Below are 112,289 nucleotides of genomic sequence, written 5' to 3' on the forward strand. Positions count from 1 at the left end.
GACGAGCAGCCCGCCGCTGGCACTGCTGCCGTCCTCGAAGTGTGCGGTGACCGTATCGCCGTCCTCGGTGTAGTGGCTGAACTTCTTGTCGAAGTGCACGATGTCCTCGAGCCCGGTCAGCAGTACCTGGCGCAGCGTCATCCGGCTCACCGAGTAGTCCCGGATCACCTCGTCGGTACCCGGTCCGTTGAGTTCGTCCATGGAGATCGTCAGCAGCGGGTGCAGCTGCTCGGTCATGTTGGTGTAGTAGCGGTATTCTTTCGCGGTGGTCGCGATGAAGGTGTCGAACAGTTCCGGGGGCAGGCAGTCGCGCAGCGCGCGGACGCCGTTGGGGGAGATGCCGACCCGGAAGCCCTGCAGGCCCCCGGTGCGGTGCCGGTCGCGTTCATAGACCTGGACCGGGATTCCGGCCTGGCGCAGGCCGTGGGCGAGGGCGAGTCCTCCGGTGCCGCCGCCGATGACGAGCACGGGCTGGGTGTTTTCGGGCATAGGTGTACTCCGTTCCAAATTCGGTGTTCCAAATTCGGCGTTTCGAATCAGGTGGATTCCCGGGGACGGCGTGCGACCGATTCCGGGAGAGAAAAAAGACATCCCGTCGGGAAACGGGCGGAAGAGGGAATCCGGCAGGCTAGCCCTCGGGTGCCTCCTTCCCGAACGCTTCGGGGAAGGCTTCCTTCGCCCAGTCCTCGAGCTGGGCGAGATCCCAGGTGAACGTGCCCGCCCGCAGTTCGGCGAGCAGGGCTTCGATCCATTCGATATCGGTGCGCAGATGAGCGAGCATGTATTCGCTCTCGATGACGAACAGGCGGGGCAGGAAATCGGCCTCGGCCATGCCCTTTTCCAGTTCGCCTGCCTCCGCGCGGACCGCGGACAGCCGCTTCTCGAGCGCGCCGATCGTCTGGTCCGTGGTGAGCACGGGCAGATAGGCCAGCCCCGCGGTGAACTCGGGGAAGTCCCGGCGCGGGCTCGCGAGCATGTCGTAGGTCCAGGTGACGGTGACCTTGCGGCCTTCATCGGTGATCTCGTACAGGGTCCGTTCCTGACCGGCCGTACTGCGCTCCACTTTGGCCACCTTGATCAGCATCTCGGCCTGCAGGCGGTCGATCGTCTTGTACAGCTGCGAACGCTGGCCGACGTTGACCACGAGGTCCTTGCCCCGCTCCTTGATGTGCCGCTGCATGAGATACGGGTGCATCGGCCGCTCGAAGAGGAGGGCGAGAACGGCGAGAGCGAGACCTGAGCGCTGCATAGTGTCTAGGCTACTAGTGTCTCCGACACTAAGCAAGCGATGTGGGTCGTGTCGTCCTCGCCGCATAGCATCGGGGTGTGAGTGACGATCTGTTCGACGGTGGCCTGTTCGCGGCGCAGGCCGAGGAGGCCGCGGAGGAGAAGCTGGCCGGGAACGCGCCGCTCGCGGTGCGGATGCGCCCGCGAACGCTCGAGGAGGTACTCGGCCAGGAGCATCTGCTCGGCAAGGGTGCCCCGTTGCGCAGGCTCGTCGAGGGCGGATCGGCCGCCTCGGTGCTGCTTTACGGTCCGCCGGGCACCGGCAAGACCACGCTCGCCAATCTCGTGTCCACCGCGACCAACCGCCGGTTCGTGGCACTCTCCGCCCTTTCGGCCGGGGTGAAGGAAGTGCGTGCGGTGATCGCCGAGGCGAAGAACCGGCTCGGTCGCAGTGGAGAGTCGACGGTGCTGTTCATCGACGAGGTGCACCGCTTCTCCAAGACCCAGCAGGACGCGCTGCTCGGCGCGGTGGAGGACCGAGTGGTGCTACTGGTCGCCGCGACCACCGAGAACCCGTTCTTCTCGGTGGTCTCGCCGCTGCTGTCGCGCTCCCTGGTGTTGCAGCTGCATTCGCTCACCGATGCGGATGTGTCCGACCTGCTCGAACGTGCGCGCACCGAGGAGCGTGGGCTCGGGGGCGCGTTGCGGATCACCGAGGAAGCACTCGAACACCTGGTGCGGCTCGCCTCGGGAGACGCGCGCAGGGCACTGACCGCGCTCGAGGCGGCCGCCGACGCGGCCTCCGCGCTCGGTGCCGAGGCGATCGAGCTGTCCACGGTCGAGTCCACCGTGGACAAGGCCGCGCTGCGCTACGACCGGGACGGCGACCAGCACTACGATGTGATCAGCGCGTTCATCAAGTCCATCCGGGGCTCGGATGTGGACGCCACGATGCACTACCTCGCGCGGATGATCGAGGCGGGGGAGGATCCGCGGTTCATCGCGCGCCGGCTGGTGGTGCACGCCTCCGAGGACATAGGCATGGCGGATCCGACGGCGCTGCAGTCGGCGGTGGCCGCGGCGCACGCGGTCGCGTTCATCGGTATGCCGGAGGGACGGCTCGCGCTCGCCGAGGCCGCCGTCCATCTGGCCACGGCGCCGAAGTCGAACGCCACCATCACCGCCATCGACGCGGCGCTCGCCGATGTGCGCGCGGGAAAGGCCGGGATGGTGCCCGCCCATCTGCGGGACGGGCACTACTCGGGCGCGGGCAGCCTCGGACACGGTCAGGGCTACCGATATCCGCACGACACGCCGGACGGTGTGCTCGCCCAGCAGTATCCCCCTGATGAACTGGTCGGTGTGGATTACTATCATCCGACTACACATGGGGTAGAACGTGGACTCGCCGAACGGGTGCCGAAACTGCGCCGAGTCGTGCGTGACCAGGCACGCTAGACTGCCCGGCTGGCAGGGCACGGGATGTGCGAACGTCGGGGTTCGCCGCCACCGACGGGACACATGGCGAGGGGAAAATACCGATGGTCGAGACGCTGACCAGCGATGGCGCGCGAACAAGCGCGCGATGGAGACCGGGAATCCTGCGCAACTGGTGGCTGCCGGTGGCCGTGGCGGTCCTGTCCGCGGTGGTCTTCGCCGTCGCCGAGCCGACCCTGATCGACGACACCTACATCACCCTGTCCTACGCCAGGAACATCGCCTTTCACGGGCACTGGGGGCTGATCCAGGACAGTGTCGCCAACTCGGCGACGTCCCCGCTGAACGTCCTGCTGCTCGCGGCCCTGACCTTCGTGTTCCGCAACGCCGTGGTCGCGGCGGGAGCGCTGTTCGTGATCACCCAGGTCACCCTCGCCCTGGCGCTGCGTACGGCCGGCAGGCACGCCGGGCTGCCGGAGCGGTTCGCCCCGCTGGCCATCCTGCTGCTCACGGTGAACCCGCTGCTGCTGTCCGCGCTCGGCATGGAGGTCTCGCTCGGTGCCGCGGTGCTCGCCTGGGCGCTGGTGTTCGTGCTGCGGCACAAACCGCTCGCACTCGGTGCCGCGCTCGGCCTGCTCTCGTTGATCCGGCTGGACCTGCTGGTGCTCGGCGCGGTGCTCGTGCTGGTACGTCCCCGGTTCTGGCGGGGACTCGGCCGCACCGTGCTCGCCACGATCGCGGTGGCGCTGCCGTGGTATGTGCTCAGCTGGTTCCTGCTCGGCTCGGCCGTCCCGGACACGCTGATCATCAAGACCAACCAGGGCACATGGGGCATGTGGGGCTTCGGCAACGGACCGCTGCTCTATCTGCAGGCCTTCCCGAAGGCCACGGTGCTCTCCTTCCTTCCGGTAGCGCTCGGCGCGCTCGCCGGCCTCGTCTGGCTCGCCCTCGCGATACGGCGGGGACCCTCGTGGAGCCGGCTGCGCCCGTTCGCGGTGCTGCTGCTCGCCGGGGCCGTGCACTACGTGGCGTACTCGATGCTGATCGTCCCGCCCTATCACTGGTACTACGGGCCGAGCCTGTCCGCGGGGATCATCTTCCTGGCCGCGGCGCTGTGCTCGGTGCGCGGTCCCATCGGCTGGATCGGCACCGGGATCGGCGGACTGCTGGTGGCGGCGAGCGTGGTCTGGTACACGGCGCACGGCCTGCCCCGCGCCTACGCGCCGATCATGACCAACTGGACCTCGACCGTGAACTATCGCGAGATCGGGCGGGAGCTGCACTCGATCGTCGGCGACCGGCCGGTACGCAGTGGCGGGGAGATCGGCGTGCTCGCCTACTCCTGTGACTGTGCGGTCGTGGACCAGTTCGCCGACCGCGGCATCATGCTCGGCGAGATCCACAAGGTGCACAGGAAGGCGAGTGGTCTCGGCAAGACGTTGCAGGACATCAACTTCACCTTCCTCGACCGGGACGTGCGCCCGATCCGCCCGGAGTACGCACTCGGGGTGAGCAGGTCCGCCCACGCCCCGGCCACGGCGATCAAGTCCTGGCCCATCGGATCCCCGTGGGCCAGGTACCGGGTGTTGTATCTGACCCACCAGCACTGACCGGCAACATCAGGCCAACGGCCGCACCGGCTCCCCGCGCTGGACCACACCGCGCACCCGGGAGCGGTAGTCGGTGAAGTCGAACGGGTCGCCTTCGAGCAGCATCAGATCGGCACGAAAACCGGGGGCGATGGTGCCGACCTCGTCCGCGCGCCCGAGCAGTTCCGCCGCTCGCACGGTCGAGGCGCGCAGCACCGCGTCCGGCGCCATCGAGACGTGGTGCAGCAGCTCCAGTTCGCGCAGGTTGTCCCCGTGCGGGAACACACCGCTGTCGGTGCCCATCGCGATCGGTACCCCGGCCGCCACGGCGCGGCGAATCGAGTCCCGGTGGATCTCGAGGACCTCATAGGCCTTGCGGACCACCGAGTCCGGCATGGCCGCGCCCGCCTCGATCTGCTCGATCAGGGCGGTGGGCGCGAGCAGCGTCGGCACCGGCCAGGCCTCCTTGTCGAGCAGCAGTTCGATGGCCTCGTCGTCGAGGTAGATGCCGTGCTCGATGCTGCGCACCCCGGCACGCAGGGCGTTCTTGATGCCTTCGGTGCCCTGCGCGTGCGCCATCACCCGGAGTCCGGCGCGCGCCGCCTCGGCCACGCACATCGCGAGCTCCTCGGCGTCGAAGTGCGCGTGACCCGGATCGTCACCGGGGGAGAGCACCCCTCCCGTGGTGCAGATCTTGATCACGTCGGCGCCCGCCCGCACCAGCTCGCGCACCCGGACCCGCATCTGGTCCGGGCCGTCCACGACCATGGCCGGGCGGCCCGGATGCTCCTGCATCAGCGGCAGGCAGGCCCCGCTCGGCAGCCGGCCGTCGGTGTGCCCGCCGGTCTGCCCGAGCACGGTGACCGCCGTGGCCAGTTCGGGACCCTCGATCAGCCCGTCGCCGAGTGCGGTCTTGATGCCGAGGTCGGCCCCGCCCGCGTCGCGCGCCGAGGTGATGCCGCAGTCGAGCAGCGCGCGCAGGTTCCGCGCCGCGGCATAGAACTGGTATGAGAACGGTTCCTGCATCATCTGCAGCCGGTCCGCGCCGGAGATCACGACGTGCACGTGGCAGTCGATGAGTCCGGGGAGCACGGTCAGCCCGGTCACGTCGAGTTCGGTGTCCCCGTCGAGCCCGGTGCCCACATCCAGGATCCGCTCACCCTCGATCACGAGCTCGGCCTCTCGGACTGTGCTGCCGTCGAATACCGTGCCGCCGCGCAGGATCGTTCGTTTCGTCATGCTGTCGATCTTGGCATGGCGGGTTAGGTGAGCTCCCCGGCTTCGAGGATCCGCAGCACCGGAACTCCCGCTTCGTCCGAGGCGGCCAGATCGATCTCGGCGAGGATGCCCCAGTCGTGATCGCCCTCGGGGTCGTCGAAGATCTGGCGCACCAGCCAGCGCTGCGACTCGATGGTGATCATCAGCAGTGCTGGGCCCCGCGCGTCCGGTCCGGTGCCCAGTTCGGCGTGCTCGGCGAAGTAGTCCTCGACCGCCTCCGCCCAGTCCTGCGCGCCGAGGTCGGTGAGTTCGGCCAGGGTCTCGTAGTCCCGGCGCGCGCAGCATTCGACCAGCCGGAACAGCTGATTGCGCACGAGTACCCGGAAGGCTCGCTCGTTGCGGGTGACCGGTGGCGCCTCGGGTTCGGGTGCGGGACCGACGGTCTGCTCCGGAGCCTCGGGATCGCGCAGCCGCTCCCATTCCTCCAGCAGGCTGCCGTCCACCTGGCGCACCAGCTCGCCGAGCCAGACCGTGATGTCCTCGAGTTCCTCGGTGCGGGCGCGGTCCGGGACGGTGCGCCGCAGCGCCGCGTACACATCCGCGAGATAGCGCAGCACCAGTCCCTCGGAACGGGCCAGCTGGTAGAAGCCGATGTACTCGACGAAGTTCATCGCTCGCTCGTGCAGATCGCGCACCACGGACTTCGGGGAGAGTGCGGCATCGGCGACCCAGGGATGTGCCCTGCGGTAGGTCTCGAAGGCGGGGTCCAGCAGCTCGGTCAGCGGCTGCGGATAGTTGACGTCCTCGAGCAGCTCCATGCGCTCGGTGTACTCGATTCCCTCGGCCTTCATGGTGGCCACGGCCTCGCCCTTGGCCTTGTTCGTCTGGGCGCGCAGCACCGGCCACGGGTCCTCGACGGTGGCTTCCACGATGGAGAGCACGTCCAGGGCGTAGCCGGGGGCCTGGTCGTCGAGCAGTTCGATCGCGGCGAGGGCGAACGGGGCCAGCGGCTGGTTCAGGGTGAAGTCCCACTGCAGGTCTTCGGTCAACCGCACGGTGCGGCCCGCTTCGTCCGGGGTGTCCAGCCGCTCGACGATCCCGGCTGCGAGCAGGGAGCGGTAGATGGAGATCGCCCGCAGGATCAGCTTGCGCTGTGTGGCGCGGTCGCAGTGGTTGTCGGTGAGCAGCTTGCGCATGGCCGCGAAGGCGTCCCCTGGGCGGGCGACCACGTTGAGCAGCATGGCGTGGTTGACGGTGAAACTCGAGGTCAACGGTTCGGGTTCGGCCTCGATCAGCTTCGTGAAGGTGGGCTCGCCCCAGCCGATCTGACCGGGCGGCGGTTTCTTCTTCACCACCTTGCGGCGCTTCTTCGGATCATCGCCCGCTTTGGCGAGCGCCTTCTCGTTCTCGATCACGTGCTCGGGGGCCTGGGCGATCACATTGCCCGCGTCGTCGTAGCCCGCCCGGCCCGCCCGCCCGGCGATCTGGTGGAACTCGCGGGCGGTGAGCAGCCGGGACCGGGTGCCGTCGTATTTGGACATCGCGGTGAACACCACGGTGCGGATCGGCACGTTGATCCCGACGCCCAGGGTGTCGGTGCCACAGATGATCTTCAGCAGCCCGGCCTGCGCCAGTCGTTCCACCAGGCGCCGGTACTTGGGCAGCATGCCCGCGTGGTGCACCCCGATACCGTGCCGGATCATCCGGGACAGTGTCCTGCCGAAGCCCGAGGAGAACCGGAACCCGCCCAGTTCGGCGATGATCTGGTCGCGTTCGGCCCGGGTGGCCACGTTGACGCTGGTCAGTGCCGAGGCCTGGGTGATCGCCGCCGCCTGGCTGAAGTGCACGAGATACGCGGGCGCCTGCTTGGTCTCCACGATCTCGTCGATGGTCTCCGGCATCGGGGTGAGCACATAGCGGTAGAACAGCGGGACCGGCCGTTGCGCGCTGGTGACCACGCTCGTGGCGCGGCCGGTGCGCCCGGTCAGGTCCCGTTCGAAGAAGCTCACGTCGCCGAGGGTCGCGGACATCAGCAGGAACTGCGCGTGCGGCAGTTCGAGCAGCGGAACCTGCCAGGCCCAGCCGCGGTCCGGATCGGAGTAGAAGTGGAACTCGTCCATCACCACGAGGCCGATATCGGCCTCGGCGCCCTCGCGCAGCGCCAGGTTCGCGACGATCTCGGCGGTGGCGCAGATGATCGGGGCGTCGGCGTTCACACTGGAGTCGCCGGTCATCATGCCGACGTTGTCCGCGCCGAACACCTCGATCAGGGCGAAGAACTTCTCCGAGACCAGCGCCTTGATGGGGGCGGTATAGAAGGTGGTGCGGTCGGTGGCGATCGCCATGAAGTGCGCCCCGGTGGCCACCAGGCTCTTCCCGGTCCCGGTCGGCGTGGACAGGATCACGTTCGACCCCGTCGCCAGTTCCATGAGCGCTTCGAGCTGCGCCGGATACGGGTCGATACCGGTTTCACCGACCCAGGTGGTGAAGGTGTCGAAGAGACTGTCCGGATCGGCCGAGGTGGGGATGCGGTCGGTGAGGGTCATGAGCGGCGGTCCTTCCTGAGCATCGTAGGGCCGCTTGCGGCCCGAGGAGCGCAGGGTTGGTCGCTTCGGGACGGCAGTGTCACCCTCAGAACGCCTTGTTCACCGTGGTCTGCCCGCGCCGCATGGTGTCGTCGCAGTGCCTCAGCGGCCACTCGAACTGCTTGGCGTCCATCTCGTGCACGGTCCGGTCGGCGTACTGGCGGAGTTTGGTCAGTATCGCCTGGTCCGGTACCACATCCTTGCGCACCCAGTCGCCCGCGGGTTTGTCTTCCTGCGGCGGGTAGGAGATCACCGGGTAATAGTCCCGGGCGATGCGCGGATCCGAGGACACCTTGTTGCCTGGCCCCCACGGTCCGCGCGAGTGGATGAATGTCGGCTTGATTTGGTTGAACACATAGTCGCGCAGCCCGGGCATATCGCCGTGGTTGATCAGTTCGGCGATGTGCGGTTCGGCGAGCCCGGCCATGTCGACGATGTGCAGCCTGCTGGTCAGCGAGCTGCCGCCGAGGTCGGGGGCGAACAGGGTGCCGCCCTTGAGCCCGAGCATGTCGGCGTAGGCGTTGAAGGTGCGGCCGATCCGGTCGGCCACGTAGCACATGGACAGCGTCGGTTCGCTGCGGAACTGATGGGCCTGCGCCATGAGCCCGGCTCCGGATGCGGCCGCCGAAGCCGCGAGCCCCAGGGACAGCATCACCTGTCCGCGCGGTCTGCACTGCGCGAGGGCCCCGAAGACGCCGAGGGTCCCGGTGATCGCGAGCAGTGCCCAGACCGGGGTGGCGAAGCGGAACTGGCCCATCCAGTCCGGTTCGATGACCACATAGGCGAGCACTGCCAGGGTCAGCGGCACGAGCAGTGTGCCGAGTGCGGCGCGCCAGGGGCACTTGGCCAGGGCGAAGCCGATGCCGACCAGCGCGGCGAGCACCAGCGCGGGGCCGACGTAGTCGAGCAGTTCGCCGACCCGGTTCAGATCGGTCAGTGCCGGGAAGCTCTGCGATTTGGCCACCGAGGTGTTCGGGAGGAGCTTGCCGAACTCCAGGTAGCGCCAGAGCAGGTACAGCCCGAAGGGCACGATGAACGCGGCGACCGAGACCAGGATCTTGCGCACGCTGAGTGCGAGGGTCTCCCGGTGCAGGTGCACGAGCACCGCGAGCGGATAGGCGCCCGCGTAGATCGCCCCGTCCGGCCTGGTCAGCGCGGCGAGCGCGGCCAGAACGCCGGCGATGATCCCGACCCGCGCGGTCAGCAGCCGTCCCTCGATCGTCGCGCGGAACAGCAGCACCGCGATCCCGACGGCGAGCAGCGCGTACAGCGAGTTCTCCAGTCCGGAGAAGGACCAGATCACGAAGGAGGGGATGGCCGCCATGGCCGCCCCGGCCAGGAAGGTGGCCAGCCACGGGCGCTTGGTGACCGCGCGCGCCGCGTGGTGGCAGAGCACCAGGATGCCCGCGCAGCACAGCAGGCCGAGCAGCTTGGGGAACAGCACGTAGTCCGGGATGCCGAACCAGGTGCCGTGGTCGAACAGGCCGAGCAGCCTGCCGAGCACCAGCAGCACCAGCCAGGTCGGATTGGAGAAACCCTCGACCGGGGCCGAGCCCGGCGCCACGACGGGACCCAGCCCCTCGGCGACATCCCTGGCGTAGGCGAACGTGATGGCGGCGTCGTCGACGATCCAGTTGCCGTAGATCGAGGCTCGCCAGGCGATCAGCGCGAGCCCGGCGAGAATGGCGAGCACCGCGGGAGCGATGCGGCGTAAACGTCCGCTGCCGGTCTCCGCCGGGGCCTCGGGCTTGTCTTGTGAGGCGACCGGCTGTGCAGTTAGGGTCTGCGTCATCTTCTCTTCGGGGTCGTCGGTACGCGCGCATGCGACACTAGTGAGTCGAAAGTGTATTCGCCGCTGGGTATGGGGCGCGCGCGGCCCTGCATCAACGGGGCGTGTTCGTCCGGGGGTTACCGTGTCTCTCCGTGACGATCGTGTTCAATGTTCTGCTCTTCGCCCATTTCCTTGGGCTGGCCGCACTCATCGGGGCGGCCTTTCTGCAGCGCAGAGCCGCGGCCGGGGAAGCGCTCTCGGTCGCCTGGCTGTGGGCCAGCCTGACCCAGTTGATCAGCGGCCTTGCCATGGTCGGGCTGCGAGACGCGCACGTGGTCAGCACCCCGCTGGACACGAGCGGGCACATCAAGATCGGCGTGAAGCTCATCGTGCTGCTCGTGATCGCGGTGCTCGCCATCCTCGGGCGTAACCGCACCGAGCGCGCTCGTGGTCTCGCACTGACCATGGGTGGGCTGACCGTGCTCAACATCGGCATCGCAGTCTTCTGGGGGTAGCCACATGACCAGTAAGGAACTCGACGAACCGTTCATCTCCTCGGCGGAAGCGCCGCGGGAGATCACCGTCAAGGCGGTGATCCTTGGCGTGGTGCTCGCCGCCGTGCTCGCCGGCGCGAACGCCTACCTCGGGCTGAAGGTCGGGCTCACCGTCTCGGCCTCCATCCCGGCCGCGGTGATCTCGATGGCGGTGTTCCGGCTGCTGCGCGGCTCCACCATCGTGGAGAACAACATCGTGCAGACCGCGGCCTCGGCGGGGGAGGCGCTTGCGGCCGGGGTGATCTTCACGCTGCCCGCGCTGGTGCTGCTCGGCTACTGGCAGGGCTTCCCGTTCCTGCCGGTGATGGCGATCGCGCTGTGCGGCGGGGTGCTCGGCGTGCTGTTCACCGTTCCGCTGCGGCGCGCGCTGATCGTCAACGCGAACCTCGCCTTCCCGGAGGGCGTGGCCACCGGCGAGGTGCTCAAGGCAGGCGAGCGCGGCGGCAAGGAAGCCAAGTACGTGGTGATCTCCGCGATCGCCGCCGGAATCCTCAAGCTGTGCCAGACCGGCTTTGGTATCGCAGCGGGCACGCTGAGCGGAGCGGCGAGCGCGGGCCGGGCGGTGTTCGGTTTCGGCAGCGAGATGTCGGTGGCCCTGCTCGGGGTCGGCTACATCGTGCGGGTCAACATCGCCGGGCTGGTGTTCACCGGTGGCGTGATCGCCTGGGTGGTCGGGATCCCGCTGTACATGACCTTCGCCGATCCCTCGGTGCTCGCGCACACCGTCGACGGTGCCACCGGTTACGACGCCGCCGAAGCGGTGTGGAGCGACCAGGTGCGCTACCTGGGGGTGGGCGCGATGGCCATCGGTGGCGTGTGGGCGCTCGGTTCGGTGCTGCGGCCGGTGGTGAACAGCATTCGCTCCTCGGTGCGCGCGGTGCGGGCGGCCAAGTCCGGCGAATCGAGCAGACTCGAACGCACCGAGCGCGACATTCCGGCGAACTTCCTGCTGTGGGGCACCATCGGAATGGCGGTGCCGATCTTCCTGGTGTTCCTGTTCGTGGTGGACCGGGCCAGGCTGCAGATCAGCAGTGGGCTGTTCGTCGGCACGATCATCTTCGGGGTGCTGTTCGCCCTCATCGCGGGCTTCCTGTTCTCCTCGGTCTCCGGATACATGACCGGTCTGGTCGGTTCCTCGAACAACCCGGTATCCGGGGTCACCATCCTGACGCTGCTGGTCGGCGCACTGCTGCTGCTCGCCATCCTGGGCGTCGAGATCAACTTCACCGGGCACGAGCTCGCCGCGACGGTCGGTGCGGCCACCGCGGTACTGATGGCTGCCGTGGTCAGTTGTGCGGCCGCGATCGCCGGGGACAACCTGCACGATCTCAAGGCGGGCCGGATCGTCGGCGCGACGCCGTGGAAACAGCAGACCATGCTGATCGTGGGTGTCGTGGTCGCCGCCGTGTGCATCGCGCCGATCCTCTCGGTGCTCTACAACGCGTACGGCATCGGCAATTCGCTGCCCAGGCAGGGTATGAACCCGAGCGAGGCGCTGCAGGCACCGCAGGCCACGCTGATGAGCTCGATCGGCAAGGGCGTGTTCGCCGGTGGCCTGCCGTGGACCATGATTGGCATCGGCGCGGGCCTCGCGGTCCTGATCATCGTGCTGGACCGGATCCTGGTCCGCAGGGGCGCCCGGTTCCGCACTCCGGTGCTCGCCGTCGCCGTCGGGCTGTACCTGCCCATCGAGCAGTCGGTGGCGCTGTTCATCGGTGGTCTGGTCGCGGTGTTCGCCGACCGGGCGCTGCGCAAGGACGGGGCCGACCCGAAGGAGAACCGGCGCGGCATGCTGTTCGCCTCCGGCCTGATCACCGGTGAGGCGCTGGTCGGCATCATCCTCGCGATCCCGTTCGCCGCGGCACAGAGTGCCGACGTGCTGGCCCTCAGCTCCTCGGCCCTTGGCATGTCCGAGGGTGCCTTCACGGTGCTCACCGATGTGCTCGGCGGCGCGGCCTTCGTGTGCTTCATCATCTGGCTGTTCCGGGTCGCCCGCAGGCGCAGCGAACAGAACAGCGAGCATAACCAGCAGTGACCCGCCCGCCCGCGCCGTGTTCACCGGGTACACCTGCGAACGCTCGGTAGCGGCGCGGGTAGGGTTGTCGACCACAGCACACTTCCGCACTGGGAGGAATTTCGTGACACCAGGGCAGATCGCCGCAGTCGTCGCCGCAGCGGCGTTCGTCGTGCTGGTACTGCTCGTCGCCGTCGTGGTGGTGAAGCTCTCGCGCACGCTCGACGAGGCGACGATCGCGATCCGCAAGGCGCACGAGAACACCGATCCGATCTTCACCGAGGCCTCGACCACGCTGACGCACGTGAACACCCAGCTCGAGCGGGTGGACGGGGTAACCTCGAACGTACGCACCCTCACCGGAAACGCCTCGGCGCTGTCCTCGTTGTTCACCGCGACCCTCGGTGGTCCGCTGGTGAAGACCGCCGCGGTGTCCTACGGGGTCTCGCGGGCGATCAAGGCGCGGCGCGCGGCGGCGGGTGCGCCGCAGGGCAAGCACAGCAGGCGTGCGCGGAAGGGGCGCCGGAAGTGAAACGGTTGTTCTGGCTCGGGATCGGCGTCACGGCCGGCGTGATCGCCACGCGCAAGGTGAACGCGACCGCGCGCAAGGCCACCCCGGCCGGTATCGGGGAGAACATCGGCGCCGGACTGCGCGAGCTGGCCGAGGCGGTCGGCGCCTTCGGCGCGGATGTACGCGCGGGGATGTCCGAGCGGGAACAGGAACTCGCGCGCGGGGTCACCGAGCGCACCGGCGTCGAGCTGCCGGGGCGGCGAGCTCGCGGGGCGGGCGAGCGCGCGTCCTGACGTTCCGGCCAGCCCGTCCGCCGTCATCGGCCAACCACCCCGCAGTCACAAGGAAGAAGCCGTGCAGACACACGAAATCATCAAGCGCTTCCGCGATCATTTCGAGAAGGCGGGCCATACCTGGGTTCCCTCGGCCTCGCTGATCTCGGACGACCCCACGGTCATGTTCATCATCGCCGGGATGGCGCCGTTCAAGCCGTTTTTCCTCGGTCAGCAGACCCCGCCCTACAAGACGGCGACCAGTGTGCAGAAATGCATCCGCACCCCGGACATCGACGAGGTCGGCAAGACCACCCGGCACAACACCTTCTTCCAGATGGCCGGGAACTTCTCGTTCGGCGACTACTTCAAGGCCGAGGCCATCCGGCTGGCGTGGACCCTGGTCACCGGCAAGGTCTCCGAGGGCGGGCTCGGTTTCGACCCCGAGCGGCTGTGGGCGACCGTCTACGAGTCCGACGACGAGGCCTACCGGCTCTGGCAGGAGGTCGCCGGACTGCCCGCCGAACGCATCCAGCGCCGCAGCGGTGCGGACAACTACTGGGACATGGGCGTGCCCGGTCCCGGCGGCCCCTGCTCGGAGATCTTCTACGACCGCGGGCCCGAGTACGGCGCCGATGGCGGACCGGAAGCCGACGAGGACCGGTACCTGGAGATCTGGAACCTCGTGTTCATGCAGGACATGCGTGGGGAGCAGAGCCCGAAGAAGGGGTACCCGCCGGTCGGTGAACTGCCGCAGAAGAACATCGACACCGGTATGGGCGTCGAGCGGGTCGCGTTCCTGCTGCAGGGCGTGAACAACGTGTACGAGACCGATCTGCTGCGCGTGGTCATCGCCAAGGCTGAGGAGCTCTCCGGGAAGCGCTACGGCGAGAACGAGGCCGACGATGTACGTTTCCGGGTCATCGCCGACCACGCCCGTTCCGGGGTCATGCTGATCGGCGACGGCATCACCCCGTCCAACGAGGGGCGTGGCTACGTGCTGCGCAGGCTGCTGCGCCGGATCGTGCGCTCGGTGCGCCTGCTCGGCGTGCAGACCCCGGTGCTGGCCGAACTCGCGGCGACGGTGCGGGACGCGATGGCGCCGTCCTACCCGGAGCTGGTCACCGAGTTCGAGCGGATCGAGTCGGTGCTTGTCGCCGAGGAGCAGGCGTTCTCCACGACGCTGACGGCGGGTTCCCGGATCTTCGAGACCGCGGCCGAACAGGCCAAGGCGGCAGGCGCGCAGGTACTGTCCGGGGACAAGGCCTTCCAGCTGCACGACACTTATGGGTTCCCGATCGACCTGACCCTGGAGATGGCCGCCGAACAGGGCCTCGAGGTGGACGAGAGCGGGTTCCGCGCGCTGATGTCCGAGCAGCGGGCCCGCGCGCAGGCGGACGCGAAGGCGCGCAAGTCCGGGCACGGCGATCTGTCCGAGTACCGGGAACTGCTCGACGCCCACGGCCAGACCGAGTTCCTCGGCTACACCGACCTGGAATCGGACGCCCGGGTGCTCGGCATGCTGGTGGACGGGAAACCCGCGCGCACCGCGAGCGCCGGTACCGATGTCGAATTGGTCCTGGACCGCACCCCGTTCTACGCCGAGGGCGGTGGGCAGATCGCCGATACCGGCACCCTCTACGGCGAGGGTGTCGCGGTCCGGGTGCGCGATGTGCAGAAACTGGTGCCCGGCCTGTTCGTCCACCGGGTCACGGTGACCGAGGGTGAGCTCGCCGTGGACACCCGTCTTTCCGCGCACGTGGATTCGGCACGCAGGCACGCGATCGAGCGGTCCCACTCGGCGACCCACCTGGTGCACGCCGCAGTGCGCGGGGCCTACGGCAAACAGGCCGCGCAGGCGGGTTCGCTCAACGAACCGGGCAGGATGCGGTTCGACTTCACCGTGCCGCGTTCGGTGTCCGCGGACGTGCTCGCCGGCGTCGAGGAGGAGGTCAACCAGTATCTCCAGGACGACTGGGAGGTCAACTCGTACACCACCAGCATGGACAAGGCCATGGAGCTCGGCGCGGTGGCGCTGTTCGGCGAGAAGTACGGCGACAACGTGCGCGTGGTGGACATGGGCGAGTACTCGCGTGAGCTCTGCGGTGGCACGCACGTGGACCGGATCGGCCAGCTCGGCCTGGTCAAACTGGTCGGGGACTCGAGCGTCGGCTCCGGGGTGCACCGGGTCGAGGCCTTGGTCGGCATGGACGCGATGCGCCACGCCAGCAAGGAGCACCTGCTCGTCTCCCAGCTGGCCGGCCAGTTCAAGGTGCCCGCCGAGGAGTTGCCGGAACGCATCGAGGGTGTGGTCGGCCGGCTGCGTGCGGCGGAGAAGGAGATCACCGAGCTGCGCACCAAGGAGATACTGGCCTCGGCGGGCAAGCTCGCGCAGCAGGCCACCGAGGTCGGCGGGGTGCAGGTGGTCGCCGAGCAGGTCGAGGTCGGCGATGGCTCGGCGCTGCGTTCGCTGGCCAGTGACGTCCGGGCCCGGCTCGGTTCCGCGCCCGGTGTGGTCGCGCTGTTCGCCCCGAACGACGGCAAGCTCAGCTTCGTGGTCGCGACCACCGAGGCGGCCAGGGAACGCGGGCTCGCCGCGGGCAAGCTCGTGGGCGCCCTCGCCCCGGCGGTGGATGGCCGTGGCGGCGGTAAACCGGACCTCGCGCAGGGCGGTGGCTCGGACCCGTCCGGGGTCCCCTCGGCCATCGAGTCCCTGCGCTCGGCGGTAGCGGGCTGACCTTGGCAGGTGATCCCGGCCCCGGTCGCAGGCTCGGCATCGACGTCGGCGCGGTACGCGTCGGCGTCGCGCTGAGCGATCCCGCGCCACTGCTCGCGTCACCACTCGTTACCCTCCCGAGAGACGAGCGGGACAAGACCGACATCGCCACGCTCGTCGCATTGATCGAGGAACACGAGGTGGTCGAGGTCGTGATCGGTTTGCCCAAGACGCTTGCCGGCGGGCACGGCAGCGCGGCACAGCACGCGAGTGCCTACGCGGAGGAACTCGCCGCGCGCATCCGGGTGCCGGTCCGGTTCGCCGACGAACGCCTTTCCACGGTCAACGCGGGCCGGATGCTCTCCGACCGCGGCGTGCGGGGCCGTAAGCAGCGTTCGGTGATCGACCAGGCCGCCGCGGTGGACATCCTGCAGACCTGGCTCGATGCCCGGTCGAACGCCGCGGCACGGGGCGATCTGGGCCGGGAGGACACGTGAACGACGACCTCGGCCTGTTCGACGAGGACGACTATCCGCGCGAATCACCCAGATCCCGGGGCCGCGAGCAGCTGCGCAGGAAACGGCGGATCACCTGGCTCGGCTCGGGTGTGATCGTCGCGGTGCTGCTGCTGTTCGCCTGGTTCGGTGTCCGGCAGCTGCTCGGGCTCAGCTTCGCCGACTACGAGGGCGGCGGCCAGGGCCAGGTCGTCGTCCAGGTCACCGCGGGCCAGTCGCAGCGCGCGATCGCCTCCGAGCTCGCCGAGAAGGACGTGGTGGCCAGCGCATCGGCCTACACGCACGCCGCCGAAGACAACGACAAGGCGCTCTCCGTTCAGCCCGGCTACTACCAGATGCACGCCAAAATGTCCGGCCAGGCCGCGGTCGCCCGGCTCACCGATCCCGGTTCCCGGGTCGGCAATCTGCAGATCCGGCCGGGGACCCGGCTCCAGGATGTGAAGCAGCCGAACGGATCGGTCACCAAGGGTGTGCTCACCCAGCTGGCCGAGTCGAGCTGCGCGGAACACAACGGGGACAGCACCTGTGTCTCGGCGAACACGCTGCAGCAGGTGGTGGGTTCCACCGACTTGACGAGCCTCGGCGTGCCCTCCTGGGCGGCCAAGGAGGCGGGCAAGGTCGATGCGGCGCACCGGCTCGAGGGTTTGATCCTGCCCGGCGTGTACGAGGTCAAACCGGGCGCTTCGGCGAAGGATCTGCTCAGCACCGTGCTGCGGGCCTCGGCGGAGAAGATGAGCTCCGCGGGTCTGCCGCAGGGCGCCGAGGGGAGCGGACTGAGCGCCTATCAGGTCCTCACCGTCGCTTCCCTGGTGCAGGGAGAAGGCCTGGAGAAGGACTTCGGCAAGGTTTCCCGGGTCATTCACAACCGGCTGACCCAGAAGCAGCGGCTGGAACTCGACTCGACGGTGAACTACGTGCTCGATCGCCCGGAGATCCGCACCTCGAAGGCCGATCGGGACAAGGCGGGGCCGTACAACACCTACGCGAACACCGATCTGCCGCCCTCACCGATCGACTCGCCGAGCATCGAGGCGATCAAGGCGGCCGCGAAACCGACCCCCGGCGACTGGCTGTTCTTCGTGAAATGCGAGAAGGACGGTTCCTCCTGCTTCGCCAAGACCGTCGACGAACACCGGCAGAACGCCAAGAAGGCACAGGAGAGCGGTGTCTACTGAGCCAGCCAGGATCGCGGGAGTGCTCGGCGATCCGATCGGACACTCCCTTTCCCCGGTACTGCACACCGCGGCCTTCACCGCGCTCGGCCTGCACGACTGGGAGTACCGGCGAATCCGCTGCGGTGCGGAGGAACTGCCCGGTCAGGTGGACGGCTCCGGCCCAGAGTGGGTCGGCTTCTCGGTCACCATGCCCGGCAAGCGGGCGGCGCTGCGGCATGCGAGCTCACTGACCGGCAGGGCGCATGCGGTAGGCGCGGCGAACACCCTGCTGCGTAAGAAGGACGGCTGGCACGCCGACTGCACCGATGTGAGCGGAGTGAGCGGCGCACTGCGCGCGGCCGCCGGTTTCACCGAGGGCAGCAGGGGCGTGGTGCTCGGTGCGGGCGGGACCGCGGCGGCCAGCGTGGTGGCCTTCGCCGAGCTCGGGTTCACCGAGGCCACCCTCGTGGTCCGCGATCCGGACCGGGCGGGGGAGACCGTGGCGGCCGCCGAACGCGCCGGGCTCGACGTACTGGTGCAGACCTGGGCGGACACGGATTTCGGTGCGCTCGCCGCGAAGGCGGACGCACTGGTGAGCACGGTGCCCTCGGCGGCGGTGGAACCGATCGCCGAGGAACTCGCGCAGGCGCACGCGCTGCTGGATGTGATCTACGATCCCTGGCCGACCCCACTGGCCCGGGTGGCGCCGCGATTGGCCACCGGCCTGGACATGCTGCTGCACCAGGCGTTCGAACAGGCCGAACTGTTCACCGGGCAAACGGCGCCGCGCGAGGAGATGCGCGACGCACTGCGCGCGGCGACCGGGGGCACACTGGAGCTACCGCTGGACTGATCCGGCGAGGCGCTCGATTCCCGCCCTGATCCGCTCCTTGTCCATGCCCCGGGTGCTGAGCAGATAGTCCATGATGTCCGCGCGCATCGCGGTGAACAGCGCGTGCGCGAAGTAGTCCGCATCGATGCCCGGGTTCACCGCGGCGATCCGCGCCCGCAGTTCGGCGATCCAGAACTGGCAGACCGGATTCGCGTAGTAGGCGTCCGGGCCGAGATGTTCGAAGGCCCGGTTGAGTGCCCGGTTCTCCCAGGCGAACTCGAACAGCGCGTCCAGGAAGGCGGCGAGCGCCTCGGCGGGTTCGGCACCCGGGCCGAGTGGCGGCGTTCCCTCTGTGAGCGCGGTGCGCAGCCGCGCCACTCGTGGTTCGAGGACCGCCTCGATCAGGCCGGTGCGGTCGGCGAACCGCCGGAACACGGTGCCCTTGCCGACTCCGGCGGACTCGGCGATCCGCGCCATGCTCACGTGTGCCACACCCTCCCGGTCGAACAGCTCGGCGGCCGCACTGAGAATGCGTTCCCGGTTGCGGGCGGCGTCGGATCGCTCGGCGGGCACGAGAACCTCCTGGCGTAACTGGACCGCCGGTCCGTATAGTGCCGAAGCGGACCGACGGTCCAGTTATACCCGAAGGAGATGCCGTGCCGGAACCCGACCTGCGCAGCTGGAACGCCGAGATGATCGCGAAGTTCCGGGCCGCGCCACCCGAACCGTATGCCGAGTACCGCCCCGTGGTGCGGGTGATCGAGGTACCGGGGCGGCGCAGTAGGGAGCCGCGCCCGTTCGCCGTGAACATCACGCTGATCGGCGGGGCACGTTATGTGTGCACCTCGACGAGGAAGCGCGACTGGGTGCGGAATCTGCTCGTCGCGGGATCGTGCGCGATCCGGGGCGAGGGCCGGTACACCCCGGTGCTCGTCGAGGGAGCCGCGGCGGCCCAGGTGTTCGCCGCCTATCTGCCACTCGCCGGCTATGTGGACGAGGCGTTGCCCTTCGCGCCGGAGGCGCCACTCGCCGAGATCGAACGGCACAGCGGCGAGTTCGCCGTGTTCCGGCTGGACTGGCCGCAAGACTAGGCTCTCCGCATGGCATTCGAGGACGTCGTGGTCGGCGAGGCACGGCCGTATGCGGACAAGGTGGTCATCGAGGAATACGACCCGAGCTGGCCGGACCGCTATCGGGCGCTCGCCGACCAGCTGCACGCCGTACTCGGAGACACCCTGCGGCTCGTTGCCCACAAGGGTTCGACCTCGGTCCCCGGGCTCGCCGCCAAACCGATCATCGACCTCGTCGCCGCGGTCGCCGAGTCGGCAGCGGAGCCGAGCTATGTGCCCGCGCTCGAGGCGGTCGGCTACCGGCTCCGGGTGCGCGAACCCGGCTGGTACGAGCACCGGATGCTGCGCAAACGGATCGTGGACGGTGCGGACGAGAACGCGCATCTGCACGTGTACACCGAAGGCTGCCCGGAGATCACGAAGAACCTGGCCTTCCGGGACTGGTTGCGCGCCCACCCCGAGGACCGGGACCGGTACGCCGAGGTCAAACGCGAGCTCGCCAAGCGCGAATGGCGCTACATGCAGGACTATGCCGAGGCCAAGACCGAGATCATCGAGGGCATCATCACGAAGGCCCGCGCCGCCGGTGTGGACATCCCGGCCTGAGCGGGTGTTCCCGCGTGAATGGACCGTTCACGCGGGGTTGTTCTTGTCGGGGCCGATTCGGGGCGCGAGGCTCGAGCCATGGAACTCGTACGCTCAGCCGACTTGCCAGTGCTCGCGCTGCTCGGCTGGTTCGTCGGCCAGGCGGTCCGAGGGCTGCTGGCCAGGGTCCCCCGCGGCCTGGACTGTCCCGGGCGATGGTGCGGGTGGGGGACGGCGGCGCTGTGGAGCCTGACCGGGGCACTGGCGGTGACCGGTGTCCTGCCCTGGCGGTGGGTACCGGCCGCGCTGGCGCTCGCCCTGTTCGCGGTGCCGCTCGTCCTCGCGGATGTGCGCGCCGGGCGGCTGCCCGATCCGCTCACCTTCGCGGCCTATCCAGTCCTCGGCGCCACGGCGGTGTTCGCGGAACCGCAGGCATGGCAACGCATCGCGGCGGCGGGCCTGCTGCTCGGCGGTACCCACCTCCTCGCGCACCGGCTGGCTCCGCGCTCGCTCGGTGCCGGGGACGCCAAGCTCGCGGGCGCGCTCGGTCTGCCGCTCGGGGCGCACGGCTGGCTTGCGGTGCTGGTGTTCGCCCCGCTCGCCGCGGCGCTCAGCCTGGCGGTGGCCCTCGGAACGCGGAGCAGGACGGTGCCACACGGCCCCGGGATGCTCGCCTCGGGCTGGCTGCTGGTGACGTTGTAGCCGTTGCCGGGCCCGGGCGCCGGTCACTTCCGCTCGAGCGCGGCCAGGCGCAGCTCGAGCTGGTCGATCCGGTGCCGAAGCAGCGCGACCTGGGCTTCCAGGCTGACTTCCCGTTCCGCCCTGCGCTGAATGCGTGGTGATGTGGCGGCGCGTTCGATCACCGCCTCCAGCTGGACAAGACGCTGTGGTCCGTTCGGGCCGTCCACCAGCCGGGACCGGATCTCACCGTTGCGGTACCAGGACCGCAGGGCCGAGCGGGAAACGCCGGTCTCGGCCTGCGCCCTGGCCAGCGTGACCCAGGGTGTCTCGTCCAGCTGCTCGAACAGCTCCAGCTCGTTCTGCCAGCGCGCGAGCCGATCGTCCCAGTCCGACGGTGTCTCCATGACACCCTCCCTTCGGCATGGTGACCTTATCAGTGACAGAGTATTGACAGGGTCGGAACCATAGACCCATGCCATTCGAACGGTTCACGGTGAAAGCCCGCCAGGTGGTCGTCACAGCCCAGGAAGAGGCGAGGCAGCTCAACCACGACCACATCGACACCGAACACATCCTGCTGGCACTGCTCGATGCACCAGACAGCACGGCGGCGACGGTGCTGCACCGGCTCGGCTACGACAAGCAGACCGCGCAGGCCGATATCGCCGCGATTGTCCAGCCCGGCACCGGTGAACTGAGTGGCCACATCCCGTTCACCTCGCGCGCGAAAAAGACACTGGAGCTCGCCCTGCGCGAGGCGACGCAGCTGCACCACAACGAGGTCGGTACCGAGCACATCCTGCTCGCCCTGGTCCGGGAAGGCGGGGGTATCGGCGCGCGAGTGCTGGCCGAGCGGATCGATCCGGTCGGCAAGATCCGTGCCGCGGTGCTGGCCTCGGTGCCGGGTTCACCGGATGTACCGGCCGATTCATGGCCTGCGGGTACGCCTGCCACCGAGGACACGATGGCAGGTGCGAGCGCGCTGGCCGGTGGCGCACCGATCGGCAGCCATCACCTGCTCGAGGCGATGCTGCGGACGGAGAACAGCATGGCGGCCAGGGTGCTGCGCCAACTCGGTGTCGACCCGGACACGGTCGCCGCCACGATCGACGAACTGGATCCGGAGACGACGACGGACGCGAACCCGGAGGAAACCGCCGCGCGCAGGATGGAACTGCGGCTGATCGGCGAGGAGGTGCACCTGATCCTGCGGGATCCGGCGACGGTCACGCTCGCCAAGCAGGTGACCGAGTTGTCCGGCAGCCCGATCCAGGGTGCCGGTCCGGTCGCGGGCCTGTTCGTCCCACTCTGGCGATCGACCGTCCAGCTGCTGGTGCGGCTCCGGTGCCTGTTGGAACCGGAATCCGGAGAAGAACACGGATCAGCCTCAGGTGAGACCGCCACGTTCGTGCGCACGGTGCTCGCGCCCCGGCTCCGCCGGCGAACCAGCTGAATCGGGGTAATCGTGCAGATCGCCATCGTCGGCGCCGGACTCGGTGGCCTGGTCCTTGCCCGTGTGCTGTGCATGAACGACATCGATGCCGTGGTGTACGAACGCGAATCCTCGCGTGCTGCCCGCGGCCAGGGCGGCATGCTCGACATCCATTCCGGGCAGCGGGCGCTGCGCGAGGCCGGTCTGATCGACCGGTTCTCCGCGATCGCCCGCGGTGCGGGCCAGGACATGCGGCTTCTGGAGCCGGACGGCACCCTGCTACTGCAGGAGGACACACCCGAGGACGCCCCGCTGGATCGCCCCGAAGTGGACCGCGCGGATCTGCGCGCGCTGCTACTGGACGCTCTTCCGGAGCACACGGTGCGCTGGGGCCACGCGTTCGAACACGCCGATGGCCATGTCGCGCACTTCGCGAACGGCAGCAGTGCGCACTACGACCTGCTGGTCGGTGCCGACGGCGCGAACTCCCGGGTCCGTGGATTGCTCACCGAGACCCGGCCGGTGCACCTCGGCCAGAACGTCGTCGAGATCGGCATTCCGGATATCGACCGCACCCACCCCGAGCTCGCGGCGATGCTCGGGCGCGGCAACTACTGGGCGCTCGGCAATGGACAGTCCCTGGCGGCGCAGCGCAACGGTGACGGCCGGGTGCGCATCGGCCTCAGCTTCTACAACACCGCCGCGGACTGGTTCGCCACCAGCGGGATCCCGTTCGACGACCCACCCGCCGCCCGTGCGCGCCTGATCGAGCTGTTCGCCGGCTGGGACGCGCGGTTCACCGCGCTGATCGCCGCCTGCGAGGACACGATCCTGCCGCGGTCGATCACCGCCCTCCCGGTCGGCCTGACCTGGCCAACGAGGCCGGGTGTCACGCTGCTCGGGGATGCCGCCCACCTGATGCCGCCGGTAGGGCAGGGCGCCAACCTGGCACTGCTCGACGGTGCCCTGCTCGGGTTCACCCTGGCCGGACACCCGGACGACGTGCCCGCCGCCGTCGAGGAATACGAACGGAAGATGTTCGAGCGAGCCGGAGCCGCCGCCCGGATGTCCGCGGACATGCAGGAACTGCTGATGTCGCCGGACGCCGCCCGCAGAATGCTGGAGTTCTTCCAGCCGGGCTGAACGCTGCATCCGGGTGCTCGCGGCGGACAGTGCGATGCCGGACAGCAGCTCCAGGTTACGGTTTCGCCCCCGGCCGGTTCAGCCTGGCCTCTGCGTAGGCCCGCGGGGCGGTTCATGGGAGGATCGGACCCGTGCTGCGCTGGATGACCGCCGGAGAATCACACGGGCCCGCCCTGGTCGCGATGCTGGAAGGCATGCCTGCCGGTGTCGAGGTCACTACGTCCGATATCGCCGCCGCTCTGGCGCGAAGGCGACTCGGCTACGGCCGGGGTGCGCGAATGAAGTTCGAGGCCGATGAACTCGACATTCTGGGCGGGGTGCGCCACGGCAGGACCCAGGGCGGCCCGATCGCGGTCCGCGTCGGCAACAGCGAGTGGCCGAAGTGGCAGGAGATCATGTCGGCCGACCCGGTCGCGGACGCGGAGCTCGAAGGCAAGGCCCGCAACGCCCCGCTGACCCGCCCGCGGCCCGGGCACGCCGACCTCTCGGGCATGCAGAAGTACGGCTTCGACGACGCCCGCCCGATTCTGGAGCGCGCGAGCGCGCGGGAGACGGCGGCCCGAACCGCGGCCGGTGAGCTGGCGCGGCAGTTCCTGCGCCAGAGCATCGGCGCCGAGGTGCTCAGCCACGTGGTCGCGCTCGGTTCGGTGCGCGCCCAGGCCGAAACCCTGCCCGGTCCCGGCGACCTGGAGCGGATCGACGCCAGCCCGGTGCGCGCCTGTGCCGAGGCCGACGCGGCAGCGATGGTGGCCGAGGTGGACGCGGCCCGGGCCGAGGGGGACACGCTCGGCGGTGTCGTCGAGGTCGTGGTGCACGGACTGCCACAGGGGCTCGGCTCGTACGTGCACTGGGACCGCAAACTGGACGGCCGCCTCGCCGGTGCCCTGATGAGCATCCAGGCGATCAAGGGCGTCGAGGTCGGTGACGGCTTCGAGGTCGCTATGAGCCGGGGAAGCGCCGCGCACGACCAGATGCACCCGGAGGCGGTCGGGGTGAGCCGTTCCTCCAACCGCGCGGGCGGCCTCGAGGGCGGCATGACCAACGGCGAACCGCTGCGCGTCCGCGCGGCGATGAAACCGATTTCCACGGTGCCCCGCGCACTGTCCACAGTGGACGTGACAACGGGGGAGACGGCGATCGCGATCAACCAGCGCTCCGATGTGTGCGCGGTGCCCGCCGCCGGGGTCGTCGCCGAGGCGATGGTGGCGCTGGTGCTCGCGGACGCCGTGCTGGAGAAGTTCGGCGGGGACACGCTCGGCGAGGTGGCCCGGAACTGTGCCGCCTACCGGTCCGAGCTCGCCGAGCGCTACGACTGGAGCGCAAAATGAGCCGGCGTCCCGCCGCGGTGCTCATCGGTCCGCCCGGTGCGGGCAAGACCACCGCAGGGCAGCTGCTGGCGGGCCGTCTCGGCGTCCTTTTCCGCGACGTGGACGCAGATATCGTGGCCAGGCAAGGAAAACCGATCGCGGAGATCTTCGCCGAAGACGGTGAACAGCGGTTCCGGGAACTCGAAGAGCAGGCGGTCGCCGAAGCGCTCACCGACCACACCGGGGTACTCGCCCTCGGCGGTGGTGCGGTGTGCCGCCCGGACACCCGCGACCGGCTGCTCGCCGGGCACCGGGTGCTGTTCCTCAACGTGGGCATCGAGGAAGGGGTACGCCGGACGAGCACCTCCTCCGCCCGGCCACTGCTGCACGGCACGGACCCCGAGACCCGGCTCGCGGCACTGCTCGAACAGCGCCTTCCGCTCTATCGCGCGGTCGCCGAACTGGAGATCGACACCGACGGGCGCAGCGCGGAACAGATCGCCGGGCTCGCGGCCGAACACCTCGCCAAGACGGGAGCACCCAGCCAATGAACGCATCGACCCTCGCCCGGATCCCGGTACACGCCGAGCGGCCCTACGAGGTGCTGGTCGGCCGCGGCCTGCTGGACGACATCGTCCGCGCGGTCGCGGACTCGCCCTCGGTGGCGATCATCCACCCGCCGACCCTCACCACCACCGCCGACGTGGTCCGCGAGGAGATCGTGGCCGCGGGTCCGGAGGCGAACCGCATCGAGATCCCGGACGCCGAGGACGGCAAGGACCTCTCGGTAGCCGCGTTCTGCTGGGAGGTGCTCGGCAAGATCAAGCTCGACCGTACCGGCACCATCATCGGGCTCGGCGGCGGTGCGGTGACCGACCTCGCCGGGTTCGTCGCCGCGACCTGGCTGCGCGGGGTGCGGGTCATCCACGTGCCGACCACGGTGCTGGGCATGGTGGACGCCGCGGTCGGCGGCAAGGCCGGGATCAACACCGAGGCCGGGAAGAACCTCGTCGGCGCGTTCGCCGAGCCGGCGGGTGTGTTCGTGGACCTCGCGACCCTGGAGTCCCTGCCGCGCAACGAACTGCTCGCCGGGATGGCCGAAGTCGTCAAGGCCGGATTCCTCGCCGACCCCGCCATCCTCACCGCGATCGAGGCCGATCCGGAACAGGCGGCCGATCCGGTCGGGGATGTGCTCGGCGATCTGGTGCGCCGGTCGATCGCGGTGAAAGCGGACGTGGTCTCCGAGGACCTGCGCGAGGCCGGGCGCCGAGAGTTCCTCAACTACGGACACACCCTGGGGCACGCCATCGAACGACGGGAGCGGTTCCGGTGGCGGCACGGGGCCGCGGTCTCGGTCGGGCTGGTGTTCGCGGCCGAGCTCGCCCGGCTCGCCGGCCGGCTGGACGACGCGACCGCCGAGCGTCACCGGACGGTGCTGGAACTGCTCAGGCTGCCCACGCGGTACGCGGCCGATGCGCTGCCCGCGCTGGTGGAGACCATGCAGGGGGACAAGAAGACCCGTTCCGGGGTGCTGCGGTTCGTGGTGCTCGACGGGCTGGCCAAACCGGGACGCCTGGAAGGCCCCGATCCGAGCCTGCTCGCGGCCGCCTACTCGGCCGTGGCCGACGAGCAGGGCTCGAGCGGTGCCGAGGTGCTGCTGTGAAGGTCTTCGTACTCAACGGCCCCAATCTCGGCAGGCTCGGCAGCAGGGAGCCGGGCATCTACGGCAGCACCAGCTACGCCGAACTCGAGCAACTGTGCGCGCGCACCGGGGCCGAGTGCGGGGTCGAGGTCGAGACCAGGCAGACCGATCACGAGGGTGAGCTGGTCGGCTGGCTGCACCAGGCCGCCGACGCGGACAGTCCCGTGGTGCTCAACGCCGGGGCGTGGACGCACTACTCGATCGCGGTGCGCGATGCCGCGGCCCAGCTGCGTGCTCCGCTGATCGAGCTGCACATCTCGAATGTGCACGCCAGGGAACCGTTCCGGGCGAAGAGCGTGCTTTCCGACATCGCCACCGCGGTCGTGGCGGGCCTCGGGGTGCGCGGCTATGCGCACGCCATCCGCTGGCTGGCCGAACGGGAATCCTGCGGGAATACCACAAGCAGCGCGAACGGGTGACCACGACGGTCGGTACCGGCCACGCGGTGTCTCACTAAACTGGCCGCGTGATCGGGGCAGATGGTCGCCGGAGCGCGCGGCGTTCGGTGCAGGGTGGCATGATCGCGGTCGCGCTCGGCACGCTGTTGCTCGCCGTCGGATGCGGCGGGGGAGAGGAAGCCGAGGCCGCCGCGGCATCCCCGCAACATGATCAGCACGACGGCGTGCACGTTCCAGGACAGGGTCCGCGGCTGTCCGTCGACCGGCCACGGGACACGCTCAACATCGCGGGCGGTGGAACGGCCGCGCCGTACAACTACGCGCCGAGCGTCATGACGGACGGTGCCACCACCAGGATGTGGTGGTGCAGCCAGCTGCCGGACACCGGGCCGCCGGGTGACGACATCCTGTACGCGCAGGCCCCCGGTATCGATGGCCCGTACGGTTCGAACGGAGTGGCCGCGACGGCCGCGCTCTCCGGCAGCGGCGGGACCGCCTTCGACGCGAAGCACACCTGCGATCCCTCGGTCGTCCGGGTCGGCGGGACCTACTATATGTACTACACCGGGGCGGCGGGCGATAAGGCCCACGGCAACGCCATCGGGATGGCGAAGAGCACCGATGGGATGACCTGGCAGCGCAACGGCGGGCCGATCGTACGGCCCTCGCTCGGCAACGACGGGCAGAACACCTACGGCGCGGGCCAGCCTTCGGCGCTGTACCTGGACGGCTGGTTCTACTTGCTCTACACCGACACCTCGAGCCGCTCGGCGGGGGACAACGGGGCGGGTCAGTTCGTGCTGCGGGCCAAGGATCCGACGTTCACCGAACAGGTGCAGATGCTCACCGGGTCCGGGTTCACCGACAAGGGCATGCTCGCACCGGGCAACGAGAAGAACCTGGTGGACGCGTTCTCCGCGGACTGGATGTTCTCCGACGCACTGGATGCTTTCGCCCTGGCGCACGAAACCAAGCACGGTACCGAGATCACCTTCTTCGACCGTGATCTGCGCAGCCAGCCCTATCAGCCGGTGCTGCTCACCGGGCCATGGCAGGAAGGGCCGGGCCTGGCCAGGCGCGGCGACGGGCACGCACCGGTCTCGACAACTGATCCCTGCTCCCGGGTACCGCTCGACGTGGTCCGCGCGACGGTCACCCCGAACGCGCCATCGAACCTGAGCCATTTCGGGCTGGATGTCACCGGTGTGCACGGCTGCGCCTCTCCGGGGCGCGCGCTCGGCCTGTTGCGCGGCTATGGAGTGCTTTCTCCGCAGCGGACCGTGTACCTCGTGGTGGACGGCGGCATCGTGCGGGTGGAACGGCGCTCCGTGGCCGAGGCACTCGCCCTCGGGGTGCTGGACACCCGGGTGTCCGCGCTGGACGGGGCACCGATGCTCGCCGACCTCGCTCCGGCCGCACCGGGCATCACCGCCACCGGGCGCCCGCTCGGCCTCATGCTCTCCGACGGGAAGCTCTGGCCGGTCGGCAAGGATGAGCTCGCGCGGCTGAACTCCTCACCCGTGCAGACCGTGTCCCCGGACCGGTGGGACGTCTACCCCTCGGGCAGCGACCTCTCCCGCTTGCGCGGCTGACGGCGGCGCAGCCCCTCGCGCCCGCCGACCAGCCTGCCGATCAGCATCCCCAGCCAGGAAGGCACGAGCACGAGCAGTCCGATGAACGGGGCGGGCCCGATCAGCGCCGGCCCGATCGCCCAGGCACCGGTGTTGTCCACGAACGCGGCCTGGCCGACCACCCCGAGCAAGGAGCCGAGGATGCCGGCGAGCAGGGCGGCCTTGAGCCACAGATAGTTGTCCCCGGTGTTGCCGAGCAGGTGGTCGATCGCCGCCCAGGCCATGGCGACCGCGCCGAGCAGGCACAGCCCGGCCACGGTCAGGGCCGCGGGAACGGAGCCGCCCACCGCGAGCTTGGCGTAAAGGGTCTGCACGATTCCCCACAACACCGCGAGGTTCACCCCGCGAATCAACCAGCCACGCATGACGCCAAGGCTAACCCCTCCGGGCCCACCAGGTAGCATTGATTGTCCTTCGAATACGCGGCGATCCAGTGCGGCGAACCGAGACCAGCGGCGATCCAAGGCTGATCCCAGGCTAGTGACGACTCAAGAACAGGAGCGAGACCACCACCGTGGCCACAACCAATGACCTGAAGAACGGCCTCGTGCTCAACCTCGACGGCCAGCTCTGGTCCGTCGTGACCTTCCAGCACGTCAAACCCGGCAAGGGCGGCGCGTTCGTGCGCACCACGCTGAAGAACGTGCTGTCCGGCAAGGTCGTCGACAAGACCTTCAACGCGGGTACCAAGGTCGAGACCGCCAACGTCGACCGGCGCGACATGACCTACCTGTACTTCGACGGCTCCGACTACGTGTTCATGGATCCGGACACCTACGACCAGATCACCGTGCAGCCGGAGGTCGTCGGCGATGCCGCGAACTACATGCTGGAGAACAGCACGGTGCTCGTCGCCAAGCACGATGAGAGCCCGCTGTACGTGGAGCTCCCGGGCTCGGTCGAACTCCTCATCGAGCACACCGACCCCGGGGTCCAGGGCGACCGCTCCACCGGCGGTTCGAAGCCCGCGAAGCTGCAGACCGGCGCGGAGATCCAGGTCCCGCTGTTCCTCAGCACCGGCGAGAAGGTCAAGGTCGACCCGCGGGATGGCCGCTACCTCGGCCGCGTGAACTCCTGAGATGGCTGATTCCGAGGGTTCCGGGAACAAACGGCACGGCGCGGGCGCCCGCAACAAGGCGCGCAAGCGTGCCGTCGACGTGCTCTACGAAGCGGAGGCGCGCGAGCTCGATCCCGTCACGCTGATCGCCGAGCGCGTCGGCTCCACGGATGTGCCACCGGTCAACGACTACACGGTGGCCCTTGTCGAGGGGATCCAGGCGAATCTGGCCCGGATCGACGAACTGCTCGCCGAGCATTCGGAGGGGTGGACGGTCGAGCGCATGCCCGCGGTCGACCGCGCGCTGCTCCGGATGGGGCTGTACGAACTGCTGTGGGCTTCGGATGTGCCGGACGCGGTCGCCATCGACCAGGCCGTCGAGCTCGCGAAGGTGCTCTCCACCGACGACTCGCCGCGATTCGTCAACGGGGTGCTCGGGCGTATCCAGCTGATCGCCGACCAGCTGCGCGCCGTCCTGTGATTCACCCGAAGTAGGGGACCGGGCACTATGTGTGCCCGGCCGACGGCATACCAATACCGGCTTGGACTCGCGTGGTCCAAGCCGGTACGTGGTTATTCGTCGTGCGCCGGGCGGGCCTCCGGGGGCAGCACGCCCCAGTCGATCAGCCGCTCGGTGAGCTCACCGGGTGCCATGTCGTAGATGATCGCGAGCGAGCGCAGGTCCTCGTTGCGGATGGAGAGCACCTTGCCGTTGTAGTCCCCGCGCTGGGCCTGGATGGTGGCCGCATACCGCGCGAGCGGGCCGACCTTCTCCACCGGCAGCTGCTGCAGCCGTTCCAGGTTGATCACGATCTTCGTCGCGGGCTCGGTCACGGCGGGGCTGCGGCCCTCCGGAAGCAGTTCGGCGACCGGGACTCCGTAGAAGTCCGCGAGCTCCGAGAGCTTCTGCACGGTCACAGCACGGTCGCCGCGCTCATACGAGCCGACGACGACCGCTTTCCACCGGCCCGCCGACTTCTGCTCGACACCATGCAGCGACAGGCCCTGCTGCTGGCGGATACCACGAAGTTTCGCACCGAGTGCTTTGGCGTACTCGCCCATCTGGCGGTTCTCCATTCCCTACGTCCCCGGCGCCTCACGAGCGTCCACCGGGAGCTACCGTCAACACGCAGAGTAATGGTTACCGAGTGTTGTCACAACCGTCAAGCGTAATTCTTTTCGGGCGGATGCATAACTCCTGTCACCGGGATGCGCGGTTCAGTGCGCCGCCTGCTACGGTTCCACCAGCCGTTCGGGTGTTGCCCGTACGGGATTCGGACACCTTTAAGGCCCGTCCAGTGAGGCGGGGAAGGAGTCATGTGACGACACGCCGAGAAGGCGTGACGCCGGCCGAGGAACCAGAGGGTCAGCGAGTGCTGCTCGCCGAGGCCGATGTCGCGCGCACCATTGCCAGGATGGCCCATCAGGTCATCGAGAAGACCGCACCCGAAGAGGGCGCCCCGCCGGTCCTGCTCGGGATCCCGAGCAGGGGAGCGCCACTGGCCAGGCGACTGGCCGGGCGGATCGCCGAGTTCTCCGGGCAGACCGTGGACACCGGGATCGTCGACGTCACGCTCTACCGGGACGATCTGCGGCTGCGCCCGAACCGGCCGCTGGAACCGACCACGCTGCCCGAGGATGGTATCGACGGCAGGCTGGTCGTGCTCGTGGACGACGTGCTCTACTCCGGGCGCACCATTCGTGCCGCCCTCGACGCGCTGCGTGATCACGGCAGACCGAAGGCGATCCAGCTCGCGGTGCTCGTGGACCGCGGGCATCGTGAGGTGCCGATCCGCGCCGACTACGTCGGCAAGAACGTGCCCACATCCCGCGCGGAGGACATCGCCGTGCTGCTCACCGAGACCGATGGAACCGACGGCGTGGTCCTGCGGCCCGCGCGGGAGGAGGGGGATCAGGGGTGACACACCTGCTTTCCGCCGAACATCTCGGCCGGGACGACGCGGTGGCGATCCTGGACACCGCCGAGGAACTCAAGCGCACGCTGCTGCACCGGGAGGTGCGCAAGCTCCCCACGCTGCGCGGGCGGACCGTGGTCACGATGTTCTACGAGAACTCCACCCGGACCCGGGTCTCCTTTGAGATCGCCGGGAAGTGGATGAGCGCGGATGTGATCAACGTGTCCGCGAGCGGTTCCTCGGTGAGCAAGGGCGAGTCGCTGCGGGACACCGCCGCCACGCTCGCCGCGGCCGGGGCCGACTGTGTGATCGTGCGCCATCCCGCCTCGGGCGCACCGCAGCGGATCGCCGGCTGGCTCGACGGGGTCAGCGTGATCAACGCGGGCGACGGCATGCACGAGCATCCGACCCAGGCCCTGCTGGACGCGGCGACCCTGCGGGAACGGCTCGGCGGGCTCGAGGGCAGACGGGTGCTGATCGTCGGCGACGTGCTGCACTCCCGGGTGGCCAGGTCCAATGTGCACCTGCTGCGCACCCTCGGCGCCGAGGTCACCCTGGTGGCGCCGCCGACCATGCTCCCCGACGGGATGGACCGCTGGCTCGACGAGGCCGAGGTCCCGGTCAGCTATGACCTGGACGCGGAACTGCCGGGCACCGACGCGGTGATGATGCTGCGGGTGCAGGCAGAACGGCTCGGCGGGGGCGGGGACTCGTCCGCGGGCTTCTTCCCGTCGACGCGGGAGTACTCGATCAGTTACGGGCTTTCCGAGGCCCGTGCCCGCCTGCTGCCCGAACACGCGGTGATCCTGCATCCCGGCCCGATGCTGCGCGGGATGGAGATCGCCTCCTCGGTGGCGGACGCCCAGAACTCGGTGATCACCGAGCAGGTGCGCAACGGAGTGCACGTGCGCATGGCGGTGCTGTACCACCTGCTCGCATCGGAGGAGACGAAATGAGTTCGCTGTTCAAGGGGGTCCGCCCGTACGGCGAGGACCCGGTCGACATCCGCGTCGAGGGCGAGGTGATCACCGAGATCGGTACCGGGCTCGAACCGGGCGAGGCGCAGGTCTACGAACGGGACGGGCTCGTCGCGCTCCCCGGGTTCGTCGATCTGCACACGCATCTGCGGGAACCGGGCCGCGAGGACACCGAGACGATCGAGTCCGGTTCGGCCGCGGCGGCACTGGGTGGCTACACGGCGGTGTTCGCGATGGCCAACACCGACCCGGTCGCGGACAACGACCTGGTCGTGGAGCACGTACACCGGCGGGGCCAGGCGGTCGGACTGGTGGATGTCCAGCCGATCGGCGCGGTCACCGTCGGACTGCGCGGGGAACGGCTCGCCGAACTGGGGGCCATGGCGCGCAGCTCCGCCGGGGTCCGGGTGTTCTCCGACGACGGGCACTGTGTCGCCGATCCGCTGGTGATGCGCAGAGCGCTGGAGTACTCGAAAGGGCTCGGCGCGGTGATCGCCCAGCACGCCGAGGAACCCCGGCTCACCGTGGGCGCGCAGGCGCACGAGGGCGCGAACGCGGCACGGCTCGGGCTCGCGGGCTGGCCCGCGGCCGCCGAGGAGGTCATCCTGGCGCGCGACTGCCTGCTCGCCGGTCAGCTCGGCGCCCGGCTGCACGCCTGCCATGTCACCACCGAGGGCGGCGCGGATGTACTGCGCTGGGCCAAGGCCCGCGGGGTCGAGGTCAGCGGTGAGGTCACCCCGCACCACCTGCTGCTCACCGATGAGCGGCTGGCCGGCTACGACCCGGTGAACAAGGTCAACCCGCCGCTGCGGGAGGGCTCGGATGTGCGCGCGCTGCGCGAGGCGCTCGCCGAGGGGGTGCTCGACTGCGTGGCCACCGACCACGCCCCGCACGCAGTGCAGGACAAGGACTGTGAATGGTCGGGAGCGCGCCCGGGCATGCTCGGGCTGCAGACCGCGCTCTCGGTCGTGGTGGAGACGATGGTGCGCACCGGGCTGCTCGACTGGCGCGGGGTCGCCCGGGTGATGAGCGAGCGGCCCGCGGAGATCGGCGGACTGGCCGGGCACGGGCGGCCGATCGCGGTCGGCGAACCCGCGAACCTGGTGCTACTGGACGAATCGGCGGAGTGGACGGTGCGCGCGAGTGAGCTGGCCAGCATTGCGCACAACTCGCCGTATGACGGTATGCGGCTGCCTGGCACGGTTGTCACGACCGTGCTGCGCGGCACGGTGACCGCGGACGAAGGGAAACTCGCCTGATGGAACGGACGCTTTTGGTACTCGCGCTGCTCGCGTTCTGCGCGCTGTGCGCCGGTCTGATGTGGCTCGGTTTCCGCAACCGCCGCAAGCGCCAGGCCGATCTGCCCGCCCTCCCCGCGATGCCCGCCGAGCTAGACCGCACCGAGCGGCTCGACCCGATCGAGGGCGTGTACGTCTCGACCACGACCACCGAGAGCTGGCAGGACCGGGTCGGGCAGGGCGATCTCGGATTCCGTTCCCGGGTCGCCGTGCACCTCTACGAACAGGGCGTGTACTTCGAACGGACCGGTGCCCACGAGCTCTGGATCCCGCGTTCGGCGATCGAACACGTGCGCACCGCCCGCGGCCTCGCGGGCAAGGTGATGGGCACCGAGAGCCTGCTGGTGTTCCGCTGGTCGGTGGAGGGAAGCACCTTCGACACCGGGGTGCTGGCCGACGATCCGGCCTGCTACTCGGCATGGCTGACCGCATTCGGCGGCGAACTGGCGAAAGGAGAACCGCGATGACCGCGGCACTGGTGCTCGAGGACGGCCGGGTGTTCCGCGGCGAGTCGTTCGGGGCGAGTGGCAGCACGCTCGGTGAGGTCGTGTTCTGCACGGGGATGACCGGATACCAGGAGACCCTGACCGATCCCTCGTATCACGGGCAGATCGTGGTTTCCACGGCCCCGCAGATCGGCAACACCGGATGGAACGGTGAGGACGACGAGTCGGGCCGGATCCAGGTCGCCGGTTACGTGGTGCGGGATCCGTCCCGGCGCAGCTCGAACTGGCGGGCGAGCGGCTCGCTGGACGAGGCCCTGGAACGGGACGGCGTCATCGGCCTCGCCGGAGTCGACACGAGGGCGCTGACCAGGCACATCCGCGAACGGGGCGCGATGCGGGCCGGGATCTTCTCCGGCGCGGCGCTCGCGGACGAGGACGCGATGGTGGCCCGGGTGCGCGAGGCACCGGCGATGGCCGGCGCGGACCTGGCCGGTGCGGTCTCCACACCCGAGCCCTATGTGGTCGGGGCCGACGGCGAACGCCGGTTCCGGGTGGCCGCGCTCGATCTCGGGATCAAGTCGAACACGCCGAGGATGATGGCGGCCCGCGGGATCGAGTCGCATGTGCTCCCGGTTTCCGCGAGCCTGAACCAGGTGCTCGCGGCGGAACCGGACGGGGTGTTCTTCTCCAACGGCCCCGGTGACCCGGCCACCCAGGAGCACTCGATCGAACTGGTGCGCTCGCTGCTCGAACGGCGGATTCCGCTGTTCGGGATCTGCTTCGGCAACCAGATCCTCGGGCGGGCGCTCGGCATGGGGACCTACAAGATGACCTACGGGCACCGCGGGATCAACGTGCCGGTGGTGGACACCGCCAGCGGGCGGGTCTCGATCACCGCGCAGAACCACGGATTCGCGCTGGAGGGGGAACCGGGCGCGCCGTTCGGCACCCCGTTCGGCTCGGCCGTGGTCAGCCACGTCTGCCCGAACGACCAGACCGTGGAGGGGGTGCGCTGCCTCGAGGTGCCCGCGTTCTCGGTGCAGTACCACCCGGAGGCGGCCGCGGGACCGCACGATGCCGCCGTGTTGTTCGATGAGTTCACCGAGCTGATGGAGTCCCACCGTGCCCAAGCGCACTGATATCGAACATGTGCTCGTGATCGGCTCGGGTCCGATCGTGATCGGGCAGGCGTGCGAATTCGACTATTCGGGCACCCAGGCCTGCCGCGTGCTGCGCGCCGAGGGGCTGCGGGTCTCGCTGGTGAACTCGAACCCGGCGACGATCATGACCGATCCGGAGTTCGCCGACGCCACCTACATCGAGCCGATCACGCCGGAGTTCGTCGAGCAGGTGATCGCCAAGGAACGCCCGGACGCGCTGCTGGCCACCCTCGGCGGGCAGACCGCCCTGAACGCAGCCGTCGAGCTGCACGAACGCGGGGTGCTCGAACGCTACGGGGTGGAGCTGATCGGTGCGGACATCGATGCCATCCAGCGTGGTGAGGACCGGCAGAAGTTCAAGGACATCGTGGCCTCGGTCGGCGGGGAGGTGCCGCGCAGCCGGGTGTGCCACTCCATGGCGGAGGTGCGCGCCTTCGTCGAGGAGCACTCGCTTCCGGTAGTGATCCGGCCCTCGTTCACCATGGGCGGGCTCGGCTCGGGCATGGCGCACACCGAGGAGGATCTGGAGCGGATGGCCTCGCTGGGGCTGTCCGAGTCCCCGGTGCACGAGGTGCTCATCGAGGAGAGCGTGCTCGGCTGGAAGGAGTACGAGCTCGAGCTGATGCGCGACCGCAACGACAACGTCGTGGTGGTCTGCTCGATCGAGAACGTGGACCCGATGGGCGTGCACACCGGTGATTCGGTGACCGTCGCGCCCTCGATGACGCTGACCGACCGCGAATTCCAGCACATGCGCGATGTGGGCATCGACGTGCTGCGCGCGGTCGGGGTGGACACCGGCGGCTGCAACATCCAGTTCGCCATCGACCCGGAGACCGGGCGGATGGTCGTGATCGAGATGAACCCGCGGGTCTCCCGTTCGAGTGCGCTCGCTTCCAAGGCGACCGGGTTCCCGATCGCGAAGATCGCCGCGAAACTCGCCATCGGCTACAGCCTGGACGAGATCACCAACGACATCACCGGGGAAACCCCGGCCTCGTTCGAGCCGACGCTGGACTACGTGGTCGTGAAGGTGCCCCGGTTCGCGTTCGAGAAGTTCCCGGCCGCGGACCCGAGCCTGACCACCACGATGAAATCGGTCGGCGAGGTGATGTCGATCGGGCGAAACTTCACCGAGGCGCTCGGCAAGGCACTGCGCTCGAGCGAGACCAAACGGGTCGGATTCTGGACCGCGGCGGCCCCGGAGCGAAGCCTGGAACAGACCCTGGAAGTACTGCGCACCGGGCACGACGGCCGGATCTACGCGGTCGAGCAGGCGTTGCGGCTCGGGGCGAGCGTCGAGCAGGTGGCCGCGGCCTCCGGCGTCGACCCCTGGTTCGTCGACCAGATCGCCTCGATCAGCGAGTTCGGCGCCGTGCTGCGCGAGGCGGCCACCCTGTCCACGGAGCTGTTGCGCCGGGCCAAGTACATGGGGATCTCGGACGCGCAGATCGCCGCCCTGCGCCCGGAGCTGGCTGGCGAGGACGGGGTGCGCACCCTGCGGCACCGGCTCGGGGTGCGCCCGGTGTTCAAGACGGTGGACACCTGCGCGGCCGAGTTCGCGGCCAAGACCCCGTACCACTACTCCGCCTACGAACTCGATCCGGCAGCGGAATCCGAAGTCACCGCGCAGCGTGCACGGCCCAAGGTGATCATCCTGGGTTCCGGGCCGAACCGGATCGGGCAGGGCATCGAGTTCGACTACTCCTGCGTGCACGCCGCGCTGTCGCTGCGCGCGGCGGAGTTCGAGACCGTGCTGGTCAACTGCAACCCGGAGACCGTCTCCACGGACTACGACACCGCGAACCGGCTCTACTTCGAACCGCTGACCTTCGAGGATGTGCTCGAAGTCGTGCACGCCGAGCAGCAGTCCGGCACCGTGGCCGGGGTGATCGTGCAGCTGGGTGGGCAGACCCCGCTCGGGCTGGCGAAGCGGCTCGAGACCGCGGGGGTGCCGATCGTGGGCACCAGCCCGGACGCGATCCATCTCGCCGAGCACCGCGGCGCGTTCGGCGAGGTGCTGGAGCGGGCCGGGCTGCCCGCTCCTCGCTACGGCACCGCGACCAGCTTCACCGGGGCCAAGGAGATCGCCGACGACATCGGCTACCCGGTGCTGGTGCGCCCGTCCTACGTGCTCGGCGGCCGCGGCATGGAGATCGTCTACGACGAGGCGTCGCTGGCCGACTACATCTCCCGGGCCACCGAGGTCACCCCGGAACATCCGGTGCTGGTGGACCGGTTCCTGGACGATGCCATCGAGATCGACGTGGACGCGCTCTGCGACGGCGAGGAGGTGTTCCTCGGCGGGGTGATGGAGCACATCGAGGAGGCCGGGGTGCACTCCGGCGACTCCTCCTGCGCTCTTCCGCCGATCACCCTCGGCGTCCAGGACATCGAGGCGGTGCGCCGTTCGACGGAGGCGATCGCGCACGGAGTCGGGGTGCGCGGGCTGCTCAACGTGCAGTACGCGCTCAAGGACGACGTGCTCTACGTGCTCGAGGCCAATCCGCGGGCCAGCCGCACCGTGCCGTTCGTGTCCAAGGCGACCGCGGTGCCGCTGGCCAAGGCGGCCGCCAGGGTCATGCTCGGTGCCCGCATCGCCGATCTGCGTGCCGAAGGAGTACTGCCCGCCGAGGGCGATGGCGGGCACACTCCGCCGCACGCGCCGATCGCGGTCAAGGAAGCGGTGCTGCCCTTCCACCGATTCCGCACTCGCGAAGGCGAGGGCGTGGATTCGCTGCTCGGGCCGGAGATGAAGTCCACCGGCGAGGTCATGGGGGTGGACGCCAGCTTCGGCAAGGCCTTCGCCAAGTCCCAGGCCGCGGCCTACGGCTCACTGCCGACCAAGGGCACCGTGTTCGTCTCGGTGGCCAACCGGGACAAGCGGGCGATCATCTTCCCGGTGAAACGGCTCGCCGACCTCGGGTTCGCGATCCTGGCCACCGAGGGGACCGCCGAGGTGCTGCGCCGCAACGGGGTGGAAGCCACCGTGGTGCGCAAACACTTCGAGGCCGAGGACAACATCGTCAGCCAGATCCTCGCCGGCGAGGTGAGCATCATCATCAACACTCCGTACGGCAACCGGGGGCCGCGCGCGGACGGCTACGAAATCCGTACCGCCGCGGTGGCCCGTGATATTCCCTGCGTCACCACGATCCAGGGCGCGGCGGCCGCGGTGCACGGCATCGAGGCCTCGATCCGCGGGGACATCGGGGTGCGGCCACTGCAGGAACTCCACCGGGACCTGGCATGACGGGACCCGCGGAGACCTTCGGCGAACGGCTCGCCTCGGTCACCGGGGAGCGCGGCAGGCTGTGTGTGGGCATCGACCCGCATCCCGGCCTGCTGCGCGACTGGGGGCTCGAGGCGGATACCCGCGGGCTGGAGAGATTCGCCAGGACCTGTGTGGAGGCCTTCGGATCACTCGCCGGGGTGATCAAACCGCAGTCCGCGTTCTTCGAGTCCTACGGTTCGGCGGGCATCGCGGTACTCGAACGGGTGCTCGCGGACGCGCGCGCGGCGGGGGCGGTGACCCTGCTGGACGTCAAGCGCGGCGACATCGGTTCCACCATGAGCGCCTACGCGCAGGCCTACCTCGCGGACGGCGCACCGCTGGCCGCGGACGCGATCACGCTCTCGCCCTATCTGGGCTTCGGCTCCCTCGAACCGGCGATCGAGCTGGCCAGACGCACCGGGAGGGGAGTGTTCGTGCTCGCCCGCACCTCCAATCCGGAGGGGCCGAGCGTGCAGCAGGCGCAGGCGGGCGGGCCGGGCAACCGCTGCATCGCCCAGACCATCGTGGACCGCGCGGCCGAGATCAACGCGGACGGCGGGGGCAGTGTCGGCGTGGTGATCGGCGCGACGGCCGCGCACGGGCTCGACATCGGCTCGCTGCGGGGCCCGATCCTCGCCCCTGGGTTCGGGGCGCAGGGGGTCGGTCCGGAGGAGCTCAGCAGCGTGTTCGGGGCCGCGCGGGAACACGTGCTGCCTGCCTCCTCCCGGGACATCCTGGCCAAGGGGCCGGATGTGGACCGGTTGCGGAACGCGGTGCGCACGGTGTCGGCATTACTCTCCGAACACGAATGAGCGATTAATTGACTACTACGAGTCAAATAATGGTGGTAAAGCGGACAATGACCGGCGTGTCGACCTTCAGGGGGCTGTGAACGGCGGCGCCGCTCTGGTAGAACGATCAGTCGTCGCGACCCGCGCAGCACGCAAGCTCACCCCCGCGTCACAGCGGTTTTTCGCAGGTGGGTACGGTCGCGAAGCGGAACAAATCCGATCGACCCCCGAACGAAACCACGGAGGAAATCGTGGCCCTTCCCCAGCTGACCGAGGAGCAGCGGGCCGCAGCCCTGGAGAAGGCGGCTGCCGCTCGGCGTGCCAGGGCTGAACTCAAAGAGCGTCTGAAGCGAGGCGGTACCAGCCTCAAGGACGTTCTCGACAAGGCCGAGAGCGACGAGGTGCTCGGCAAGATGAAGGTCGCTGCTTTGCTCGAGGCGCTTCCCGGCGTCGGCAAGGTTCGTGCGCAGCAGATCATGGAGCGGCTCGAGATCGCCCCGAGCCGTCGGCTTCGCGGTCTCGGTGAGCGTCAGCGCAAGGCATTGCTCGCCGAGTTCGCGGCCTGACGCGTGCCAGGGCACGCGGGCGCCCCCGAGCGGGGCGCCAGCCGCAAAGGCGACGCCTCGAAGGGCCGGCTGGTTGTTCTGGCCGGCCCTTCTGGCGTCGGCAAGAGCAGTATCGTGGCCGAACTGCGCAAGCTGTACCCGGAACTGTGGTTCTCCGTCTCGGCGACCACCAGGGAACAGCGCCCCGGTGAGGTGGACGGGCGGGACTACCGCTTCGTCGGCCCGGCCGAGTTCGACCGGATGATCGCCGAGGGCGAACTGCTCGAATGGGCCGACATCCACTCCGGGACACACCGTTCCGGAACCCCGCGCCAGCCGATCGAGGAGCGCCTGAACAGCGGTGAACCCGCACTCCTCGAACTCGACCTGCAGGGTGCGCGCTCGGTGCGCGCGGCGATGCCGGATGCCCTTCTCGTGTTCATCAACCCGCCGAGCTGGGACGAGCTCGTCGTGCGGCTGACCGGACGCGGCACCGAGTCCGAGGAGGTCGTCGCCCGCAGGCTGGCGACCGCCAGGGAGGAACTCGCCGCACGGCCGGAGTTCGACACCGAGATCGTCAATGCCGACGTGCACTCGGCCGCGCAGGAATTGCTAGACTTGCTTACCGGGGCGTAGTCCCCGACCACCGCTTTCGCACATTCGCTCTGGAGTAGACGCACCGATGACCATGCCAGCGGGGACATCCGCGAGCGCCAAACCGGCCAACCCGGACGAGGGAATCACCGCCCCGCCGATCGACGACCTGCTCGAGCACGTCAGCTCGAAGTACGCGCTCTCGATCTTCGCGGCCAAGCGGGCCCGTCAGATCAACGACTACTACGCGCAGCTCGGCGAGGGCCTGCTCGAGTACGTCGGACCGCTTGTCGAGCCGGGCCCGAAGGAGAAGGCGCTGTCCATCGCGATGCGCGAGATCCACTCCGGCCTGCTCGAACACACCGAGGGCGAGTGAAATAGTTCCCAGCGCGTTGACATCGGGTTGACGCGTGAGTGTGCTTGTCTCGTGACTGAGCCTGACGGCGCGGTTCCCACTCCGCGCGAGAAGAAACGGATCGTGCTCGGTGTCGGTGGTGGCATCGCCGCGTACAAGGCCTGCGAGGTTCTTCGCGGCCTCACCGAATCCGGCCACGAGGTGCGGGTGGTGCCGACCGAGGCAGCACTGCGCTTCGTCGGCGCGGCCACCTTCGAGGCGCTGTCCGGGAATCCCGTGCACACCGGGGTCTTCGAGGACGTCCCCGAGGTCGAGCACGTGCGCATCGGACGGGAGGCGGACCTGGTCCTGGTGGTTCCGGCCACCGCCGATCTGCTCGCCCGCGCCGCCCACGGTAATGCCGACGATCTGCTCACCGCGACCCTGCTGACCGCAAGCTGTCCGGTCCTGTTCGCGCCCGCGATGCACACCGAGATGTGGGAGAACGCGGCGACCAAGGCGAACGTGGCGCTGCTGCGCTCCCGCGGTTCAGTGGTCACCGAGCCCGCGAGCGGCAGGCTGACCGGTAAGGACACCGGCAAGGGCCGGCTCGCGGAACCGGCCGAGATCGTCGCTATGGCGAAGCTGCTGCTCACCAGGCCGGACGCGCTGCCCTACGACCTCGCGGGCAAACGCGTGGTCGTCTCCGCGGGCGGTACCCGGGAGCCGCTGGACCCGGTGCGCTGGCTCGGCAACCGTTCCTCCGGCAAACAGGGCTACGCGCTCGCCCAGGTCGCTGCCGCGCGCGGCGCCCAGGTCACCCTCGTCAACGCGCACACCGCCGCGCTTCCCGAACCCGCGGGCGCCGAGCTGGTACAGGTACGGACCGCTGCGGAACTACACAAGGCGATGAAGGATGCGGCCCGGGTAGCCGATGTCGTCGTCATGGCGGCCGCCGTTGCCGATTTCCGGCCGGAAAGTGCGGCGGATCACAAAATAAAAAAGTCAGAAAAAGAGCCGGACGCGGTTCGGCTCATTCGCAACCCGGACGTGCTCGCCGAATTGGTATCGGCCCGTACGAAAGGACAGGTCATCGTCGGTTTCGCGGCGGAAACCGGTGACGAATTCGGCGATGTTCTCACCCATGCGCGCGCCAAGCTCAAACGGAAGGGTTGCGACCTTCTCGTCGTCAACGCTGTCGGCGAAGGGGGCGCGTTCGAGGGCGACGATAACCAGGGATGGTTACTCTCCGCTGATGGTCTGGAGACGCCGGTTCCGCGTGGTTCGAAGGCCGCACTCGCTGCCGCAGTGTGGGACGCGGTAGCCATGACCGCCGTATCCTGACATGATCGGGTGCGTCCAAATTAACCGTGACTACTAGTCCACTACTGAGCTAGGGGAGTTTTGTGAGTAGCAGGTTGTTTACCTCGGAGTCCGTCACAGAAGGGCATCCGGACAAGATCTGTGATGCCATCTCGGACTCGATTCTGGACGCGTTGCTCGCCCAGGATCCTCGTTCTCGTGTCGCCGTGGAAACCATGATCACCACGGGACAGGTGCACGTCGCGGGCGAGGTCACTACCGAGGCATATGCCGATATTCCGGATATCGTCCGCAAGAAGGTCCTGGATATCGGTTACGACTCGTCCGCGAAGGGCTTTGACGGAGCCTCGTGCGGTGTGAGTGTCTCGATCGGCTCACAGTCACCCGATATCGCACAGGGCGTGGATACCGCGCACGAGAAGCGCGTCGAGGGTGCGATCGACGAGATCGCCGCCCAGGGTGCCGGTGACCAGGGTCTGATGTTCGGCTACGCGTGCGCCGACACGCCCGAGCTGATGCCGCTCCCGATCGCGCTCGCGCACCGCCTTTCCCGTCGGCTGACCAAGGTCCGCAAGGACGGGGTGCTGCCGTACCTGCGCCCGGACGGCAAGACCCAGGTCACCATCGAGTACGACGGGGAGAAGCCCGCACGTCTCGACACGGTGGTGCTGTCCACCCAGCACGCCGAGGGCATCGATCTGGACAAGATGCTCGCCGTGGATATCAAGGAGCAGGTGGTCGGGCCGGAGTTCGCCGAGCTCGATCTGGACACCAGCGAGCCGAAGCTGCTGGTGAACCCGACCGGCCGGTTCGTGGTCGGTGGCCCGATGGGTGACGCTGGGCTGACCGGACGCAAGATCATCGTGGACACCTACGGCGGTATGGCCCGCCACGGTGGTGGCGCGTTCTCCGGGAAGGACCCGTCCAAGGTGGACCGTTCGGCCGCCTACGCCATGCGCTGGGTCGCCAAGAACGCGGTCGCCGCCGGGCTCGCCGGACGCATCGAGGTGCAGGTCGCCTACGCGATCGGCAAGGCCGCCCCGGTCGGTCTGTTCGTGGAGACCTTCGGCACCGAGAACGTCGACCCGACGAAGATCCAGCAGGCCATCAACGAGGTCTTCGATCTGCGTCCCGCGGCGATCATCCGGGACATGGATCTGCTGCACCCGATCTACAGCTCGACCGCGGCCTACGGCCACTTCGGGCGTACCGATGTGCAGCTGCCCTGGGAGGACACCTCCCGCGCCGAGGCGCTCGCCTCCGCCGCCAAGCTGTAACCGCAGGGCATTACGAAAGGGCTGGGCCACCCACGGGTGGCCCAGCCCTTTCGTGTCGTGTTCAGTCCGGCGGCGGAGGAACCTCGTCGAACGGCGTGTCGTCGATATCGCAGGTCGCGCCGTCCCGCGGGCGGTGCAGGGTGAACAGGTAGTCGCGCTTGACCGCCTCGGCGCAGTGGCTGCGCACCAGCATCGTGGAGTGCCCCGAGCCGTTCACCACGAGCATCCGCGCGTTGCGCAGTTCCCGCTGACCATCCCGGGCCCCGGCGAGCGGGGTCGAGGGATCGTGCCGCGAGTTGATCATCAGGATCGGCGCGGGGGAGCGGTCGTAGGGCCCGAGGTAGCGATCGGTGGCGTGGGCCCGCCAGTAGGCGCAGGGCATCATGTCGTACACGCCGAGCGCGCCCCAGTACGGCACCCGATGGGTCTCCCGCGCGGCCGCGCGCGTGTACGGCTCGGATCCGCGCGGCACGATGGAGTCGGCGCACTGGATGGCGTTGAACGCTTCGCCGCTGTTGTCCTGGTACGGCGCGGAAGCTCCGGGCGGGGCCTTCCCGGTCTGCGGCTCGCCGGAGGCCACGTAGAGCTTCTGCAGCAGCACCGCCATGTCCTGCCACCGGTCCGGGCTGGCGAGCTTGCCGTTGACCTCGTTGATCACGTCCGCGTAGGTGTAGCTCGTCCCGTCCACGACCAGCGGCTTCTGCCTGGCTGCGGCGGTGAGGGCCGCGAACTTCGCTTCGAGGTCACCACCGGCGAATGCGCACCGGGCATCGGGAGCGGCGCACTGCCGCAGGAAGCTCGCGAAGGTGTCCGCGACGCCTTCGGGTACCCGCTGCCGGGTGTCCAGCGGAGTGGTCCGGCCCTGATCGCTGTGTCCGGTGCTGTTGCCCTGGAAGTCGAGGGAACCGTCGAACACCATGGCGCGCACCCTGTTCGGGAACAGGCTCGCGTAGGTCGCGCCGAGCTGGGTTCCGTAGGAGATGCCGTGGTAGTTGAGCGCGGAGTCACCGACCGCGCCGCGCATGCGGTCCAGGTCCCGCGCGGTGTCCGCGGTGGACACGTGGTCGAGCAGCCGCCCGGACTGGGTACGGCACCGGTTCGCGAGCTCCCGGTTGTCCCGGTAGAACGCGGTGCGCTCGGCCGCGGTGTCCGGAAAGGCGGGGATCCGGGCCATGAACTCGTCCCGGCTCGCCGTGTTCGGGAAGCAGTTCACCGGGACGGATTTGCCGACCCCGCGTGGATCCCAGGAGACCAGGTCGAACCGCTTGCGCAGCTGTTCGGAGAACAGCCAGTCCCAGTGCGCGCGCTGGCGCAGGTGTTCCACGCCGTCCCCGCCCGGGCCGCCGAAGTTCACGAACAGCGAGCCGATCCGGTGCACCGGGTCGGCGGCCGGGAGCCGGATCATCGCCAGCTGGATCTGTTCGCCTTCCGGATGGTCGTAGTCGAGGGGTACGGGCAGCTTGGCGCACTGGAACCCGTCCTGACAGTCGGTCCAGTCCGGCGCGGGTGCCGGTGCGGCGGCGTGCGCTGGTCCGGCGCCGACCGACGTGGCCAGCACCGCCGCGCATGCGAGGGAAAGCAGGGCGCGCATGTCCGTTGATCCTGCCCGGGCGGGGCGGGTACGCCAAGTCCCCGAACGGTTGTGCGGGATACTGCGGCGGTGAGCAACAAGGCGGCCAAGGGCGCACGGGTACCGGCGGCGAATCTGCCGATCGCCCGGTGCTGTGTGGATGTGCCGCTTGCCCACCTCGACCGGCTGTTCGACTACCTGATCCCGGCCGAACTCGATGCCGAACTGGTCCCCGGCACCCGGGTGCGCGTGCGGTTCGCGGGGCGGCTGGTGAACGCCTTCGTGCTGGACCGTGCTGCGGAATCCGAGGTGCCGCGCGGGAAGCTGGCCTATGTGGAGCGGCTCGTCTCGCCCGATCCGGTGCTCTCCCCGGAACTGGCCCGGACCGCCCGCGCGATCGCGGACCGGTACGGGGGAAGCCTGATCGACGTGCTCCGGCTCGCGATGCCGCCGCGGCACGCCCGCGCGGAGGCCGCGGCGGAGAAGGACGAGCTGCCCCCGGTGCCCGAGGCACCGGGCATCGAGGGATGGCAGCGGTACCCCCGGGGCACCGCGTTCGCCGAGGCGGTGCGCTCCGGGAATCCGGCCCGTGCGGTGTGGCAGGCGCTGCCCGGTGAGGACTGGCCCGCCAGGCTCGCCGAATTGGCCGGGATCGTCGCGGCCGGCGGGCGGGTGGCCGTGCTCGTGCTCCCCGATCACCGGGATGTGGAGCGGCTGGAGAAGGCCTGCGCCACGCTCGTACCGGAGGAGAACACCGTGGTGCTCGCTGCGGATCTGGGCCCACAGGCCCGGTACCGGCGCTGGCTCGCGGTGCGCAGGGGGCTGGCCAGGATCGTGATCGGCACCAGGGCCACCGCGTTCGCCCCCGTCGAGGAGCCCGGTCTGCTCGTGGTCTGGGACGACGGCGACGACCTGCACGCCGAACCACGCGCGCCCTATCCGCACGTGCGGGATGTGCTCGTGCAACGGGCACATCTGTCCCGCTGTGCGCTGCTCGTGGGTGGGTTCGCGCGCACCGCGGAGGCTCAGTTGCTCGTGGACTCCGGCTGGGCACACGAGATCCTGGCCGCGCGGGAGACGGTGCGCGAGCACGCGGCCAGGGTCACCGCGCTCGGCGAGCACTCCGGCCAGGACGCCCGCGACCCCGCGGCCCGCGCCGCCCGGTTGCCGCTCGAGGCGATCTCGGTCGCCCGGTCCGCGCTGCAGTCCGGCCATCCGGTGCTCGTGCAGGTGCCCCGGCGCGGCTACGTACCGACCCTGGCCTGCCAGCAGTGCCGTGCCCCGGCGCGCTGCCGCCGCTGCGCGGGACCGCTGGCCGGGCACGAGAACGCCCCGCCCGACTGTCGCTGGTGCGGTGCCACCGAAGCGCACTACCGCTGCCCGACCTGCGGCTCCACCCGGCTGCGCGCGGTCGTGATCGGCAGCAAGCGCACCGCGGAGGAGATGGGCCGCGCCTTCGCGCCGTTCCCGGTGCGCACCTCGGGCGCGGGTACCGTGCTCGCGACGGTCTCCGGGCAGGCCGCGCTCGTGGTGTCCACCCCGGGGGCCGAACCGGTCGCGGACGGCGGCTACGGGGCCGTGCTGCTGCTCGACGCGTGGGCTTCTCTCGGGCGCGCGGACCTGCGTGCGTCCGAGGAGACCCTGCGGCGCTGGATGACCGCGGCGGCGCTGGCCCGGCCCGCGAGTTCCGGTGGCCGGGTCATGGTGATGGCCGAGTCCGGGATTCCCACCGTCCAGGCGCTGGTGCGCTGGGACCCGGTCTGGCACGCGCGTACCGAGCTCGCCGCGCGCACCGAGCTCGGGTTCCCGCCCGCCGTGCGCATGGCCAGCGTGGACGGGGTGCCGAGCGCGGTCGCCGAGGTACTGGACACCGCGCGGGTGCCGGAGTCCGCCGAGATACTCGGCCCGGTGGAGCTCCCCGGCACCGAACGTGAGCGGGCCCTGATCCGGGTGCCGCGCACGCACGGGCCCACCCTTGCCGCCGCGCTGCACGAGGCGATGGCCGGGCGGACCGCGCGCAAGGAGCGGGACACCGTGCGGATTCAGCTCGATCCGCTGGAGCTCGTCTGACGGATCAGCGCACCAGATCGGCCACCACGGGCCGGTGGTCCGCGGCGAGCGTGTCCGGGACGTGGCTGCCCGCGCGGCCGAACCCCGGCGGGATCAGCACCTGGTCGATGCGGCGCTTCGGCTCGTCGGCGGGGTAGGTGAGGCCGCCGGGCCCACGCCAGGCATCGCGCAGGGTGGTGTGCAGTGGCCGCAGTTCCGCGGCGTCCGGATCGGTGTTGAAGTCTCCGAGCAGCACCCCGGGAGCGGGGTGCATGATCCGGCGCATATCGGCGACCTGTGCCCGGCGCACCGTGGGCTCGGGCCGGAAGTCCAGATGGGTCACGTACAACCACAGCGGCCTGCCGCGCGGGGCGAGCAGCACCTGCGCGAATCCCGGCGCCGGCGTGGGTTTCGCGTTCGGGTCCTGCGTGGACAGCCGGGTGATGTCGCGGTTGCGGGCGTGCAGGATCGGCGAGCGGGAGAGCACGGCGACCCCGAACTCCCGCCGCGGCGCGCCCGGTTCCTTCGGATCGAGCGAATAGATCGGCGCGAAGTACGGGTGCATCCCGGTGCGGCGCGCGAGCTCGGCGGGTTCGTCGAGGAACCGGCTGCGGTTGTCCCAGTGCCGGTCCACCTCCTCGAGCCCGACGACATCCGGATGTTCGGCGTTGATCGCCGCGGCCGTGCGATCCAGGTCGAAAGTGCCGTCCATTCCCGTTCCGGCGCGGATGTTGAAGTTCATGATGCGCAGCGCGGATCCGGTGCCCGCATTCGCGGTGAGCGCGGTCCCGGCGAGCAACAGCACCAGCGCGGCGAGTACCCCAGCGATTCGTGACATGCCGACACTTTCCCGTCGGGGCTCCGCTGGCGCAACATCGAGGGGATGGCGGGTGCGAATCCAAGGAGCGTGCAAATGGTGACAGAACCGGCGATTCGGTGCGCGGACCGGGAAATCGGGTATCCGGAGTTCAGTGAGCGGGCGGCCCGGATCGCGGCCGGGCTGCGTGCCCAGGGCATCGGCGAAGGGGATCTGGTGGCGCTCGTCCTGCGTAACAGCGTGGAGTTCCTGGAGATCGTCGCCGGTGCGCGGCTCGTCGGTGCCCGGCCGGTCCCGGTGAACTGGCATCTGCGCTGGTCCGAGCTGCGCCATCTGCTCGCCGACTGCCAGGCATGCCTGGCGTTCGCGCAGACGGAGTTCGCGGAAACCGTCGCCGAGGTCGCTCCGGACAGCTGCGCGGTGCTGGAAGTGGTGCCCTCGGCCCGGCTCGCTGAGGAGTACGGGATCGGGCACACCGGACCGAACGGCGCCCATCCGCTGTTCGAGGACTGGCTGGCCGCACAGCAATCACGGGTGGTGACACCGGCGAAGTCGGAGTTCGGGGCGGTGTTCTACACATCCGGGACGACGGGAAATCCGAAGGGAGTCCTCCGCGATCCGGTCGGTGAAGGGGCCAGGTATGCCGGACTGGCCGCGCTCGAGGCGCGGATGGGCATCGAACCGGGAGTGCGCACGCTGATTCCCGCGCCGCTCTACCACACCGCGCCGTACGGAGCGGCCACATCCGCGGTGACGGTCGGCGCGGACATCACCATCGCGCCCCGGTTCGCCCCGGAGTCCTTCCTGCACCTGCTCGCCGAGCGGGCCGTGGAACAGGTGCAGGTGGTACCGACCATGCTCGTGCGGCTGCTCGATCTCCCCGAACGGGTGCGCGCTGGCTACGACCTCTCCGCACTGCGCTATGTGGTGCACGCGGCCGCCCCCTGCCCGGTGGAGGTGAAACGGGCGGCGATCGACTGGCTCGGGCCGATCCTGTACGAGTACTACGGCGGGACCGAGACCGGAATCGTGGTCTGGTGCGACACCGAGCAGTGGCTGGCGCACGAGGGTACCGTCGGCGCGCCGGTGGACGGGGCCGCGGTGCGGATCATCGGGACCGAGGGCGCCGAGCTGCCCGCGGGCGAGGCCGGCACGGTGTACGTGCGCCCCGGTACGAGCTGGCCCGACTTCACCTATCTCGGCGACGATGCGAAGCGCAGGGCCATCGAACTCGACGGCTACGTGACGCTCGGGGACATGGGGTATCTGGACCGGGACGGCTTCCTCCATCTCACCGACCGCGCCACCGACATGATCATCTCCGGTGGGGTCAACATCTATCCGGCCGAGATCGAGGCGGCGCTGCTCGGCATGCCCGGGGTCCGGGATGTCGCGGTGTTCGGCATCCCGGACGCGGAGTACGGCGAGGCGGTGGCCGCGCACGTGGAGGCCGGAGCGGGGGTGACCGAGGAGGACATCCGCGAGTACGCGCGCGGGCGCCTCGCGGGGTTCAAGGTGCCCTCCCGGGTCGTGCTCGACGGCACGCTGCCCCGGGAGGAATCGGGCAAGCTGTTCAAGCGCAGGCTCCGCGAGCGGTACTGGCAGGGCCACGCGAAGCGGATCTGAACCCGGGACACCCCTACGGGAAGGATGAGACCGCGATCCTCCCGCGGGCCGATGTGCGCGTAGCTCCCCGGCGGCGAAGCTTGTGTCATCAGCGAGGACGAGAGACACGAGCCGGACGAGGAGTGATCGAGATGGCAACCGCGACCGCCACCGCCGACCAGGGCTTCACCGCACTGCACGGACTCGGGACCGCCACGCGGTTCATCGGCAACCTGCTGCTCGCGGTGGTCACCGTGGTTTTTCTGGGGACCGCTCCCGGCGAGCCTGGTACGGGCGCACCGCGAGCGCGTAAATGAGCACGATCACCGCGACACTGATCAGGCTCAGATACAGCTGGGAACGGGCGCTTTCCACGAACAGCATGGACACCAGCACCAGCACGATCCCGATGAGGGTGAGCCAGCTCAGCCACGGGTAGAACCACATCCGCAGCTTGAGCCGTTCCGGCTCGGTGCGCTCCAGGGTGCGGCGCATCCGCAGCTGGGAGGCGGTGATGATGGCGTACAGGAACAGGGCGACCGCGCCCGCCGAGTTGATGATGAAGTCGAAGACCGCACCGGGGGCGAGGTAGTTCATCAGCACCGCGATGTAGCCGATGACGGTGGACAACAGGATGGATTTCCACGGCACCCCGCGCCGGTTGGTGTCGCCGACCCAGCGCGGCGCCCAGCCGTGCTTGCGCAGCGCGAAGTGCATACGGGATGCGGTGTACAGCCCGGAGTTGAGTACCGAGAGTGCCGCGGTGAGCACCACGACGCTCATGATCGTCTCGGCCGCGGGGATGCCGAACCGCCCGAACGCCGCGGCGAACGGGCTGGTCTTCTCCGGGATCTGTTGCCACGGGGTGATCATCACCAGCAGTACCGCGGAGCCGACGTAGAACAGCAACACCCGCCACACGGTGGTGGTGGTCGCCTTGGCCACGGCCTGCTCGGGCTGATCCGATTCGGCGGCCACGATGGTCACGATCTCCGCGCCGAAGTAGGCGAAGATCACCAGCACCACACCGTGCACCACAGAGAACCCGCCACCGGTGAAGAAACCGTCCCGGGCGATGTTTCCGACCGAGAAGTGTGCCCCGGGCCAGAATCCGAGCACGAACAGCACCCCGATCACCAGGAACACCACGATGGTGAGCACCTTGACCGAGGCCAGCCAGAACTCGGTCTCCCCGAAGGAGCGCACCGAGACCAGGTTGCTCAGCGTCAGTGCGAGCATGAGCAGCAGGGAGAACACCCAGGAGGGCACCGCGTGGATCCAGCCGTGCAGGATCTCCGCACCCGCGACCGCCTCGAAGGCGACCACGCCGACCCAGTAGTACCAGTACAGCCAGCCGATGGTGAATCCCGCCCAGTTGCCGAGCGATTGGCGCGCGTATTCGGCGAAGGAACCCACCGTCGGGTGCGCCGCGGCCATCTCGCCGAGCATCCGCATCACCAGGACGACGAGCAGCCCGCCGATGGCATAGGAGAGCACCGAGGCCGGGCCGACGGTGTGGATCACCGCGCCGCTGCCGATGAACAGGCTCGAGCCGATGATCCCGCCGAGCGCGATCAACTGCAGATGGCGGGGCCGCAGATTCTGCTTGAGTCCCTCGTCCGGGGCTGGCATAAGGTGAACTCCCGTAGTTCGTGTGCAAACCTGCGGAATGTTAACCGTTCACCGCGAAGGGACCGGAGCGGACACGACCGTTTAAACTCGGGCGGCATTCTTCCCGCTCGCGAAGGTCCGAGGTGATCCATGACGGTCCAGCCGATCCGCTTGTTCGGCGACCCCGTGCTGCACACCCCCGCCGAGGAGGTCGTCGACTTCGACGCGGAACTGCGCACCCTGGTCAAGGACCTCTGGGACACGATGGAAAAGGTCGGCGGCGCCGGTCTCGCCGCGCCGCAGCTCGGGGTCGGCTTGCGCGTGTTCACCTACCACTGCGACACCTTCGCCGGGCATATCGTGAATCCGCGCTGGACCGTGCTGGGGGAGGGCTTTCAGCTCGGACCGGAGGGCTGTTTGTCCATCCCGGGGCTGAGCTGGGACTGCGAACGGTACGCGCATGTGGTCGCGACCGGCCAGAATCTGCACGGCGAGCCGATCACCGTCGAGGGCACCGAGCTGCTCGCGCGCTGTATCCAGCACGAGACCGACCACCTCGACGGGGTGCTGTTCGTGGACCGGCTCGATGAGCAGACTCGGGAACGGGCCCTGCGCGAGATCCGCGCGGCCGAATGGTTCGACGGGGAACTCCCGGTCATCAAGGAAAACCCGCACGCATCGTTCGGTGGTGCCTGATGCGCCTGGTCTTCGCGGGAACCCCGGCCGTCGCCCTGCCGAGCCTGCGCGCCCTCACCGCTTCGGAGCACGAACTGCTCGCCGTCGTCACTCGTCCGGACACGGTCGCCGGACGCGGTCGCTCGGCGAAACGTTCCCCGGTCGCCGAGTTCGCCGATGAACTCGGCATCGAGGTGCTGACCCCGCCGCGGGCCGACGATCCGGAATTCCTCGCCCGGTTGCGCGAACTGGGACCCGACTGCTGTCCCGTGGTGGCCTACGGCGCGATGCTGCGCCGGTCCACCCTGGAGATCCCGGTGCACGGCTGGGTCAACCTGCACTTCTCGCTGCTGCCCGCCTGGCGCGGCGCCGCCCCGGTACAGGCCGCGGTCCGCGCGGGGGACGAGATCACCGGGGCCAGCACCTTCCGGATCGTGCGCGAACTCGACGCCGGACCGGTGTACGGCGTGGTCACCGAACGCGTCGGTGCCCGGGACACCGCGGGGGCACTGCTCGACCGGCTCGCCGAATCCGGCGCGGGCCTTCTGGTGTCCACTGTGGATGGAATCGCGGACGGATCCGTTGTGGCGCGCGAACAGCCCGCGGAGGGCGTCAGCTATGCGGGCAAGATCGAGGTGGCCGACGCGCGGGTGGACTTCGCCGCACCCGCGGCCGCGATCGACCGGCTGCTGCGCTCGGTGACCCCCGATCCGGGTGGCTGGGCCGAGTTCGAGGGCGACCGGATCAAGCTGGGTCCGATCGAGCCGACCACCGGGGAACCTCTCGCTCCGGGCGCGATCCTGGTGCGGCGCAAGGAGGTCCTGGTCGGTACCGGCACGGACCCGGTGCGCCTCGGCGAGGTGCAGGCCCCGGGAAAACGCCGGATGGCGGCGACCGACTGGGCGAGGGGAGCGCGGATCGCCGACGGCAGCGCGTTCGATGCGGAGGCCGGTCGGTGACGGCCCCGCGCGAGTCAGGGACGAATCGAGTGGGAAGTCGAGCCGAGGGCAGCGCATGACACGAGAACAGCGGAAGCCAGGCGGACGCGGACCGAGCGGGCCACCGCCCCGGCCGAAGACGCCGCGTACCCCGCCGGCGAAGGATCCCGCGCGGCAGGCGGCGTTCGACACGCTGCGTGCCATCACCGAGCGGGATGCCTACGCGAACCTGGCGCTGCCCGCCCTGCTCGCCGAACGCCGGATCAGCGGCCGGGACGCGGCTCTGGCCACCGAGCTGTGCTACGGGACCGCACGCGCGGTCGGCCTGCTGGACACCGTCATCGCCGCCTGCGCCGACCGGCCGCTGTCCACATTGGACACCGCGGTGCTCGACGGATTGCGGCTCGGCGCGTATCAATTGCTGCGCACCAGGATTCCGCCGCATGCCGCGGTCTCGTCCACTGTGGACCTGATCCGCGCCGAGGCGGGTTCGCGCTCCAGCGGGTTCGTCAACGCCGTGCTGCGCAAGATCGCGGACAAGGACGAGCCCGCCTGGCTCGACGAGCTCGCACCCGCGGACAAGATCGAGGCACTCGCCCTGCGCACCGCACACCCGAAGTGGATCGCGCGCGCCTTCGGCGCCGCGCTCGGAGACGGTGGCGCGGAACTGGAGGCGGCGCTGCGGGCCGACGACGAGCGGCCCTCGGTGCACCTGACCGCGCGGCCCGGAGAGATCTCCGCCGATGAACTCGCCGCGATCAGCGCAGGGGAGCCCGCCCCGTATTCGCCCTACGGGGTGCGCCTGAGCTCCGGGGATCCCGGTGAGCTGGAACCGGTCCGCGAGCGGCTGGCCCACGTGCAGGACGAAGGCAGCCAGCTGTGCGCGCTCGCGCTGCACCGCGCGGAACTCGACCAGGACGGCGGGCACTGGCTGGACCTGTGCGCCGGTCCGGGCGGCAAGGCGGCGCTGCTCGGCGCGCTCGCCGGCACCGAAGGCGCTCGGCTGGACGCGGTCGAGCAGTCCGCGAAGCGTGCCGGACTCGTCCGCCAGGCCTGCGAGGGACTGCCGGTCACGGTGCACGTCGCGGACGGACGCGATCCCGGTCTCGAACCCGGCTACGACCGGGTGCTGGTGGACGCACCGTGCACCGGTCTCGGCGCGCTGCGCCGCAGGCCGGAAGCCCGTTGGCGGCGCGATCCCTCCGATGTCAGCGAACTGACTCAGCTGCAGCGCGAACTGCTCGGCACCGCGCTCGGCCTGGTCCGGCCCGGCGGTGTGGTCGCCTACGTGGTCTGCAGTCCGCATCTGCCGGAGACGGTCGGCGTGGTCGCGGACGCGCTGCGCCGCAACCCCGGGGTGTCCGCGCTGGACTCCAGGGAACTGTTCCCCGGGGTGCCCGATCTCGGTCCGGGACCGTACGTGCAGCTGTGGCCGCACCGGCACGGCACGGATGCGATGTTCTGCGCGGTATTGCGCCGCGGGGACGCAGAATGACCACCGAGAGCCCCGAGGAGAGCAACGGGCTGCGCCGGGAGCTGTCCGCGCGGCAGATCTCCATGATCGCCCTCGGCGGGATCATCGGCACCGGCCTGTTCCTCGGATCCGGTCTCGCGATCGGGATCGGCGGCCCCTCGGTGATCATCGCCTACATCGGGGCCGGCGCCATCGCGCTCGCGCTCACCTACGCCCTCGCGGAGATGGTCTCCACCCATCCGGACGCGGGCGGTTTCGGCGCCATCGCCCAGCGGTATCTCGGTCCGCTCGCCGGTTTCGTACAGCGCTGGATCTATTGGGCGGCGCAGGTGGTCAACCTGGGCAGCGAGGCGGTCGCGACCGGGCTCTACGTCCGGTTCTGGTTCCCGCAGCTGCCGCTGTGGGTGCCGGTGCTGGTGTTCTCCGTTGTGATGCTGGCGATCAACGCCGCGGCGGTGCGGTTCTTCGGCGAGACCGAGTACTGGTTCGCGCTGATCAAGGTGCTGACCATCGTGGTGTTCGTGCTGCTCGGCGCCTGCTACGTGATCTTCGGCCTGCCGGACCGCTCCTCGGTCGGGTTCGGGCACCTCACCGACGACGGCGGGTTCTTCCCGAACCGGGCGGGCAGCCTCTGGCTCGCGCTGACCGTGGTGACCTTCTCCTACATCGGCACCGAGGCGGTCGCGGTCACCGCGGCCGAATCGCGCGATCCACGGCGCACCGTCCCCCGCGCCGCGCGGTCCATGGTGCTGCGCCTGATCGTGTTCTACGTGCTCGCCACGGCGGTCGTGGTCACCGTGGTGCCCTGGCGCACCGCTGCCGGGGCGGAGGAGACGGTGCGCCAGTCCCCGTTCGTCACGGTGTTCGCCGACGCCGGGATCCCCGTCGCGGCGGGCATCATGAACTTCGTGGTGCTCACCGCGGCGCTCTCGGCGATGAACACGAACCTCTACATCGCATCCCGGATGGCGCATTCGCTGGCCGGGGACGGCTTCGCGCCGAAGGCCTTCGCCAGGACCACTCGCCACGGTGTCCCACTGCCCGCGCTCGGATTCTCCGCGGCCGGGCTGCTCGTGGCCTGCCTGATCTCCTTCCTGGACGCGGAGAACGCCTTCGCCGTGCTGCTCGGGCTCGCCCTGTTCGGTGCGCTCGTGACCTGGCTGTTGATCTTCGCCAGTCATGTGGCTTTCCGCCGCGCGAACACCGAACGCCCTCCGGTACGCCTGTGGGGTGCCCCGTTCACCACGGTGTTCCCCGCGCTCGTGCTCCTCGGAGTACTCGTGACCACGGCGTTCACTGAACAATTCGGCACCGCGTGGAAGGCCGGGGTACCGGTGCTCGTGCTGCTGGTGCTCGCCTATCTCGTGGTGCGGCGCAGGCGCTCGGCCCGGGCCGGGAGCGGTGAATGATCACGGTCGTCTCGCTCGGCGGCACCATCGCCATGACCCCGAGCAGCGAAGGCGGGGTCACCCCGGGACTCGGGGCAGCCGATCTGGTAGCCGCCGTTCCCGAGCTCGCGGACTTCGACCTGACCGTGCGCAGCCTGCGTTCGCTGCCGAGTGCCTCGCTCGGGTTCGCCGATCTCGCCGAGCTGCACACCGTCGTGGAGGCCGAGCTGGCCGCCGGGGCCGAGGGCGTGGTGGTCACCCAGGGCACGGACACCCTCGAGGAGACCGCGTTCTTCCTGGATCTGACCGTGCGCGCGGACGCTCCCGTCGTGGTGACCGGCGCGATGCGGCCCCCGGCCTCACCCGGTGCGGACGGCCCGGCCAACCTGCTCGGCGCGGTCCGGCTCGCGGCCAGTCCGAGCGCCCGCGGGCTCGGCACGCTCGTGCTGTTCTCCGACGAGGTGCACGCCGCCCGGCTGGTGCGCAAGACGCACACCGCCTCCACCGGGGCGTTCGAATCGCCCGGATTCGGGCCGCTGGGGCTGCTGGTGGAGCAGGAGCCGCGGCTGCTCACCACGCCCGGCCCGCGCGCCCGTTTCCCGATCGGTTCCCGGCTCGAGGATGTACGGGTCTGCGTGGTTCCGATGGCGCTCGGCGAGGACGGGGAACTGCTCTACGGCGTGGACTCGCGATTCGCCGGTCTCGTGCTCGCCGGGGTCGGTGCGGGGCACGTACCCGGACAGGTCGTCCCGGTGCTCGCCGAGCTCGCGGGAACCATGCCGGTCGTACTCGCCTCCCGGGCGGGTGCGGGCGCCATGCTGACCCGGACCTACGGGTACCCCGGATCGGAACGGGACCTGATCGCGCGCGGGCTGATCCCGTCCGGCTTCCTGGACCCCTACAAGGCGCGGATCCTGCTGCGCCTACTGCTCGCCGACGGTGCGGACCGGGAACGCATCGGCGCGGCCTTTGCCGGTTTCAGCTGAGAGTGCGTCCGAGAGCTCTCGTCCGTTGCGAGCGGGAGGCAGATCGGCGCTGCCCTGCAGGGCACCCGCACCCGAGGTCGGCAAGGCGGAGGATCGAGCCGCAGCGGGTTTCTGCGGTGATCGACGACAACGCCGCGAGGCGCCGATATGACCCCGCGCAGCAGAACGCGGAGCTCTCAGAAGTGCTCTGAGCCGCGGACAGGTTCACGGAGCCAGCGAGTGCGCGTACACCCAGCCACGCCGGGTGCACGAGACCAGCCGGAATCCGAGCGCGGCGTTGATCGCCAGCATCGGGGCGTTGCCCGTGTCGTTCTCCGTCTCCACCTCGCTGACCTCGGGGTGCGCGCGGGCGATCCGCTCGAGCATCGCGATCTTGAGCAGCGCGCCGATCCCGTGCCCGCGATGACTGGGCAACACGACCGTGGTGAGCTGCTCGGCCCGCCGGGTTCCGATGAACACGACCAGTTCGGCGTACCCGACGATGGCCCCGGTCCTCGTCTCGATCGCAGCGGCGGTGTGCAGCACGTTGCCCTGTCTGGCCACGCGGTTGGGCAACATCGCGAGCGCCTTCGCCGGATCGTGCAGCACCCCGGGAAGACCGCCGGAGGGCATGTCCCCGCTGTCCCGTTTGGCGGCCAGCATCGCGTGGCCAAGGTCCTCGGGCGGGATGCCGCGCCATTCGCGCACCGTGTAGCCGGGCACCTCCTTGGCCCGGGGCAGTGCGGCAGGCAGGTGCAGCCGCAGCCGATTCACCGCCGAGTCGGTGCGGAAACCGTGCGTCGTGAAGAAGCCGGCGGCCGGGGTTCCGTCCGTCGCGGTGCCGAACAGCTGCGAGTACCGGTTGCGGTAGGCGCCCTCCGCGCAGGTGCGCAGCAGTTCGGTGCCGATTCCGCCGCGACGGTGCGCGGGCGGGACGTCCAGGGCCACATCCGCCTCGGTGGCCATGCGCAGCGCCGCCGCACCGGCCGGGCGGCCCTCCAGGAAGGCGAGGTAATGCTGTTCGCGAGCCGGGGGAGGAGCGGGCTCACCCAGCGCGAAGTCGGCGAGCAGTTCCCGTTCGATCGGCCCGGGCGTGAGTATTTCCTCGATGCGGCACGGGGTCTGCTCCGCTGCCGTCATCGCCCCTCCAGAACACCTTCGCGCCCCATCGACGGGTGCGCACCGCAGGAACCGTAGTGCACGCCTCGTGACGCACCGCGTCCGGTCGCCGGGTTCTCAGGATGTGAACGGGGAAATGCCGGTTCGCGGGTACCGGTTCTGCACGCCATGAGCACCGCGACGGAGAACTTCACCGAGAACTGGCGCGCCTGGCACACCGCGCGTGAACGCGAACTGGCGGCCGAACACGGCTGGCTGTCCATCACCCGCCTGGAATGGCTCGGCACCGAACCGGCCGGGTTCCCCGGTCTGCCGGGCACCTGGTGGTACTCCGGGGACACCGGCCATGTGCGCGCCGAACCCGGAGACGGGCTCGACCTCGTCGGCGAGCAGGCTTACCGGCTCGGGGCGACCGCGCCGGGTGAACTGATCGGCTGGGGCGAGCGCCGGATCGAGCTCGCCCACCGTGGCGAGGCGTACAACATCCGGGTGCACGATCCGGAGGCCCCGGTGCTGCGCGCCTTTCACGGGGTGCCCGCCTACGAGCCGGACCCGGAATGGGTGATCGAGGCCGAGTTCCTGCCGTTCGAGCAGCCGAAGCCGGTCACGGTCGGCGCGGTCGTGGAAGGACTCGCGCACGTGTACACCGCACCGGGAGAGGTGCGCTTCTTGTACGGCGGTGCGAGCCACACGCTCACCGCGTTCAACGGCAAGCACGGCGGGCTCTCGATCCTGTTCACCGACGAGACCAGCGGGGTGACCACGTATGCGGCGAACCGCAGCCTGCCGACCGCACCGCCGGAGGAGGGCACCGTGATCCTGGACTTCAACCGTGCGGTGAACCTGCCCTGCGCGTTCATCGACCTCGCCACCTGCCCGCTGCCGCCGCGCGGCAATCACCTCGGCTTCCCGGTGACCGCGGGGGAGCAGATTCCGCATGAACGAGCTCGCGAGTGAATAGTCGGCCGGCACGTTCGGCGGGGTTGACGACACGAGGGCAGGGCCTGACCGCACACCTGTTCGATAGGAGTTAAGCTTGCCCTGTGTCGACCACACGCGCCGAACGGCTGGTCAACCTCGTGATCTGCCTGCTCGCGACCCGGCAGTACCTCCCGGCGGAGCGCATCCGCGGGCTGGTGGCCGGTTACGGGGACGCGCCGAGTGACGAGGCGTTCTCCCGCATGTTCGAACGCGACAAGGCGGAACTGCGCGACCTCGGTGTTCCGCTGGAGACCGGCCGCAATTCGATCATCGACCCGAGCGACGGGTACCGCATCGCCCGGCGCGACTACGAACTCAGCGATATCGAGCTCGAGCCGGACGAGGCGGCGGCCGTCGCCCTCGCCGCGCGCCTATGGGACTCCCCGCAGCTGACCGGCGCCGCTTCCGGGGCACTGCGCAAGCTGCGTGCCGCCGGGGTGGATGTCGAGGACGGCAGCGGGGCGGTGCAACCCAAGGTGCGGACGAACGAGCCGTCGTTCGCGCCACTGCTCGCCGCGGTCAACGAACGCAAGGCGGTCCGGTTCCCTTACCGCAGGCCAGGGTCCACCGAGCCCGCGGTCCGCTCCGTGGAGCCCTGGGGCGTGGTGTCCTGGCGCGGCCGGTGGTACGTGGTCGGCCACGACCGGGACCGGAACGCGGCGCGCTGCTTCCGGCTCTCCCGCGTCGTCGGGGAGGTGCGCGCGGTCGGCCTGGCCGGCGCGGTGGTCCGCCCGGACGGGGTGAACCTGCTCGACTACGTCACCGAGACCGGTCCCGATCCCGTGCCGGTGAGCGTCTGGGTCGCCGAGGGCAGGGCGCACGGGGTCCGGCGCAAGGGCAGCTCGCGCGGGCAGCGCACGATCGGCGGCCGCGACGGCGAGGTGTTCGAACTCGAGCTCGCCCACCTGGAGTCCTCGGCCGACTGGCTCGCCGGACACGGCCCGGATGTGCTGGTGCTCGAGCCGGATACGCTGCGCAAGAACGTGGTCAACCGCTGGCTCGCCGCGATCGGAGGGAAACGGTGACGGCCACGAGCGATCGGGTGCCCCGGTTGCTCGCCCTCGTGCCGTACTTCCTGGCCCGCCCGGGCATCGAGCTCGCCGAGGCCGCGCGCGACTTCGACGTGACCCCGAGGCAACTGCGCAGGGACCTTGAACTGCTCTGGATGTGCGGCCTGCCCGGGTACGGCCCCGGCGACCTGATCGACCTCTCGTTCGAGGGGGAGACGGTCACGGTCACCTTCGACGCCGGCATCCGCCGCCCGCTCAAGCTCACCGCCGCCGAGGCCACCGCACTGCTGGTCGCGTTGCGCGCGCTCGCCGAGACCCCGGGGGTCACGGACACCGATGCGGTGCGCAGGGCACTGGCCAAGATCGAGACCGCCGCGGGCGGGGCCGAGGCTCCGGTGGTGGTCGGGCTCGCCGAGACCAGGGGAGTCGACGAACAGGTGCGCGCCACCGTGCGTGATGGTCTGGACACCGAGCGCGCGCTGTGGATTCGCTACTACACGGTCGCCCGCGACGAGATCAGCGATCGCACGATCGACCCGATGCGGCTGCTGCTCGTCGAAGGCCGCAGCTACCTCGAGGCCTGGTGCCGCAGCGCAGAGGGGGTGCGGCTGTTCCGGCTGGATCGCATCGACGAGGCACGGGTGCTGGAAGAGGCCTCGGCGCCCCCGGAGCGCGCCGAGCCGACCGATCTGTCCGACGGGCTGTTCCGGCCGAACCCGGCTCAGCCGGTGGCCACCCTGCTCATCGGGCCGGAGGCGCGCTGGGTCGCGGAGTACTACCCGGTCGAAGACCTGGTCGAACTGGAGGACGGTTCGGCGCGGGTGCGGATGCGATACGCGGACGAATCCTGGATGGTGCGCCTGCTGCTCTCGGTCGCGGGGGATGTGCGGGTCGAAGCGCCGGAACAGCTGGCGGCCGCGGTGGTGCAGCGCGCGGGTGAGGCGCTCGAACTGGCCGAACTGGAGTCGGTACGGTGAACGGTACAAACGCGGCGAGCGAGTGAGGAGCCGAGTGGGTTGACCGAGTCATTCCTGGTTCCCGTCCTGGTCGCGGCGGGTGGCCTGGTGCTGCTGGTGGTCGTCGCGGTCTGGCTCCTGATGCTCATGCGCAGGTTCACCATGATCGTGCGGTACAGCAGGGGCCGGTTCGATGGCAGGACCCAGGCGCTGCGCGCGGAGGTAACAGGCGTGCGAAGTGCGATTGACCAGCGGAGGACCAACGGCTCCTTCCGGTTCACCGATCGAGGACGAGCGCGTACCATCACGAGTGCGCAAGAGTGAGGAGTGGGCATGTTCAGTGGTCTGCAAGGTTGGCACATCATCGTGATCGTGGTCGCGATCGTCCTCTTGTTCGGCGCCAAGCGCCTTCCGGACGCCGCCAAGGGCATCGGGAAGTCCCTGCGTATCTTCAAATCGGAGACCAAGGCCATGCGTGAGCAGGACGGCGAGGCGGGTGCGGACGCCACGGCCCCGGCCGCCGAACAGCTGCCCTCGGCCCAGCCGAACGTCGCACCGCAGCAGAACACCGCCACGCAGGCGGAACAGGTGTCTCAGCAGGCGGAACAGCAGTCCGGCCAGGCGCAGCCCTCGGCCGAAGCCAAGTAAACCTCAGCGGTGGATACGTCGGCGTTCCGTCCACGGGGCGGTCGCAAGGAGGCGCGCGAGCGGCGCAGCAGGCGGAAGAACCCCGACGGCTCGATGACGCTCGTCGAGCACCTCTACGAGCTGCGCTACCGGTTGAGTATGGCGCTGCTCGCGGCGCTGTTCGGCGCGATCGTGTGCTGCCTGTGGTTCAACTTCACCATCGGCTCGCTGCCCACACTGTCGAACATCGTGATGCACCCGTACTGCAGCGGCACCACGAACACTTTGCTCGACCAGGTCGGTGGCAAGGGCTCGAAGGACTGCGGTCTGCTGCAGACCAAGCCGTTCGAGGCGTTCTCGGTGCTACTCAAGGTCGGCATCACCACCGGTGTCGTGCTGACCAGCCCGCTGTGGCTGCACCAGGTGTGGGCGTTCATCACACCCGGACTGCGCAGGCGGGAACGCCGCTTCGGCGTCAGCTTCGTGGCGTTCGGCTCGGTACTGTTCGTGCTCGGCGCTGTCGTCGCCTACTTCGTGCTCCCGGAAGCGCTGCGGGTGCTCACCAACGTCGCGGGCACCGGGATGGTCACCGCGTTCTCGGCGAGCGACTACGTCAGCTTCCTGATCAACCTGCTGGTCATCTTCGGAATCAGTTTCGAGCTCCCGCTCGTGGTGGTGATGCTCAACTTCGCGGGCGTACTGCGCTACGAGAAGATCAGGCGCTGGCGGCGCGGCATCTTCTTCGCGATCGTGATTTTCTCCGCGCTGGTCACCCCGGGTTCGGACGCCCTGTCCATGGTGGTGCTCGGCGCGGCGCTGTGTGTGCTGTTCGAGCTCGCCGTGCAGATCTCGCGCATGCACGACAAGCGCCTCGCCAAACGGCGCAAGGACGAGGGCTGGGACCTCGAGGACCCGGACACCGCCTCGCCGCTGGACCACACTCCGGAACCGGTGCTGAACGAACCGGAGCAACCCGCCCCGGCATCGATCGCGCTCGCCGAGCCGGAGCAGGAGCCGCTGCCACGCAACCGCTGGTACGACGACGCGACCTGATATGACAGCCTTGACGCGTGGCTGAACCCGTTTCGACCCGCACTCCCGCCGAATCGTTCAGTGCCGCACGGGAGCGCACGGCGAATCCGAAGCTCGCCGAGTTCTCCGGCCTGCTGTCCTTCGAGCTCGACCCCTTCCAGGCACAGGCATGCCGTGCCCTGGAAGGTGGGCACGGCGTGCTCGTCTGCGCCCCGACCGGCGCGGGCAAGACCGTGGTCGGCGAGTTCGCGGTGCACCTCGCGCTCGCCGGCGGTGGCAAGTGCTTCTACACCACGCCGATCAAGGCACTGTCCAACCAGAAGTTCGCCGACCTCGTCGAGCGCTACGGCGCGGACAACGTCGGCCTGCTCACCGGGGACACGAGTGTGCGCTCGGATGCCCCGATCGTCGTGATGACGACCGAGGTACTGCGCAACATGCTCTACGCGGGCTCGCCGACGCTCATCGGGCTCGAATACGTGGTGATGGACGAGGTGCACTACCTCGCCGACCGGTTCCGCGGCGCGGTGTGGGAAGAGGTCATCCTGCACCTGCCCGACGACGTGCGGCTGGTCAGCCTGTCCGCGACCGTGTCCAACGCCGAGGAGTTCGGTGAATGGCTGGTCGAGGTGCGCGGGGACACCACGGTCGTGGTGGACGAGCACCGGCCGGTGCCGTTGTGGCAGCACATGATGCTCGGCTCCGAACTGATGGACCTGTTCGGTGGCAAGGAGGGCAAGGACGGCACCGGCATCAACCCCCGGCTCAAGCGGCGCGCCGAGGAACTGGGCAGGCGGTTCCCGCAGTTCGACCGGCGCGGGCCGAAGGACCGGGGCAGGCGCCCGCCCCGCTTCCGCCCGCCGAGCAGGGTCGAGGTGCTCAACCGGCTGGACGCGGACGGGCTGCTGCCCGCGATCGTGTTCGTGTTCTCCCGCGCGGGCTGCGATGCCGCGGTGGACATGTGCGTGCGCGCTGGTCTGCGGCTGACCACGAACGCCGAGGGCACCCAGATCCGTGAGATCGTCGAACGGCACACCCGCGACCTGCCCAAGGCCGACCTGCAGGTGCTCGGCTTCTGGGAGTGGTCGGCCGCCCTGGAACGCGGGGTCGCCGCGCACCACGCCGGGCTGCTTCCCGCGTTCAAGGAGGCCGTCGAGGAACTGTTCGTGCGCGGACTGGTCAAGGCGGTGTTCGCGACCGAGACCCTGGCGCTGGGCATCAACATGCCCGCCCGCACCGTGGTGCTCGAACGGCTGGTGAAGTACAACGGCGAGGCGCACGTCGAGCTGACCCCGGGGGAGTACACCCAGCTGACCGGGCGGGCCGGGCGTCGCGGTATCGACGTGGAGGGGCACGCCGTCGTGCTGTGGCAGCCCGGCATGGACCCCAAACAGGTCGCCGGGCTCGCCTCCACCCGTACCTACCCGCTGCGTTCTTCCTTCCGGCCCGGCTACAACATGGCGATCAACCTGGTCGCCGCCTTCGGTGCGGACGCCGCCCGGGAGCTGCTCGAGCAGTCCTTCGCCCAGTTCCAGACCGACCGCTCGGTGGTCGGCATGGCGCGCAGGGTAGAGCGCAACAAGGAAGCACTCGAGGGCTACGCCGAGGCCATGCACTGTCACCTCGGGGATTTCGCCGAGTACGCCGAACTGCGGGCCCGCCTCGGCGACCGGGAGAAAGCACTGGCCCGCGGTGACCGGGGCACCCGCCGCGCGGAGGCCCTTGCTTCGCTGGAACGGCTGCGCAAGGGCGATGTGATCGTGGTGCCTTCGGGCAGGCGCGCCGGGCTCGCGGTGGTCGTGGATCCCGGGCTGCACCCCAACAAGGAACCGCATCCGGTCGTGGTCACCGAGTCCCGCTGGGGTGGCCAGCTCTCCTCGGCGGACTTCACCGAACCGGTCGAGGCCCTGGACCGGATCCGGTTGCCCAAGCAGGTCAACTGGCGCTCCCCGCAGGTGCGCAAGGATGTCGCGGCGAGCCTGCGCAACAGTGACGTCCGGCCGCCGAAACGCGGCAGGCCCCGGTCCCGCGCCGCGGACGACGCGGAACTCGCCGAGCTGCGCGCGGCCCTGCGCGCGCACCCGTGTCACGGTTGCGCGGACCGGGAGACGCACGCGCGGTGGGCCGAACGTCATCGCAAACTGCGCGCCGAGACCGCGAGCCTGGAGTCCAAGGTCGCGGGCAAGACGCATTCGCTCGCCCGCTCCTTCGACCGGATCCGCGCCCTGCTCGCCGAACGCGGTTATCTCGCCAAGGGCCCGGAAGGCGAGCAGGTGGTGACCGAGCACGGCAACCGGCTGGCCCGGCTGTACTCCGAATCGGACCTGCTCGCCGCCGAGTGCCTGCGCGAGGGAGCCTGGGAAGGGCTCGGTCCCGAGGAACTCGCCGCGGTCGTCTCGGTGCTCGTGTTCGAGGCGCGCCGCGACTCGCCGGTCGCCGCGCGGGTACCGGCAGGCGCGATCCAGGAAGCCATCGAGGCCACCAACCGGGTGTGGTCCCGGCTCGAGGCGGACGAACGGCGGCACAAGCTGGACCGCACCCGGGAACCGGACGCGGGCTTCGCCTGGCCGGTGTTCCGCTGGGTCCGCGGGGAGACCCTGGAACAGGTGCTCTCCTCCGCCGAGGCCAACGGCCAGGATCTGCTCGCCGGGGATTTCGTCCGCTGGTGCCGCCAGGTGATCGACATGCTCGACCAGATCGACTCGGTGCTGGGCCGGGACGACCCGCTCGGGGCGAACGCACACCGTGCGGTGCGGGCGATCCGCCGTGGTGTGGTGGAACTCGGGACCTGACGGAGACCGGGTTCCCGGTGTGATTTGATCGCTGGCACACTCGGAGTGCAGCGGTGCAGAAGGGCGCGAGATGACGAATCCGTACGGGCCTCAGGGCGGTCAGATTCCTCCCTGGGACCGGCAACCGCCTCACGGCGGTGGACAACCACAGCAACCGTACGGACAGCCGCAGCCCGGTTACTCTCAGCCCGGATATCCCCAGCCCGGATATCCCCAGCAGTATCCCGGCTACGGACAGGCACCGCAGCCCGGGCCGCCCCAGCCGCCGCGGCAACCGCAGCAGCCCTACGGTCAGTCACCGCAGGGACACGGGCAGCCCGGCGGGTTCGGTTCGCCGAATCCGTACGCTCAGCCGCCGCAACAGCAACCACAACCACAACAGCAACCGCAGCAGCCCTACGGTCCGCAGTACGGGCAGCAGCAGTATGCCCAACAGCAGTACCTCCAGCAGCGGTACCCGCAGCAACAGTTCGGCCAGGGCGGGCAGCCGCCGTTCGGCCGGCAGCCGAAACCCAAGGGAAACGCCAAGATCTGGGGACTCGTCGCCCTCGTCGTGGTGGTCATCGCGGTGCTCGCGGTGCTGCTGTTCGCCTGGCCCGGCTGGCTGAACGCCAAGGTGTTCGACAAGGCGAAGATGGAACAGGACGTGCAGACGGTGCTCGTCGAGAAGTACAAGATCGACGGCGCCAAGGATGTCAGTTGCCCGGGGGACCAGGCAGTGAAGCAGGGCAACACCTTCGACTGCCAGGTCACGGTGAATGGTGACCAGAAGAAGGTCACCATCAAGGTCAGCGATGCGGGCAGCGCCACCTACGACGTCTCGCAGCCGCACTAGCACCGGTTAATTCCATCGCGCCCGATCGTCCGATTCGGGCAGGATGAGCGTATGCACGAGGTTCGCGTACTCCACCCCGACCAGCACCGCGCCGCCACCGATGTCTTCCTCGACACGCTGCACGAACGCCCGGTCGAGGATCGGATGTGGGAGCGCCACGCGGAAGCGTTCGAACCGGGGCGGATGCTCGGCGCCTACGCAGACGGGGAACTGGTCGCGACCGTCGGTTCCTTCCCCTCCGCGGTGCGGGTCCCGGGTGGGGCGACTGTGCCGATGGCGGCGGTCACGAACGTCGGGGTGCGTGCGGACCACACCCGCAAAGGGATGCTCACCTCGCTGAAACGCGGTCTGTTCGGCGAGGTTCGGGAGCCGATCGCGGGACTGCACGCGAGTGAGGCCGGGATCTACGGGCGGTTCGGTTACGGGATCGCCACCCGCTCGATCACCGTCACGGTCGACCGGACCAAGGCCCGCGCCAAGAACCCGGGCAGCGTGCGGATGGTGCCTGCGGAGGAGGCGGCGAAGCTGCTTCCCGAACTGCACGAGCGGATCGGATTCGCCCGCGCCGGGGCGATGCGCCGCCCGGCGGGCTGGTGGACGGGCATGGCGGCGGAACGCGAGCAGCGCGGTAAACACACGGTGGTGGTGCACCGGAACCCGGAGGGCGTCGAGGACGGATATGTCCAGTACGGCATCCACCGCCCCGGCGAGCAGCGCGAGCTCACCGTGAAGGAATTCTGGGCCGCCACCCCGGACAGTTATGCCGAGCTGTGGCGCTACGTCCTTTCGGTGGACCTCGTCGGCACGGTCGTCGTGCCCGACAGGCCCCGCGATGAACCGCTCGACCTGCTGCTCGAGGACCCGCGCGCGGCACGGATCACCAACTCCTCGGACGAACTGTGGCTCCGGCTATTGGATGTGCCCGCCGCGCTCGCCGCACGTTCCTACGGTCCGGGTTCGGTGGTGCTCGGGGTGCACGACGACTTCCTCCCGGAGAACTCCGGCAACTACCGGATCGGCGCGGAGGGCGCTACGCGGGTCGAGGAGGAGCCGGACCTGCGCTGCGATGTGCCGGCCCTGGCCACGCTCTACCTCGGCGACCGGAGTCCGTCCGAGCTCGCCTTCGCCGGGCGCCTGACGGGGCCGGACGAGGCGATCCGTCGCGCGGACGCCGTGCTGCGCACCGAGCGGCCGCCGTGGTCCGGAACGGATTTCTGAGCTGGTGCGCCAACGGGTCATCGGACTGCTCGGCGGAATGAGCTGGGAGAGCAGCGCGGAGTACTACCGGTTGCTCAATGAGTTCGTCGCCGCCCGGCTGGGTGGACTGCACTCGGCTCGCTGTGTGCTCGCCTCGCTGGATTTCGCCGAGGTGGAACGGATGCAGGGCGACGGCGACTGGGCCGCGGCCGGGGAACTGCTCGCGGAGGCGGCCCGCGGTCTCGAAGCGGCGGGTGCGGAGTTTTTGCTGGTGTGCACCAACACGATGCACAAGGTCGCGGACACGGTGCAGGCCGCGGTCTCGATCCCGTTGCTGCACCTGGCCGATGCGACCGCCGAGGCGGTGCACGCGGCGGGGATCGACACGGTCGGTCTGCTCGGCACCGCGTTCACCATGGAGCAGGATTTCTACCGGGAACGGCTCGAACGGCAGGGGCTGACAGTGCGGCTGCCCGGGGCGCAGGACCGGGCCGAGGTACACCGGGTCATCTACGAGGAACTCTGCCGCGGCCGGGTCCTGGACGAATCACGGGCCCGCTACCGCGCGGTCATCGAGCGGTTCGCCCAAGCCGGGGCACAGGGCGTCATCCTCGGCTGCACCGAGATCGAACTGCTCATCACCCGATCGGACAGCGCGATCCCGGTGTTCCCGACGACCAGATTGCACGCCGAGGCAGCGGTGCGACGCGCGCTCGAGTAGCTCCGGTGCACTGCGCGGGCGGCCGCGCCGATTCAGGTGCTGCTGCAGTTCGGTCGGCGGCGCTCAGGGCGCACCCGTTCATGGGCGGCTTGGAGCCGCGGGCCGGGCGAGGTCATGGCCGACCGCGGCGAGCGCGGTGACCTGATCGAAAAGCCCGTTGCCGGCGACACAGAGCTCCGCATCGCCTTGGACAGCATGCTGTCGAGCTTGTCGGGCGCTCCACGACAGAACCGTCGCGAACACGGAGGGGCATGATCGACGCCGGCACGGGCCGAGGACCGTGCACCGATCACCGGCCCGGCGACTACCTACGACACTCTTCCGGCGCCATCGACATCGGCTTCCAGGGCCCGGACAAGGCCGCGGTGGACACCTCGATCATGGCGTTCACCGACCGCCCCGCCCCGGATCACCGGGGCCGCCGGCACGACGAGTTCGCCTCGCCACACAGGCGGATAGGCGCTGGCTCATCAGCGGGCTCGGCCTCCTCGTGGAGGGCCTCGCGCCGGACGGCCGGCTGGTGGCACCGCGCTGCCCCGGAGGCGAACCGATCAGCTCGCGAGGGCGGCCGGTGCCTCGTGCACCGCGGGCCCCAGTCGGGGCGGACGCTCGGCCGTCTCCACCCGGTCACGTCCGTGCCGCTTCGCGGAGAGCAGCGCTCCGTCGGCCCGCCGCATCAGCTCGGGCAACGAGCCGCGGAACGCGCCGGTGTGCGTGGCCATGCCGATCGAAGCGGTCAGTCCCTCGACGATCACCGGTTCGCCATCGGTATCCAGCGCGGTGACCGGGGTGACGCGCAACTGGTGCCGGATGCGGTGCGCGACCGAGCATCCCTGGGCGGCGTCTCCCGGGAGCAGCACGAGAAACTCGTCCCCACCGTAGCGCCCGACGATATCGCCGCGCCGTACTCCTTTCGCGATACCGGCCGCAGCCGTTCGCAGTATCTGGTCCCCGGCCAGATGGCCGTACGCATCGTTGATCTCCTTGAACCGGTCCAAGTCGATGATCAGCAGCACCTGGGGGGAAACACGGCGATCGGCGAGCAACCGCTCGGCCCGGTCCTCCCATCCCCACCGGTCGAGCAGGCCGGTCAACCGGTCGATGTTCCGCCCCTCGAATGCTTGACCGCAGTATTGACAGTGCTGTCGCGACACCGGGATCACCTCCGCTTCACTGCTTGACGCGCAGCGTTCCATCGAGCGACGACGAATCGCGGTCACTGCGCGGACAGAAGACTGTTTCCGCAGGAAGGCACCCTTGACTAGGCGGTGAACGGCTGACAATGTCGAACGATCAGCCCTGGGTGGTACGCGCCATACCAGCGTATCCTCGCCGGGTTTGGGAGTGGGACGATGGCGGGTGTCGAATTCCGGATTCTCGGTGACCTCGAAGTGTCCTTCGACGGTGAGCCCGCCGCGTTCGGTGGTCCCAAACTCCGGATTCTGCTCGCCACCCTACTGCTCGAATGGAACCGCACGGTACGCCTCGCCGATCTGACCGAGCGCCTGTGGCATCCGGAATCGCACGGCTCGGCCCGAACCACGGTACAGACCTACGTGCAGCGGCTGCGGCGCCTGCTGGACACCCCCGAGCGGCTGGTCACCGTCGGCAACGGTTATCGGATCCTCGCCGAGCAGTACGAACTGGACCTTGCTCGTTTTCGCTCTGCGGTCGCCCGGACACAGCAGCTGAGTGTTCCGGCCGAGAAGGCCGAGCTACTGCGGGAAGCACTGAGCCAGTGGCATGGCCGCCCATTGGCGAACATCCACTCCGAGGTGATCCAGACCGTCGACGTTCCCCGGCTCGAGGAGGAATGGCTCGATACCGCACAGCAGCGGTTCGACCTCGAGCTCCAGCTCGGCAGGCACCTCGACGTGGTCCGCGAGCTGCCTGCGCTGGCCGGGGCGCATCCGACGCGGGAAGATCTGCACGGTCAATGGATGCTCGCGCTGTACCGGTCCGGGCGGCAGGCCGAAGCGCTCGGTGTGTTCCACCAGATCAGGAATGTGCTCGCCGAACAGCTCGGCATCGATCCGAACAAGGATCTGCAACGGCTCTATCAGCGGATTCTCAACGAGGACCCGGGTATCGACCGGCCGGTTGCGCACGAGACGATCCTGGCCCCGAGTATCGCGGTGCCCCGCGAACTGCCCGCCGATATCGGTGATTTCGTCGGACGCGAGGACGTCGAGGCCCGCCTGGTCGGCGCCCTGCGCTCCGGGCCGCGGTCGATGTTCGCGATCTCCGGTCAGCCCGGGATCGGGAAGACCGCCTTCGCCGTGCACATAGCCCACGAGGTGGGTAAGCATTTCCCGGACGGGCAGCTCTACGCCGACCTCGAAGGGTATTCCGCCACCCAGCCCGTCACCGCGGTCCAGGTGCTCGCCCGGTTCGTGGTGGCCCTGGGCGTCTCCGCGCATCAGGTGCCCGTCGGCCGGGAGGAACTCATCGCGCTGTACCGGACCCTGCTCGCCGACCGGCGCGTGCTCGTCGTGCTGGACAATGCCGCCGACCCGGCCCAGGTGCGGCCACTGCTGCCGACCGCCGGGGGAAGCGCGGCGATCGTCACCAGCCGCAACCAGTTACGTGGCCTGACGGCCCTGCAGGGTGTGCACGCCGTTCACCTCGAGGTGCTCAGTGCCGAACAGGGACTGACGCTGCTGTCCGGGATCCTCGGGGAGCAGCGAGTGCGGGCAGAACTGGACGAGGCCGCGGAACTCGTCGAACTGTGCGGGTTTCTTCCGCTGGCCATTCGTATCGCCGCGGCCAACCTGTATTCGCGTGCCTACGAGTCCATCCACGCCTACATCCGCGAGCTGAACGGGCCGGGACGGCTTGCCTCCTTCGACATCGAAGGGGACGAAGAAGCGACCCTGCGCGCCGCTTTCGATCTGTCCTACTCGCATCTCGCACCCCGCGCGGCACGGGTCTTCCGGTTGCTGGGCGCGTTACCGGGGCAGGACTTCACCATCGAGATGGCTGCCGCCTTTCTCGGCTCGTCCTTCCCGGATACCGCGCGGCTGCTCGACCATCTGGCCGCGGCGAGCCTGGTGAGCCACCACAGCTCCGGCAGGCTCTGGATGCACGATCTCATCCGGCTCTACGCGATCGAACGCTGCGAGCAGGAGGAGCCGACGGCCGAACTCAGCGAGGCGCGCGGCCGTATCGTGGATTTCTACTTCCGCAAGGCATCCGCCGCTGCCGAACTGACCAATCCGATGCGCGCACGACTGCCTCCTTCGCCGGATGAGATACGACCGGAAACCGAGTTCGCGGACGCTTCGGAAGCGACTCGGTGGTTCGATGCGGAGTGCCCGAATCTGATCGCGACGATCCGGGAGGTTCGGGACACCGCGCATCGCGAGCAGGTGGTCCGGCTGGCAGAGGCAATACGCCCACATCTGTTCACCAATGGGCGGCATCTTCCCGAAGCGCTGGTGGCCTATCGCGCCCTGCTGCAGTCGGCGATCGAATCCGACGATGTGCACACCGAGGCGGCGATGCATCACGCGATCGGCGCACTGCTGGAACGAAGCCTGGAACACGCCCCGGCGATTCACCACTTCACCAGGGAACTGCGCGCCCACCGGATCAGCGGATCGGTGCCGAGCCAGGCACGGGCGTTGATCAGCCTGGGCAATGTGCTCTACATGGCGGGGGAGCTGGAGAAAGCCAGTGCACGCCTCGGCGAGGGAATCCAGCTCGCCGGACAGGTCGGGGAAGAACCCTTGGTCTCGTTCGGAAAGCTGAACCAGGCGGCCGTGGAATCCCGGCGTGGTCGGCTGTATGAGGCCGAACAGGTGGCGCGCGAGGCCATCGCTATCAACGAACACTCCACGGCGCGAGCGACAGCGGACGATCCGCGCCGGATTCTGGGCGAGACTCTGGTGCAGCGCGGTGCCTACCGGGAGGCGACCAGGGAACTAAGGCTGGCACTCGAATCGTTGCGCGCCACGCTTTCGCCGTACTGTCAAGCGGTGACACAGAGTCAGCTGGCGGTTGCCCACGACGCGATCGGTGACGTGGCCATCGCGCAGCGGTACGCCCAGGACGCTTTCGAGACCGCCCGTGAGCAAGGGGCACTCGACGAGGAAGCCGAAGTCATGGTGGCACTCGTTTCCGTGGATCCGGACATGGCATGGCGGGCCCGCCACGATGCCCTCGAGCGCGCGGTACAGCTGTGCCACAGGGTTGATCATCGCTATATGGAGGCGACCGCCCTGTGTGAGCTCGCCGAGCTGTACGTAGAGCTGCGGGAGCACGGCCAAGCCAGGATGCGGGCCAGGGAAAGCATGGTGATCAGCGAGGATTTCGGTTACCTGGTGTTGCACGGCCGGGCGGAGCTCGCCCTGGCACGGGCCGAGCTTTCCGCGGATGCCGAGCGCACGGCAGTCGAGCACGCCGAGCGCGCGGTGACGGTGTTCGCCCGTACCGGCGCGCTGGTCGAGCACGCGCGCGGCCTCATCGTGCTCGGCACCGCGAAGCGTGCGCTGGGAGCCGGGCAGGAGGCGCGGGACTCCTGGCAGCAGGCCCTTCGATGCTTGGCGGACACGGATTTACCGGAGGATGCCGAGCTGGTTGTCTCGCTTCATTCGCTCCTGGACACCGATTCGGCTTGATCGTGCGGTTCCATCCCGAAATGTACGGCCGTTCCCGGGCGGGCGTACAGCAGCTGGTCCGAGGGAACACTGGCGAGTTCTTCGTCGCTGGTGAAGGTGCGGTATCCGGCGAAAAGATCGTGCAGTTCCATGGTGGGCTCCGTCCGACGCGAACAGATTCCATCGTGTCATGTTCGGGCGGCAAGACCAATCAGCTTTCCGTGAGCTGAGCTTCGCGCGGTGTGCCGCCGAGCTGCCGAACGGCCGGGAGCGCCAGCATGCCCAGGCAGGAGATCCCGACCAGGACGGCGGCGCCGATGAGCGTGGTGCGGGTACCGACTCCGGCGGCGATGGGACCGGCGAGGGCCTGGCCGAGCGGAGTCAGGCCGAGCGAGACCAGCCAGTCGTAGGACATGACCCGGGACAGCGAGTGTGCCGGAATCCGCTGCTGCACTGTGGTCTGCCAGAGGGCGTTCAGCACGGTGAGCCCGCCGTACATGAACCCGGCGGTCACCGCGATCACCGGAGCGGGCACCGGGACGGCGAGCAGTGCGGGCGGGATGCAGCCGAGGGCCAGCGCGAGGTTCCCGACGACCAGCGGGCGGCGCGGGCGGATACGCAGCGCCACGAGGGCCCCGACCAGACCGCCTACGGCCGCACCCTGCGCGATCATGCCCCAGGACACCTGACCGCCGAGCATCGTCACCGCGACGAGCGGGCCGAGCGTCTGGTATGCCGAGCGGGCCAGATTCCAGCAGGAGTGCGCGATCAGGTTCGTCCAGTACCAGGTGTGCCGCCAGAGCTCGCGCCAGCCCTGGCGCAGTTCGGTCCAGAATCCGGCGCGCTCGGTGGGGACGTGCGCAACCCGCAGCAGGGCGAGGGTGCCGAGGCTGATCGCGTAGGTGACCGCGTTGGCCAGCATCGCCCATCCAGCACCGACCGTCACCGCGAGCGTGGTGGCGATAGCGGGTCCGAGCACGATGCCGATCTGCTTGGAGAGCCCGAGCAGCGCGTTCGCCGAGGGCAGCTGAGTGGCGTCGACCGTAGCAGGAACGATCGCGTCCGAGGCGGGCCAGAAGAAGGCGTTCGCCGTGCCCGCACAGGCCGCGAAGATCATCAGATGCGAAATGTGCACCCCACTGACCAGCAGCTCGGTGCCCATCGCCGTCTGGGCGGCGAGGTTGAGCGCATCGGCGAAGAACATCACCCAGCGCCGGGGCAGCCGATCCGCCCAGACCCCGCCGACCAGCAGCAGGACCAGTTGCGGAACCGCCTCCGCGGCCAGCACCAGCCCGAGGTCCGCCGCCGAACCGGTGCCCTTGATGATCGCCAGGGTCAGCGCGACGGGCAGGATCCCGTCGCCGAGCAGGGACATCGAGCGGCCGATCCACAGCAGGAGGAACTTGCGGTCGCCGAGTGGCCCGGCGAGTTCCCGCAGTCTTCCCACCATTCCCCCTGTTCGGTGTTGGCTCTGCAGCGTGCGAGTCCGGTTACCGACGGAAGCCGACTCCGGGAATTATGTTGCACATCACAGATCGGGGGAAGAGGTGTTCCGGTGCAGGGTAGCGGGATCGATGGCGTACTCCAGCAGCGTCGCGGCCACAGTCTCCGCGCGAGCCCGGTCCGGTTCGGTGCAGGCGTGCCGGAGCAGCCCATCGGCGACGGCCAGGCAGCGATGGGCGCCGAAACCCCGGCCCGCGGCATCCGCGAACGGTTCCCAGGCCATCGCCAGTCCCGGTCCGAGCCGGTGCGCGAACAGTGAGGTCTCCGTGCCGGTCCACCGGCCCGCCAGCTCGACGATGTCCGGAAGCGCGGTCCACGCGTCCGGTCCGAGGTACAGCACGAGCGCGTCCCGGCGCGGCAGCAGGCTCCGGGCCGAGACGACCTTGGCGCGGTAGGGCATCGAACGTGCCTCGAGCGCGCCGAGCAGCGCCCGCCATGCCGATACGGTGCGCTCCGGATCGGTCAGGTGCGCGTAGACCCGCAGCAGGTGTTCGCCGGTGCGGCCATGACCGCGGGAGCCGTCCACGACGAGGTGCCCCGGTGAGCGGCACGGGCGGCAAGGCCCGATGCCGACGGTCACGGTGTCCGCATCGCGCCTTGCCCGCAGCGCCGCGGCGGGCACCCGGACCCGGACTCCGTCCAGCCACACCGTGAGCTCCTCCTGGGTGGCGGCGTCGAGTCGCGCGTGCCGCCGGGTCTCCCGGTGCGGCACGGCGGCACGCAGCTCCCGCTCGAACGGCGCATCCGGCTCCGGAGGTCCGGTGTTCGCCGCCCCGGCGTGCCAGCGCGCATAGAACTCCTCGGCCAGGAGGGTGCGCAGTTCCTCGGTGGTTCCGGCCGCGCACACCCGGCCGTCGACGCTGGCCCGGGGCGGATCGAGATACACCGTCTCGAGCGCCGCGGCCAGTCTCGGCGCGATGATCACCGGCACAGCCCCACCGCCTCGATGAGGTCGGCGGGAGACAACAGCGCCACGCGGCCGATTCCCACGGCCGCCCGCTCGACCGGGTGCAGCCACGCCCGGGACCGGGCGATCGCGAACACCCGGTCGATCTGGTGCCAGCCCGCGAACGCCACCGAGCGGCGCGCCAGCTCCCCGTCGGCCGCACTACGGGCGGACCGGTAGGCGGACCAGAACGCCGCCACCAGGGGCCGGGTGCCCGCGAAATCCTCGGTCCCGGCCGCCGTTCCCGACCGGACCTTCCGCGCGGAACGGTGCAGCCATTCGCCGAGGAACGCACCGATATCGCGGGCCGGATCCGTGAGACAGGCCTGATCCCAGTCGGTCAGCCAGATCCCTCCCGCGCCGAGCAGGAGCTGATCGAGCCGGAGATCCGCGTGACACGGGAGCTGCGCGACCGCGCAAGCCTCCTCGGCCAGACGCGTAGCCGCGGCCGCGAGCGCCGTGTCCTCGTGCAGCATCCCGAGCAGCTCCAGCTCCGCCCCGCTGGCTTCGAGGAAAGCGGGCAGCGAAATGGCTTCGAGGAGCGCGACCGGCGGATGCGGCTGTTCGGCCGGACGCAATGGGCCGTCCCCGTCGACCGGAGCGCCGTGCAGCAGGGCGAGGGTCCGGCCGAGTTCGCGCGCCGTGGGCACGTCGAAGGCGTCCTTCTCGGCAGCGCGCAGGCCGTCGACGGTTCCGCGCAGGTGCGCGAACACGATGAGCGATTCCCGCGCATCCCAGCCGAGGCAGCGCGGCCGGGGGAGACCCGGGAGGGCGACAGCGAACCGTTCGAAGGCCACCGCACGCCCGAACACCGCCGGATCGGTGATGTGTTTGACGAAGACCGGCGCGCCCTGGCGGGTGATTCCGGTGATGGCATGCCAGCGGCCCCGGTGCTCGGTCACTGATTCGCGGCGCAACGGACCCAGCCCGAGGCGCTCAAGCAGCGAGTCGATCACCGGGAGCTCAGTCCGCACAGCCGCAGGCTAGTCCGGGGCGGGCCTTCGCGTCAGCCGTTGAGGGCGGCGATCAACCGGTCCACGCTGCCGCCGAGGTTCCACCGCTGCTGGAGTTCGCGCAGGGCCGGCTCGTCGGCGGGCACCTCCGGCACGGTGTCCGATGTGGACAGCTCGACCCCGGCGTCCGCGGCGACCGCGACCACCTTCGGGGCCACCGCGAGGTAGTCGGTGGCATCGAGGAAGCGCTGCCGCATCTTCGCGGTGAACGGGGACCCGGGATCGGCGGCCAGCTCGATGAGCGCCTGCAGGCTGCCGTGCTCGGTGATGAGTTTCGCCGCGGTCTTCTCACCGATCCCGGCGACACCGGGCAGCCCGTCCGACGGGTCGCCGCGCATGATGGACATGTCCAGATACGCCTTGCCGGTGCCGTGTCCGGGGAGGCCGTACTTCGCCGCCAGTGCCTGCTCATCCAGGGTTTCGGCCTTGGCCCAGCCGCGCCCGTTGTAGATCACCCGCACCCGGGTGGGCTCGGCGCGGACCAGCTGGAACAGGTCCCGGTCCCCGGTGATCACCTCGACCGGATCGGTGTTCTCGCCCGTGGTGAGTGTGCCGATCACGTCGTCCGCCTCGAACCCGGCGGCCTCACCGGTCGCGATGCCCGCCGCGGCGAGCACGTCCAGGATGATCGGCACCTGCGGGCTGAGCGTGTCCGGCACCTCCTCCTCGGCGCCGTCGGAGCCCACCGCGACCCGGTGCGCCTTGTAGGAGGGCAGCAGATCGACCCGGAACTGCGGGCGCCAATCCGCGTCCAGGCAGGCCACGAGCCGTTTGGGGCGCCGGTCGCTGAGCACCCGGGCCACCGTGTCGGTGAACCCGCGCACCGCGTTCACCGAGGTGCCGTCGGCGGCGGTGAGCGAGTCCGGCTGCGCGAAGTAGGCGCGGAAATACAGGCTCGCGGAGTCGAGCAGGACCAGGGGAGCGTTCACCCGGCGCAGTCTACCCAGTGCCGCCGCCTTGCCGGTCCCCGTTCGGCGGCAGCACCGTGTAGTCCGGCAGGCAAAGCTCGACGGCCCGGTGCCAGCGCGCCGGATCGCACCGGTTCCCGCACCTGCTGTATCCGGGACGGGCGTTCGGTTCCGGTGCCCGAACACATCCCCGGCGACCTCGCGCACCCTCCCGGTCGCAGGCGCGGTTCCGCCGAGCACGCGGGAACCCTTGCCGCGCTCGCCGCCGTTGCGCTCCTGCCAGTAGGCGTACACCGCCGCGGCGGCCAACGCATCGGCAGCCTGCGCTCGCCGTAGTCCTGGCGATGACGGTCGCGAAGGACGGCGCTCGCCATCGGCGACGTTCTGCCTGGCGATCTCGATGGTGCGCTGAACGAAGTCCACGGGAGTCCTCCGGATGCCGGGTTCTGCCGGAACCACAGCGACGGACCACAAAGGAATATTTGCAAATGATTCTTTGCGGTCGTACGGTTTCCGCATGGACGAACGCTGGGTCTCGCTGGACGCCAAACGACTCCGGGCTATGGGGCATCCGCTGCGGTTGCGCCTGCTCGGGCTGCTGCGCATGGACGGTCCCTCCACGGCGACCGCGCTCGGCCGCCGGATCGGGGAGAACTCGGCGAACACGAGCTGGCATCTGCGCCAGCTCGCCGAGGCGGGCATGGTCGTGGAGGACACCGAGCGGGGCAACCGTAGGGAGCGCTGGTGGGCCGCCGCGCACGAGGTCACCACGATGGAGGTGGAACAGCTCGCCGCCGATCCGGAACTGGCCGGTTCGGTCGGGGCCTATCTGCACGCGGCGAACGCGCTGCAGTACGAGTGGATGGGCAACTTCATCAGCGAGCTGCCCAGCTGGCCGCAGGAGTGGCAGCGGGCCAGCGAACTCTCCGACCGGCGGATGTGCCTGAGCGCCGAACAGGCCCAGGAGCTCACCGAGCGGATGGCCGAGCTGATCGAGTCGTACCATCGCGAACCGGAACCGGGGGACGCGGAGGTGCACGTGCAGTGGCGACTGGCCCCGCTGCGCAGGTACCTGTCATGAGCCACCCGGTGGCCGGGCTCGCCGCAGCCGCGGGGATCTCGGGGCTCGGCACCGGTATCACCGCGGTCGCGCTCCCGTGGTTCGTGCTCGAGACCACCGGGCGCGGTACCGATCTGGGACTGGTGCTGCTCGCCGAGACGGTGGGCATCGTGTTCGTGAACGCGTTCGCGGGCCCGCTGATCGACCGGCTCGGGCCACGCCGTTGCGCGGTGCTGTTCGACCTGCTCGCCTGCGTGGTCGTCCTCGCGGTCCCGGTCCTGTACCGGGGGAACCTGCTCAGCCTGCCGCTGCTGGTGGTGCTCGCCCTGAGCCTCGGCCTGTCCAGGGGCCCGGCGGACGCGGCGCGCTCGGTGCTCATCCCGGACATCGCGAGCCGCGCACGCGTCCGGGTGGAACGGGTGACCACGAGTTTCGATGCCCCGCTGCAGGGCGGCCGTGCACTGGGCGCCCCGGTCGCGGCGGCGATCATCGCGGCCGGCGGGGCACCGGCCGCGCTGTACGCGGACGCGGCCAGCTTCGTACTGTCCTCCCTGATCACCCTCGCCACGATCGCCGAGGTACGGCACAGCCGGGCGGGGGAGCCGTACCTGCACCAGCTCCGCGCCGGGATCGCCTTCCTGCACCGGGACCGCTTGCTGCGCTCGATCCTGTACGCCGTCATGGTGATGAACGCGCTCAACGCGGGATTCAGCTCGACCCTGCTGATCGCGTACGGCAAGCAGGTGCTGCGTTCGGCGACCGCGGTGTCGGTGATCCTCGCCGTCTCCGGGGCGGCACTGATCCTGGGCTCGGTGCTGTTCTCCGCGTTCGGGCTCGGATTGCGGCGCTGGCCGGTGGTGGCCGTCTGCTACCTGCTCTGGTTCGCCCCGCGCATGGTGGTGTTCCTGTTCCCCGTGCCGCTGTGGGTACTGGTGCTCGTCGTGGGTACCGCGATGCTGCTGTTCGGCCCGCTCAACCCGATCTACGACGCGGTGAAGGCGGAACGAGTGCCACCGGAGCTGCGGGCCAGGGTGTTCGGCGCGATCGGCGCGGCCGCCATGTTCGGTGTGCCGCTCGGGCAGGGCGTGGCCGGGGTGCTGATGGACGAGATCGGACTGTTGCCCGCGATCGCGGTATTCACCGGAATCGGTGCGGTGATGTCCTTGTCTCCCTTGGTGTTCCGCGCATGGCGGGACCTGGACCGGGCACCGCTTACCGCTACAGTGGGCGGATGACGCGTTTGCAGAGGGCACGTGACCTGGCGCGGGAGCGCGGCGTGGACGCACTGCTGGTCACTCCGGGGCCCGATCTCCGGTACCTGATCGGTGCCGGCGGGGAATCGCATGAACGGCTGACCTGCCTGGTGCTGCCCGTCGACCGGGACCCGGTGCTGGTCGTGCCGAAGCTGGAGCACGCGGGCTACGGCGAACTCCCGGTCGCGGCCCGCACCTGGATCGACGGCGAGGACCCGCACGCACTGGTCGCCGACCTCGCCGGGAACGCGGCGACGGTGGCGCTCGCCGATGCGATGCCCGCCATGCACGTGCTTCCGCTCGGGCAGCGGCTCCCGGGCGCGCGCCAGGTGCTCGCCGCACCGATCCTGCGGGAACTGCGCATGCGCAAGGACGAGACCGAGATCGCCGAACTGGCCTCGGTCGGCGCCGCGATCGACCGGGTGCACACGCGGGTTCCCGAAGTACTGCGGGCGGGGCGCACCGAGGCCGAGGTCGGCGCGGACATCGAGGCACTGATCGTGGCCGAGGGACACGAGTCCGCGGCCTTCGTGATCGTGGGCTCCGGCCCCAACGGAGCGAGCCCGCACCACGAGGTCTCGCAGCGGCGCATCGAACCGGGCGATTTCGTGGTCGTGGACATCGGCGGACCGAACCCTGCCGGATACAACTCCGATTCCACCCGCACCTACGTGGTCGGCGAGCCGGCACCCGAGCGGGCCGAGATCTACGAGGTGCTGCGGCGCGCCCAGCAGGCCGCTGTGGACGCGGTCCGTCCCGGGGCCACCGCGGAATCGATCGACGCGGCGGCCCGTTCGATCATCGCCGAGGCGGGATACGGGAAACGGTTCATCCACCGCACCGGCCACGGGATCGGGCTCGACGTGCACGAGGAGCCCTACATCGTCGAGGGCAACGGCCTGGAACTCGCCGAGGGAATGGCCTTCTCGGTGGAGCCCGGCGTGTACTTCGCGGGCGAGTGGGGCGCACGGATCGAGGACATCGTCCTGGTCACCGCCGACGGGGTGCGCGCACTGAACAACCGGCCGCACGAACTGGTGAGGGTATGACCCGGCCAGTCCGAAGCGGCCGCTCCTCCCTTCCTTGGACGCTCGGGAAAGGCCGCCGCCCATGACCGGACTCGAACCAACCGACGCGGCGATCGTGCGTGCGCTCACCGAGGACGGCAGGCGCTCGTTCACCGAACTGGCCGAACATGTCGGCCTCTCGGTTTCCGCGGTGCACCAGCGGGTCCGCAGGCTCGAACAGCGTGGGGTGCTGCGCGGCTACACCGCGCGGGTGGATCCCGAACAGCTCGGTATGCCGATGACCGCGCTGATTTCGCTGACCCCGTTCGACCCGTCCGCCCCGGACGACTACCCGAAGCGGCTGGAGCACCTCAGCCAGATCGAGTCCTGCTACTCGGTCGCGGGCGACGAGTCCTACATCCTGCTGGTGCGGGTCGCCTCGCCTGGTGGCCTCGAAGAACTGCTGCAGCAGATCAGGGCGGCCGCGAACGTCTCGACCCGGACCACCGTGGTGCTCTCCACGCCCTATGAGCACCGCTCACCGGCCGTCTAGGTGTGTCTGATGATCCACTGCCGTCGCGAGCGGAGTCAGCGTGGATGTTTCCTGCGGGACACCCGCGCGCGAGAGCGGCAAGGCGGTGGACTGAGCCATGGCGGTCGCTATGGTGTTTGCGCGCCTTCGCCGCGTGCCGCCGCGCTGGCACGCCGCCGACGTCGCGGCACAGCAGGCTATGGGATGGTCAGACGCGCCCTAGCCTGAGCGCAGCGCGTACAGCGCGATCCCGGAGGCCACCGAGACGTTCAGCGAGTCCTTGGTGCCGTGCATCGGGATCTCCAGCAACTCGTCGCAGCTGGCGCGCAGCTTCACCGGGATCCCGTTCACTTCCTCGCCGAGCAGCAGCGCGAGTTTGGCCGGTGTCCGATAGCCGGCGATGTTCACCGCGCGGTCGTCCACCTCGAGCCCCGCGATCGTGTACCCCTCGGCGCGCAGTTCGGCCAGCAGCGCGCTGATCCCGGGATGGTGCAGGCAGCGCACCGTCTCCTCGGCCCCGAGCGCGGATTTGTGGATCTTGTGCCCGAGCCGGGAGATCAGCTCCGGTGACCGGGCGTCGTCCCGCTGCCGGGGATAGGGCGTGTACCCGGTGCAGTACACGGTGCGTACCGCGAACACATCCGCGGTACGCAACAGGGCACCGACGTTGTAGGCCGAGCGCATGTTGTGCGCGATGACGACGAGCTCGGCGCACTCGGTGTGTTCGGTGTGCTCAGTCATCGGCCGGTTCGGGGTGCAGGGTCTTGTCCTCGCCCGCGACGCAGGCCGCCCTGCGGTCGGTACCCGCGACGAACGCGGACAGGCAGCGAGCGAAGGCGGCGTGCCCGGCCGCGTTCGGGTGGAACGAGGACGCGATGGCGTGGTCCGCCCTGGCCAGGACCCGCAGATCGGTCCAGTCGACTTTGAGCCGGTTGAACCATTCGCCGTCCGGCTTCTGTTTGGGCCCGTTGTCGTTCATGGTGCCGCTGCACGCTTCGTGCCCGAAACCGGCGCGGGACATGTCCAGATAACGGGCACCCACCGCGTCCGCCGCACGGCGCAGGCCACCGTCGAGGGAACCGACACCCTTGCCGTGCACCCAGTTCAGGTCCGGTCCGGTGAACGGGCAGCCGTTGAGATTGCGCAGCTGCTCGCGTGCGTCCGGGCCGACCGGGGCCGCATAGGACTGCACGATCAGCTGATAGGCGTCATCCTGGTAACCGGCTTTGTGCATCACTTCCCGGACTTCGCGCAGCGCGCCGGTCACCTTCGGCACCATCGCGCCCACCCGGGACTTCCACTCACCGCCGAATCCTTCCGAGCACGGGGATCCGAAAAGGCTTGCCTCGATGCACTTGCCGAGCAGCCCGGAGAAATCCGGTGCGTCATTGGCCCCGACGGTCACCACGATCGCACCGACCGGGTGCTGTTTGGCGATCTTCGCCAGCTGCGCGGTCTGCGGGGGCTCGCGGTACCGGCCGCCCTTGGTGATGTCCGAGGAACGGGCACCGGAGCAGGCCAGGTTGTAGCGGAACGGGTAACCCTCGATCCGGGTCCGCAGCACCTCGGCGACCGTCGAGCGGTGGCAGAAGTTGCCGTCCTTGCCGTCGGTGTCCGCGGTGTAGGAGCCCGCGCCCTCCCCGGAGGCCACGCTGTCCCCGAGCGCGACGATCGCCTTCGGCACCGGTGGCGGAGTCGGTCTGCCGGGTCCGCCGGTACCGAGCCAGACGGCTCCGGTCACCACGATCGCGATGACGACGACGCCGAGTACCGTCCATTTCCACCATCGCGCGCGCATCGTCGCTCAGTCTACGCAGCCCGTGGCCGCCGCCGGCCGTTCGGCTGCGAAGATCACCGTGTGGTGCAACCGAAAACGACCCTGCTCACCGGCGGGCACATCTACACGCCTGGCGACCCGGACGCGACCGCGATGGCGATCACCGGGGAGACCGTGGTGTGGATCGGCCAGGACGGACCGGCCCGCGCCCTCTACCCGGACGCCGAGCACCGTGATCTCGATGGCGCATTCGTCGCCCCGGCCTTCGTGGACGCGCACGTGCACGCGACCGCGACCGGGCTGCTCACCGAGGGAGTGGACCTGCGCGCGGCCGGCTCGGCGCAGGACTGCCTCACGCTGCTGCGTGCCGCGGCCGCCGGGGTATCCGAGGGCGGTGTGCTGTGGGCGCACGGCTGGGACGAGAGCGGATGGCCGGGGCAGCGGATCCCGAGCAGGACCGAACTGGACGAAGCGGTCGGGCAGACCGCCGTCTACGCATCCCGGATCGACGCGCATTCGGCCCTGGTGTCCGGTGCCCTGCTCGCGGCCGCCCCGGATGTGCGCGAATCGGACGGCTGGTCGGCCGGGGGACCGGTGACCAAAGCGGCCCATCACGCCGCCCGCGCGCACGCGATCGGCGCGCTGAGTGGGCAGCAGCGGGAGCGCGCGCAGCGGGCCTTTCTCGCCGAGGCGGCGGCACAGGGGATCGCCGCCGTGCACGAATGCTCCGGCCCGGAGATCGCCGGACGGTCCGATCTGGCCGCGCTGCTCGAACTCGGCACCCGCCCGGAGCTCCCGGATGTCACCGGCTACTGGGGGCAGCGCTCGGTCGAACTTCCCGAAGGGGTGCACGGGCTCGGCGGAGACCTGTTCGTGGACGGGGCGCTCGGCTCGCGTACCGCGGCGCTGCGTGCGCCCTACACCGACGCCCCGGGATCACGGGGCACCCGCTATCTGGACGCCGAACAGATCGCCGAGCACCTCGTCGACTGCACACGAGCCCGTATCCAGGCGGGATTCCACGTGATCGGGGACGCGGCGCTCGAGGAGATCCTTGCCGGGTTCGCGCTGGCCAGGGAACGTATCGAGGGCATCGCCATGCGCAGGCACCGGCTCGAACACCTGGAGATGGCCGGGGCCGAGCAGATCGCCGCGCTCGCGGAGCTCGGGGTGGTCGGCTCGGTGCAGCCGCTGTTCGACCGGGCCTGGGGCGGCGACTCCGGGATGTACACCCAACGGCTCGGTGCCGACCGGGCCTCGGCGATGAACCCGTTCGCCGCGCTCGCCGCTGCCGGGGTGATCCTGGCCTTCGGGTCGGACAGCCCCGTCACCCCGATGCGGCCGTGGGAAGCGGTGCGCGCGGCCGTGCACCACCGGACACCGGGTTCGGGCATCTCCCCGCGTGCCGCGTTCGCCGCGCACACCAGGGGCGGCTGGCGCGCGGCCGGGGTGGACGACGGGATCACCGGGACCCTGGTGCCCGGTGCACCGGCGACCTATGCGGTGTGGGAGGTCGAGGAACTGGTGAGCGCACCCGGCGATGAACGCGTGCAGCGCTGGTCGACCGATCCACGCGCCCGGGTGCCCGCCCTGCCCTCGCTCGCCGAGGACTCCGCCCCGCCACGCTGCCTGGCCACCGTGCTGCGCGGAGCGACCATTCATTCCTAGCGCTTGTTCCTGGCCAGCACCAGATCGGGAATGAAGCCGTGCTTGTAGAGCCGATGGTTGCGTGCGTCCCTGGCGAACATCATCGCCACCCACACGCCGCCGATCACCACGATCGCGGGCAGGTAGAACAGGAACGGGAACGAACCGGGAAGCAGCAGCAGGAGGAACCCGGGGGAGCACTGGATGAACGAGTGCAGCGCATGCCGGAGCAACCAGGTGCGACAGGTCAGATCGTGCAGCACCCACTGTGCGTGTTTCGGTATCGTGCCGCCGCACGCGTAGTACAACCACGGCAGCACGCCGGGACGGCCACCGGTCATGAGTCAATGGTAGTGCCGACCGTACAGTTCTGGGCATGGCGATCACCGCCGAGCATCCCGTCGAAGACCGTTCCCCGGCCTGCCGCAGGCCCCGGCTGTGGTGGGTGCTGCGGATGCTGCTCAGCCTTGCCGCCGGTGCCCTGGTCACCGTGGCCGCCCCGCCGCGGGACCTGTGGTGGCTCGCCCCGATCGGGGTCGCGCTGTTGTGCCTGGTACTGGACGGCAGGCGGGCGCGCAGCGGGTTCGGCTACGGGCTGCTCTTCGGACTCGGCTGGACCCTGCCGCTGCTGACCTGGCTGTGGGACTTCCTCGGACCGGGCGGGTTCGGACCGTGGCCATGGCTCGGCGTGGCGCTGATCGAATCGGTGTTGTTCGCGGCGCCGTGCGCGATCGCGGCGCTGGTGTCCCGGCTGCGGCTGGCCCCGGTGTGGATCGCCGCGAGCTTCGTGCTCGGTGAACTGCTCCGGGACACCCTGCCATTCGGCGGCTTCCCCTGGGCACGGCTGGCGTTCACCCAGCCGTCCGGGCCACTGCTGCCGTTGGCCTCGCTCGCCGGTGCGCCGCTGCTGAGCTTCGCGGTCGCCCTGCTCGGTGCCTCGCTGGCCAGGCTGGCGCTGCTGCGCCGCACCCCGCCCCGCCTTGCGCTGCCCACGGCCACCTTCGTGCTGCCGCTGGTGCTCGGCCTGGCGCTGTGGCCGACCATCGGCAACCCGGAGCCGGGCGGGACGGTGCGCGCCATGGCCATCCAGGGCAGCGGACCGAATATCGGCATCAACCTCAACTACGCGGGCAACGTGCTGTGGCGGCGCACCGTCGAACAGACCGAGCGCACCGAACAGGACATCGCCAAGGGCAAGACACGCCGCCCGGATGTGGTGGTCGTGCCGGAGACCGTGGTCTCGCTGACCGGAACCAGCGCGGCCGATCTGTACCCGGTCGAATCGGTGGCCAAGGCGCTCGGTGCGCCGACCGTGATCGGTGTGGCGATGAATCCCGAGCAGGGCAAGCCGATGAACAGCACGCTCGGTATCGATCCGAGACGCGGGCTCACCGGCCGGTACGTCAAACAGCACCTGGTGCCGTTCGGCGAGAAGGTCCCGCTGTACTGGCTCGCCAAGTACGTGACTCCGTTTCTGGACGAGATGGCGCAGCTGCAAGCAGGGGACAAACCCGGAGTGCTGCCCGCGGGCGCGGCGCGGGTCGGCATCGCCTCCTGCTACGACCTCGGCTATGACGACGTACTGCGCGGTGCGGCGAACTCCGGGGCGAACCTGCTCGCGGTACCTACGAACAACGCCTGGTATGGCTTCAGCGAGATGCCCTACCAGCAGCAGGCGATGGCCCGGATCCGCGCGGTGGAGCACGACCGGTCGGTCGTGGTCGCCGCGACAACCGGGACGAGCGCGATCATCCGCCCGGATGGGGGCGTTGTACACCAGACCGGACTGTTCACCCCGGCCACGATCGCGGCCGAGGTGCCGCTCCGCACACACATCACACTGGCGGATACCCTGGGCCCTTGGCCGGAGTGGGTGCTGGCCGCCGTCGGGCTCGCCGGGCTGCTTCCCGGTATCCGCTCTCGGCGCACCCGGAAGGGAGTCCCGGCCGCCGAACTGACGTGACAGCGAAAGGGAGACGGTGATGGGCGAGTCGGGGGCTGCTCGGGACGAAGCCGTGCTTGTCGTGATCCCCACCTACAACGAGCGGGACACCATCGGCGCCGTCCTCGAGCGGTTGCACACCGCCAACCCGGACGTCGACGCGCTGATCGTGGACGACGGCAGCCCGGACGGGACGGGGGAGTTCGCCGACAAGCTGGCGGCCGCCGATCCGCGGATCACGGTCCTGCACCGGACCGAGAAGGCCGGCCTCGGGGTCGCCTACATCGCCGGGTTCCTGCTCGCGCTGGAGCGCTCCTACGACATCATCGTGGAGATGGACGCCGACGGTTCGCACCCGCCGGAGCGGTTGCCCGCGATCCTCGCCGCCACCGAGCACGCCGACCTGGTCATCGGCTCGCGGTACGTCCCCGGCGGGAAACTGGTCAACTGGCCGAAGTACCGCGAACTGCTGTCCCGCGGCGCCAACCTGTACGCCAAGCTCGCCCTCGGCGTACGCATCCGCGACATCACCGCGGGTTACCGGGCCTACCGCGCCGAAGTACTGAAGAATCTGCCGCTCGACCAGGTCGAGTCGCACGGTTATTGCTTCCAGGTCGACCTGTCCTGGCGCACCGTGCTCGCCGGGTTCCGGGTGGTCGAGGTGCCGATCACGTTCACCGAGCGCGAGTCCGGGCAGTCGAAGATGAGCGGTTCGATCATGCGTGAGGCGATGTTCAAGATCGGCCGCTGGGGTCTCGGGCACCGGCTGCGGCAACTGCGCGGACTGTTCACCCGCGAATGACGGCAAGAAAGCGGCCCGCCAGGGACATGTTCCCCGGCGGGCCGCTTCAGCTTCCCAGGAGACTCTTCCTACCGTGGTGGACGTGACAGGGCCGCCTCGCGCTGTCGCGGGAGGCGGCCCGTCCGTGGTGGGAGCAAGAGCCTTCGCTTGACCTCTTACGCCGAACGGCTGCGACGACCGCGAAGCTCCTCGAGCCGTTCGTTGAGGAGGTCCTCCAATTCCGCGATACTACGCCGTTCGAGCAGCATGTCCCAGTGCGTGCGCGGCGGCTTGGCCTTCTTCTCGTCGGGTTCCGAGCCGTCGATGATCTTCGACTCGCTTCCGTGCAGTCGACACTCCCAGGTCGGGGGGATCTCGGCGTCGTCCGAGAACGGCACCTCGAAATCGTGGCCCTTCGGGCACGCGTAACTCACCGCGCGCCGCGGGGCGAGGTCGTGATTGCGGTCCGTCTCGTAACTGACGGCTCCGAGCCTGCTCCCACGAAGTACGCGGTCCGCCATGATGTGGTCCCTTCGGTCGGCCCGGACAAGGCGTATGCCTGCTTTGTCCGGTGTTTGGCTCCCAGTTCGGCTACTGTGTGCAACGGTCTCTCGGGGCAGGTTATTCCGTCTCCGACAGAGCCGGTTCACCGCGGTGTCCTTTACCCGTCAACGACTGTCCACGCCAGGGGGACACCCCGGGAAGCAACTCGTGACGCGTTCGCCGCACATTCTCCAAAATATCACCCTTAATGGGGAGGTAAATTTGCGCATAGCATCTTGCTATCCCAGGTCCAACGGCCTATAAGGATGCGGGCGGTGTGTTGCCCGCTGCTCGAATGGCCTTGCGGACGTTCACCGGTATCAGCAGAACGAGCCCGAGGACGAAGAAGAAGATCAGCGAGAAGATGGCGACACGGTAGCTGCCCGTGTTCTGCAGCGCCAGTCCGAACAGCAGGGGACCGAGCGCGCTCGAGCCGGAGCTGGAGATCTCGTAGAGGCTGAAGTACTTGGCTTCGCTTCCGACGGGGATCATCGAGGCGTACAGCGAACGGGACAGCGCCTGCGAACCGGCCATGACCACGGACAACGCGATCGCCAGTGCGAAGAACTGGGCAGGGCTGTGCGCCTGCATGAAGTAGGCGGCGACCACGACACCGATCCAGACGATCAGGCTGTAGCAGACCACCCGCTTGGCGCCGAACCGTTCCGCGAGCTTGCCGAGCAGCAGCGCACCGCCGAATGCGGCGAACTGCACGATCAGGATCGCGGTGAGCAGGGTCGTCTCGCCCAGTTTCAGCTCCTGTTGACCGAAATCGGCGGCCATCGTAGTCACCGTGGTGATGCCGTCGTAGTAGATGAGGTAGGCGACCAGGAACAACAGGGTGATGGGGAAGGCCTTGAGTCCCTTGATCGCGGTGCCGAGCTCACGGAACCCGGCGGTGACCACCGAACCGCTGATGTCCCGCCTGTGCATCCTCGGCAGCCCACGCAGCGCGCGTACCGGGATGAGCGCGAACGCCGCCCACCACAGCCCGGCCAGGCAGAGCGCGAGCCTGGCCAGCAGCCCCGAGTCCGTGATCACGAAGGAGCCGACGAAGCTGGCCGCGAGCACGATGCCGCCGCCGAGGAAGGCATAGGCCCAGCCGACCGAGGACACCTTGTCCCGTTCATCGGCGGCCGCGAGGTCGGGAAGGATCGAGTTGAACACGACCTTCCCGCAGGTGTAGGTCACATAGGCGAACACGAGCAGCCCGGTACCCAGCTGCCAGTCGCTCGGCCCGACGAACACCATGGCGGTGGTGCCGAGCGCGCCCGCGAAGCCGAAACCCAGCAGCAGCTCACGCTTGCGGCCGCTACGGTCGGCGATGGCGCCCACCACGGGCATGACGAACACCAGCAGGATCGCGCAGAACGAGACCGTGTAGGCGAACAGCGAACTGGGGGCGATCGGGATGCCGAGTACGTGCAACCTGCCCTGGTCACCGACCGCCGCGCGCGCCGTCGCGGGCAGATAGCGGCTCATGAACACCGAGATCACCGAGACCTCGAAGGTGTGGCTGGCCCAGCCGTAGGCGTACCACCCGAACCGCTGCCTGCGCAGTTGAGCGCCGGTGCGCCCGTCGAGCGCGGCCGTGCCGGCGTCCTGTGTCATGTGTCGACTCTCCCTCGTGCCTCGCGGCACCCTACTGGCAACGAGCGGGACCGGGTGACCGATCGGAAAACTTTCGTCCGTGCCGGTCCGCGCGGCCATATTGTGTCCCGATATCTCGTCCGCCCAGCTCCGCCCGGCGAATAACAGGGGTGTCATTTTCAAGGTGTGTCGCTGCCACGTGTGGTGCAGGATATGTGTGAGAATGGCGTGTCGTCTGTGACTCTTGTGGTTTATGGTGCGGTTACCTAGTGTGTTTCGCATGAACAGACCTCGCACACATCGGCTCACGCGCGTACTGGCGCGGATCGTCGCGGTCACCGCGGCCACGGCGGCCCTCGGAATCACCGCAGCGGACCTCGCCGGCGCCGACCCCTCCGCGGCCACGTGGTCGAAGCTCCGGCACTGCGAGTCCAGCGGCAATTACCAGACGGTCTCGAGTACCGGCAAATACCGCGGTGCCTACCAGTTCGACCAGCCGACCTGGGAGAGCGTCGGCGGAGCCGGGCGGCCGAACGCCGCGAGCCGCAGCGAGCAGGATTACCGCGCGCTCTACCTGTACCGGATGCGCGGCTGGCAGCCCTGGGAGTGCGCGGACAGCAGGCACCTCGGACTGCGCAACGACTCGGACGGCCGCAGCAAGGTCGCGCCGAGCAGGGGAGAGTCGGCCTACATCGGCGGCGGTGGTTCCTCGGGCGGTTCGGGCGGTTCGGGTTCCGGCGGGTCTGGCGGTTCCGGTGGATCGAGCGGGGGCAGTGGCGGCTCCTCCGGTGGCTCCGGCGGCACGGGCGGTTCCGGCGGTTCGGATGCTCCTGCGGGCACCACTCCGGAGGGCCTGCCGAAGTGGGACGGCAAGACCTACTTCAAGGGCGACTGCGCACCGGCCATCAAGACTTTCCAGGACCAGCTGAACAAGGCGGGTTCGACCTACAAGTTCAAGGCGACCGGCTGCTACCAGGAGCGCACCTTCGACGCGGTGGTCAAGCTGCAGAAGGACAACGGCATCAATCCGTCCGGCAGGCTCGGTTCCGCGACCTGGTACGCGGCGTGGAACGGCAAGGGCTTCAGCGGTCAGAACCTTTACACGGTGCCTGCGAAGGCAGGCAAGTGGGACGGCAAGGTGTACTTCAAGGGCGACTGCTCAGCCTCGCTGCGCACCATCCAGCTGCGGCTCAACAAGATCGGCGCCGAACCCACGTTCAAGGGCACGAGCTGCTACGACGAGAACACCTTCGCGGCGATCGTGAAGCTGCAGAAGGCCAATGGCATCAACCCGTCCGGCAGGCTCGGCCCGAAGACCTGGGAGGCCGCCTGGAACGGGAAGAGCCTGACCTAAACGCGGCGCGCCCGAATGTGACACTGTTTCGGCGAGGTCTCAGTGCCACATTCCGCGTTCCCGCAACACCGTGCGCAGTACGTCCGGCGCGTCCGTGACGAGTCCGTCCACCCCGAGGTCGAGCAGTTCGGTCATCTCGGGTTTCCCGTCGATGGTCCACACGTGCACCTCGATGCCCCGACGCCGCGCGGTACGCAGCAGCTGCTTCGTCACCAGGCGCAGCAGCCCCCGGTGCGGTGGGATCTGGGCCGCGGCCCCGGCGAGTGTTCCGCCGAACGGATTCCCGGGCAGCCAGGAGTTCACCAGCAGCGAGAACACCGCACGCGGGCCCATCGAGGTGAGCAGCTTCTCCCCACCAGACCCGCGTAGCCTGCGCAGCCGCTCATCGGAGAACGAGGCGAGGCAGACCCGGTCATAGGCCTTGGTCGCGCGCAGTACCTCCAGCACCGGCTCCACCGCTGCGTCCGCCTTCACGTCGATGTTGAAGAAGGTGTCCGGCAGCTCCTCGAGCAGCGCGGTCAGGGTGCACACCGGTTCGCGTCCGGCGATCTTCGCCCGGGACACCGCACTGAACGGCAGCTCGGCGATCGCCCCCGCCGAATCGGTCGTGCGATCCAGGCGTTCGTCGTGCGCCACCACGACGACCCCGTCCGAGGTGGCGTGCACATCGGTTTCCACGTACCGGTAGCCCTCGGTCACCGCGGCACGGAAAGCCGAGAACGAGTTCTCCATACCTTCGGTCGCGCCGATGTGCCAGCCGCGGTGCGCGAACGCACGCGGATGCGGTCCGCGCAGGAAGGGGTGCATCGTGATCATCTCCTCCAGTCTGTCTGCCCGGCGTGGCACGGCGGCGACGAGAAGGTTGCACACTAGTCTCGGCGACGTGTCCAGTACCGAACCGATAGCCCGGCGCACGCGTCGCGGACCGCGGCACTGCGGCTGGTGCGGCCGGAACCTCCCGGAAGCCGAACGGGGCGGCCGCCCGCGCAGGTACTGCGGACAGGCCTGCCGGCAACGTGCCTACGAACGGCGCACCGCCGCGGAGCGGACCGGGATCCCCGATGACGCCGTCGTACTGTCCTCGGCGGAACTCGGCGATCTCCAGGACCGGTTGTTCCAGCTACGTTGCGCTGCCGAGGATGTGCACACCGCCGCTGCCGAGGGAGCCGAGCTCGCGGAACTGCGCGACCTCGCGGAGCGCCTGGTCACAACGGTACGCGAGCTCGAGTATCTGCGGTGAGCCTCGTGCGGCACCGGTACTGTGAGTCCACAGTGGACGGTGGCCTCGCGGATTGGGCCGGATGTTCGCCGAGTTTGCGCATGCTCCGATCCTCGGCGCCCGGAGCGGCTCGCACCATCCGGTAACACCCCGAGTTTCCGGTGGGGCTGGCTCCAGCATGGAAAACCGTTATCCTGCGCGGGGCCCAGCCTGCATGAGGAGTAGGCGCTCGATGAGGAGAGTCGATGACTGTACGGATTGATCACGTGGTGACCTCGGGGACGTTCTCGCTCGACGGCGGAACCTGGGAAGTCGACAACAACGTCTGGATTCTGGGGGACGACACCGAGGCGATCGTCATCGACGCGGCACACGATGTGGAGGCGATCGTCCGCACAGTCGGCGAGCGGACACTGACCGCGATCGTGTGCACCCACGCGCACAACGACCACATCGACGCCGCACCGGAACTCGCGATGCGCACCGGCGCACCGATCCTGTTGCACCCGAAGGATTGGTTCCTGTGGAAGCAGACCCACGGCGATCGCGCACCGGACGACGAACTCGGCGACCGGGTCAGTGTCGCCGGTACCGAACTGAGCGTCCTGCACACCCCGGGGCACTCGCCGGGTTCCTGCTGTCTCTACTCGGCCGAGCTCGGCACCGTGTTCTCCGGAGACACGTTGTTCTCCGGTGGCCCGGGGGCGACCGGGCGCTCGTTCTCCGATTTCCCGACGATCATCGAGTCGATCCGCGAGCACCTGTTCACCCTGCCGCCGGAAACCGCGGTGCGGACCGGGCACGGGGACGGCACGACCATCGGTGCCGAGTCGCCACAGTTGGCGGAGTGGATCGAACGCGGCCACTGATCCGGCCCTCCGGGAACCCACCCTGCTTTCGTCACAGTGACGCAACCAGGGTGGGTGCGACTGCGCCGAGAGAGCGGTCCTGGCAAGCCGTCCGGGGTGCGGAAGCCGAGACTTCGGCGGTGATAACGGAGGTCCGGGCGTGCGGTGGACACCGTGGTGATGGTGCGCGCAGTGCTCGGCTCGCAGCCCGGCGAGACGAGCGAATGGCCAGGTCAGTGCTGTCCGGGAGACGATGCCGAACGGCGTCCGAGCGCTCTTCCTCAACTCCTATAGTGTGCCGATAAGCTACATTATGTCAAGTAATCTCGATGAGCCCTTCTACCCGACAGCACTAGACACCAGGTCCCTCGAGCAGGCCGATCTCGGAAGGAGTCCAGCCGGTCATCTCCCCGATGGCGAGACCTTCCTCGGACACGCCCTGCAGGTATCCGGTCGGTGGCGGGCATCCCGTGCCACGCCAGTCCCGCGGTTCCGCACGCCCCGGACGCCGCACCGGCATCATTCAGTGGTCCGGCTCGCGGAGCCGAAATTCATGGCACAGTCGGCACCGTGTCGTCGCACGATCTGCCGGAGTGGTTGCCGGCCTGGTGTCTGGACCAGTTCGGTAGTCCGCCCGCTGACGTGCTGTTCCACCGGCGATCGATGTCCGCCGTGTTCGGTCTCCAGCTGGCCGATGGGACCGATATCGTGATCAAGGCCCGTGCCGGGGACGGCCGGGCGGCCTCGTGTGTGGCGGCACAGCAGTGGCTGGCGGAGAACGGTTTTCCCTGCGCGTGTCCCCGCACACCGGTCAGCCGGGTCGGTCCGCTTGCCGTGCACGTGGAGGAATTCCGGGCCGAGGGCGAGGTGCTGCCCGGAGATACGCCGGAGGTGGCGGTGCGTTGTGCCGAGGTGCTCGCGCGGCTGATGGCCGGACTGGCGGACCTCGCCGTGGCTCCACCGCTGCCGAACCCGCGCTGGGTGCGGTGGGATCACGCGGACTCCGGCTTGTGGCCCGCGATCGCGTCACTCGACGCGAAGGATCAGGAACTCGTCCCGGGATACCTCACGGACATCGCCGGACGGGCCCGCCGCCGCCTGCTGTCCGCCGGACTCCCCTGCGTGCTCGGCCACGCCGACTTCGAGGCGCACAATCTCCGCTGGCTGGACGACCGGATATGGGTGGTACACGACTGGGACAGCCTGGCGTGGCAACCGGAGGCCGCTCTCGTGGGCGCCGCGAGCACGGTGTTCCCGAAGCTGGGACCGGCAAGGCTGGCGCCGATCGAGAGTACCGAGGCCTTCCTCGCCGCCTATCAGGACGCGCGCGGCCGGTGGTTCACCGCAGCCGAGCAAGAGGTCGCCTGGGCGGCCGGTCTGTGGCCGGTGGCACACGATATCCGGTGGGAAGCGCTCCACGGTTACACCGCGGTGTCCGGCGAGGCGTTCCCGGTACAGGCGGCCGAACGCCTCCACCGGGCGAACGCCTGACGGTTCACCGGCGTTCGCCGGTGACCACGGTCGCGGCTCGTTCCTCATCGTGCAGGACGACCGGCTCGAGCCCGTTCGCGGAGAAGGAATCGGCGAGCGCGGCGGACTGGCGCGTGCTCGTCTCGATCAGCAGCGAACCGCCCGGGGCGAGCCAGTGTCCTGCACGGGCGGCGATGCGGCGCGCGATGTCCAGCCCGTCAGGGCCGCCGTCGAGTGCCCGGTGCGGTTCGTGATCACGCGCTTCGGGTGGCATGAAGGCGATCTCCGCGCTCGGCACGTAGGGCGCGTTGGCGACCAGCACCCCGACTCGCCCGGCCAGTTCGCCGGGCAGCGGCTCGTCGAGGTCGCCCTGGTGGACCTGCGCGCAGTTGTGCCGGGCGTACCGGACCGCTTCCGGATCGAGTTCGGCGGCGTGCACCCGCGCCCCGGGCACGGCGTCGTGTACCGCGGCGGCGACCGCCGCGCAGCCACAGCACAGCTCGACCACGACGGCGCCCGGCCGGGTGCGCTCGATCGCTTGCAGGGCAAGGAATTCGGTGCGTTTCCTGGGCACGAACACGCCGGGCCCGACAGCGAGGCGCATGTCGAGGAACTCCACCCAGCCGAGCAGCTGCTCCAGCGGCAGTCCCTCGATCCGCCGCGCCACGAGCGATTCGAGTTCCCCCGGCGATCCGGCTGCCTCGAAAAGCAGCTGCGCCTCCTGTTCGGCGAACACACAGCCCGCCGCGCGCAACCGGTCGACGATCGCGGTCATTCCGCTCCGCCACTCCCCTCGTCCAGCAGCGCGAGCAGGGCACGGTAGGTGTCCTCGAGGGGGTTCTGCGCGTCGAGTGCGTGCGCGGTGGGCCGGTCCAGTCTGGTGAGCCGGTCGTGCATCGTGGAGAGCTCTATCGCTCCCCCGTACGCGGCGACAACGGCGCGCAGATGTTCGTGCAGCGGATTCCCTGTCCGACCGCCGAATCGCTGCAGGGCGGTCTCCTTCGGGCAGTGCAGCACGATCTCCACGAAGGCGGCGCCGGACTCCCGCGCGGCCGCGGCGAACTTGGCGATCTCGCTTTCCCTGCCGAGGTACTGCGGGAGTAGCACGTCGAATCCGGCACGCAGATGGGTGCCCGCCATGGCGAGCGCCAGCGGCCGCACCAGTTCACCGGTCCGGCCGAAGTGCTCCTGCCAACCGCCGATCAGCGGGCGCAGCTGGTCGGTGTCGAGATCGAGCACGCCGGGATGTTGCTCGGCATAACGGGCTGCGAGGGTGGATTTCCCGGCTCCCGGTGGTCCGTTGAGGTGGATCAGGCGCGGCATACGCTGGCAGCATAGCCGTATGACCGAGAAGAAGCCGCGCGATATGCCGTTCGAGTCCTGGGTGGACAAACAGGTCCGCGAGGCGAGCGAGCGCGGCCAGTTCGACGATCTGCCCGGGTACGGCAAGCCGCTGCCCGGCGCCGGTGAACGGTACGACGAGCTGTGGTGGGTCAAGGACAAGATCCGCCGGGAGAACATCACGCATCTGCCCGGGCCGTTCGCGATCCGGAAGGCGGCCGAGGACGCCCATCGCGCGGCACTCGAGGCGAAAACCGAGCGGGGTGCCCGGGAGATCGTCGAAACCATCAACGACCGCATCCGCGAGGAACTGCGCCGTCCCAACGATGGGCCGCCGCTTGGGGTGCGCCCCTTCGACATCGACGCGGTACTGGCCGAATGGCGGCGGTCTCATGCCTGACGCCACTCGGTTGCGGGCCCTCGCGCTCGGTCTCCCCGAGGTGTTCGAACGCGAGACCTGGGGCAAATCGGCTTTCCGGGTCGGTGCCAAGCTGTTCGCCACGCTCGCCGCGGACGAGCAGTGCGTGGTGCTGCGCGCGACGCACGAGGAGCAGGCCGCGGCGCTGGCGCTCGATCCGGGTACCTTCGCGGTGGCGCCCTATCAGGGGCAGCACGGCTGGATCCGGGTGCGGCTGGCCACGATCGCCGATGACCAGCTGGCCGAGCTGGTGACCGAGGCATGGCGGCAGGCCGCGCCGAAGCGCCTCGCGACCGGATGAGCTACAGCTCGAACAGCGCCGGTTCCAGTGCCCCTTCGATGGTCAGCATGCGGCGCTTGGTGTGCACGCCCCCGTTCGCGCTGAAGCCGTGCATCGAGCCGTCCGAGGCCAGCACCCGGTGGCAGGGCACGATGATCGTGACCGGGTTGTTCCCGAGTGCCCGCCCGACGGCCTGCGCGGCACCGGGTTCGCCGACACGGCCCGCGATCTCTCCGTAGCTGACCGTCGTTCCGGGTACCACGGCCCGGGTCGCCCGGTACACGGCGACGGCGAACTCCGGCACTTCCGTGTAGTCGACCGGGATGTCGACCAGGTCGTCCCGCTCCCCCTCCAGCAGCCGGGCCACCCGGTCCGTGGCGGTGCGCACCCAGTCCGGTGGCTGCGGTTCGTTCTCCTCCGCGCCCGTCAGCAGCAGGGTGCGTTCGGTGCTCGACTCCGGCAGCCGCAGCGAGCGCACTCCGGTGTCGGACCAGGTGATCGCGCACTGGCCGATCGCGGTCGGGAAAAGGTAGCCACGCATCACCGGTATCCGTTTCATTCGGTTCGCCCCTTGCGCATTCTAGCCCGCTGCGTGCAGGCTACTGCGCGGCTCGTGCGACGAAGGGCGGCTTGGGTGGTACTCGAACACGGTGATGCTGAGCAGTCCCTGCGCGCGGGCGAGGACACGCGTACCACACGCTCCCAGGTCCGCAGGGCGGCCGCGGCGAGCGCGATCGGCACCACCATCGAGTGGTACGACTTCTTCCTCTACAACACGGCGAGCGCGCTCATCTTCCCGGCGCTGTTCTTCCCCGCTTCGAGCGAATACGCCGGAATCATGCAGTCCTTCGGGACCTACGCGGTCGGGTTCGTCGCCCGGCCGATCGGTGCCGCGATCTTCGGCTACTGGGGAGACCGGCTCGGCCGCAAGACGACGCTGATCATCACGCTGCTGCTGATGGGGATCGCCTCCGGCATCATCGGGGTGCTGCCCGGGGCGGGCACGATCGGGCTCTGGGCTCCGCTGCTGCTCGTGCTGCTGCGCGTCGTACAGGGCATCGCGGTCGGCGGCGAGTGGAGCGGTTCGGTGCTACTCACCATGGAGTGGGGCGCGCAGGGCAAACGGGGGTTCTTCGGCAGTTTCGCCCAGGTCGGGGTGCCGATCGGGCTCGTGGTGGGTACCGGCGGCATGACGCTGGTGTCCTCGGTGATGGACCCGGAGTCCTTCGCTTCCTGGGGCTGGCGGCTGCCGTTCCTGTTCAGCCTGGTGCTCGTGGCGATCGGGCTGGTCATCCGGCTCTCGATCCTGGAGACCCCGATGTTCGCGCGGGTCATCGCGGAGAAGCGCACCGCGCGCAAACCGGTGACGGAGGCGATCCGGAAACATCCCAAGGAGATCCTGCTCTCCGCGGGTCTGCGGTTCTCCGAGCAGCTGCCGTTCTACCTGTTCTCCAGTTTCGTGCTCACCTATCTCGAGGATCAGGGCTTCTCGAAGTCCTTCGCGCTCACCGCGCTGATGGTCGCGGCCGCTTTCGAATTGATCACGATTCCGTTGTTCTCCGCGTTCTCGGACAGGTTCGGACGCAAGCGGATCTATGCCATCGGCGCGGTCGGCATCATCGTGATCGCGGCCCCGTATTTCGCCGTTCTGGACAACGCAGGGCCGGTCGCGGTGTTCGCGATGGTGATCATCTCGTTCATCCCGCACGCGCTGCATTACGGCCCGCAAGCAGCGCTGATCAGCGAAAGCTTCCCGACCAGGCTGCGCTATGGCGGGGCGGGTCTCGGCTATCAGCTGGCGAGTGTGTTCGCCGGTGGGCCCGCTCCCCTGCTGGCGACCTTCCTGCTGCACGAGACCATGACGCCGTACGCCATTTCCGGGCTGATGGTGTTCACCGCGATCGTTACCTTGATCTGTTTGTGGCTGCTTCCCGACCGTTCTCGCGCCGATATCGATGACGAGAGCCTTTACCGCAAGGCGATACGGTGACCGATAACGGAGAGTTCCATGGGCAGGATCATCTCGCACTTCTTCATCTCGCTCGACGGCGTCGTCGAGTCCCCGGACAAGTGGCATTTCCGGTACTTCAACGAGGAAATGGGCGCGGCGATGGACCGGAGCATCGCTTCCACGGAAGCGATGCTGATGGGCCGGCTACTGTACGACGAATGGTCGGTGCACTGGCCGGAGGATCCATCCGGGGATCCGTTCGGTGAGTTCATCAACCGGATCCCCAAGTACGTGGTGTCGAACTCGATCACCGAGCCGGCGTGGCGGAACACGACCGCGCTCGCCGTGGATGTCGCGGAGATCGAGAAGCTCAAGGTGTGGACCCCCGGCGCTATCGGGATCTCCGGCAGTGCGACGCTGGTGCGCTGGCTGCTGGCGAACGGTCTGCTCGACGAGCTGAACCTCATGGTGCATCCGATCGCGGTCGGCGAAGGGCAACGGCTGTTCGACGCGGTCGGGATCCATCCGATGCGGCTCCTGCGGCAGGAGACGTTCTCCACCGGCGTGCTCAACCTGCACTATGCGCCCACGGATGTGCCCCGACCCTGAGAAAGTTCAGGGTCGGGATACGGCCTGAACCTGATGCGCGGGCGTACCGGTGTGCCGATCATTGATGGCATGAGTACGCCAACCGAACCCGCAGGCCAGCCGCGTGTGGTCGCCGGCGAGTACCGCATCGGGGACGTGGAGCGCGAACAGGCCTCGCGGCGGATCATCGCCGCGGTCGGTTCCGGTCACCTCACCGTCGCCGAAGCCGATCAGCGCATGGCCGATGTGTACGAGGCACGCTGGCCGAGCGATCTGCTGGCCCTGCTCGGTGATCTGCCGCCGGCGGGCCAGCAGTCACCGCCGCCCCCACCACCGCCGGTGCAGCCCGCCTATCCGGCGCCGCCACAGCACCGGAACCGGGTGCCGCTGTTCCCGGTGCTGCTGCTCGCCTTCGGCGTATCGGTGTTCTTCGGCCCGGTCCTGCACGAGTGGATCCTGCCGCTGTTTCCCGTCGTCCTCGGTGGGCTCCTGCTGATGCGCTGGCAGCTGAACAACAACCAGCGGTCCGATGCCTGAGCTCGGCGAGCGGCGGGTGTACGAGGTCCGGGTGCACGGCTGCACCAGCGACGAGGAACAGCTCGCGGCGCGGGAACCGATCGCCCGCACCCTGTGCCCGGACGAGTGGCACGCCAGCCCTTGCCCGGTGCCGTGGGAATTCCGGGCTTGAGTAGCAGCGGTACAGCGGTGAGCGCTAAGCCGGAGCTTCCGGAGTCTGGCTCGAATGTGCCAGTGGGACGCCGAGCCAGGCCTGCAGTGCCTTGTCCAGCGAGCTCCGGTCGGGTTCGCCGGCCCAGCCAACGTAACCGTCGGGCCGTACGAACATAGCCGCCGGAGCGTCGTCGGTCAGTGGGGCCGTGGTGATCGTCCGCATGCGGTCGCGGTATGGGGCAACGAGGTCGTGCCGCGCACCGGAGGGATCCAACAGGAGCGCCCTGCCGTCGTGCATGTGGTCGGCGAGCCGGGACCCGTCAGCCAACTCGTAGTCGGGTGCGCTTGCGCCGACAAGCGGATGGTCACCGGAAAGGTCGTATCGCTGCCAGAGGCCCGAGATCTTCTTCGCGAAGTACGTGGCACCGTCCACGGTCCGTGCCAGGTCGGTCACCACCTCGCGCAGCGCACGGGCATGGGGCTCCGGGCGCATCACCGTGATTTGGGCACGCGTCCAGTTCAGCACCCAGGCGCCGAGGGGATGCCGCTCGGCGGTGTAGGTGTCCAGCAGCCCGTCCGGTGCCGTCCCCCGCACGGTGGCGGCGAGCTTCCAACCGAGGTTCATCGCGTCGCCCACGCTCAGGTTGAGCCCCTGCCCGCCGAACGGAGGGTGCACGTGGGCCGCGTCGCCGGCGAGCAGCACTCGCCCCTGCCGGTAGGTCGTGGCCTGACGGGTGTTGTCGGTGAACCGGGTCAGGCTCGTGATCCCGGTGACCGTGGCATCGGCGCCGGTCACGTAGCGGATGGATGCCTGTAGGTCCTCGGCCGTCGCCGGAGTGTCGTGGTCGGCCGGTGCACCGTCGAACGCGACCGTGGTGATTCGCCCGCGCGGCGGGTCGTTGAGGTAGACGCCGGTGTCGGTCGCGTGCCAACCGACACCAAGGTCCTGCACGCCGACGATGTCGGCGATCCCGTGGTAGGCGGTGATTTCCGGGTCAGTGCCGGGAAAGTCGAACCCGGCGAGCTTGCGCACCGTACTGCGGCCGCCGTCGCAGCCGACGAGCCATCCGCACTGGATCGGCCCCTGATCGGTCGCGACCGTCACCCCTTCGGCGTCCTGTTCGAAACCAGTCACCTCCACCCCGCGACGAACTTCCACGCCGAGCCCGGCAGCGTGATCGGCGAGGATCGCCTCGACCTGCTTCTGGTGGACCAGGTCGACCATGTCCGGGGGATTGAGCCCAGCCAGGTCCGGGTCGGACTCGTCCAGCATCTCGCCGCTGAGCATGATCGCCGCGAAATGTCCGGAGAACCTGGGCAGCGCGCTCGTGCCGTCCGGCCGCCGGGTGGAGAGGTAGGAGACGGTCCACTCCGTCTCCTGCTGGGCTTGCCGCAGCGCGGGAAGCAGGCCGCGCCGGTAGAACGCCTCGATATTGGGCCGGTTCACGGTTCCTGCCTTGAGGATAGGATCGGCCTCGGTCAACCGTTCCAGCACGATTACCGAGGCACCGCCGGCCCGCAACTCACCGGCCAGCATCAGCCCCGCGGGGCCGGCCCCGGCGACCACCACGTCGTAGTCGACCGGACGCTTCCCCGTGTGGGATCGCGGGGAGGCGGAAGCGGTGGCGGTTTTGGATGGTGTGGTCATGGTCTACCTCCGGAATGGATCGGGTGGTCAAGTCGTCAGGACGTGGCCTGGGTGTCCGACCGGCGGGCGGTCTCGATCAACCGCCGGATGATCGGTCGAGTCACATTCATCGCCAACCGAAGCGAGGCATCGTCCTCGGGGGAGAGCGTTGCCAGCAACTCCGCCAGGCGGTCATGGCGATCGCGGAGACGGTTGGCCACCAGGGTGCGACCGGCGTCGCTGAGCGCGATGAGCGACGCTCTCCCGTCCTCGGGATCCCTGACCCGCACCACCAGCCCCTGCCGCTCCAGGCGCTGCACCAGCTGGCTCGTCGAGGGCTGGCTGGTACCTTCCGCCGCCGCCAGTACCGTCAGCCGCGTCGGGCCGTCCCGGTAGAGCCTGCCAAGGCACATGATCGCGGTGAACGTCAGACTTCCGTGGTCGGTCAGATGCCGGATCACCAGGCGGATGACCTCGTCGAAAACCTCCGTGACGTCATCCCGCCCCTGGTCGCGCTCCATCTCACCCATAGCTCATTTATATCATGGAGTTATATAACCTATCTAGCAACTCGACGACTACTACCCCCTTCGTGTTGCGGTACTATGAGTTTGACCTCGATCACGCCTGGGTGGTGCCACTCGAACCTTCTCACCACCCGGGACATTTAGATAATTTTTCTATGTAATTACTCTTGGCTCTCCGGAACCATCGGTGTGCGGCCGTACAGCCCGGCATGAAGAACCGGTCCACCTGCGGCAGACGTCTCATCGCCCAGACGGTATGCGCTGTCACCGGCACCGGACATGTTTCGGATCGAGATCGGCCTATGAGACGAGATCGACCGTGACCGTGCTGTACCCGACATCGAGAGCGTCGAGTGCGAGCAGGTCCGCGTGCTCGTGATGCCACCGTCGGGTTCGTAGATCGTCGGCAAGCTGCTGGAGCCCGGGCGCAAGCGCTTCGGTGTCTGTCTTGGCCAGCATTGACATGCCAGCACGCACATCGGGGTCGAGGTAGGTCTCGGGGCGGCGCCAGTACGCGGCCCCGAAGCCGTCGATGCAGTCGTACGGCACGGGCACCGCCCGCACCGTCGCATCCGCCCCAAGCAGTCGGCACAAGCGCTGTACCGGAATCGCCTGAGTGGCGTCAGTTCGTGCGGCAGCCGGAAGGTACTCGGAGAGCAGCCAGAACTCGGCCATCCTTTCCGGCCGCCACGTGAAGAACACCAGGCGGCGCCTTGCGACCCGGCGCATCTCCGCCACCCCGGCGGCAACATCGCTCCAGTGATGCACCGTCAGCTTGCCGGCCAGACGGCGATCCTCTCTACTCGGAACGTCCCGCAGGACTCCCCCTGCTCATCGGTCAGAAACCCCACCGGCACGGCGAAACCGTATCCGCACCGCGCTGACCAGCAGACTCCGGCTCAGCACTAAGCGCTGTACCGATGCTACTCAACCCCGGATTCGGGTTCGCGGACGACGATCTCGCGCTCAGGATTCTGGCCACCCCGTACACCGCGTTCGAGGTGACCGGCCGGGTCCGCCCGGTCGTCGGCGATACCCGGGTGGTGAGCCTGCACGTCGCCGGAGAGGACGATTTTCCGGAGCTGCTGGAGCAATACCGGGCCGAGCGCGGCCTGAGCTGAACCACGGCGGACACACACAAACGGGCGGGGTACCAGGTACCCCGCCCGTTTCTGCCGGATGAGCTCAGTCGGACAGCTCCGGCGAGCCGCCTCCGGTGGCCGGCGGCTGCTGCGGACGCTGATAGGGCTGGTGTCCCTGGTACGGCTGCTGACCGCCCTGCTGGGGCCATCCCTGCTGGGGCTGCTGCCCCTGGCCCGGGTGCGGCTGCTGGTAGGGCTGCTGCTGCGCGGGCGGCGGTGGTGTCGGGTGCCCCTGCTGCGGCGGAAGCGGCGGGTACTGCTGCTGACCGGCCGGTTTCGCGGGCTCCACCTGCTGCGGCGCCTCGGGCGCGGCCTGCTGCTTCGGTTCGGCCTTCTTGGGTTCGCTTTCCTCGGCGCCGAGCGCCCGCTTGGCAGACCCGCTCGCCTTCGGCTGGTCCAGCGGGCTCTCCACCTCCTGCCGTGCGACCGCTTCGGCGGCGGCCACCGCTTCGGCGACCCTGGGGTCGGTCGAGGTGTCGAACCAGTGCTTGATGGTCTCGTCCTCGTCCTCGGCGTGCTCGCTCGGCTGCTCGTAGGCGGGCGGCTCGTAGCGGAACACCCCGTCCTCGCCGGGCGCCCCGAGCATCTTGGCAAAGCCTTCGAGCGCCTTGCCGTAGTCGGTGGGCACCATCCAGACTTTGTTCGCATCGCCCTGCGCCATCTGCGGCAAGGTCTGCAGGTACTGGTAGGCGAGCACTTCCGGGGTCGGGCGGCCCTGCTTGATCGCCGAGAACACCTTCTCGATCGCCTTCGCCTGCCCCTGCGCCTGCAGGTAGCGGGCGGCGCGGTCACCCTGGGCGCGCAGGATCCGGGACTGCCGCTCGGCTTCCGCGTTCAGGATCGCGGCCTGCTTGGCGCCTTCCGCGGACAGGATCTCGCTTTGCTTCTGTCCTTCCGCGGTCTTGATCGCGGACTCCCGCTCACCCTCGGCGTTCAGGATCATCGCGCGCTTCTCCCGGTCGGCACGCATCTGCTTCTCCATCGAGTCCTGAATGGACGGTGGCGGATCGATCGCCTTGAGCTCCACTCGCGCGACCCGGATACCCCAGCGTCCGGTCGCCTCGTCGAGCACCCCACGCAGCTGCTGGTTGATCTGATCGCGGGAGGTCAGCGTCTCCTCGAGGCTCATCCCACCGACCAGGTTGCGCAGCGTGGTGGTGGTCAGCTGCTCGACACCGACGATGTAGTTCGAGATCTCGTACACCGCGTCGTGCGGGTTGGTGACCTGGAAGTACACCACCGTGTCGATGGAGACGGTCAGGTTGTCCTGGGTGATCACCGGCTGCGGTGGGAAGGAGACGACCTGTTCGCGCAGATCGATCCGGGCACGCACCCGGTCGAGGAACGGTACGAGAAAGTTCAGACCAGGCGTCGCGGTCGCCTTGTACCGCCCGAGGCGCTCGATCACCGCCGCCGTCGCCTGCGGGATCACGATCACCGCCTTGACGACGATGATGAGCACGATGATGACTACGACGGCTATCACGATCCAAGCGCCGACACTCACGTCAATTGCTCCCCTATCAAGACTTGGCGATCACGACGGCGGTGGCACCGGATATCTCCACCACTGTCACGTCCGCACCGGGTTTGATTACTTCACTTTCCAGGCTGCGTGCCGACCACACGTCCCCGCGGATCTTCACCCGGCCATCCTCATTGGTCACCTCGGTGATCGCGACCGCGTCGGCCCCGACCAGAGCATCGGTGTTGGTCTGGGTGATCGTGCCGGCGTGGAACCGCCGCTTCACCACGGGCCGGATACCAAGCACCATGGCCACCGACAGCACGGCGAACACGACCGCGCTGATCAACGGATTCGCACCGAGAGCACCCGCTCCTGCCGCACCGAGCGCCCCTATTCCGAGCATGACGAGCACGAAGTCGCCGGACAGAGTCTCGGCGGCGACGAGCACAAGCCCGAGAACGAGCCACACGATCGGCCACATGCGCACATCGTGACAGACACGGCAAGGGCACGGTTCAGGGACGCTGGGTGCGTAACCGGAGCGTGATCTTCACGCGGTCAGTCGAGGACGGTGACGTGATCGATGAGCCGCTCCACCGCGCCGATGAGCGGGGTCTCGACGTCCCGGTAGGAGGACACCGCGGCGAGCACCCGGCGCCAGCCCTCGGCCGGTTCACCCCAGCCGAGCGCGGCGCACACGCCTTCCTTCCACGGTGTTCCCTTCGGGATCACCGGCCATTCCCGGATGCCGAGCACCGCGGGCTTGACCGCCTGCCAGATGTCCACATAGGGGTGCCCGGTGATGAGCACGTTGTCCTGGCGGGCCCGCTCGACGATGTGCCATTCCTTGGTGCCTTCCAGGAGATGGTCCACGAGCACGCCGAGGCGCCTGCGCGGGGCGGGACCGAATTCGCCGATGAGCCCGGCGAGATCGTCCACGCCGTGCAGGGGTTCCACGACGATGCCCTCGACCCGCAGATCGTGTCCCCAGACGCGTTCGACCAGCGCGGCGTCGTGGATGCCCTCCACCCAGATCCGGCTCGCCTTCGCGGTGCTCGCGGCGTGCCCTTCCACGCGCACCGAACCGGAGGCGCTCATCCGTGGTTTCGCCGCCGCGGCCTTCGGTTTGACCAGCGTGACGGGTTTGCCCTCCAGCAGAAAGGCCGCCGGGCGCAGCGGGAACACCCGATGCTTGCCGAGCCGGTCCTCGAGCACCACACCGCCGGCCTCGATGCGGACGACGGCCCCGCAGAAGCCCGATGCCGGGTCCTCCACGACGAGTCCTGCCTCCGCGGGTACCTCGGGGATCTTCTTGCGTCCCCGGCCACTGCCGAGCACATCGGGTCCATAGTTCTTGGCACGCACGAACCGCGAGGTTACCGTTCGGCGAATGCCTTGACCGGCTGCGACACCCGCGCCTTCCGCGGTTCCCGGGAGGAAAGCCAGAGCGCGACCACCACGATGGCGCAGCCGAGCAGCTGCACCGTACCGGGCCGTTCACCGAGCACGAGCGCGCCCCAGCCGACCGCGAGCACCGGCTGCAGCAGCAACAGCACCGCACCGGTCGCCGAGGAGAGCCCGGGCAGTCCGGCACCGACCAGGACCCAGCCGAGTACCTGTCCGGTGACCGCGAGCACGAGCAGCCAGCCGAAGGAGGCGGCGCCGGGCAGGTGGAAGGAACCGCCGATCGTTCCCGCGAGCAGCCCGACGAGCGCGGTGGCCACGGTCGCGGTGGTCACCGGGATGAACTTGCCCGAGTCCTTCGCGGTGCGGCGCATGATCACCAGGTAACCGCTGTAGCAGACTCCGGCCCCGAGCGCGCACAGGCTGCCGCGCAGTGTGTGGTCCCCCGGCGTGGTCAGCCCGGAGGCGAGCACCACGCCGGTCAGCGCGACCGGCGCGACGACCAGGAACCGCCGGTTGATGCGTTCTCCGCTGAGCCTGGCAAGCAGCGGTACCACGATCACCTGCACGTTGACCAGCACCGTGGAGATACCCGCACCGATATCCGCGATGGACTGGCTCCACAGCACGAAATCGCAGCCCAGCAGCGCACCGGCGCCGAGGTGGGCAGGCCAGCGGCTGCCGAACCCGATCCGCCTGATCTCCCAGAGGGCCAGCGGGATCAGGAACGGAAGAGCGAGCAGACAACGGAACACCGTCGCGATCGCCGGCGTGGTCGCGGCCAGCGCGATGAACATTCCCGAGCAGGAGATGTTCACCGTGCCCGCGATCACCAGGGCGCGCGGGTTCGAACGCAACGTAGAGAGGCCCATGCATTCCATGGTGGTGGCGATTCAAATGTAGCACAAGTGAATCTTTCTACCCATAATCCAGTAGGCTCACTACCGTGTTGAACGCGGAACGACTACGGGTCCTGCTGGCGGTGCGGGACCACGGATCGGTGGCCGCCGCGGCCACCGCCCTCTCGGTGACCCCGAGCGGGGTCTCCCAGCAGCTCGGCAAGCTGGAGCACGAGGCGGGGCATGCGCTGACCGCCCGCGATGGGCGTTCGGTCCGGCTGACCAACGCGGGCGTGGTGCTTGCCGACCGGGCCGAGCGGATGACCGCCGAACTGCGCGAGGCCGAGCGCGAACTGGCCGATCTGGACCGGGAGGTGCTCGGCCCGGTGCGGATCGGCTCACTGGGCAGCTCCATCCGGCTGCTCGTCGCCCCCGCGCTCGCCGAACTGACCGCCGAACATCCGCGGGTGCGCCCGAGCGTGTTCGACGGCGAATCGCTGGAGCACATGCCACTGTTGCAGGCGGGCAAGCTGGACCTGATCGTCGGTGAGCGGTGGCCGGACATGCCCTCCCCCATGCCCGCGCCGATCGAGTACCAGGTGCTCATCGAGGAGGAGGTGCACGTGGCGCTCGCCGAGAACCATCCCTACGCCGACCGGCCGGTGCTCGACCTCGCCGAGGCGGCGGACCTCGTCTGGGTGTCCTGCCCGGAAAGCGACATCCGCAACGCCCTGGTCGCGGCGCTGGCGAGCCAGCACATCGAGCCGCGGCTGGACTACAACATCGTGGAGCTCCCCACCCAGGCCGCGATCGTGCGCGCCGGGCTCGCCGCCGCCCTGATGCCCGCGATCTCCATCGGCGAGGTGCCCGACGGCGTGGTCGGCCGTCCCCTTCGCCCACCGATGACCAGGCAGATCTACGTGGCCTGGCGGCGCGGCTCGGACCGGCCAGTGGTGCGCGCCTTCGTCCGGACGCTGCGGCGGGTCGCGGCCGGACTCAAGACCTGAATCAGCAGAGGAGCCGCTCATGAACGCGCGCACCGACTTCGATTCGGAACTGCGGCGCTACACCGAGGTGCTGAACCGGGCATGCGGGATCCGGCCCCGTGATCGAGTCCTGGATATCGGCTGTGGGGCCGGGCAGACGACCCGGCACGCCGCTCGCCGCGCCGGGGAAGGCAGTGCGCTCGGCATCGATGTGTCCGCACCGTCGGTCGACCGCGCCCGGGAGCTCGCCGATACCGAACAGCTCGGCAACCTGGTGTTCACGCACGGCGACGCCCAGACCCACCGCTTCCCTCCGGAGCACTTCGACCTGGCGATCAGCAGGTTCGGCACCATGTTCTTCGCCGATCCCGCCGCTGCCTTCGGCAACATCGCCCACGCGCTGCGCCCGGGCGGGCGGCTGGTGATGCTGGTCTGGCAGGCCAGGGAGCGCAACGACTGGATTCGCGCCATCGACCGTGCGCTCGATGTGCCCGGAGCGGCCGAGGAGCTGGATCCGTTCTCGCTGTCCGACCCCCGGGCCGTGACCGAGATCCTGGAGAGCGCGGGCTTCGTCGGGATCGACTTCGCCGACGTCCGCGAGCCCGTCTGCTACGGCGCGGACATTCCCGCGGCCCTCGACTGGATCCGCGGCTTCACGTGCACGAGCTCGGCGCTGCGGCGGATGGATTCCGTGGCCGCGGAACACACCATCGACCGGTTGCGCGCCATGCTCGCCGCGCACACCAGCGCGGAGGGTGTCTGGTTCGACTCCAGCACCTGGCTCGTCAGCGCACGGCGCGGTTGAGGCGATAGCGCGAAAGGTGGGTTTTCCGACCTTGATGCCATCGCCGCCGCGGGCCAGGATCCTAGGCATGCGAAGCGTGCTCATCCCCCTGTTCGACGGCGTGCAGAGCCTGGACGTGACGGGCCCGCTCGAGGTGTTCACCGGCGCCCGCACCGCCAAGGGTGAGCCCGCTTACCGGGTGGTGACGGCCGGCCTCGACGGCGCACCGGTGCGCACATCCGCCGCGCTGCGCCTGCTCCCGGACACGGACCTGCGGGCCTGCGAGACGCCGGAGATCCTGCTCGTTCCCGGCGGTCCGGGGACGAAAGCGCCCGATCCCGCGCTGCTCGACTGGCTGCGCGTGACCGGATCGGCCGCGGACCGGGTGCTCTCGGTGTGCACCGGTGCCTTCCTGCTCGCCGAGGCCGGTCTGCTGGACGGGCGCCGCGCGACGACGCATTGGTACTACTGCGCGGCCCTGGCCGACCGGTACCCGGATGTGCGCGTCGATCCTGAGCCGATCTTCGTCCGGGACGGACCGGTGGCCACATCGGCGGGCGTGACCTCGGGAATCGATCTGGCGCTCGCGATCGTCGAGGAGCACCACGGCAGGGACACCGCGCTGCGGATCGCCCGCGGACTGGTCATGTTCCTGCGCCGACCGGGAAACCAGGCGCAGTTCAGTGCCCAGCTCGACGCGCAACTCGCGCACCGGGACCCGGTCCGCCGCGCCCAGCAGTGGATCCTCGAGCATCCCGAGGCCGATCTCTGCGTCACCGCGCTCGCCGAACGCGCCAGCCTGTCCCCGCGCCAGTTCACCCGCGCGTTCACCGCGGAGGTCGGGGTCCCACCCGGCCGGTTCGTCGACCAGGTCCGGCTCGAGGCGGCCCGCCGCGGGCTCGAGGACACCGGTGCCGGCATCGGGGAGGTCGCGCGGGACTGCGGCTACGGCACCCCGGAAGCCATGCGCAGGGCGTTCATCCGCGCCCTCGCGGTCAGTCCCGCCGAATACCGCAGGCGGGTTTGTTGAGGACGAAAGGTAACCCCATGGAGATCGCCATCCTGCTGTTCGACCGGTTCACCGCACTGGACGCGGTCGGGCCGTACGAAGTGCTCAGCCGGGTCGGAACGGTGCGCTTCGTCGGCACCGAGACCGGCCCGGCGCGCACCGACAACGGCATGCTCGCCCTGTCCGCGGACGCCACGCTCGCCGAGGTCACCGCGCCGGACGTGGTCGTGGTCCCCGGCGGCCCAGGACAGACCGAGCAGATGACCGACGGCCCGGTGCACGAATGGCTGCGTGGGGTGGACGCGGGCAGCACCTGGACCACCTCGGTGTGCACGGGTTCGCTGGTGCTCGCCGCCGCGGGGCTGCTGCGCGGCAGGCGGGCGACCTCGCACTGGCTGGCCACCGACCAGTTGTCCCGCTACGGGGCGACGCCGGCGGAGGAACGGGTGGTCGTGGACGGTAAGTACATCACCGCGGCCGGGGTCTCGGCCGGGATCGACATGGGCCTGACCCTCGCCGCGCGGATCGCCGGGGAGGACGCGGCCCGCGCCATTCAGCTGGGCATCGAATACGACCCGCGGCCACCGTTCGACGCGGGTTCACCGCACACGGCACCTGCGGAGATCGTCGAGCGACTGCGGGCGAACAGCAGGTTCCTGCTCACCGGCGGCTCCTAGAAGACCGGCCACGGGATCGCGCGCCACTGGTTGCCCGGTTCGGGGTAGGTGTCCGCGGCGCACAGCAGCCGGGTGCGGGTGCGCAGCGCGTGCAGTTCCTCGGCGGTGAGGTACCCGGCGAGCGTGCCACCGAGCGTGCCGTCGAGTTCCCCGCTCAGCCGTTCGAGGCCGGCGCGCACCCGGTCCCCGAGCGGTTCGCCCATGAAGCCCCACAGGATCGTGCGCAGCTTGTCCTCCTGGTGCAGGCAGATTCCGTGGTCCACGCCGTACACCCCGGCCGCGGTGTTGAGCACGTGCCCGCCCTTGCGGTCGGTGTTGTTCACGACCACATCGAGGGCCGCCATCGCGCGCAGCTCCGGGACATCGGCGTGCGCGAGCACCGCGGGGTTTCCCGCCCCGTCCTCGGCGCGCAGGATCGGCCGCCAGCCCTCCGGAACCTCGTCCGGGGCGGTGATGTCCACCAGTTCGGTTTCCTCGTCGGTGTCCACCCACAGCTGCACCATGCCGGAGCCGAACGGGCCCTCACGCAACACGGTCGGCGGAACGACGTGGAATCCGGCGGCCTCGGACACCAGGTAGGTGGCGAACTCACGCCAGGCCAGATGACCGTCCGGGAAGTCCCACAGCGGCCGTTCCCCGCTGATCGGCTTGTAGACGCAGTGCGCCTGCACGCCGTCCGCGCTGAGTCCGCAGTACAGGGTGGCGTTGGACGCGTCCACGAGCCGCCCCTCGACCTCGATCTCGGCACGGTCGAGGAACTCCGTGGCGCACGGGTCGGCCGGGGTGAGCTCCGTGCTCACCTCACTCCTCGGACTCGGCGAGGTCGCGCCGGTACCCGTTCTGCCGCGGGCAGATGTGCCCGGCCGGGTCCAGCGGCTCCGAGCACAGCGGGCAGGGCTTACGGCCCGCGTTGACCACCCGGTCGGCGCGCTCGGCGAAGGCCCGTGCCGCGGTCGGGGTCAGGAACACGCGCAGCGCGTCCGGGCCCTCCTCGGCGTCATCGAGTACGACGGACTCGTCGACCTCTTCCTCGGTGACCGCCAGCAGCTCGATCACCACCGCACTGGCCTCGGCATCCCAGCCGAGTCCCATGGTCCCGACGCGGAACTCCTCGTCGATCGGGACCTCGAGCGGATCGGAGTCGAGCAGGTCCGCGGCCGAATCGGGTACCTCGGCCCCGAACTGCCGCTGGATCTCCTCGAGCAGTGAGCCCAGGCGTTCGGCGAGCACCGACACCTGCTGTTTCTCCAGGGACACGCTCACCGTGCGCGCCTGCTCGCTCGCCTGCAGGTAAAACGACCGCTCTCCTGGCTGGCCCACCGTGCCCGCCACGAACCGGTCGGGTTCGCGGAATACGTGAATGACTCGAGACATGACACCATCGACCCTAGGTCATGCGCGTGCTGTGCGGCATCGGCCACCCGCCTCGGCCCTGCGCATACCGGGGTGTGTTCGCGTACAGCGAACTCGGCGCAGCATCCGGGCGGGTCCGGGGCCTCTACTAATGTGCGCGGACATGACCCGAACCGAACGCCCGTACGGCGCATGGACCTCCCCGATCACCGCCGAACTCGTCGCCGAGGCCGACAACCGGCCGTCGTGGCCCGCCTGGCACGGTGACCGGCTGGTGTACGCGCAGGCGCTGCCCGAGGAAGGCGGCCGGGTCGGGTTGTTCGCGCACGGCGCGGGCGGGCCGGTCGAGCTGCTGGCCACTCCGTGGAACGTGCGCAACCGGGTGCACGAGTACGGTGGCCGCCCCTGGACGAGCGTTCCCGGGGCGATCGTGTTCACCAACTGGGACGACCAGCGGCTGTACGCACTCGAGGACTCGGCCGGGCAGCCACGCCCGATCACCGCGGAGCCGGGACGCCCGCACGGGGCGCGGTACACCGATCTGCACCCCGGCCCGGACGGTTCGGTGTGGTGTGTCCGGGAAACCGTGACCGGGGACCGGCCGACCGATGTCACCCGCGATGTGGTGGCGGTACCGCTGGACGGTGGCGAACCGCGCACGGTGCTCGCCACCCACCATTTCCTCTCGGTCGCCAAGGTCTCCCCGGATGGCCGCCACCTGGCCTGGCTCGGCTGGGATCACCCTGCCATGCCGTGGAACGGCACCGAGCTGTGCGTGGCCGAGATGCGCGCGGACGGGACGGCGGGTGAGCACCGGGTGCTCGCCGGCGGTCCGCGGGAAGCGGTGTGCCAGTTCGAATGGGAGGACTCGGACAATCTGGTCGCGCTCACCGATCCGACCGGCTGGTGGAACCTGTACCGGGTGCCGCTGAGCGGGCAACCGGGCAACCTCGCCCCACTGGATGCCGAATGCGGCGGTGCGCTCTGGGTCGCGGGCAGTCAATGGTTCGCCCAGCTCGGCGGCGGACGCTTCGTGCTGCTGCGCGGTGGTACTCCGGTGCTCGTCGGGGAAGACGGGATCACCGAGATCGGGGGCCTCGCGGACATTCCGGTGTTCTCCGCGATGCTCGCGGTGCGCAACGGAACCCTCTACGCGACCGCGGCCGGGCCCGCACGCAAGTCCGCGCTCGTGGCGGTGGATCTCGAACGCGGCGGCTACACCGAGCTCACCGGGCAACCGGCCGATCTCCCCGACCCCGCCTATCTGCCAACACCCGAGTCCCGGACGTTTACCGACGAGGCGGGCAACGAGATCCCGGCGATCGTCTTCCCACCGGCCAATCCCGGGTTCACCGCCCCCGAGGGGGAACTTCCGCCGTTCGTGGTGCACGTGCACGGCGGGCCGACCGGTGCGGTGGCTCCGGTGCTCTCGCTGGAGTTCGCCTACCTCACCAGCAGGGGTATCGGCGTGGTCGCGGTCAACCACGGCGGCTCCACGGGCCACGGCCGGGCGTTCCGGGAGCGGCTGGAGGGACAG

Annotated in this window: 113 protein-coding genes (2 of these 113 cut by a window edge); 75 read left to right on the plus strand and 38 right to left on the minus strand. The window is 69.4% G+C overall.

What is annotated here, in order from left to right:
* Both A37U_RS0138120 and A37U_RS0138125 read right to left on the minus strand, forming a co-directional pair.
* Positions 1-489 carry the start of an FAD-dependent oxidoreductase gene (locus tag A37U_RS0138120; protein WP_020501905.1) on the minus strand. 873 nt of this gene lie to the left of the window's left edge, so 489 of the gene's 1,362 nt are visible here — the first part of the coding sequence; it begins with the start codon at positions 487-489; its stop codon lies beyond the left edge, outside the window.
* Positions 490-628: 139 nt separating this feature from the next.
* Positions 629-1,249 (minus strand): PadR family transcriptional regulator, encoded by a 621-nt coding sequence (locus tag A37U_RS0138125; protein WP_020501906.1) that lies wholly within the window; start codon positions 1,247-1,249, stop codon positions 629-631.
* A gap of 104 nt (positions 1,250-1,353) precedes the next feature.
* Between A37U_RS0138125 and A37U_RS0138130 the strand changes: the two genes are divergently transcribed.
* Both A37U_RS0138130 and A37U_RS0138135 read left to right on the plus strand, forming a co-directional pair.
* A complete protein-coding gene (locus tag A37U_RS0138130; RefSeq protein ID WP_051111846.1) occupies positions 1,354-2,685 on the plus strand; it encodes a replication-associated recombination protein A in 1,332 nt (443 codons plus the stop codon).
* Positions 2,686-2,768: 83 nt separating this feature from the next.
* Positions 2,769-4,274 carry a hypothetical protein gene (locus A37U_RS0138135; RefSeq protein ID WP_020501908.1) on the plus strand — a complete coding sequence of 502 codons (1,506 nt, stop codon included), beginning with the start codon at positions 2,769-2,771 and terminating at the stop codon, positions 4,272-4,274.
* Between the two features lie 9 nt (positions 4,275-4,283).
* Here the strand turns inward: A37U_RS0138135 and A37U_RS0138140 are convergent, their stop codons facing one another.
* The 3 genes from A37U_RS0138140 to A37U_RS0138150 all read right to left on the minus strand — a co-directional run bounded on the left by A37U_RS0138140 (position 4,284) and on the right by A37U_RS0138150 (position 9,848).
* Entirely contained in the window at positions 4,284-5,492 is a 1,209-nt protein-coding gene (locus A37U_RS0138140; protein WP_020501909.1) for a metal-dependent hydrolase family protein, read from the minus strand.
* A gap of 23 nt (positions 5,493-5,515) precedes the next feature.
* Positions 5,516-8,017: a DEAD/DEAH box helicase gene (locus tag A37U_RS0138145; protein WP_020501910.1), complete on the minus strand. Its 2,502-nt coding sequence runs from the start codon at positions 8,015-8,017 to the stop codon at positions 5,516-5,518.
* Between the two features lie 85 nt (positions 8,018-8,102).
* Entirely contained in the window at positions 8,103-9,848 is a 1,746-nt protein-coding gene (locus A37U_RS0138150) for a hypothetical protein (RefSeq protein ID WP_020501911.1), read from the minus strand.
* A 131-nt stretch (positions 9,849-9,979) separates the two neighbouring features.
* On the opposite strand from A37U_RS0138150, the gene A37U_RS0138155 reads away from it, so the two are divergent.
* From A37U_RS0138155 to A37U_RS0138190, 8 genes are all read left to right on the plus strand, one after another.
* Positions 9,980-10,342, plus strand: coding sequence for a hypothetical protein (locus A37U_RS0138155; RefSeq protein WP_020501912.1), 363 nt, complete (start codon positions 9,980-9,982; stop codon positions 10,340-10,342).
* Between the two features lie 4 nt (positions 10,343-10,346).
* The gene (locus A37U_RS0138160; RefSeq protein ID WP_020501913.1) at positions 10,347-12,416 is read left to right on the plus strand and encodes an OPT family oligopeptide transporter; all 2,070 of its coding nucleotides are present in this window, start codon (positions 10,347-10,349) and stop codon (positions 12,414-12,416) included.
* Positions 12,417-12,519: 103 nt separating this feature from the next.
* The gene (locus A37U_RS0138165) at positions 12,520-12,927 is read left to right on the plus strand and encodes a DUF948 domain-containing protein (RefSeq protein WP_020501914.1); all 408 of its coding nucleotides are present in this window, start codon (positions 12,520-12,522) and stop codon (positions 12,925-12,927) included.
* Positions 12,924-13,199, plus strand: coding sequence for a hypothetical protein (locus A37U_RS0138170; RefSeq protein ID WP_020501915.1), 276 nt, complete (start codon positions 12,924-12,926; stop codon positions 13,197-13,199). Before A37U_RS0138165 ends, A37U_RS0138170 begins: the two co-directional genes overlap by 4 nt.
* A 61-nt stretch (positions 13,200-13,260) precedes the next feature.
* Positions 13,261-15,915 carry an alanine--tRNA ligase gene (alaS, locus tag A37U_RS0138175; RefSeq protein ID WP_020501916.1) on the plus strand — a complete coding sequence of 885 codons (2,655 nt, stop codon included), beginning with the start codon at positions 13,261-13,263 and terminating at the stop codon, positions 15,913-15,915.
* Positions 15,916-15,917: 2 nt separating this feature from the next.
* Positions 15,918-16,391 (plus strand): Holliday junction resolvase RuvX, encoded by a 474-nt coding sequence (gene ruvX / locus A37U_RS0138180; protein ID WP_020501917.1) that lies wholly within the window; start codon positions 15,918-15,920, stop codon positions 16,389-16,391.
* Positions 16,388-17,584, plus strand: coding sequence for an endolytic transglycosylase MltG (mltG, locus tag A37U_RS0138185; protein ID WP_020501918.1), 1,197 nt, complete (start codon positions 16,388-16,390; stop codon positions 17,582-17,584). The genes ruvX and mltG overlap by 4 nt, the downstream gene beginning before the upstream one ends.
* A 19-nt stretch (positions 17,585-17,603) precedes the next feature.
* Positions 17,604-18,416, plus strand: coding sequence for a shikimate dehydrogenase (locus A37U_RS0138190; protein WP_020501919.1), 813 nt, complete (start codon positions 17,604-17,606; stop codon positions 18,414-18,416).
* On the opposite strand, the gene A37U_RS0138195 is transcribed toward A37U_RS0138190, so the two are convergent.
* Complete coding sequence (locus A37U_RS0138195) at positions 18,402-18,968, minus strand: TetR/AcrR family transcriptional regulator (RefSeq protein WP_020501920.1); 567 nt, start codon at positions 18,966-18,968, stop codon at positions 18,402-18,404. The two genes, A37U_RS0138190 and A37U_RS0138195, sit on opposite strands and share 15 nt — an antisense overlap.
* Positions 18,969-19,051: 83 nt before the next feature.
* Between A37U_RS0138195 and A37U_RS48925 the strand changes: the two genes are divergently transcribed.
* The 3 genes from A37U_RS48925 to A37U_RS47490 all read left to right on the plus strand — a co-directional run bounded on the left by A37U_RS48925 (position 19,052) and on the right by A37U_RS47490 (position 20,752).
* Entirely contained in the window at positions 19,052-19,486 is a 435-nt protein-coding gene (locus A37U_RS48925; protein WP_020501921.1) for a PNPOx family protein, read from the plus strand.
* 9 nt (positions 19,487-19,495) lie between these two features.
* The gene (locus tag A37U_RS0138205; RefSeq protein ID WP_020501922.1) at positions 19,496-20,071 is read left to right on the plus strand and encodes a GrpB family protein; all 576 of its coding nucleotides are present in this window, start codon (positions 19,496-19,498) and stop codon (positions 20,069-20,071) included.
* 108 nt (positions 20,072-20,179) lie between these two features.
* Positions 20,180-20,752, plus strand: a complete 573-nt coding sequence (locus A37U_RS47490) for a prepilin peptidase (RefSeq protein WP_020501923.1) — start codon at positions 20,180-20,182, stop codon at positions 20,750-20,752.
* Between the two features lie 23 nt (positions 20,753-20,775).
* On the opposite strand, the gene A37U_RS0138215 is transcribed toward A37U_RS47490, so the two are convergent.
* Entirely contained in the window at positions 20,776-21,135 is a 360-nt protein-coding gene (locus A37U_RS0138215; RefSeq protein ID WP_020501924.1) for a hypothetical protein, read from the minus strand.
* A 68-nt stretch (positions 21,136-21,203) separates the two neighbouring features.
* Here A37U_RS0138215 and A37U_RS55250 point away from each other — a divergent pair, with 68 nt between their 5' ends.
* The 7 genes from A37U_RS55250 (at position 21,204) to A37U_RS0138250 (ending at position 28,305) form a co-directional block, all read left to right on the plus strand.
* On the plus strand, positions 21,204-22,184 hold the full coding sequence (locus A37U_RS55250) for a Clp protease N-terminal domain-containing protein (RefSeq protein WP_020501925.1): 981 nt from the start codon (positions 21,204-21,206) through the stop codon (positions 22,182-22,184).
* A gap of 12 nt (positions 22,185-22,196) precedes the next feature.
* Positions 22,197-23,306 carry an FAD-dependent oxidoreductase gene (locus tag A37U_RS0138225; RefSeq protein WP_020501926.1) on the plus strand — a complete coding sequence of 370 codons (1,110 nt, stop codon included), beginning with the start codon at positions 22,197-22,199 and terminating at the stop codon, positions 23,304-23,306.
* 131 nt (positions 23,307-23,437) lie between these two features.
* Positions 23,438-24,634 (plus strand): chorismate synthase, encoded by a 1,197-nt coding sequence (gene aroC, locus A37U_RS0138230; RefSeq protein ID WP_020501927.1) that lies wholly within the window; start codon positions 23,438-23,440, stop codon positions 24,632-24,634.
* Complete coding sequence (locus A37U_RS47495; protein ID WP_020501928.1) at positions 24,631-25,164, plus strand: shikimate kinase; 534 nt, start codon at positions 24,631-24,633, stop codon at positions 25,162-25,164. Before aroC ends, A37U_RS47495 begins: the two co-directional genes overlap by 4 nt.
* The gene (aroB, locus tag A37U_RS0138240) at positions 25,161-26,276 is read left to right on the plus strand and encodes a 3-dehydroquinate synthase (protein WP_020501929.1); all 1,116 of its coding nucleotides are present in this window, start codon (positions 25,161-25,163) and stop codon (positions 26,274-26,276) included. The genes A37U_RS47495 and aroB overlap by 4 nt, the downstream gene beginning before the upstream one ends.
* The gene (aroQ, locus tag A37U_RS47500) at positions 26,273-26,734 is read left to right on the plus strand and encodes a type II 3-dehydroquinate dehydratase (RefSeq protein ID WP_020501930.1); all 462 of its coding nucleotides are present in this window, start codon (positions 26,273-26,275) and stop codon (positions 26,732-26,734) included. The genes aroB and aroQ overlap by 4 nt, the downstream gene beginning before the upstream one ends.
* A 47-nt stretch (positions 26,735-26,781) precedes the next feature.
* Positions 26,782-28,305, plus strand: a complete 1,524-nt coding sequence (locus tag A37U_RS0138250; protein WP_026198051.1) for a family 43 glycosylhydrolase — start codon at positions 26,782-26,784, stop codon at positions 28,303-28,305.
* Here the strand turns inward: A37U_RS0138250 and A37U_RS47505 are convergent.
* On the minus strand, positions 28,266-28,709 hold the full coding sequence (locus tag A37U_RS47505; RefSeq protein WP_020501932.1) for a hypothetical protein: 444 nt from the start codon (positions 28,707-28,709) through the stop codon (positions 28,266-28,268). The two genes, A37U_RS0138250 and A37U_RS47505, sit on opposite strands and share 40 nt — an antisense overlap.
* Before the next feature lie 149 nt (positions 28,710-28,858).
* Between A37U_RS47505 and efp the strand changes: the two genes are divergently transcribed.
* Both efp and nusB read left to right on the plus strand, forming a co-directional pair.
* Complete coding sequence (gene efp, locus A37U_RS0138260; RefSeq protein WP_020501933.1) at positions 28,859-29,422, plus strand: elongation factor P; 564 nt, start codon at positions 28,859-28,861, stop codon at positions 29,420-29,422.
* Position 29,423: 1 nt separating this feature from the next.
* On the plus strand, positions 29,424-29,882 hold the full coding sequence (gene nusB, locus A37U_RS0138265; RefSeq protein ID WP_020501934.1) for a transcription antitermination factor NusB: 459 nt from the start codon (positions 29,424-29,426) through the stop codon (positions 29,880-29,882).
* Positions 29,883-29,974: 92 nt separating this feature from the next.
* Here nusB and bldD read toward each other — a convergent pair whose 3' ends face one another.
* Complete coding sequence (bldD, locus tag A37U_RS0138270) at positions 29,975-30,463, minus strand: transcriptional regulator BldD (RefSeq protein ID WP_020501935.1); 489 nt, start codon at positions 30,461-30,463, stop codon at positions 29,975-29,977.
* Between the two features lie 257 nt (positions 30,464-30,720).
* On the opposite strand from bldD, the gene pyrR reads away from it, so the two are divergent.
* The 12 genes from pyrR (at position 30,721) to metK (ending at position 43,336) form a co-directional block, all read left to right on the plus strand.
* Entirely contained in the window at positions 30,721-31,323 is a 603-nt protein-coding gene (pyrR, locus tag A37U_RS0138275) for a bifunctional pyr operon transcriptional regulator/uracil phosphoribosyltransferase PyrR (RefSeq protein WP_040589940.1), read from the plus strand.
* Entirely contained in the window at positions 31,320-32,273 is a 954-nt protein-coding gene (locus tag A37U_RS0138280) for an aspartate carbamoyltransferase catalytic subunit (protein ID WP_020501937.1), read from the plus strand. The genes pyrR and A37U_RS0138280 overlap by 4 nt, the downstream gene beginning before the upstream one ends.
* On the plus strand, positions 32,270-33,553 hold the full coding sequence (locus tag A37U_RS0138285; RefSeq protein WP_020501938.1) for a dihydroorotase: 1,284 nt from the start codon (positions 32,270-32,272) through the stop codon (positions 33,551-33,553). The genes A37U_RS0138280 and A37U_RS0138285 overlap by 4 nt, the downstream gene beginning before the upstream one ends.
* Positions 33,553-34,059, plus strand: coding sequence for a PH-like domain-containing protein (locus tag A37U_RS0138290; protein ID WP_020501939.1), 507 nt, complete (start codon positions 33,553-33,555; stop codon positions 34,057-34,059). The genes A37U_RS0138285 and A37U_RS0138290 overlap by 1 nt, the downstream gene beginning before the upstream one ends.
* A complete protein-coding gene (gene carA, locus A37U_RS0138295; RefSeq protein ID WP_020501940.1) occupies positions 34,056-35,177 on the plus strand; it encodes a glutamine-hydrolyzing carbamoyl-phosphate synthase small subunit in 1,122 nt (373 codons plus the stop codon). The genes A37U_RS0138290 and carA overlap by 4 nt, the downstream gene beginning before the upstream one ends.
* Positions 35,161-38,451: a carbamoyl-phosphate synthase large subunit gene (carB, locus tag A37U_RS0138300; protein ID WP_020501941.1), complete on the plus strand. Its 3,291-nt coding sequence runs from the start codon at positions 35,161-35,163 to the stop codon at positions 38,449-38,451. The genes carA and carB overlap by 17 nt, the downstream gene beginning before the upstream one ends.
* Entirely contained in the window at positions 38,448-39,284 is an 837-nt protein-coding gene (gene pyrF, locus A37U_RS0138305) for an orotidine-5'-phosphate decarboxylase (protein WP_020501942.1), read from the plus strand. The genes carB and pyrF overlap by 4 nt, the downstream gene beginning before the upstream one ends.
* Positions 39,285-39,514: 230 nt before the next feature.
* A complete protein-coding gene (mihF, locus tag A37U_RS0138310) occupies positions 39,515-39,829 on the plus strand; it encodes an integration host factor, actinobacterial type (protein ID WP_026198054.1) in 315 nt (104 codons plus the stop codon).
* 3 nt (positions 39,830-39,832) lie between these two features.
* Positions 39,833-40,444 (plus strand): guanylate kinase, encoded by a 612-nt coding sequence (gene gmk, locus A37U_RS0138315; RefSeq protein ID WP_020501944.1) that lies wholly within the window; start codon positions 39,833-39,835, stop codon positions 40,442-40,444.
* Between the two features lie 46 nt (positions 40,445-40,490).
* A complete protein-coding gene (gene rpoZ / locus A37U_RS0138320) occupies positions 40,491-40,778 on the plus strand; it encodes a DNA-directed RNA polymerase subunit omega (RefSeq protein WP_020501945.1) in 288 nt (95 codons plus the stop codon).
* A 51-nt stretch (positions 40,779-40,829) separates the two neighbouring features.
* Positions 40,830-42,080: a bifunctional phosphopantothenoylcysteine decarboxylase/phosphopantothenate--cysteine ligase CoaBC gene (coaBC, locus tag A37U_RS0138325; protein ID WP_276143758.1), complete on the plus strand. Its 1,251-nt coding sequence runs from the start codon at positions 40,830-40,832 to the stop codon at positions 42,078-42,080.
* Positions 42,081-42,154: 74 nt separating this feature from the next.
* Complete coding sequence (gene metK / locus A37U_RS0138330; protein ID WP_026198056.1) at positions 42,155-43,336, plus strand: methionine adenosyltransferase; 1,182 nt, start codon at positions 42,155-42,157, stop codon at positions 43,334-43,336.
* 61 nt (positions 43,337-43,397) lie between these two features.
* Here metK and A37U_RS0138335 read toward each other — a convergent pair whose 3' ends face one another.
* Positions 43,398-44,927, minus strand: coding sequence for an alpha/beta hydrolase (locus A37U_RS0138335; RefSeq protein WP_020501948.1), 1,530 nt, complete (start codon positions 44,925-44,927; stop codon positions 43,398-43,400).
* 69 nt (positions 44,928-44,996) lie between these two features.
* On the opposite strand from A37U_RS0138335, the gene A37U_RS0138340 reads away from it, so the two are divergent.
* Positions 44,997-46,976, plus strand: coding sequence for a primosomal protein N' (locus tag A37U_RS0138340; protein WP_157183305.1), 1,980 nt, complete (start codon positions 44,997-44,999; stop codon positions 46,974-46,976).
* 4 nt (positions 46,977-46,980) lie between these two features.
* Here the strand turns inward: A37U_RS0138340 and A37U_RS0138345 are convergent, their stop codons facing one another.
* The gene (locus tag A37U_RS0138345; RefSeq protein WP_020501950.1) at positions 46,981-47,793 is read right to left on the minus strand and encodes an endonuclease/exonuclease/phosphatase family protein; all 813 of its coding nucleotides are present in this window, start codon (positions 47,791-47,793) and stop codon (positions 46,981-46,983) included.
* 75 nt (positions 47,794-47,868) lie between these two features.
* Here A37U_RS0138345 and A37U_RS0138350 point away from each other — a divergent pair, with 75 nt between their 5' ends.
* Positions 47,869-49,398: an AMP-binding protein gene (locus A37U_RS0138350; protein WP_020501951.1), complete on the plus strand. Its 1,530-nt coding sequence runs from the start codon at positions 47,869-47,871 to the stop codon at positions 49,396-49,398.
* A gap of 228 nt (positions 49,399-49,626) precedes the next feature.
* On the opposite strand, the gene A37U_RS0138355 is transcribed toward A37U_RS0138350, so the two are convergent.
* Positions 49,627-51,009, minus strand: a complete 1,383-nt coding sequence (locus A37U_RS0138355; protein WP_020501952.1) for an amino acid permease — start codon at positions 51,007-51,009, stop codon at positions 49,627-49,629.
* Between the two features lie 129 nt (positions 51,010-51,138).
* Here A37U_RS0138355 and def point away from each other — a divergent pair, with 129 nt between their 5' ends.
* Genes def through A37U_RS0138380 form a run of 5 tightly spaced genes read left to right on the plus strand, consistent with a single transcriptional unit; the run spans position 51,139 to position 56,449 of the window.
* Positions 51,139-51,684, plus strand: coding sequence for a peptide deformylase (def, locus tag A37U_RS0138360; RefSeq protein WP_020501953.1), 546 nt, complete (start codon positions 51,139-51,141; stop codon positions 51,682-51,684).
* Positions 51,684-52,622: a methionyl-tRNA formyltransferase gene (gene fmt, locus A37U_RS0138365; protein ID WP_020501954.1), complete on the plus strand. Its 939-nt coding sequence runs from the start codon at positions 51,684-51,686 to the stop codon at positions 52,620-52,622. The genes def and fmt overlap by 1 nt, the downstream gene beginning before the upstream one ends.
* Before the next feature lie 55 nt (positions 52,623-52,677).
* Complete coding sequence (locus tag A37U_RS0138370; protein ID WP_020501955.1) at positions 52,678-54,096, plus strand: RsmB/NOP family class I SAM-dependent RNA methyltransferase; 1,419 nt, start codon at positions 52,678-52,680, stop codon at positions 54,094-54,096.
* On the plus strand, positions 54,093-55,484 hold the full coding sequence (locus A37U_RS0138375) for an amino acid permease (protein ID WP_020501956.1): 1,392 nt from the start codon (positions 54,093-54,095) through the stop codon (positions 55,482-55,484). The genes A37U_RS0138370 and A37U_RS0138375 overlap by 4 nt, the downstream gene beginning before the upstream one ends.
* Positions 55,481-56,449, plus strand: coding sequence for an asparaginase (locus A37U_RS0138380; protein WP_020501957.1), 969 nt, complete (start codon positions 55,481-55,483; stop codon positions 56,447-56,449). The genes A37U_RS0138375 and A37U_RS0138380 overlap by 4 nt, the downstream gene beginning before the upstream one ends.
* A gap of 204 nt (positions 56,450-56,653) precedes the next feature.
* On the opposite strand, the gene A37U_RS0138385 is transcribed toward A37U_RS0138380, so the two are convergent.
* Positions 56,654-57,568, minus strand: coding sequence for a GNAT family N-acetyltransferase (locus A37U_RS0138385; protein ID WP_020501958.1), 915 nt, complete (start codon positions 57,566-57,568; stop codon positions 56,654-56,656).
* 147 nt (positions 57,569-57,715) lie between these two features.
* Here A37U_RS0138385 and A37U_RS0138390 point away from each other — a divergent pair, with 147 nt between their 5' ends.
* The 10 genes from A37U_RS0138390 (at position 57,716) to A37U_RS0138435 (ending at position 67,698) form a co-directional block, all read left to right on the plus strand.
* Positions 57,716-58,504, plus strand: a complete 789-nt coding sequence (locus A37U_RS0138390; protein WP_020501959.1) for a DUF1684 domain-containing protein — start codon at positions 57,716-57,718, stop codon at positions 58,502-58,504.
* 86 nt (positions 58,505-58,590) lie between these two features.
* Positions 58,591-59,553, plus strand: a complete 963-nt coding sequence (locus A37U_RS0138395; RefSeq protein ID WP_020501960.1) for a helix-turn-helix transcriptional regulator — start codon at positions 58,591-58,593, stop codon at positions 59,551-59,553.
* Positions 59,550-60,515, plus strand: a complete 966-nt coding sequence (locus A37U_RS0138400) for a helix-turn-helix transcriptional regulator (protein WP_020501961.1) — start codon at positions 59,550-59,552, stop codon at positions 60,513-60,515. The genes A37U_RS0138395 and A37U_RS0138400 overlap by 4 nt, the downstream gene beginning before the upstream one ends.
* Before the next feature lie 39 nt (positions 60,516-60,554).
* The gene (locus tag A37U_RS0138405) at positions 60,555-60,818 is read left to right on the plus strand and encodes a hypothetical protein (protein ID WP_020501962.1); all 264 of its coding nucleotides are present in this window, start codon (positions 60,555-60,557) and stop codon (positions 60,816-60,818) included.
* A 9-nt stretch (positions 60,819-60,827) separates the two neighbouring features.
* Positions 60,828-61,142: a Sec-independent protein translocase subunit TatA gene (tatA, locus tag A37U_RS0138410; RefSeq protein WP_020501963.1), complete on the plus strand. Its 315-nt coding sequence runs from the start codon at positions 60,828-60,830 to the stop codon at positions 61,140-61,142.
* Between the two features lie 93 nt (positions 61,143-61,235).
* The gene (gene tatC / locus A37U_RS47510) at positions 61,236-62,174 is read left to right on the plus strand and encodes a twin-arginine translocase subunit TatC (protein WP_020501964.1); all 939 of its coding nucleotides are present in this window, start codon (positions 61,236-61,238) and stop codon (positions 62,172-62,174) included.
* Positions 62,175-62,191: 17 nt separating this feature from the next.
* Positions 62,192-64,945: a DEAD/DEAH box helicase gene (locus A37U_RS0138420; RefSeq protein WP_020501965.1), complete on the plus strand. Its 2,754-nt coding sequence runs from the start codon at positions 62,192-62,194 to the stop codon at positions 64,943-64,945.
* Positions 64,946-65,015: 70 nt separating this feature from the next.
* A complete protein-coding gene (locus A37U_RS49225) occupies positions 65,016-65,780 on the plus strand; it encodes a DUF4333 domain-containing protein (RefSeq protein ID WP_026198058.1) in 765 nt (254 codons plus the stop codon).
* 51 nt (positions 65,781-65,831) lie between these two features.
* A complete protein-coding gene (locus A37U_RS0138430; RefSeq protein WP_026198059.1) occupies positions 65,832-66,998 on the plus strand; it encodes a GNAT family N-acetyltransferase in 1,167 nt (388 codons plus the stop codon).
* Positions 66,999-67,002: 4 nt separating this feature from the next.
* Positions 67,003-67,698 carry an aspartate/glutamate racemase family protein gene (locus A37U_RS0138435; RefSeq protein WP_020501970.1) on the plus strand — a complete coding sequence of 232 codons (696 nt, stop codon included), beginning with the start codon at positions 67,003-67,005 and terminating at the stop codon, positions 67,696-67,698.
* A 551-nt stretch (positions 67,699-68,249) separates the two neighbouring features.
* On the opposite strand, the gene A37U_RS47515 is transcribed toward A37U_RS0138435, so the two are convergent.
* Positions 68,250-68,852, minus strand: a complete 603-nt coding sequence (locus A37U_RS47515; RefSeq protein ID WP_157183306.1) for a GGDEF domain-containing protein — start codon at positions 68,850-68,852, stop codon at positions 68,250-68,252.
* A gap of 198 nt (positions 68,853-69,050) precedes the next feature.
* Here A37U_RS47515 and A37U_RS47520 point away from each other — a divergent pair, with 198 nt between their 5' ends.
* Positions 69,051-72,317 (plus strand): AfsR/SARP family transcriptional regulator, encoded by a 3,267-nt coding sequence (locus A37U_RS47520; protein WP_020501972.1) that lies wholly within the window; start codon positions 69,051-69,053, stop codon positions 72,315-72,317.
* On the opposite strand, the gene A37U_RS52380 is transcribed toward A37U_RS47520, so the two are convergent.
* The 5 genes from A37U_RS52380 to A37U_RS0138470 form a co-directional block, all read right to left on the minus strand.
* Positions 72,287-72,448: a hypothetical protein gene (locus tag A37U_RS52380; RefSeq protein ID WP_020501973.1), complete on the minus strand. Its 162-nt coding sequence runs from the start codon at positions 72,446-72,448 to the stop codon at positions 72,287-72,289. The genes A37U_RS47520 and A37U_RS52380 overlap by 31 nt on opposite strands.
* 59 nt (positions 72,449-72,507) lie before the next feature.
* Complete coding sequence (locus tag A37U_RS0138455; RefSeq protein ID WP_020501974.1) at positions 72,508-73,746, minus strand: MFS transporter; 1,239 nt, start codon at positions 73,744-73,746, stop codon at positions 72,508-72,510.
* 78 nt (positions 73,747-73,824) lie between these two features.
* Positions 73,825-74,730 carry a T3SS effector HopA1 family protein gene (locus tag A37U_RS47525; RefSeq protein ID WP_020501975.1) on the minus strand — a complete coding sequence of 302 codons (906 nt, stop codon included), beginning with the start codon at positions 74,728-74,730 and terminating at the stop codon, positions 73,825-73,827.
* Complete coding sequence (gene lxmK, locus A37U_RS0138465) at positions 74,721-75,719, minus strand: class V lanthionine synthetase subunit LxmK (RefSeq protein WP_083934227.1); 999 nt, start codon at positions 75,717-75,719, stop codon at positions 74,721-74,723. Before lxmK ends, A37U_RS47525 begins: the two co-directional genes overlap by 10 nt.
* Before the next feature lie 32 nt (positions 75,720-75,751).
* On the minus strand, positions 75,752-76,687 hold the full coding sequence (locus A37U_RS0138470; RefSeq protein WP_040589991.1) for a 5'-3' exonuclease: 936 nt from the start codon (positions 76,685-76,687) through the stop codon (positions 75,752-75,754).
* A gap of 496 nt (positions 76,688-77,183) precedes the next feature.
* Here A37U_RS0138470 and A37U_RS0138475 point away from each other — a divergent pair, with 496 nt between their 5' ends.
* The 4 genes from A37U_RS0138475 to A37U_RS0138490 all read left to right on the plus strand — a co-directional run bounded on the left by A37U_RS0138475 (position 77,184) and on the right by A37U_RS0138490 (position 80,539).
* On the plus strand, positions 77,184-77,747 hold the full coding sequence (locus tag A37U_RS0138475) for a winged helix-turn-helix domain-containing protein (RefSeq protein WP_020501978.1): 564 nt from the start codon (positions 77,184-77,186) through the stop codon (positions 77,745-77,747).
* Positions 77,744-78,961 (plus strand): MFS transporter, encoded by a 1,218-nt coding sequence (locus tag A37U_RS0138480; RefSeq protein WP_020501979.1) that lies wholly within the window; start codon positions 77,744-77,746, stop codon positions 78,959-78,961. Before A37U_RS0138475 ends, A37U_RS0138480 begins: the two co-directional genes overlap by 4 nt.
* The gene (locus A37U_RS0138485) at positions 78,958-80,028 is read left to right on the plus strand and encodes a M24 family metallopeptidase (protein ID WP_240437811.1); all 1,071 of its coding nucleotides are present in this window, start codon (positions 78,958-78,960) and stop codon (positions 80,026-80,028) included. The genes A37U_RS0138480 and A37U_RS0138485 overlap by 4 nt, the downstream gene beginning before the upstream one ends.
* A 61-nt stretch (positions 80,029-80,089) precedes the next feature.
* Entirely contained in the window at positions 80,090-80,539 is a 450-nt protein-coding gene (locus A37U_RS0138490; RefSeq protein ID WP_020501981.1) for an Lrp/AsnC family transcriptional regulator, read from the plus strand.
* A 198-nt stretch (positions 80,540-80,737) separates the two neighbouring features.
* Here the strand turns inward: A37U_RS0138490 and A37U_RS0138495 are convergent, their stop codons facing one another.
* Complete coding sequence (locus A37U_RS0138495) at positions 80,738-81,259, minus strand: TrmH family RNA methyltransferase (protein ID WP_020501982.1); 522 nt, start codon at positions 81,257-81,259, stop codon at positions 80,738-80,740.
* The gene (locus tag A37U_RS0138500) at positions 81,252-82,316 is read right to left on the minus strand and encodes a GDSL-type esterase/lipase family protein (protein WP_020501983.1); all 1,065 of its coding nucleotides are present in this window, start codon (positions 82,314-82,316) and stop codon (positions 81,252-81,254) included. The genes A37U_RS0138495 and A37U_RS0138500 overlap by 8 nt, the downstream gene beginning before the upstream one ends.
* 60 nt (positions 82,317-82,376) lie before the next feature.
* On the opposite strand from A37U_RS0138500, the gene A37U_RS0138505 reads away from it, so the two are divergent.
* On the plus strand, positions 82,377-83,963 hold the full coding sequence (locus tag A37U_RS0138505; protein ID WP_020501984.1) for an amidohydrolase: 1,587 nt from the start codon (positions 82,377-82,379) through the stop codon (positions 83,961-83,963).
* Here A37U_RS0138505 and A37U_RS47530 read toward each other — a convergent pair.
* Positions 83,960-84,283 (minus strand): DUF5313 family protein, encoded by a 324-nt coding sequence (locus A37U_RS47530; protein ID WP_020501985.1) that lies wholly within the window; start codon positions 84,281-84,283, stop codon positions 83,960-83,962. The genes A37U_RS0138505 and A37U_RS47530 overlap by 4 nt on opposite strands.
* Before the next feature lie 35 nt (positions 84,284-84,318).
* Between A37U_RS47530 and lnt the strand changes: the two genes are divergently transcribed.
* Positions 84,319-85,905: an apolipoprotein N-acyltransferase gene (gene lnt / locus A37U_RS0138515; RefSeq protein ID WP_020501986.1), complete on the plus strand. Its 1,587-nt coding sequence runs from the start codon at positions 84,319-84,321 to the stop codon at positions 85,903-85,905.
* Positions 85,906-85,924: 19 nt separating this feature from the next.
* Positions 85,925-86,686: a polyprenol monophosphomannose synthase gene (locus A37U_RS0138520; protein ID WP_026198062.1), complete on the plus strand. Its 762-nt coding sequence runs from the start codon at positions 85,925-85,927 to the stop codon at positions 86,684-86,686.
* Positions 86,687-86,841: 155 nt separating this feature from the next.
* Here A37U_RS0138520 and A37U_RS0138525 read toward each other — a convergent pair whose 3' ends face one another.
* Both A37U_RS0138525 and A37U_RS0138530 read right to left on the minus strand, forming a co-directional pair.
* Positions 86,842-87,186 (minus strand): RNA polymerase-binding protein RbpA, encoded by a 345-nt coding sequence (locus A37U_RS0138525; protein WP_020501988.1) that lies wholly within the window; start codon positions 87,184-87,186, stop codon positions 86,842-86,844.
* A 280-nt stretch (positions 87,187-87,466) separates the two neighbouring features.
* Complete coding sequence (locus A37U_RS0138530) at positions 87,467-88,819, minus strand: MFS transporter (protein WP_020501989.1); 1,353 nt, start codon at positions 88,817-88,819, stop codon at positions 87,467-87,469.
* A 259-nt stretch (positions 88,820-89,078) separates the two neighbouring features.
* Here A37U_RS0138530 and A37U_RS47535 point away from each other — a divergent pair, with 259 nt between their 5' ends.
* Positions 89,079-90,152 (plus strand): peptidoglycan-binding protein, encoded by a 1,074-nt coding sequence (locus A37U_RS47535; protein ID WP_020501990.1) that lies wholly within the window; start codon positions 89,079-89,081, stop codon positions 90,150-90,152.
* Positions 90,153-90,191: 39 nt separating this feature from the next.
* Here the strand turns inward: A37U_RS47535 and A37U_RS0138540 are convergent, their stop codons facing one another.
* On the minus strand, positions 90,192-90,968 hold the full coding sequence (locus A37U_RS0138540) for a glycerophosphodiester phosphodiesterase family protein (RefSeq protein WP_026198063.1): 777 nt from the start codon (positions 90,966-90,968) through the stop codon (positions 90,192-90,194).
* Positions 90,969-91,035: 67 nt separating this feature from the next.
* Between A37U_RS0138540 and A37U_RS0138545 the strand changes: the two genes are divergently transcribed.
* Both A37U_RS0138545 and A37U_RS0138550 read left to right on the plus strand, forming a co-directional pair.
* Entirely contained in the window at positions 91,036-91,392 is a 357-nt protein-coding gene (locus A37U_RS0138545) for a hypothetical protein (protein ID WP_020501992.1), read from the plus strand.
* 224 nt (positions 91,393-91,616) lie between these two features.
* Positions 91,617-92,240 carry an MBL fold metallo-hydrolase gene (locus A37U_RS0138550; protein ID WP_026198064.1) on the plus strand — a complete coding sequence of 208 codons (624 nt, stop codon included), beginning with the start codon at positions 91,617-91,619 and terminating at the stop codon, positions 92,238-92,240.
* Positions 92,241-92,571: 331 nt separating this feature from the next.
* On the opposite strand, the gene A37U_RS52385 is transcribed toward A37U_RS0138550, so the two are convergent.
* Complete coding sequence (locus A37U_RS52385; protein WP_020501994.1) at positions 92,572-92,742, minus strand: hypothetical protein; 171 nt, start codon at positions 92,740-92,742, stop codon at positions 92,572-92,574.
* A gap of 47 nt (positions 92,743-92,789) precedes the next feature.
* Between A37U_RS52385 and A37U_RS0138560 the strand changes: the two genes are divergently transcribed.
* Positions 92,790-93,710: an aminoglycoside phosphotransferase/kinase family protein gene (locus A37U_RS0138560; RefSeq protein ID WP_020501995.1), complete on the plus strand. Its 921-nt coding sequence runs from the start codon at positions 92,790-92,792 to the stop codon at positions 93,708-93,710.
* Between the two features lie 4 nt (positions 93,711-93,714).
* Here the strand turns inward: A37U_RS0138560 and A37U_RS0138565 are convergent, their stop codons facing one another.
* Together A37U_RS0138565 and A37U_RS0138570 are read right to left on the minus strand one after the other, a co-directional pair.
* Positions 93,715-94,464: a putative protein N(5)-glutamine methyltransferase gene (locus A37U_RS0138565; RefSeq protein ID WP_020501996.1), complete on the minus strand. Its 750-nt coding sequence runs from the start codon at positions 94,462-94,464 to the stop codon at positions 93,715-93,717.
* Positions 94,461-95,012: an AAA family ATPase gene (locus tag A37U_RS0138570; RefSeq protein ID WP_020501997.1), complete on the minus strand. Its 552-nt coding sequence runs from the start codon at positions 95,010-95,012 to the stop codon at positions 94,461-94,463. The genes A37U_RS0138565 and A37U_RS0138570 overlap by 4 nt, the downstream gene beginning before the upstream one ends.
* A gap of 19 nt (positions 95,013-95,031) precedes the next feature.
* On the opposite strand from A37U_RS0138570, the gene A37U_RS0138575 reads away from it, so the two are divergent.
* A complete protein-coding gene (locus tag A37U_RS0138575; RefSeq protein ID WP_020501998.1) occupies positions 95,032-95,430 on the plus strand; it encodes a DnaJ family domain-containing protein in 399 nt (132 codons plus the stop codon).
* Positions 95,423-95,749, plus strand: coding sequence for an MmcQ/YjbR family DNA-binding protein (locus A37U_RS0138580; protein ID WP_026198066.1), 327 nt, complete (start codon positions 95,423-95,425; stop codon positions 95,747-95,749). Before A37U_RS0138575 ends, A37U_RS0138580 begins: the two co-directional genes overlap by 8 nt.
* 1 nt (position 95,750) lies before the next feature.
* Here A37U_RS0138580 and A37U_RS0138585 read toward each other — a convergent pair whose 3' ends face one another.
* On the minus strand, positions 95,751-96,287 hold the full coding sequence (locus A37U_RS0138585) for a methylated-DNA--[protein]-cysteine S-methyltransferase (RefSeq protein ID WP_240437812.1): 537 nt from the start codon (positions 96,285-96,287) through the stop codon (positions 95,751-95,753).
* Positions 96,288-96,395: 108 nt separating this feature from the next.
* On the opposite strand from A37U_RS0138585, the gene A37U_RS0138590 reads away from it, so the two are divergent.
* The 4 genes from A37U_RS0138590 to A37U_RS52390 all read left to right on the plus strand — a co-directional run bounded on the left by A37U_RS0138590 (position 96,396) and on the right by A37U_RS52390 (position 98,955).
* Positions 96,396-97,718: an MFS transporter gene (locus tag A37U_RS0138590; RefSeq protein WP_026198067.1), complete on the plus strand. Its 1,323-nt coding sequence runs from the start codon at positions 96,396-96,398 to the stop codon at positions 97,716-97,718.
* 18 nt (positions 97,719-97,736) lie between these two features.
* A complete protein-coding gene (locus A37U_RS0138595; RefSeq protein ID WP_020502002.1) occupies positions 97,737-98,288 on the plus strand; it encodes a dihydrofolate reductase family protein in 552 nt (183 codons plus the stop codon).
* A 69-nt stretch (positions 98,289-98,357) separates the two neighbouring features.
* Positions 98,358-98,804 carry a DUF1707 SHOCT-like domain-containing protein gene (locus tag A37U_RS48935; protein ID WP_169527018.1) on the plus strand — a complete coding sequence of 149 codons (447 nt, stop codon included), beginning with the start codon at positions 98,358-98,360 and terminating at the stop codon, positions 98,802-98,804.
* Positions 98,797-98,955: a hypothetical protein gene (locus tag A37U_RS52390; protein ID WP_020502004.1), complete on the plus strand. Its 159-nt coding sequence runs from the start codon at positions 98,797-98,799 to the stop codon at positions 98,953-98,955. Before A37U_RS48935 ends, A37U_RS52390 begins: the two co-directional genes overlap by 8 nt.
* A gap of 24 nt (positions 98,956-98,979) precedes the next feature.
* Here the strand turns inward: A37U_RS52390 and A37U_RS0138610 are convergent, their stop codons facing one another.
* From A37U_RS0138610 to A37U_RS47550, 3 genes are all read right to left on the minus strand, one after another.
* Positions 98,980-100,584, minus strand: coding sequence for an FAD-dependent monooxygenase (locus A37U_RS0138610; protein WP_020502005.1), 1,605 nt, complete (start codon positions 100,582-100,584; stop codon positions 98,980-98,982).
* Positions 100,585-100,619: 35 nt separating this feature from the next.
* Positions 100,620-101,093, minus strand: coding sequence for a MarR family winged helix-turn-helix transcriptional regulator (locus A37U_RS0138615; protein ID WP_020502006.1), 474 nt, complete (start codon positions 101,091-101,093; stop codon positions 100,620-100,622).
* Positions 101,094-101,390: 297 nt separating this feature from the next.
* On the minus strand, positions 101,391-101,819 hold the full coding sequence (locus A37U_RS47550; protein ID WP_157183308.1) for a hypothetical protein: 429 nt from the start codon (positions 101,817-101,819) through the stop codon (positions 101,391-101,393).
* A 191-nt stretch (positions 101,820-102,010) separates the two neighbouring features.
* On the opposite strand from A37U_RS47550, the gene A37U_RS0138625 reads away from it, so the two are divergent.
* Positions 102,011-102,211, plus strand: coding sequence for a hypothetical protein (locus A37U_RS0138625; protein ID WP_020502008.1), 201 nt, complete (start codon positions 102,011-102,013; stop codon positions 102,209-102,211).
* A gap of 64 nt (positions 102,212-102,275) precedes the next feature.
* On the opposite strand, the gene A37U_RS0138630 is transcribed toward A37U_RS0138625, so the two are convergent.
* The 4 genes from A37U_RS0138630 to A37U_RS0138645 form a co-directional block, all read right to left on the minus strand.
* Complete coding sequence (locus A37U_RS0138630; protein WP_020502009.1) at positions 102,276-103,739, minus strand: SPFH domain-containing protein; 1,464 nt, start codon at positions 103,737-103,739, stop codon at positions 102,276-102,278.
* A 16-nt stretch (positions 103,740-103,755) separates the two neighbouring features.
* Positions 103,756-104,181 carry an NfeD family protein gene (locus tag A37U_RS0138635; protein ID WP_020502010.1) on the minus strand — a complete coding sequence of 142 codons (426 nt, stop codon included), beginning with the start codon at positions 104,179-104,181 and terminating at the stop codon, positions 103,756-103,758.
* A 77-nt stretch (positions 104,182-104,258) separates the two neighbouring features.
* On the minus strand, positions 104,259-105,065 hold the full coding sequence (locus A37U_RS0138640; protein WP_020502011.1) for a DUF3097 domain-containing protein: 807 nt from the start codon (positions 105,063-105,065) through the stop codon (positions 104,259-104,261).
* 11 nt (positions 105,066-105,076) lie between these two features.
* Positions 105,077-105,976, minus strand: coding sequence for a DMT family transporter (locus A37U_RS0138645; protein WP_063712893.1), 900 nt, complete (start codon positions 105,974-105,976; stop codon positions 105,077-105,079).
* A 74-nt stretch (positions 105,977-106,050) separates the two neighbouring features.
* On the opposite strand from A37U_RS0138645, the gene A37U_RS0138650 reads away from it, so the two are divergent.
* From A37U_RS0138650 to A37U_RS0138665, 4 genes are all read left to right on the plus strand, one after another.
* Positions 106,051-106,950, plus strand: coding sequence for a LysR family transcriptional regulator (locus A37U_RS0138650; RefSeq protein WP_020502014.1), 900 nt, complete (start codon positions 106,051-106,053; stop codon positions 106,948-106,950).
* 19 nt (positions 106,951-106,969) lie between these two features.
* Positions 106,970-107,734 (plus strand): class I SAM-dependent methyltransferase, encoded by a 765-nt coding sequence (locus A37U_RS0138655; protein WP_020502015.1) that lies wholly within the window; start codon positions 106,970-106,972, stop codon positions 107,732-107,734.
* A gap of 67 nt (positions 107,735-107,801) precedes the next feature.
* Positions 107,802-108,743, plus strand: coding sequence for a GlxA family transcriptional regulator (locus A37U_RS0138660; protein WP_020502016.1), 942 nt, complete (start codon positions 107,802-107,804; stop codon positions 108,741-108,743).
* 17 nt (positions 108,744-108,760) lie between these two features.
* Positions 108,761-109,399, plus strand: a complete 639-nt coding sequence (locus A37U_RS0138665; RefSeq protein WP_020502017.1) for a DJ-1/PfpI family protein — start codon at positions 108,761-108,763, stop codon at positions 109,397-109,399.
* Here the strand turns inward: A37U_RS0138665 and A37U_RS0138670 are convergent.
* Both A37U_RS0138670 and A37U_RS0138675 read right to left on the minus strand, forming a co-directional pair.
* Positions 109,396-110,199 carry an SCO1664 family protein gene (locus A37U_RS0138670; protein WP_020502018.1) on the minus strand — a complete coding sequence of 268 codons (804 nt, stop codon included), beginning with the start codon at positions 110,197-110,199 and terminating at the stop codon, positions 109,396-109,398. The genes A37U_RS0138665 and A37U_RS0138670 overlap by 4 nt on opposite strands.
* A 1-nt stretch (position 110,200) precedes the next feature.
* The gene (locus A37U_RS0138675) at positions 110,201-110,773 is read right to left on the minus strand and encodes a DUF3090 domain-containing protein (RefSeq protein WP_020502019.1); all 573 of its coding nucleotides are present in this window, start codon (positions 110,771-110,773) and stop codon (positions 110,201-110,203) included.
* A gap of 142 nt (positions 110,774-110,915) precedes the next feature.
* Here A37U_RS0138675 and A37U_RS0138680 point away from each other — a divergent pair, with 142 nt between their 5' ends.
* Positions 110,916-112,289, plus strand: the 5' portion of a protein-coding gene (locus A37U_RS0138680; RefSeq protein ID WP_020502020.1) for a S9 family peptidase. The gene runs 555 nt beyond the window's last position; the window shows 1,374 of its 1,929 coding nt (coding positions 1-1,374); its start codon is at positions 110,916-110,918; its stop codon lies beyond the right edge, outside the window.

This window comes from Sciscionella marina DSM 45152, from assembly GCF_000379465.1.
Lineage (GTDB): Bacteria > Actinomycetota > Actinomycetes > Mycobacteriales > Pseudonocardiaceae > Sciscionella > Sciscionella marina.

Excerpts from the sequence above, each read along its gene's own strand:
- A37U_RS0138125 (WP_020501906.1), bottom strand. The coding sequence starts at position 1,249 with ATGCAGCGCTCAGGTCTCGCTCTCGCCGTTCTCGCCCTCCTCTTCGAG.
- A37U_RS0138135 (WP_020501908.1), top strand. The coding sequence starts at position 2,769 with ATGGTCGAGACGCTGACCAGCGATGGCGCGCGAACAAGCGCGCGATGG.
- A37U_RS0138140 (WP_020501909.1), bottom strand. The coding sequence starts at position 5,492 with ATGACGAAACGAACGATCCTGCGCGGCGGCACGGTATTCGACGGCAGC.
- A37U_RS0138145 (WP_020501910.1), bottom strand. The coding sequence starts at position 8,017 with ATGACCCTCACCGACCGCATCCCCACCTCGGCCGATCCGGACAGTCTC.
- A37U_RS0138150 (WP_020501911.1), bottom strand. The coding sequence starts at position 9,848 with ATGACGCAGACCCTAACTGCACAGCCGGTCGCCTCACAAGACAAGCCC.
- A37U_RS0138160 (WP_020501913.1), top strand. The coding sequence starts at position 10,347 with ATGACCAGTAAGGAACTCGACGAACCGTTCATCTCCTCGGCGGAAGCG.
- A37U_RS0138205 (WP_020501922.1), top strand. The coding sequence starts at position 19,496 with ATGGCATTCGAGGACGTCGTGGTCGGCGAGGCACGGCCGTATGCGGAC.
- A37U_RS0138215 (WP_020501924.1), bottom strand. The coding sequence starts at position 21,135 with ATGGAGACACCGTCGGACTGGGACGATCGGCTCGCGCGCTGGCAGAAC.
- A37U_RS55250 (WP_020501925.1), top strand. The coding sequence starts at position 21,204 with ATGCCATTCGAACGGTTCACGGTGAAAGCCCGCCAGGTGGTCGTCACA.
- A37U_RS47495 (WP_020501928.1), top strand. The coding sequence starts at position 24,631 with ATGAGCCGGCGTCCCGCCGCGGTGCTCATCGGTCCGCCCGGTGCGGGC.
- aroB (WP_020501929.1), top strand. The coding sequence starts at position 25,161 with ATGAACGCATCGACCCTCGCCCGGATCCCGGTACACGCCGAGCGGCCC.
- A37U_RS47505 (WP_020501932.1), bottom strand. The coding sequence starts at position 28,709 with ATGCGTGGCTGGTTGATTCGCGGGGTGAACCTCGCGGTGTTGTGGGGA.
- nusB (WP_020501934.1), top strand. The coding sequence starts at position 29,424 with ATGGCTGATTCCGAGGGTTCCGGGAACAAACGGCACGGCGCGGGCGCC.
- bldD (WP_020501935.1), bottom strand. The coding sequence starts at position 30,463 with ATGGGCGAGTACGCCAAAGCACTCGGTGCGAAACTTCGTGGTATCCGC.
- A37U_RS0138285 (WP_020501938.1), top strand. The coding sequence starts at position 32,270 with ATGAGTTCGCTGTTCAAGGGGGTCCGCCCGTACGGCGAGGACCCGGTC.
- A37U_RS0138290 (WP_020501939.1), top strand. The coding sequence starts at position 33,553 with ATGGAACGGACGCTTTTGGTACTCGCGCTGCTCGCGTTCTGCGCGCTG.
- carA (WP_020501940.1), top strand. The coding sequence starts at position 34,056 with ATGACCGCGGCACTGGTGCTCGAGGACGGCCGGGTGTTCCGCGGCGAG.
- pyrF (WP_020501942.1), top strand. The coding sequence starts at position 38,448 with ATGACGGGACCCGCGGAGACCTTCGGCGAACGGCTCGCCTCGGTCACC.
- rpoZ (WP_020501945.1), top strand. The coding sequence starts at position 40,491 with ATGACCATGCCAGCGGGGACATCCGCGAGCGCCAAACCGGCCAACCCG.
- A37U_RS0138335 (WP_020501948.1), bottom strand. The coding sequence starts at position 44,927 with ATGCGCGCCCTGCTTTCCCTCGCATGCGCGGCGGTGCTGGCCACGTCG.
- A37U_RS0138345 (WP_020501950.1), bottom strand. The coding sequence starts at position 47,793 with ATGTCACGAATCGCTGGGGTACTCGCCGCGCTGGTGCTGTTGCTCGCC.
- A37U_RS0138350 (WP_020501951.1), top strand. The coding sequence starts at position 47,869 with ATGGTGACAGAACCGGCGATTCGGTGCGCGGACCGGGAAATCGGGTAT.
- A37U_RS0138355 (WP_020501952.1), bottom strand. The coding sequence starts at position 51,009 with ATGCCAGCCCCGGACGAGGGACTCAAGCAGAATCTGCGGCCCCGCCAT.
- def (WP_020501953.1), top strand. The coding sequence starts at position 51,139 with ATGACGGTCCAGCCGATCCGCTTGTTCGGCGACCCCGTGCTGCACACC.
- fmt (WP_020501954.1), top strand. The coding sequence starts at position 51,684 with ATGCGCCTGGTCTTCGCGGGAACCCCGGCCGTCGCCCTGCCGAGCCTG.
- A37U_RS0138370 (WP_020501955.1), top strand. The coding sequence starts at position 52,678 with ATGACACGAGAACAGCGGAAGCCAGGCGGACGCGGACCGAGCGGGCCA.
- A37U_RS0138375 (WP_020501956.1), top strand. The coding sequence starts at position 54,093 with ATGACCACCGAGAGCCCCGAGGAGAGCAACGGGCTGCGCCGGGAGCTG.
- A37U_RS0138380 (WP_020501957.1), top strand. The coding sequence starts at position 55,481 with ATGATCACGGTCGTCTCGCTCGGCGGCACCATCGCCATGACCCCGAGC.
- A37U_RS0138385 (WP_020501958.1), bottom strand. The coding sequence starts at position 57,568 with ATGACGGCAGCGGAGCAGACCCCGTGCCGCATCGAGGAAATACTCACG.
- A37U_RS0138390 (WP_020501959.1), top strand. The coding sequence starts at position 57,716 with ATGAGCACCGCGACGGAGAACTTCACCGAGAACTGGCGCGCCTGGCAC.
- tatA (WP_020501963.1), top strand. The coding sequence starts at position 60,828 with ATGTTCAGTGGTCTGCAAGGTTGGCACATCATCGTGATCGTGGTCGCG.
- tatC (WP_020501964.1), top strand. The coding sequence starts at position 61,236 with ATGACGCTCGTCGAGCACCTCTACGAGCTGCGCTACCGGTTGAGTATG.
- A37U_RS49225 (WP_026198058.1), top strand. The coding sequence starts at position 65,016 with ATGACGAATCCGTACGGGCCTCAGGGCGGTCAGATTCCTCCCTGGGAC.
- A37U_RS0138430 (WP_026198059.1), top strand. The coding sequence starts at position 65,832 with ATGCACGAGGTTCGCGTACTCCACCCCGACCAGCACCGCGCCGCCACC.
- A37U_RS47520 (WP_020501972.1), top strand. The coding sequence starts at position 69,051 with ATGGCGGGTGTCGAATTCCGGATTCTCGGTGACCTCGAAGTGTCCTTC.
- A37U_RS52380 (WP_020501973.1), bottom strand. The coding sequence starts at position 72,448 with ATGGAACTGCACGATCTTTTCGCCGGATACCGCACCTTCACCAGCGAC.
- A37U_RS0138455 (WP_020501974.1), bottom strand. The coding sequence starts at position 73,746 with ATGGTGGGAAGACTGCGGGAACTCGCCGGGCCACTCGGCGACCGCAAG.
- A37U_RS0138475 (WP_020501978.1), top strand. The coding sequence starts at position 77,184 with ATGGACGAACGCTGGGTCTCGCTGGACGCCAAACGACTCCGGGCTATG.
- A37U_RS0138480 (WP_020501979.1), top strand. The coding sequence starts at position 77,744 with ATGAGCCACCCGGTGGCCGGGCTCGCCGCAGCCGCGGGGATCTCGGGG.
- A37U_RS0138485 (WP_240437811.1), top strand. The coding sequence starts at position 78,958 with ATGACGCGTTTGCAGAGGGCACGTGACCTGGCGCGGGAGCGCGGCGTG.
- A37U_RS0138490 (WP_020501981.1), top strand. The coding sequence starts at position 80,090 with ATGACCGGACTCGAACCAACCGACGCGGCGATCGTGCGTGCGCTCACC.
- A37U_RS0138495 (WP_020501982.1), bottom strand. The coding sequence starts at position 81,259 with ATGACTGAGCACACCGAACACACCGAGTGCGCCGAGCTCGTCGTCATC.
- A37U_RS0138500 (WP_020501983.1), bottom strand. The coding sequence starts at position 82,316 with ATGCGCGCGCGATGGTGGAAATGGACGGTACTCGGCGTCGTCGTCATC.
- A37U_RS47530 (WP_020501985.1), bottom strand. The coding sequence starts at position 84,283 with ATGACCGGTGGCCGTCCCGGCGTGCTGCCGTGGTTGTACTACGCGTGC.
- lnt (WP_020501986.1), top strand. The coding sequence starts at position 84,319 with ATGGCGATCACCGCCGAGCATCCCGTCGAAGACCGTTCCCCGGCCTGC.
- A37U_RS0138520 (WP_026198062.1), top strand. The coding sequence starts at position 85,925 with ATGGGCGAGTCGGGGGCTGCTCGGGACGAAGCCGTGCTTGTCGTGATC.
- A37U_RS0138525 (WP_020501988.1), bottom strand. The coding sequence starts at position 87,186 with ATGGCGGACCGCGTACTTCGTGGGAGCAGGCTCGGAGCCGTCAGTTAC.
- A37U_RS0138530 (WP_020501989.1), bottom strand. The coding sequence starts at position 88,819 with ATGACACAGGACGCCGGCACGGCCGCGCTCGACGGGCGCACCGGCGCT.
- A37U_RS47535 (WP_020501990.1), top strand. The coding sequence starts at position 89,079 with ATGAACAGACCTCGCACACATCGGCTCACGCGCGTACTGGCGCGGATC.
- A37U_RS0138540 (WP_026198063.1), bottom strand. The coding sequence starts at position 90,968 with ATGATCACGATGCACCCCTTCCTGCGCGGACCGCATCCGCGTGCGTTC.
- A37U_RS0138550 (WP_026198064.1), top strand. The coding sequence starts at position 91,617 with ATGACTGTACGGATTGATCACGTGGTGACCTCGGGGACGTTCTCGCTC.
- A37U_RS52385 (WP_020501994.1), bottom strand. The coding sequence starts at position 92,742 with ATGATGCCGGTGCGGCGTCCGGGGCGTGCGGAACCGCGGGACTGGCGT.
- A37U_RS0138565 (WP_020501996.1), bottom strand. The coding sequence starts at position 94,464 with ATGACCGCGATCGTCGACCGGTTGCGCGCGGCGGGCTGTGTGTTCGCC.
- A37U_RS0138570 (WP_020501997.1), bottom strand. The coding sequence starts at position 95,012 with ATGCCGCGCCTGATCCACCTCAACGGACCACCGGGAGCCGGGAAATCC.
- A37U_RS0138575 (WP_020501998.1), top strand. The coding sequence starts at position 95,032 with ATGACCGAGAAGAAGCCGCGCGATATGCCGTTCGAGTCCTGGGTGGAC.
- A37U_RS0138580 (WP_026198066.1), top strand. The coding sequence starts at position 95,423 with ATGCCTGACGCCACTCGGTTGCGGGCCCTCGCGCTCGGTCTCCCCGAG.
- A37U_RS0138585 (WP_240437812.1), bottom strand. The coding sequence starts at position 96,287 with ATGAAACGGATACCGGTGATGCGTGGCTACCTTTTCCCGACCGCGATC.
- A37U_RS0138595 (WP_020502002.1), top strand. The coding sequence starts at position 97,737 with ATGGGCAGGATCATCTCGCACTTCTTCATCTCGCTCGACGGCGTCGTC.
- A37U_RS48935 (WP_169527018.1), top strand. The coding sequence starts at position 98,358 with ATGAGTACGCCAACCGAACCCGCAGGCCAGCCGCGTGTGGTCGCCGGC.
- A37U_RS52390 (WP_020502004.1), top strand. The coding sequence starts at position 98,797 with ATGCCTGAGCTCGGCGAGCGGCGGGTGTACGAGGTCCGGGTGCACGGC.
- A37U_RS0138610 (WP_020502005.1), bottom strand. The coding sequence starts at position 100,584 with ATGACCACACCATCCAAAACCGCCACCGCTTCCGCCTCCCCGCGATCC.
- A37U_RS0138615 (WP_020502006.1), bottom strand. The coding sequence starts at position 101,093 with ATGGGTGAGATGGAGCGCGACCAGGGGCGGGATGACGTCACGGAGGTT.
- A37U_RS47550 (WP_157183308.1), bottom strand. The coding sequence starts at position 101,819 with ATGCGCCGGGTCGCAAGGCGCCGCCTGGTGTTCTTCACGTGGCGGCCG.
- A37U_RS0138625 (WP_020502008.1), top strand. The coding sequence starts at position 102,011 with ATGCTACTCAACCCCGGATTCGGGTTCGCGGACGACGATCTCGCGCTC.
- A37U_RS0138635 (WP_020502010.1), bottom strand. The coding sequence starts at position 104,181 with ATGTGGCCGATCGTGTGGCTCGTTCTCGGGCTTGTGCTCGTCGCCGCC.
- A37U_RS0138645 (WP_063712893.1), bottom strand. The coding sequence starts at position 105,976 with ATGGGCCTCTCTACGTTGCGTTCGAACCCGCGCGCCCTGGTGATCGCG.
- A37U_RS0138655 (WP_020502015.1), top strand. The coding sequence starts at position 106,970 with ATGAACGCGCGCACCGACTTCGATTCGGAACTGCGGCGCTACACCGAG.
- A37U_RS0138660 (WP_020502016.1), top strand. The coding sequence starts at position 107,802 with ATGCGAAGCGTGCTCATCCCCCTGTTCGACGGCGTGCAGAGCCTGGAC.
- A37U_RS0138665 (WP_020502017.1), top strand. The coding sequence starts at position 108,761 with ATGGAGATCGCCATCCTGCTGTTCGACCGGTTCACCGCACTGGACGCG.
- A37U_RS0138675 (WP_020502019.1), bottom strand. The coding sequence starts at position 110,773 with ATGTCTCGAGTCATTCACGTATTCCGCGAACCCGACCGGTTCGTGGCG.